Here is a 109,604-nt window from a genome sequence, read left to right as displayed (position 1 = left end):
TGCGTCATCCTTTCGAGGTCGCGAGATAGGGCTTGTAGCTCTTCTCCTCGACGATCTCCGAGCCGGCGGCTTCGTTGATGGCGCGCTTGATGGCGGCGCGCTTGTCGTTGTCGATATAGACGCGGCGGGCCAGCGCCACGAAGTCCGGACCGAAGTCCTGGCGGCGTTCGCAGTCGCGCTTGCCGTCCTCGACGTCCCAGAGGGCCGCGTTGACCTCAGTCAGTTCGGCGGTCAGGCGGGCGATGTCGGGGTTGTCGGGCAGGTGCTCGGCCGCTGTGGCTTCCAGCAGGGCCAGCTCCTTGCGGACATTGGCTTCCTTGGCCGGATCGCCGATGCGCCGGGCCTTGACCCGCAGGATGGTGATCTTGTCGACCAGTTCGCCCGCCGAGATCGGCGCGAGGATGGACATTCAGGCGGCTCCCGTAACCAGACGTTCGAGCGCCGCCCAGGCCGCGTCGACCGGCAGAGCGCTCATGCCGCTTCCGTAGTCCTCGGCGACCAGCATCTCAAGACGTCGGGCGGCGGGGCGGAACTTCACGGACTTGCGACGATCCTGCTGCAGAGACAGCAGCGGCGCGCCGCCGGCGGCCAGCATGTGGCCGGGGCCGGCGTCGTTGGCGACCCCGGCCGCCAGGCGTCCGGCCAGGGCGATGACCAGCAGCGGCCCCTTCACGGCGGTGAAGCCGTCGGAGCGGTTGCGCTCGGGCTGCAGCGCTTGCGGGATCTCACGAGTCGCGATGGCGGCGTCTTCGGCCTCGTCGGGGCCGAAGAAGAACACCGGCGTCCAGCCCTTGGCGACGATCCGACGGGCGAGCTCCAGATAGTGCTCCAGCGGCCAGCGCTTGTCCTGGCCGCCCGCGCCGGGCGCCAGGCCGACATAGGTCGGGCCGGTCGGCAGCAGGGCCTTAGCGGCGTTCAGGGCGTCGGGATGGTTCAGCGCCAGCGGCATCGGCGCGCCCTGCCCGTCCGTGGCAAGAGCCAGCAGTCGCGCCAGGCGGTCGGTGACGGCCGCCGGCCAGTCCCTGTCGCGCGCATGACGGGCGGCCGAGACGAAGCGACCGCTCGCGGCGCGCCGGGCGACCCCGCTGCGGCGCAGATTCTCCTGGGTGTCGATGACGAGGTCGAACGCGCGGCCGCCGAAGGGCCTGTTCCACGGCAGGCTGTCCATCGGCCGCGCGCCGTTGCGGCCCTGCAGAATCACCTCGTCGACATAGCCGGCGACCACGGCCTTGAGCGGCCCGGCATAGACCGTCTCGCCCTTGGCCGCGCACCAGCTGATGCGGGCTTCCGGGAAGGCCGCGCGCAGGCCGGCGATGAAGGGCAGCTTGATCAGGCCGTCGCCGATCACCTCGCCCATCGAATAGATCAGAACCGTCTGGACCATGCGCCGGCTTAGACCGCGGCGCGCCGATCCGCTAGCCTCCGACTCTCACGGAGGGGATCGTCGGTGCGCAGCGCGCTGTTCAACGCCTACTACTGGGTCCTGTCGATCTTCTACGGCCTGTCGGCGGCCTTCGCCGCCCTGGCGCCGGGCCGCGACGCCGTGACCTTCACGCTGCGGCTCTACAGCTGCCGGATGCTGTGGGGGCTGGACGTCCTGGCCGGGGTGAAGGTTGAGCTGAAAGGCGGCGAAAACCTGCCTGACGGTCCCTGCATCCTCGCCGCCAAGCACCACAGCTGGGGCGATGGCTTCGTGATGTTCACCCATGTCGACAACCTCAGCTTCGTGACCGGCGATCACCTGGAGAAGTTCCCGCTGGTTGGAGCGATCCTCAAGAAGTTCGGGGCCATCGTCGTCGACCGCTGCGGCGGCCCGGAAGCCCGCGCGGCCCTGTCGGAAAGCGCCGCCCAGGTCGCGGCCGAGGGCCGGCGTATCCTGATCTATCCCGAAGGCCATCTGGCCGCCCCGGGCGAGCGGTTCCGCTACCGCACGGGTGTCTACTATATGAGCAAGGACTTCGGCCTGCCCGTCGTGCCGGTGGCCACGAACCTGGGCTGTTTCTGGAAGCAGCAGGAGAAGCCCAAGACGCCTGGGACCGCCACTGTCGAGTTCCTGCCGCCCCTCCCCCAGGGCCTGGAGAAGGATGACTTCATGGCGCGGATGGAAGCGGCGATCGAAGACCGCACCAATGAACTGATCGCCCAGGCGCGTGGCGAGCCGATGAAGCCATCGGTGCTGGTCGAATGGAACGGCCGGGAGAATGTTCTGGCGACGCCGAAGGCGGTCACCGCATGAACACCCTGCTCGCCTTCTGGGCGGCTCAGCTCGCCGCTCTCGGTCTGGTCTTCTTTGCGGTTCGACACCCTAATGGCGGTCGCAAGGGTCTTCTCCTGCTCCTGACGGCTCTACCTTTTGTCCTGTGCATGCTCTGGGGGGCGCACTTCAAGGTCACGCCGGGCGCGATAGGAGCAGACCCCAACTCTCTAGTGGCTAAGGCGCCGCTGGGATTTGCGCTCGCCAGCGTCCCGATCTCGCTCTGGCTGGTCCTTGCACTCAAGGGCGCGCACTGGATCGCGGCGACTGTCGGGCTGATTGAAATCATCAGCGCCTTCCTGACAGCCATGCTGGCGACGATGCAGGTCACCGGGTCCTGGCTGTAGCTAAACCTCGACCGGGCACTCCGCGGGGATCGCCACGAAAGTCCCCTCGGCGCGGCGTTTGGCGAAGTGGGTCTGGGCGCAGGTCGAGGAGCACAGCAGGCCGGTGTCCGACCAGTATAGCGGCGCTTCGTCCTCGTGCTTGAAGCGCGGCGCGCCCCAGGCCAGGCCGCATTCGACGCAGGACGGCGTGCGGGCCAGCATCAGTCGAGGCCCTCAGGCGCCGGCTGGATCGTCACGCTCTCGCCGCAGCCGCAGGCGTCGGTCTCGTTCGGATTGTGGAACACGAACTTCGAGGACAGCTTGGTGATCTCGTAGTCGATCTCGGTCCCGATCAGGAACAGCACTGCCTTGGGCTCGATAAGGATGGTGACATCCTTGTCCTCGACCACCTCGTCCATCGGGCCGCGTTCGGCGGCATATTCGAAGACGTATTCCGAACCCGCGCAGCCGCCGTTCTTCACGCCGACGCGGAGGCCCGCATAGGGCTTATCCGCCCGGGCCATGATCTCCTTCACGCGCGCGGCCGCGGCGTCGGTCAGGGTGACGACCTTGGGACGCGGGCGGCGGGGACGGATTGTAACGGTCGGTTCCATGGGCTCGAACACTCCCTTTTCCCGATCTCCCCGGCGGATGCCGGGGGCCAGATTCATCCGGAACGGCTCTAGGTTTCATCTGGGTCCTGGCTTTCGCCGGGAAGATCGGAAGAAAGAAAACTAGAACATATTCAACTGCAGCTTGGCCTCGTCGCTCATCCGCGAGGAATCCCACGGCGGCTCGAAGACCAGCTCGACATTGCACGACTTCAGGCCAGGGATTTCCATGACCGCGTCGCGCACCCAGCCCGGCATTTCCCCGGCCACCGGGCAGCCCGGGGCGGTCAGGGTCATGTCGATAGCCACGTCCTTGTCGTCGCTGACGTCGACCTTGTAGATCAAACCCAGCTCGTAGATGTCGACCGGGATCTCCGGATCGTAGACGGTCTTCAGCTTCTCGATCAGCTGATCCGTCAACCGGTTCAGTTCGTCCTTCGAGAGGGCGGTGACAGGCTCGGAAGAGGCGGCGGCGTCGGTCATCGAAAAGCTCAACTGAAGAAGCTGCGGGCCTTGGCCAGCGCGTCCACGAACGCGTCGGCTTCGGCTTCCGTATTATATAGGGCGAAGGAGGCGCGGGCGCTCGATGTGACGCCGAAACGGCGCATCAAGGGCTCGGCGCAATGGGTCCCGGCGCGCACGGCGACGCCGTAGCGGTCCAGCACCTGGGCGATGTCGTGGGCGTGAGCGCCCTCGACCGTGAACGACAGCACCGCGCCCTTGCCGGGCGCTTCGCCCAGGATCCGCACGCCGTTGACGCCACGCAGCCGCTCGGCGACCCGCTCGTAGAGGGCGTGCTCGTGGGCGAAGGCGGCGTCGCGATCCAGGCCGTTCAGCCAGTCGATTGCCGCGCCCAGGCCCACGGCCTCCAGGATCGCTGGCGTGCCGGCCTCGAAGCGGTGCGGCGGGTCGGCGTAGGTGATCCGATCCATCGAGACAGAACCGATCATCTCGCCGCCGCCCTGATAAGGCGGCAGCGCGGCGAGCCGCTCGGCCTTGCCGTAGAGCACGCCGATACCGGTCGGGCCGTACAGCTTGTGGCCGGAGAAGACGTAGAAATCGACGTCCAGCGCCTTCACGTCGACCTTGGCGTGGACGATGGCCTGGCAACCGTCCAGCAGCACCGGCGCGCCGGCCGCGTGGGCCAGGCGGACGATCTCGGCCACGTCATTGACCGTGCCCAGCACGTTCGACATGTGGGTGACGGCGACCATCTTGGTCTTCGCCGACAGCAGGCCCTTGAAGGCCTCCATGTCCAGGCGTCCGTCGTCCAGCACCGGGATGAACTTCAGGACCACGCCCTTGCGCTCGCGCAGGAAGTGCCACGGCACGATGTTGGCGTGGTGCTCCATCTCGGAGATCACGATCTCGTCGCCCGCGTTCAGCGACAGGCCAAACGAGCTGGCGACCAGGTTCACCGCTTCCGTGGCGCTCTTGGTCCAGATGACTTCGGCCGGCTCGGCGTTGATGAAACGCGCGACCGTTTCGCGCGCCTTTTCATAGGCTTCCGTCGTTTCGTTGGCCAGGGTGTGCAGGCCGCGATGGACGTTGGCGTATGAGGTGCGAGCGAGACCCGTCATGGCGTCCAGCACGGCGTCCGGCTTTTGGGCGCTGGCGGCGCTGTCCAGATAGATCAGCGGCTTGCCGTGAACCGTCCGTTGCAGGATCGGGAACTGCGCGCGGATCGCCTCGACATCGAAGGGGGCGTCGCCAAGAGAGGTATTGGGAGCCATTACGCGGGACTCCCCAGCTTGCGGGCGACCCAGGCGGCGGCGATGGCGCGGGCGCCGTCGTGTTCGATCCGCTCGACCACCTCGCCGACGAAGGCGACGGTCAGCATGGCCTTGGCTTCGGTTTCCGGGATGCCGCGCTGGCGAGCGTAGAAGATGGCTTCCTCGTCCAGGGCGCCGACCGTGTTGCCGTGGGCGCAGGAGACGTCGTCGGCGAAGATCAGCAGTTCCGGCTTGGCGTCGATCTCGGCCTTGTCCGACAGGATCAGGGCGTGGTGGCCCATCCGCGCGTCGGTCTGGTCGGCGCCCGGCGAGACCACGATGCGGCCCTGGAAGACGCCGCGCGCCTGGTCGGCGACCATGCCCTTGGTGAGCTGGCTGGTGATCCCGTCGACGCCGGCGTGGGTGACGACCGTGGTCTGGTCGGCGTGCCGCTGGCCGTCCAGCAGGTAGACGCCGTCCAGGCGAACCTGGGCGTGGGCGCCGGGATGATTGACCCGCGTCTCGATCCGCTGGCGACGCGCGCCCGAGGTGATCACGGTCTGGGCGTAGGTCGCGCCGGGGGCCAGGTCGATCTCGGCGGTGACGACACTGATCGCCTCGGCGTCGTCCTCGACCAGGATGATGCGTTCGACCGAAGCGCCCTCGCCCACGGCGATGTCGAGCACGACGTCGGACACATAGCCGGCGGCGCGGCCTTCGTGGCTTTCCAGCAGGACCAGGCTTTCGCCCGGCTTGACCACCAGGGCGTGGCTGGCGGCTTGCGAGGCCTTGTCGGCCAGGGCGACGAAGCGCAAAGCCGTGACACCCGAGGCGATGTCGGCGCCAGCGATCCGGCGGCCGTTGACGAACACGGTCTCGGTCGAAGCCAGGCCAGCAAACGGACCGGCCGGTACCTCGCCGGCATGCGCGGGCGCGGCGGGCGGCAGAGTCCGCAGCAGGCCGCGCAGATCCGTCCAACGCCAGTCCTCGTCGCGCCGCGAGGGCAGCGCGGTGACGTCGCCGGTCTTCAGGGCGGTGGCGAGGCTCATGCGGCGGCCACGTACTTGTCGTAGCCCTCGGCTTCCAGCTGCAGCGCCAGTTCCGGGCCGCCCGAGGCGACGATGCGGCCGGCGGCCAGCACATGAACCTTGTCGGGTTTGATATAGTCCAGCAGGCGCTGGTAGTGGGTGATGACCAGCATCCCACGCTCAGGGCTGCGCAGGGCGTTGACGCCTTCGGAGACGATTTTCAGGGCGTCGATATCCAGGCCGCTGTCGGTCTCGTCCAGGATCAGGAACTTGGGCGAAAGCATCGACATCTGGAAGATTTCCATCCGCTTCTTCTCGCCGCCCGAGAAGCCGACGTTCAGGCCGCGCTTGAGCATCTCGAAGTCGATCTTCAGCGCCGCGGCCTTCTCCTTGGCCAGCTTCAGGAAGGCCGGGGCGGCGACCTCGTCTTCGCCCCGCGCGCGGCGCTGGGCGTTGAGGGCGGTGCGGATGAAGGTCAAGGCCGGAACGCCTGGGATTTCAAGCGGATACTGGAAAGACAGGAACAGGCCCTTGGCGGCCCGCTCGTTCGGGTCCAGCGCCAGAAGGTCCTCGCCGTTGAGACTGGCCGAGCCTTCGGTGACCTCATAGCCGCCCCGGCCGCTCAGTACGTATGACAGGGTCGACTTGCCGGCCCCGTTCGGGCCCATGATCGCGTGGACTTCGCCGGCGGGCACGGTGAGCGTGACGCCCTTCAGGATCGGCTTGTCCTCGACGCGGGCGTGAAGGTTCTGGATCTTAAGCATGGGTCTCGTTGAGTTTTCTGTATTCCGCCTCGTGGCCCGCGAAGGTTCCGGCGACGGCGATCTGGCCTTGGATGGCGGCGTTTAACAGCGAAAGATCCTCGGGCGGGATCCAGTATTCCTCGTGCCCCGGCGTGCCGGAGACCTTGTTCTCGTAGGCGTCCAGGAAGGCCTTCGAGACCTCGAAGCGGACGATGTAGCCGCGCCGATAGGTCGTGTGGGCGGCGTTCCAGTTCCACGCCATCTGGGCCGCATAGGCTTCGTTGGTGACGGGGCGGAAGACCGGCTGCTCGATGTCGTGCGGCGGAAAGGCCTTCCAGTCCGAAGCCTTGATATCCCGCAGCTCTTCCAGGGCAACCGGCTGGTAGAGAGTGACGGTCTTCATCCCACCGAGCCCTCCAGGCTGATCGCCACCAGCTTCTGGGCCTCGACGGCGAATTCCATGGGCAGCTGCTGCAGCACGTCCTTGACGAAGCCGTTGACCAAAAGGGCCACGGCCTCCTCTTGCGACAGGCCGCGCTGCTGGCAGTAGAACAGCTGGTCGTCCGACAAGCGGGTGGTGGTGGCCTCGTGCTCGAACACGCACGTGCCGTTGCGAGCCTCGATGTACGGCACGGTGTGGGCCGCGCAGGTCTTGCCGATCAGCAAGGAGTCGCACTGGGTGAAGTTGCGCGCGCCCTTGGCCTTGGGGTGGGCCGAGACCAGGCCGCGATAGGTCGAGGTCGACTTGCCGGCGCTGATGCCCTTGGCGACGATCCGCGAGCGGGTGTTGGCGCCCAGGTGGATCATCTTGGTGCCGGTGTCGGCCTGCTGGTGGCCGTTGGTCACGGCGATCGAGTAGAACTCGCCCGAGCTCCCCTCGCCGCGCAGCACGCAGGACGGATATTTCCAGGTGATGGCCGAGCCGGTCTCGACCTGGGTCCACGACACCTTGGAGCGGTCGCCGCGGCAGTCGGCGCGCTTGGTGACGAAGTTGTAGATGCCGCCCTTGCCGGTCTCCGGATCGCCCGGGTACCAGTTCTGGACGGTCGAGTACTTGATCTCGGCGTCGTCCAGCAGGACAAGCTCGACCACGGCCGCGTGCAGCTGGTTCTCGTCGCGCATCGGGGCCGTGCAGCCCTCCAGATACGAGCAGTAGCCGCCCTTGTCGGCGATGATCAAAGTCCGTTCGAACTGCCCGGAATCCTTGGCGTTTATCCGGAAATAGGTCGACAGCTCCATCGGGCAGCGCACGCCGGGCGGGATGTAGACGAAAGAGCCGTCGCTGAAGACCGCGCTGTTCAGGCAGGCGAAATAGTTGTCCGAGGTCGGCACGACGCTGCCCAGGTACTGGCGCACCAGTTCCGGGTGTTCGCGGATCGCCTCGCTCATCGAGCAGAAGATGACGCCGACGGCGGCCAACTCCTTCTTGAAGGTCGTGACGACGCTGACGCTGTCGAACACCGCGTCCACCGCATAGCGCGGCGCGCCTTCGACTCCGGCCAGAACCTCTTGTTCTTTCAGGGGAATACCCAGCTTGGCGTAGACGGCCAGGATCTCGGGATCGACCTCGTCCAGGCTCTTGGGCCCTTCCTTGGTCGAGGGCGCGGCGTAATAGTAGCTGTCCTGGTAGTCGATCTTGGGGAAGTTGACCTTCGCCCAGGTCGGCTCTTCCAGCTCAAGCCAGCGGCGATAGGCTTCCAGCCGCCAGTCCAGCATCCATTGCGGCTCGTCCTTCTTGGCCGAGATGAAGCGGACGATGTCCTCGGAGAGGCCCTTGGGGGCGAACTCCTGCGCGATATCGCTCGTGAAGCCGTGCTCGTACTTTTCGAGCGCGGCGACGGTTTCGACAGTTTCCTTGACCGCGGCCACTACGCCACCTCCCGGCGCCGAGCGCCGATACGCTTCCAGGCGGCGAGCCAGGCGTCGCCGCACTTGATCCAATCGTCTTCCGTGCTGGCCCAGCCGCCGCTGACACGCAGGGCGAACGGGGCCAGATCGGCCCGGCCCATGGCTTCCACCACGCGGCTGGCCTTGACCTTGCCCGACGAGCAGGCGCTGCCCGCGCTGACCATGACTCCGGCCAGGTCCATGTTCATGACCTGGACCTCGGAGCCGAAGCCCTCGCCCGCGAAACACAGGGTTTGCGGCAACCGATCGGCGCCCTCGCCGAGCACGACCGCGCCTTGCGCCTTGAGCCGCTGGGCCAGGGCGTCGCGCCATTGAGCCTGTTCGGCCATGGAGGCAAGGCTTTCCCGGGCCGCGCGGGCGGCCGCGCCGAAGCTGGCGATGCCGGCGACATTCTCGGTGCCGGCCCGGCGGCCGCGCTCCTGACCGCCGCCGTGCTGGCGACGGCTGACGGTGGCGCGGGTTCCGGCGACAAGCGCGCCGACGCCTTGCGGGCCGCCCAGCTTGTGGGCCGACAGCGCCATGGTGTCGGCGCCGAGGGCCGAGAAGTCGACGGCGATCTTGCCGGCCGCCTGGACGGCGTCGACGTGCAGGAGGCCTTCAGCGGCGCGGACAAGGGCCGAGGCCTTATCCACAGGCTGGATCACGCCGGTCTCGTTGTTGGCCAGCATCAGGCAAACCAGAGTCTTGCCTGGCTTTTCAAGCGCTTGCGCCAGCCAGTCGAGATCGACGATCCCCAGGCTATCCACAGGCATGACCTCTAGCGGGAGGCCGGACGCCTTGGCGGTCTCGGTCACCGCGTCGTGCTCGATGGCGCTTATGATGATGCGTTGGACGCCGGCGACCTTGGCGCTCTCGATGGCCAGGGCGTTGGCCTCGGTGCCGCCGCTGACGAAGGTCACCGAGCCGGCTGGCACGCCGACCAGGGCCCCGACCTCGGCGCGGGCGCGTTCCACCAGGTCGCGCGCGGCGCGGCCGGCGGCGTGGACCGACGAGGGATTGGCTGGGCTCTCCAGGGCGCGCAGCAGCGCTTCCCGCGCCTCCGGCCGCATCGGGGCCGTGGCGTTATAGTCGAGATAGACCGATGTGCGGGACATGCTCACTCGGCCGCGATCTCCATCGGACGGCCCATCGGGCCGCCTTGGGGGCGAAGCTCGCCCTTCAGCACGTCGGCCACCGAGACCGAGGCCAGGTAGCCATGGATCTGACGGCCCATCTCTTCCCACAGGCCATGGGTCATGCAGCGCTCGCCGCCGGCCATGCAGCCCTTGGCCTGACCCTTGTTGAAATTGCAGCGGGTGGCGCGGAGCGGCTCGTCGACCGCCAGTACGATGTCGGAGATGAAGGTCTCGCCCGAGCCCTTGGCCAGGCGATAGCCGCCGCCGGGGCCGCGAGCGCTGATCACCAGGCCCTTGCGGCGCAGGCGCGCGAACAACTGCTCCAGGTACGACAGCGAAATCTGCTGGCGCGCGGCGATCTCGGCCAGGGCCACGGCGCGGCCCTCGCTTTCGTCCTGGCGCTTGGCCAGGTCGGTCATCGCCATGACCGCGTATCGACCCTTGGTGCTCAGGCGCATCGCCTTACCCCTTGCAGATTCCGCGCGCATCGGCTTTTGCGTGTGCTACAAGCCGCGACTTCGCGCGCGGGCCCTATAAGCCCGCGACTGGTTGCGATCTAGGAAGACCAAGCGCAGTAGTCAAGTATTCTGGCGATCCAATCGTCGGATGACAGGCCGCTCGCGAGCTCAAGGGAACGACATGCCTGATGTGATTTTGACCGGCGCGTCCGGGCGGATCGAAGGTCGCTATTCTCCGGGCAAGACCGAGACGGCGCCGATCGCGCTGATCCTGCACCCCCACCCGAAGGCCGGCGGTCACATGAACCACCCGGTGTCGGTCCAGCTGTACCACCTGTTCATGAAGCGCGGTTTCGCGACCTTGCGCTTCAATTTCCGCGGCGTCGGCCGCAGCCAGGGCGAGTTCGACGCCGGCATCGGCGAGCTGGCCGACGCGGCCACCGCGCTCGACTGGTTGCAGACCAGCAACCCGGCCGCCAGCCAGACCTGGGTCGCCGGCTTCGACTTCGGCGCCTATATCGGCATGCAGCTCCTGATGCGCCGCCCCGAGACGGACGGCTTCATCTCGGTGTCGCCGCCGACCAACATGTACGACTTCAGCTTCCTGGCCCCCTGCCCGGCCTCGGGCCTGTTCCTGACGGGCTCGGCCGACACCATCACCCCGCCGGTCGAGGTCGAGCGCGTGGTCACCAAGCTGCGGACCCAGAAGGGCATCACGATCGACTACGAGGTCATCGACAAGGCCAGCCACTTCTGGACCGAGCACCTGCCCAGCGTCGAGAAGAGCGTCAGCGAGTATCTCGACAAGCGCCTGGCTGAAAACCCGATCTAGACGAACTTACCGGTTCGAATTCCAGGCCTCCCTCCGGGGAGGCCTTTTTCGTTTGTGCGGCGTGGCGGGGCGGCGATGGCGTAACATCGGTCACGATCCTATGTTTTCACTGATTGATGAATATCAGGGACGCGGTGATGCACTATGACATCGTCATTGTCGGCGGCGGCGCCGGCGGACTGGAACTGGCCTCGCGGCTGGGCCGCAGGCTGGGCGGCCGGCACGGAAAGCGCCGCGTCCTGCTGATCGACCGCTCCAGCTTCCACATCTGGAAGCCGACCCTGCACGAGGTGGCGGCCGGCACCCTGGACGTCCACCAGGAGGGCGTCTCCTATTCGATCCTGGGCCGCTCGAACGGCTTCAATTTCCTGCTCGGCGAGTTGGCCGCCTTCGACCCGGCCGCCAAGCGCCTGACCCTGAAGCCCATCACCGACGCGGACGGCCAGTTGCTGGCCCCGGAGCGGACGATCACCTTCACCTTCGGCGTGCTGGCGATCGGCTCGGGCTCGAACCTCTTCGGCACGCCCGGCGCCGAACGGGCGCACCTGCTGGAGCGCACCGAGGACGCGGAGGCCTTCCACGCCCGGCTGTTGGCGGCCTTCACCAAGGCCTCGTTCTCGCCCGAGAAGATCATGCGCGTGGCCATCGTCGGCGGCGGGGCCACCGGCGTGGAGCTGTCGGCCGAACTGATCGAGGCGCATCGCGAACTGCTGGACAGCCTGGGCGACGAACAGCGCTTCCGCCTGGACATCACAGTGGTCGAGGCCGCGCCGCGCATCCTCAATGGCCTGCCGCAAAAGATCGCCGACAAGGCGACCTTGGCCCTCGAGCGCAAGGGCGTGGCGGTGAAGACCGACGCCAAGGTGCTGGCTGTCCACGCCGACCGGCTGGAGACCAGCCGGGGCGACATCCCCGCCGACCTCATCGTCTGGGCCGCGGGCGTCAAGGCGGCCGAGGCTAATACCGGCTTCGGGCTGGAGACCAATCGCGGCAACCAGTTCGTGGTCAACGACCACCTGGAGACCTCGGCCCCCGATGTCTGGGCCCTGGGCGACTGCGCCGCCGCGCCGTGGAAGGACGGCAAGACCATCCCCGCCCGCGCCCAGGCCGCGCACCAGCAGGCCAGCTATCTGGAGCGGGCCCTGATCGCGCGGCTGCACCAGGGCCGGATGAGCGCGCCGTTCGTCTATCGCGACTTCGGCTCGCTGGTGTCGCTGGGCGACAACAAGGGCGTCGGCGCGCTGATGGGCGGGCTGGGCGGGCCGAACTTCTTCGTCGAGGGCCTGATCGCCAAGTGGGCCTACATGTCACTGCACCTCGATCACCACCGGGCGATCCTGGGCGTGGGCCGCACGGCGACCCTGGCGCTGGCGCGACTGCTGCAGCAGCGGGTGTCGGGACGGCTCAAATTGCACTGACTTTCACTGGGTCCCGGCTCTCCGCTCCGCTACGGCCGGGATGACAAGAAAGTTTAGGGCGTAACGATCCTTCCGCCCGTCATCGCCGCCTTCACGCCCGTGGTGCCGGGGAAGCTGATCGGCAGCCCCTTGGCCGTTCGCGCCGCCAGGTAGGCGAACGCCTCGGCCTCGATGCTGTCGCCGCGCCAGCCACAGGCCTCGGCGGCCTGCACGGGAACCGGCGCGCGCTCGGCCAGGGTCCTCATGATCGCCGGATTGTGCCGGCCGCCGCCGCAGACGATCAGGGCGCTGGGCGTCTCGCCGCCTTGGCTAAAGGCGCGGAACACGCCCTCGGCGGTGAAGGCCACCAGGGTCGCGGCGGCGTCTTCGGGCGACAGATGCGCCACGGGCTCCAGCGAGAAATCGTAGCGGTCCAGCGACTTGGGAACCGGGGCGTCGAAATAGGGGCTCGACAGCAGGGCGTTCAGCGCCCGTTCGTCGACGCGCCCGACCGAGGCCAGCCTGCCGTCCTCGTCGAAGCGGGCGATGCCGCGCGCCTGCAGCATCAGGTCGATCATGCCGTTGCCGGGGCCGGTGTCGAAAGCCAGCAAGGCTCCGTCCGGGCCGATCAGGGTGATGTTGGCCACCCCGCCGACGTTCAGCGCCGCCACCGGCGCGGCCAGCCCCGAGGCCCGGGCGCGGGCGGCATGGTAGATCGGCGCCAGCGGCGCGCCCTCCCCGCCGGCCGCCACGTCGGCGGTGCGGAAGTCGAAGGCCACCGGACGCCCCGTGGCCTTGGCCAGGCGCTCGGCGTCCAGCAACTGGACCGTGCGCCCGCTCCGCTCCGCGGTCGGCCGCTCGTGCAGCACCGTCTGGCCGTGGACGCCCAGCAGGTCGAACGCGCTCCATGACAGGCCGTGCTCTTCCAGGAAGCTCTCTGCGGCGTGGAAATGCTCGTCGGCGACGGCCTTGCGCGCCTCGTCGAAGATCGCCGGCTCGGGCTCGCCGCGCGGCCAGGCGCGGGCGATGTCGGTGGTCCTCAGCAGCAGGTCGCGGGTCGCCTCGCGCAGCTTGCGCTCGCCGGCCGGGCCGAAGCCCTGGATGTCTTCGCCGTCGGTTTCCAGCACCGCCATGTCGACCGCGTCGAGCGAGGTGCCGGTCATAAATCCCAGGATCTTCATGGAGACGTTGACTGCCACGGGCGGCTAACGGTAGCTAGACCCATGATCGACGCTTTCGTCCTGGCCCGCCCCTATTACCGCCCGCTGCCATAGCGGGAGGCCGACCAGACATGTCGCCGCCCCGCCTCGCCGGGGTCGCTCTCATCCAGTCGATCAAGCGCTCCGGCTCCCCTGCCCGGAGTTTGAAATGAAACCCTCACATTCCCTCGATTTGGCGAACCTCGCCGTGCTAGACGGCCCGCCAGGTCAATCAGAGAGTCGAACCATGTCCGCCGCGCCGTCCTTCAAGTCGGAGTTCCTGCGAACCCTGGAGGCGCGCGGCTACATCCATCAGATCACCCACCCGGACGAGCTGGACGCCGCGGCCGCCGGCGGAATCATCACCGCTTACATCGGCTTCGACGCCACGGCCCCCAGCCTGCACGTCGGCAGCCTGATCCAGATCATGATGCTGCGCCGCCTGCAGCAGGCCGGCCACAAGCCGATCGTCCTGATGGGCGGCGGCACGACCAAGGTCGGCGACCCGACCGGCAAGGACGAGAGCCGCAAGCTGCTGTCGGACGCCGACATCGCCGCCAACATCGCCGGCATCAAGCAGGTCTTCGCCAGGTTCCTGACTTTCGGCGACGGCCCGACCGACGCCATCATGGTCGACAACGACGCGTGGCTCAGCAAGTTCGGCTACGTGCAGTTCCTGCGCGACTACGGCGTGCACTTCACGGTCAACCGGATGCTGGCCTTCGACTCGGTCAAGCTGCGCCTCGAGCGCGAACAGCCAATGACCTTCCTCGAATTCAACTACATGCTGATGCAGGCGGTGGACTTCCTGGAGCTGAACCGCGCGCACGGCTGCGTGCTGCAGATGGGCGGCTCGGACCAGTGGGGTAACATCCTCAACGGCGTCGAGCTGACCCGCCGCGTCGACCACAAGGCCGCCTTCGGCCTGACAACGCCGCTGCTGGCCACCGCCTCGGGCGCCAAGATGGGCAAGACCATGGCCGGCGCGGTGTGGCTGAACGCCGAGCAACTGAGCCCCTACGACTACTGGCAGTTCTGGCGTAACACGGAGGACGCCGACGTCGGCCGCTTCCTGAAGCTGTTCACCGACCTGCCGCTGGACAAGATCGCCGAGCTGGAAGCCCTCGAAGGCGCCCAGATCAACGACGCCAAGAAGGTGCTGGCCGACGAAGCCACCCGCATGGCCCACGGCGAAGAGGAGGCCCGCAAAGCCCGCGACGCCGCCGAGAAGGCCTTCGAGCAGGGCGCGCTGTCGGCCGACCTGCCGACCTTCGAGGTCCCGGCGGCCGAACTGGAAGCCGGTATCGTGCTGGCGGCCCTGTTCGCCGACGCGGGCCTGGCCGGTTCACGCGGCGAGGCCCGTCGCCTGGCCCAGGGCGGCGGCCTGAAGGTCAACGACAAGGCCGAGGCCAGCGCGGACCGGGTGATTACCTCGGCCGACCTCGTCGAAGGCGTCGTCAAGCTGGCCGCCGGCAAGAAGAAGATCGTGCTGGTGAAGCCCGTTTAGTTATCGGTTGATTGTGCTCCCGGCCCTGGCGTAGCCAAGGGCCGGGGTGACCCTTTCCCCCAGGAGACGCGTTCGATGCTGCAGCCCGGCGACAAGGCCCCTGATTTCGACCTGCCGACCGACACCGGCCGCGTCAGCCTGGCCAGCCTGAAGGGCAAGAATGTCGTCCTGTACTTCTATCCGAAGGACGACACCGCTGGCTGCACGTCGGAAGCCCTGCAGTTCTCGTCGGAAGTCGAGGAGTTCCAGAAGCTGGGCGCGGTGATCGTCGGCGTGTCCAAGGACAGCGTCGCCTCGCACGCCAAGTTCCGCGCCAAGCACGACCTGACCATCGACCTGGCCGCCGATCCGCTGGGCGACGTTGTCGAGGCCTATGGCGCCTGGGTCGAAAAGAGCATGTATGGCCGCAAGTACATGGGCATCGACCGCTCGACCTTCCTGATCGACCGCGAAGGCGTCGTCCGCGAAGTCTGGCGCAAGGTGAAGGTGCCCGGCCACATCAAGGCCGTGATGACCGCCGCCAAGGCCATCAAGTAGATTTTCGCCTCGCTCTGTTCGCCTCGCTGCTTTCGTCTCTCGGGGGAACCCGTTGGTCGCTGAGGTGTTGTATCGGCGCATCCCCCTGTGGCTTTTGCGTTTGAATACAGCCTTAACGTTTGGTCCTGACGGTGAGGAAACGTTAAGGATCGAGGCGCAATGTGACTTTTCGCGAGTCGCGCTCACTTAGGGCGCGAAGAGTCTTGCGCGTTTCCGCTTTCTCGTAGCATATCGCCCAGACCTGAAACGGGGGGTTTCTTGGGCGATGGCGATCAAGCGCTTTAAGCGACTGCGGCACTCTCTCGAAGCCCTGTTTCCCGAACGGCACATCTATATCCGCTCCGGCGGCGAGATGCGCGGCTACGTCTTTTCCACCAACAAGCAGCTGCTGGGCGCGTCCGTCGTCGCCGTCACCGCGCTATGGATGGGCGTCTGCACCGCGTCGATGGCGGTCAACGCCCTGGCGGTCAGCTCGACCGACCAGCAGGTCATCCGCCAGAAGGCCTATTACGAGCGCCTGAACGCCGACCGCCAGGCTCGCCTGAACAGCGCCGTGGCCCAGCTGTCGGCCACCAATGGCTCGCTGGAAGACCTGGCCGCTTCGGTCGAGAAGCGCCACGCCGCCCTCGCCCTGCTGGTTTCCGACTTCAAGGGCGTGCCCGGCGCCGCCCAGGCCCTGACCGTCGCCAAGCCGCGCCTGCTGGCCGCCAGCCCGGTGCAGCGCATCCAGGCCACCCGGATGGATCAGGAGCGCCTGATCGACGCCGCCGAAAGCTTCGCCAAGAGCCGCGCCGAGCGCCTGCGCCTGGCCATGCGGATGGCGGGCCTGGACGCCGGCAACTTCACCGGTCGCGGCGTGTCGCTGGGCGGCCCGCTGATCGAGGCCAAGGATCCGCGCGCCCTGGCCGCGGTCCTCGACGTCGACGAGGATTTCGCCAGCCGCATCCAGCACGCGGCCAACGACATGTCGGACATGCGCAGCCTGGGCGCGGCGGCCAAGAAGCTGCCCTTCTACCGTCCGACCAGCAATCCGGCCCTGTCGTCCAGCTACGGCGTCCGCTTCGACCCGTTCACGCACCGGCCGGCCTTCCATTCTGGCCTGGACTTCCCCGGCGCCATGCGCACCCCGATCATGGCCACGGCCCCCGGCGTCATCTCGTTCACGGGCGTCCGCTCAGGCTACGGCAACACGGTCGAGATCGACCACGGCGGCGGCTTCAAGACCCGCTACGCCCACCTGGCCTCCATCAGTGTCCGCGTCGGCGAGCGCGTGACCATCGGCAGCCGCGTCGGCGCCATGGGCTCGACCGGCCGTTCGACCGGGCCGCACCTCCACTACGAAGTCTGGGTCAACGGTAAGGCTCAGAATCCCAATCGCTACTTGAAGGCTGGTGAGTATGTTCAGCAAACAAGCTAAGTCGGGCTCAAAAAACCCGGCTCGCATCGAGCCCCTGCCGACCCCGATGACGGCCGCCCCCGCCGACCAGGCCCGCCGCGCGCCGCCGAAAGTGGCGTCCCTGCTGTCGGCCGACCTGACCATCGAGGGCAGCGTCACCGGCGAAGGCGAGCTGCAGATCGACGGCGTGGTCAAGGGCGATGTCCGCGTCGGCCGCCTGACCGTCGGCGAGACCGGCCACGTCGAGGGCGGCGTCTATGCCGAGGCGGTGGAAGTGCGCGGCCGCGTGGTGGGCGCGATCACCTCCAAGCAGGTCCGCCTCTACGGCACCTCATATGTCGATGGCGACATCACCCACGAGCAGCTGGCCATGGAAACCGGGGCCTTCTTCCAGGGCCGCAGCCTGAAGTTCCAGCGCCCCGCCCCGGTCGCCCAGCCGGCGCCGCCCCCGGAGCAACTGGCGATCGCCCAGGCCAAGCCTGTCGCGGGCTGAGGCTTCGGACTTTCCGAACGCAGGCTTCAGATACAAGAACGCCCCGGATCACTCCGGGGCGTTTTCGTATTCCAGGGCGTGGATCTTAGCCTTCCGTCGCGTCGCGCGTGGCGCCAACGCGCTGGGCCAGCGAGGCGCCCATGAAGGCGTCGAGGTCGCCGTCCAGCACGCCCGCGGTGTCGGACGTCTCGACGTTGGTCCGCAGGTCCTTGACCATCTGGTAGGGCTGCAGGACGTAGCTGCGGATCTGGTGCCCCCAGCCGATGTCGGTCTTCTGGTCTTCCAGCGCCTGCTGGGCGGCTTCACGGCGCTGCAGCTCGGCCTCGTAGAGACGGGCGCGCAGCATCTTCCACGCTTCTTCGCGGTTCTGGTGCTGCGAGCGCCCGGCCTGGCAGGCCACGGCGATGCCTGTCGGGATGTGCGTCAGACGCACGGCCGAGTCGGTCTTGTTGATGTGCTGACCGCCGGCCCCGGAGGCGCGGTAGGTGTCGGTCCGCACGTCGGCCGGGTTGATCTCGATCTCGATCGTGTCGTCGACCACGGGATAGACCCAGGCCGAGGCGAACGAGGTATGGCGGCGGGCGCTGCTGTCATAGGGGCTGATGCGCACCAGACGGTGCACGCCGGCCTCGGTCTTCAGCCAGCCATAGGCGTTCGGGCCCTTGACCAGCAGGGTCGCGGACTTGATGCCGGCCTGGTCGCCGTCGGTCTCTTCGATCAGCTCGGTCGTCATGCCGTGGGCGTTGGCCCAGCGCGTGTACATGCGCAGCAGGATGCCCGCCCAGTCGCACGACTCGGTGCCGCCGGCCCCGGAGTTGATTTCGATATAGGCGTCGTTGCCGTCGGCCTCGCCGGAAAGCAGGGCCTCGAGTTCGGCGCGGCCGGCGCGTTCCTTGATGGCCTTCAGCTGGGCGCGGGCGTCGTTCAGGGAATCCTCGTCGGACTCCATGTCAGCCAGTTCGGCATATTCCAGCGCGTCCTTGACGTCGCGCTCGATGCCTTGCACGGCCTCGACCTTGGCGGCCAGGGCGGCGCGCTCGCGCGAGACCGCCTGGGCCTCGGTCGGACGATCCCACAGGGTCGGGTCTTCGACCCGGGCGTTCAGCTCATCGAGCTTTCGGAGGGCGACATCCCAGTCAAAGACGCCTCCTGAGCAGTCCAATGGACTGCTCGATGTCAGCCGCGGCGGCCTCGACATCCGGTCGCATCACGTTACTCCGTGACAGTGTTGAAGGGCGCGGGAGATAGCGCGCGTCGCTCTCCCGCGCAATGAGAGTTAGTAAGGCCCGCCCTAATAGAGCCCACTGAGGGGATCGACCTTCTGCGGCGGCGGCTTGCCCGGTTGAGGCGCCTGCTGGACCGGTTGCGGCAGGCCCGGCGAGATCTGCTCGTACGGGATCGGCCCCGTCGGGGCGACCTCCACCTTGGGCTCGGTGCCCGGGCGGAAGGCCTCGCGGACGCCGCGCACCATGGCGAACTTGGCGTTCTTCGGCGGCTTGAAGTCGACGGCCGGCTGGCCGTCCAGCGCCACCTTCATGAAGTCCATGAACACCGGCACGGCGTCGGTCGCGCCCGTCTCGCCCTCGCCCAGCGAGCGGTTGTCGTCGAAACCGACGAAGACGCCGACCACGAGATTGGGCGAATAGCCGACGAACCAGGCGCTGCGGTACTCGTTGGTCGTGCCGGTCTTGCCGGCCAGCGGGCGACCGAGGGAGCTGACCGCGGCGGCGGTGCCGCGCTGGACCACGCCCTGCAGCATGGAGGTGATCTGGTAGGCGGTGACCGGATCCATGATCTGTTCGCCTGGCGCGGCGAACCTGGGGCTTTCATCGCCGTTGAAGCCAGCATCGCAGCGCTCGCAATCACGCTTGTCGGCCCGGAAGATGACCTTGCCCTCGCGGTCCTGCACCAGTTCGATCAGGTGCGGGTCGACACGGCGGCCGCCATTGACGAACGCGGCGTAGGCGGCCGTCAGCTTGAACGGCGTCGTTTCGCCCGCGCCCAGGGCCATGGCCAGGACGGGGTCCATGGTCTTGGTCACGCCGGCGCGCTGGGCGAAGTCGACGACCTTCTTCATGCCGACGCCCTGGGCCAGGCGCACGGTCATGGCGTTGATCGACTGTTCCAGGCCCTTGCGCAGCGGCTGAGCGCCGTAGAACTCCTTGTGGTAGTTCTCCGGGCTCCAGTCCTGGCCGTTCGCACCCTTGAAGGTGATGGCGCTGTCGACGACGACACTGGCCGGCGTGTAGCCGTTCTCCAGCGCGGTGGCGTAGACGAACGGCTTGAACGATGAGCCGGGCTGGCGCATCGCCTGGGTGGCGCGGTTGAAGTTTGACAGCGAGTAGCTGTAGCCGCCGACCAGGGCGACGATCCGGCCGGTATAGGGCTCCATGGCCACCAGGGCGCCGTTGACCGCCGGAACCTGGCGCAGGCGATAGCCGGCGTCGGTCTTCTCGACGAACACCAGGTCACCGGCCTTCAGGCCCTTGCCGTTCTTGGCCCAGGTGAGGTCCTCGCCGACGATCTGGCCCTCGCCCTCGTCCTTGACCAGGCGGATCCGGCCGTCGTTGGAGACGACCAGGGCCTGGCGCCACTTGCCGCGCTCGGCCGGCGGGGCCTTGGCCAGGGCGGTCTTTTCCCAGGCCAGATCCGTCGATTCGACATGGCCCCAGGCCCCGCGCCAGCCGTGGCGGCGGTCGTACTTCTCCAGGCCGTCCATCAACGCCGAGCGCGCTGCCGTCTGCAGGCGCGGATCCAGCGTGGTGCGCATGTAGTAACCGCCCTCGCTGAGGCGCGGCCCCAGCGTGGCCATGCCGCGCTGGCGCACTTCCTCGACGAAATAGTCGGCGTCGCGATAGGCGGCGCGCTTGGGCGAGGACTGGACCACCAGATCCTCGGCCATGGCCTTCTGGGCCTCGGCCTTCGACACCCAACCCTGATCGGCCATCTGGCCCAGCACCCAGTTGCGCCGGGTCATGGCTTTGGCCTTGTTGCGGATCGGATGGTAGTTGTCCGGTCCCTTGGGCAGCGAGGCCAGGAAGGCGCATTCGGCCAGGGTCAGGTCCGGCAGCGACTTGCCGAAATAGTTGTAGGCGGCCGCGCCGACGCCGAACGAGCGATAGCCCAGCCAGATTTCGTTGAGATACAGCTCGAGAATCTGCTGCTTGGTCAGCGATTGCTCCAGCCGGTGGGCCAGGATCGCTTCCTTGAACTTGCGCCCGACCGTGGCGTCGCTGGTCAGCAGGACGTTCTTGGCGACCTGCTGGGTGATGGTCGAGCCGCCCTCGAGGCGTTTGCCGCGAACGACATTGCCGACGTTCTTGAGCATGGCCCGCGACAGGCCCGAGACGTCGACGCCGCCGTGCTGGAAGAAGTTGCGATCCTCGGCCGCCAGGAAGGCCTGGGCCAGCTGCGGCGGGATCTGGTCGTAGGGGATGAAGATCCGGCGCTCTTTGCTGTACTCGCCGATCAGGGTGCCGTCCCAGGCGTAGACGCGCGTCGCCGTCGGCGGACGATAGTCCTGCAGCTCACCGGCGTCGGGCATGTCATGGAACAGCCAGGCGGCGTAGATCGCGATCGCGAAACCCGCGACCGCGATGGCCGAAAGCACCGCCACGCCCGCGATGGCCATCCATCGTTCGGTGGGTTTCAGATCCACGCGACCTCCGTCGAGGCAGGCCCCCTCGCCTGCCGCACACACTTCACTAGATCGCTTGGCGCCGAACCGTAAGCGGTTTTGCGGTCGCACCTCGCGGGGCGAAGCACGAACGATCGTCCCTGTGATTAGAGGGCGACAGGCAAAAGGGGAAGCGGCTGCCCTCCCCGTTCCCTGTCGGTCGCGCGATGGCCTCCGAAACCAGCTTTCAGTTTCAGCGATCGCGCTCCCGTCAGGACTTGCGCAGACCCGCCGAGAAATAGGCCTCGATCGAGTCGCCGACCGCGTCGACCAGGCGATTGCGGCTGGCCTTGGTGGTCAGGAAGGCTTCGTCTTCCGGATTGGTGATGAAGCCCATCTCCAGCAGCACGGCGGGCACGTCCGGCGCCAGCAAGACTATGAAGCCGGCGTCGCGGTGGCTGCGGCGCAGCAGCGTGGTTTCCTCGCCGACGCTGGCCAGCAGCAGCTGGGCGAAGGCGGCCGAACGGTTCTTGGTGGCGCGCTGCGACAGGTCCAGCAGGATCTGGCTGACGGCGCGATCGCGGCCCGGCAGATTGGCCTTCATCAGCCAATCGTCCTTGTCGAGGACGAGGCCAACGCGCTCGGAGCCCTTGTCGGACACGGTGTAGACCGAAGCGCCGCGCGTGCTGACGTCGGGGCCCGAGTCGGCATGCAAGGAAATAAACAGATCGGCGTCGGCGCGACGGGCGATCTGCACGCGGCCCTCCAGCGGGATGAAGGTGTCGGTCTCGCGAGTCAGCACGACCTGGAAGCGGCCGGTGCGCTCCAGGCGCGCCTTCAGCGCCTTGGCCGCGGCCAGGGTGACGTCCTTCTCGAAGACAGTGGCGCCCAGCGAGCCGGGATCCTTGCCGCCGTGGCCGGCGTCGATGACGATGACCTTCTTCAGGCGCAGCGGCGCGGCCTTGACCGGTCCGCTGGCGAAGGTCAGGCGTGGAGCCTGCGGGGCGCCGACCTGCGGCGCGGCGTCGACGGCCTTCAGGTCGATCACGTAGCGATAGGCGGTCGCGCCGTCGCCCGGCGGCAGCAGGAATCGGCGGCGGACCTCGGCCTTGCCCGTCAGGTCCAGGCGCAGACGGGCGCCGCCGGCGGCCTCGTCGATCACCCAGCGCTTGACCAGGCCCTGGCCGGAACCTTGCAGATCGCCCGACACCAGCACGTTCGGCAGGGCCATGACCAGGCGCTGGTCGCTCATGCCGTCGGAGATCAGCTTGCCGACCGCGGCGCGATCCAGGTCGATGACGACGCGGGTTTCGTTGCGGTCGCCGCCGAAGCGGACCTTCTGCACGCCGGCCGGCGCGGCCGGTCCCTGGGCGGTGGCCACGGCGACGCCGGCGACCGTGAGGCCCCCGACAATCAGGGCCGCCCGGACCCAGCCCATGCGGGCCAAACTGATAAGAAGCTTACGCATACCCGCCCGCGTAATCCGAAACTGGTGAACTGACTGTCAATATCTCCCGGGGCGGTAGCCAAAGGGTTAAGTCCAGATCATCCGTCGAAAGCTTTTCTTTTGTGCGTCGATGTGGCTACAGTCCCGCCGTGCGCGAATGTCGTGACCGTCACGACTCCGTGCGGGCCGTCCGAGCCCCGAAAGTGGTCTCGAACCTCTTCCGGCGCGAAGGCGGCAGACTAGATAGTGTTCGAGAGACGGCCGATCTGGCGGGCAAGACGCCGACCGAGACGCCGGATCTAGGGCTCGCGTCGGGCTCAAACGCCCTTCTGGCGACGACGCGCCATCCGATCCGCGCCATCCGGCGCGACAACACCACCTCCTCGCGCCACTCGTGACGCGACAGGCAAACCATCCAGTCCGCGCTTCATGCGCGGTAGGGAAAAACGAAACCCCCAATGGGCTGCGCCGCACCCGACCGCCTTTGGCACCCGACCCTTCGCAACCGCGCTGACGGTGCGACGGTCGGCGACGCGCGCGCCCTTCATTCAGAACGGCGACCGGGCCTCGCGCCCGCCGCGCGCCGTGGAGACTTCCTTAATGTCGAAGAAGATGCTGATCGACGCAGCACACGCCGAAGAGACGCGTGTGGTCGTCGTGGACGGAACCCGGGTTGAAGAGTTCGATTTCGAAAGCCAGACCCGCAAACAGCTTCGCGGAAATATCTACCTCGCCAAGGTGACCCGCGTTGAACCCAGCCTCCAGGCTGCGTTCATCGAGTACGGCGGTAACCGTCACGGGTTCCTGGCGTTCAACGAAATCCACCCGGACTATTACCAGATCCCGGTCGCCGACCGTGAAGCGCTGATGCGCGACGATTCGGGTGACGACGATGACGACACCCCGGTCTCGCGTCGCGCTTCGGGCGGCGACGACGAGGACGACATCAACGGCGGCCACGCGGTCGACGACGACGATGATGACGTCGAAGAAGAGCTGGCCCGCCGCAAGCGCCGGCTGATGCGCAAGTACAAGATCCAGGAAGTGATCCGCCGCCGGCAGATCATGCTGGTCCAGGTCGTCAAGGAAGAGCGTGGCAACAAGGGAGCGGCCCTGACCACCTACCTGTCGCTGGCCGGCCGCTACGGCGTCCTGATGCCCAACACCGCCCGGGGCGGCGGCATCAGCCGCAAGATCACCGCGGTGTCCGACCGCCGTCGCCTGAAGAGCGTGGTCAACAGCCTGGACGTGCCGCAGGGCATGGGCCTGATCGTCCGCACGGCCGGCGCCAAGCGCACCAAGGCCGAGGTCAAGCGCGACTACGAATATCTGCTGCGTCTGTGGGAAAACATCCGCGACAACACGCTGCACTCGGTCGCCCCGGCGCTGATCTACGAGGAAGAAGACCTCGTCAAGCGCGCCATCCGCGACATGTACGACAAGGACCTGGAAGGGATCTGGGTCGAGGGCGACGCCGGCTACAAGGAAGCGCGCGACTTCATGCGCATGCTGATGCCGAGCCAGTCCAAGAAGGTCTTCAACTACCGCGACCCGACCCCGCTGTTCGTCAAGCACAAGATCGAGGACCATCTGGCCCAGATCTATTCGCCGGTCGTGCCGCTGCGTTCCGGCGGTTATCTGGTGATCAACCAGACCGAGGCGCTGGTCGCCATCGACGTCAACTCGGGCAAGGCCACGCGCGAGCGCAACATCGAGGCCACGGCCCTCAAGACGAACATGGAAGCGGCCGAGGAAGCCGCTCGCCAGCTGCGCCTACGCGACCTGGCCGGCCTGATCGTCATCGACTTCATCGACATGGATGAAGGCAAGAACAACCGCGCGGTCGAGAAGGTTCTGAAGGACGCGCTCAAGGACGACCGCGCTCGCATCCAGATGGGCAAGATCTCGGGCTTCGGCCTGATGGAGATCAGCCGCCAGCGTCGCCGCACCGGCGTCCTGGAAGGCACGACCCACGTCTGCGAACATTGCGAAGGCACCGGCCGCGTCCGCTCGGTCGAGTCCAGCGCCCTGGCCGCCCTGCGCGCGGTCGAGGCCGAGGCCCTCAAGGGCTCCGGCGCGGTGATCCTGAAGGTCGCCCGCTCGGTCGGCCTCTACATCCTCAACGAAAAGCGTGACTACCTGCAGCGCCTGCAGCAGACGCACGGCCTGCACGTGACCGTCGTGGTCGACGACAGCCTGCACGCCGGCGACCAGGAGATCGAGCGCACCGAGCTGGGCGAGCGCATCGCCGTCGCCCCGGCTCCGTATGTCGAGGAAGACGACGATTTCGATCCGTCGGCCTTCGAGGACGAGGAAGACGACGAAGAGATCCTCGACGACGAGGACGAAGAGGGTCTTGAGCGCGAGGACACCGACGACGACGAAGCCTCGGCCCGCAAGCAGGCCCGCGACGACGATCGCGGCGACCGCAAGGGCCGTCGGGGCCGTCGCGATCGCGGCCGTGGCCGGGGTCGTCGTGACGAACGCGAGACCGAAGGCGAGGCTCCGGCCGAAGCGGAAGCCGAAGGCGACGAAGACGAGCTTGAGGGCGACGCCGACGACCGCGCCGAATTCGGCGATGATGATGACGGCGCCCGTCGCCGTCGCCGCCGTGGTCGCCGTGGCGGCCGTCGTGGCGGTCGCGAGGACGGCGATCGTCCGACCGACGCTTTCGTCTGGATCCGTCCGCGCGTCCCGTTCGGCGAGAACGTCTTCACCTGGCACGACCCGGCCGCCCTGGTCGGCGGCAATAGCGAGCCGCGCCGCCCGGCGCCGGAAGCCCGCGCCGAGCGTGAAGAGACCGCCGAGCGTCCGGAACGCGTCGAGCGCGAGGAACGTCCGGCCCGCGAACGCGGCCGTCGTGGCCGTGACCGTGGTCGCCGCAACCGCGACGACGCTCCCGTGGTCGAGACTTCGGCCGAAACGACCGCCGCCGTCGACGCGATCAGCCCCGCTGAACCTGCAGAGCCCTACGAAACGCCGATCCTGGCTCCGCCGGTGATCTCCGGGCCGCCTTCCGACGTCTGGGTCGAGCTGCCCGAGGCCGAGGAAGCGCCGAAGAAGCCCAAGCGCGCCCGTTCGCGGAGCAAGAAGGCCGTCGCCGAAGAGGCCGCGCCGGAAGCCGCTCCCGAAACGACGGTCGAGGCTGTCGCCGAAACCGTGACCGAAAACGTCGCCGTGGTTTCGCCCGAACCGATTCCCGAACCGGTTCAAGCGCCGGCCCCCGAGCCGGTCGTGGAAGCCCAGCCGGAACCCGTCGTCGAAACGGCCCCGGCCGCTCCGGCCGAGCCGGATCCGAACGAGATCACCACCCCGCCCGAAAAGCCCCGCAAGGGCTGGTGGCGCCGGTAGGCTGACCTGATGACGGCCCGCGCATCGCTGGATGCGCGGGCCGAAATCGTCTTGAGGCGGAAGCGAGACCCTTGTTCCCTCGCCTCCAGCTTCCAAGTTAGACTGGTCGGGGTTCGCGGGGGCGCGATCTGGAGATCACTCAATGACCTCGCGTAGCGGGCAAGCTGGGAAGCGACTCGGCGTGGCTTTGTCCGCGTTGGCCGTGCTCGCGTCCAGTATTCCCCAGATCGCTCTGGCCCAGGACGACGGCCCCTCCCTGATCCGGGACACCGAGATCGAGGAAATCCTGCACCACGACGCCGATCCTATCTATGCGGCGGCGGGTCTGGATCCCAGGACCGTTCGCATCCTGATCGTCGGCGACAAGTCTCTGAACGCCTTCGCCACCCAGGGCCTGCAGATGGGCCTCAATACCGGCCTGATCCTGCAGACCGAGAACCCCAACCAGCTACGCGGCGTCATCGCCCACGAAACCGGACACCTGGCCGGCGGCCACCCGATCCGGTCGGGCGAGATGACGCGCGCGGGCCTCAAGCCGATGATCCTGACCATGGGCCTGGGCGTCCTGGCGGCCCTGGCCGGGTCCGCCGACGGCGCCGCCGTCCTGCTGGGCAACGCCCAATACGCCGGGGCGCTGGGCGCGCTAGGCTACAGTCGCGAGCAGGAATCGCGCGCCGACCAGGCCGGCGCCGGTTTCCTGGAGGCCACCGGCCAGTCAGGGCGCGGCCTCGTCGAGTTCTTCGACAACTTCCGCTACCAGGAGGTCTTCGATCAGGCCCGCCGCTACGAATATTTCCGCAGCCACCCCCTGTCGTCCGAACGGATCGAGGTGCTGCGCAGCCGCGTCGAACGCCAGCCGCACTACAGCGCCGTCGACACGCCCGAGGACCTGGCCCAGCACGAGATCATGAAGGCCAAGCTGGAAGGGTTCCTGAACCCGCAAGTCGCCTTGATGAAATACAAGGAAACCGACACCGGCTTTCCGGCCCGCTACGCGCGCGCGATCGCCTACTACCAGATGAAGGAGCCCGACCGGGCCCTTCAGCTGCTGGAGCCGCTGATCGCCGACCACCCCGACAATCCCTACCTGTGGGAGCTGAAGGGCCAGATCCTGTTCGAATTCAACCGCGTGGCCCAGGCCGAGGAGCCGCAGCGCAAGTCAGTGCAGCTGAAGCCCGACGCGGCCCTGCTGCGCGTCAATCTCGGCCAGACCCTGATCAATCTCAACGATCCGAAGAAGGTCGAGGAAGGCGTTCAGGAGCTCAAGCGCAGCCTGCTGAACGATCCGGACAATTCGGTGACCTGGCGACTGCTGGCCCAGGCCTACGACACCCAGAAGAAGGACGGCGAGGCGCGTCTGGCCACGGCCGAGCAGTACTACTCGCTCGGCGCCGTGCGCGAGGCCCGCGTCTTCGCCATGCGCGCCCGCGAGCTGCTGACCAAGAACACCCCCGACTGGCGCCGCGCCACCGACATCGTTCTGGCCTCGCGCCCCTCCAACCAGGACCTGAAGGATCTGGCCAAGGACGGCGCGGCGCAATCCAACCTTAGCCACTAGCCGCCTTATTCTTCCACGTTCGAGATCTTCATGACCCTGCTCCGTCGCGCCGCGACCCTCGCTGTTCCGCTAGCCATCGCCGGCTTGGCCCTCGCCGGCTGCGAACGCCCCGCGCCCAAGCCTAGCAAGGCCTTCGGCGAAAAGGTCCGCGCCTATCTGCTGGAGCACCCCGAGGTGCTGATGGAGGCTAGCCAGAAGCTGCAGGAGAAGCAGGCCGCCCAACAGACCGCCTCGGCGCAGAAGGCCATCGGCCAGTACCGACAGGCCATCGAGCGCGACCCGCGCGACATCGTGATCAATCCGGCAGGCTCGATCACCGTCACCGAATTCTTCGACTATCGCTGCGGCTACTGCCGTCACGCCGCGCCCGAGATCGTCGACCTCGTCCAGAAGAACCCGGACATCCGCCTGGTGCTGAAAGACTTCGTGATCTTCGGCCACGACAGCGAGGCCGCCGCCCGCCTGGCGCTGGGCGCCAAGGACCAGGGCAAGAGCCTGGAGCTCTACAAGGCGCTGATGGCCGAGAACGCCCTGGACGCCGCCGCCGCCCTACGGATCGCGGCCGGCCTGGGCATCGACATGACCAGGGCCAAGGCCGCCGGCGAGAGCGAGGCCGTCACCCAGCACCTGGCCGACACCGACACCCTGGCCAAGACCCTGCAACTGTCGGGCACCCCGGCCTTCATCGTCGGCGACACCCTGGTTCCGGGCGCGGACATCACCGCCCTGAAGCTGGCGATCGACCAGACGCGCGCGGCCAAGGCGAAGGCGGGTTGAGGCGCCTTGAAGCGCGACCGCCGAGGGCCCACTATCCTCGCGTGAGCGCTTCAAGGAGCAGCACCGTGCGCGTCGCCCTCGCCGAGGCCGAAGGCCAACTGACCGAGCTGGTTCGCCGCGCCGAGGCGGGCGAGGAGGTTATCCTTACCCGCGAGGGCCAAGCCGCTGTGCGTCTGACTCCCGTCTCGACCCGGTCTCGTATGGAGCCTGCGGAACGACGTCGCATCCTCGATGCGGTCCGCAAGAGCGGCGCGACAAACGCTCTTCCGGGTGAACCGGCGGCTAGAAGCCAAGACTTTCTCTATGACGACAATGGTCTCCCGGGGTGATCGTCGTCGACACCTCGGCGCTGATGGCGCTCGCCTTGGACGAACCGACCGCCGAGCGCTGCTCCATCACGCTCGAGACCAGCGATAGCGTGCTGATCTCGGCCGCTAACGCCGCCGAAGCCATGATCGCGGCCGGTCGCCGAGGCGTCTCGCGCGAAATGTCGATCCTGCTGAACGACCTGGAAATCGAGATCGTCCCTCTCAGCCCCGCCGATACGCACCGAGTCGCTGACGCCTATCGACGCTGGGGCAAGGGTTTTCATCCCGCCGGCCTGAACTTCGGCGACTGTTTCGCCTACGCCCTCGCGAAAGAGCGCGGATGTCCGCTACTCTTCGTCGGTGACGATTTCGCCCAGACCGACCTGACGCCAGCGCTCTAGATCAGCCCCGCCAGCGGCGAGCTCGGATCCGCGTACAGCCGCTTCTGCATCCGCCCGGCCAGATAGGCCTCCCGCCCGGCGATGACGGCGTGCTTCATGGCCTTGGCCATGCGGATCGGGTCCTTGGCCTCGGCGATGGCGGTGTTCATCAGGATGGCGTCGCAGCCCAGTTCCATGCCGATGGCCGCGTCCGAGGCCGTGCCGACGCCAGCGTCGACCAGCACCGGGACCTTGGCGTTCTCGACGATGATCCGCAGGTTGACGCGATTCTGGATGCCCAGACCCGAGCCGATCGGCGCGCCCAGCGGCATGATCGCCACCGCGCCGGCCTCCTCCAGCTTGCGGGCATAGACCGGATCGTCCGAGCAGTAGACCATCACCTGGAAACCCTCGGCGACCAGCAGCTTCAGCGAGCGCAGGGTCTCTTCCATGTCCGGGAACAGGGTCTTGGGGTCGCTGAGGACCTCCAGCTTGACCAGGTCCCAGCCGCCGGCCTCGCGGGCCAGGCGCAGGGTGCGCACGGCGTCCTCGCCGGTGAAGCAGCCCGCCGTATTGGGCAGATAGGTGAATTCGCTGGGTTTGACGTAGTCGACCAGCAGCGGCTGGGTCGGGTCGGTCAGGTTCACGCGGCGCACGGCCACGGTGACGATCTCGGCCCCGGCCGCGCGGGCGGCGGCGGCGTTGGTCGCATAGTCCTTGTACTTGCCCGTGCCGACGATCAGGCGCGAACGGAAGGTGCGACCGGCGACGGTCCAGGTTTCATCGGCGTCCGGAGACGTGACGGAGTCGGGGGAAACGTGCGCGTTCATGGGGGTGGTTTACGCCTGGGAAGCCGGCGTTTCAAATGCGGAGGATCAACCGCCGCCGATAAACGTCACGATCTCGATGCGGTCGCCGTCGGCCAATTTCGTGTCGGCATAGGTCGAGCGCGGCGCGATCTCGAGGTTGCGCTCGACCGCTACCTTGCGGGCGTCCAGGCCCAGGGCGCCCACCAGATCGGCGATCGTGACGACGTCGGCCACGTCCCGCTCTTCCCCGTTCAGCAAAAGCCTCATCTCACCTCCGAAGCGAGCCGTGCTTGTGACCCGGCGGAACCGGCTATACAAGACCCTCGGAATCGACGGCGGAGCCGCATGGTAAAACCGATCCACGTGCTGAGCGGGCCCAACCTCAACCTGTTGGGGACCCGGGAGCCCGAGATTTACGGCAAGGACACCCTCGAGGATGTTCGTACGCGCTGTGAGGCGCGGGCGGCTTCGCGTGGCGTTTCGGTGGTCTTCCGCCAGTCCAACCATGAGGGTGTGCTGATCGACTGGGTGCAGGAGGCGCGTGAGTCGGCCTCGGCGCTGATCATCAATCCGGCCGGCTACGGCCACACCTCGATCGCGCTTCTGGATGCGCTCAAGACCTTGAGCATCCCGGTGATCGAGTGCCACCTGTCCAACCCGGCGGCGAGGGAGGAATTCCGCCGCCACACTTTCGTTTCGCTGGCCGCCACCGGGATCGTCTCGGGCTTCGGCGCGGCGAGTTATGAACTGGCGATCGAGGCCGCCTTCGGCCTGATCCGCGCTTAACAACGATAACGCCCGGCGTTTTCCGCCGCCGAGGCGCTCAAGAGAACAAGGTAAGCTTCCATGTCGAACCCCAAGGCCCCCGCCGATCCGGTCGAAGCTCCGGCCATCGACGCCCGTCTGGTCCGCAAGCTGGCGGACATCCTGAAGGACACGGGCCTGTCCGAGATCGAAGTCGAGCACGCCGGCCTGAAGATCCGCGTGGCGCGCGAACTGACCGCGGCTCCGGTCAACTACGTCCAGGCCGCCGCGCCGGCCTATGCCCCGGCTCCGGTCGCCGCCCCGGCCGCTGCGCCCGCGCCCGCCGCTGAAGCCGCTCCGGCCGCCGCCCGTGGCGACGCCGTGAAGTCGCCGATGGTCGGCACCGCCTATCTCTCGCCGCAGCCGGGCGCCGACGCCTTCATCAAGGTGGGCGACACCGTCTCGGCCGGTCAGACCCTGCTGATCGTCGAAGCCATGAAGACCATGAACCCGATCGCGGCCCCGAAGGCCGGCAAGGTCGTCGAGATCCTGGTCGCCGACGCCCAGCCCGTCGAGTTCGGCGAGCCTCTCGTCGTCATCGAGTAACGCTCATGTTCGACAAGATTCTCATCGCGAACCGGGGCGAGATCGCGCTCCGGGTTCACCGCGCCTGCAAGGAAATGGGCATCGCCACCGTGGCGGTGCACTCCGAAGCGGACCGCAATTCCATGTGGGTGCGCCTGGCCGACGAAAGCGTCTGCATCGGCCCCGCGCCGGCCGCCAAGAGCTACCTGAACATCCCGTCGATCATCGCGGCGGCCGAGATCACCGGCGCCCAGGGCATCCACCCGGGCTACGGTTTCCTGTCGGAGAACGCCCGCTTCGCCGAGATCGTCAACGCGCACGGCTTCACCTTCATCGGTCCGAAGCCCGAGCACATCCGGATGATGGGCGACAAGATCACCGCCAAGCAGGCCGTGAAGGACGCCGGCATCCCGGTCGTCCCCGGCTCGGACGGGGGCGTCTCGACCGAGGAAGAGGCCTTCGAGGCCGCCGAGAAGATCGGCTTTCCGGTGCTGATCAAGGCCGCCGCCGGCGGCGGCGGGCGGGGGATGAAGGTCGCCCAGACGCGTGAGGATCTCGCCGAAGCCGTCTCGACGGCTCGCGCGGAGGCCCGCGCCGCGTTCGGCGACGACACGGTCTATATGGAGCGCTATCTCCAGAAACCGCGCCACATCGAACTGCAGATCATCGCCGACAGCCACGGCAACGTGGTCCACTTGGGCGAACGCGACTGCTCGCTGCAGCGCCGCCACCAGAAGGTCCTGGAAGAAGCGCCCTCGCCGGCCCTGTCCGCCGAAGGTCGCGCCAAGATCGGCAAGGTCGTCGTCGACGCCGTCAAGGCCATCGGCTACCTGGGCGTCGGGACCATCGAGTTCCTGTGGGAAAACGACGAGTTCTTCTTCATCGAGATGAACACCCGCCTGCAGGTCGAGCACCCGGTCACCGAAGCCATCACCGGCATCGACCTGGTGCGCGAGCAGATCCGCATCGCCGCCGGCCTGCCGCTGTCGTTCACCCAGGAAGATGTCGTCTTCGAGGGCCACGCCATCGAGTGCCGGATCAACGCCGAGAACGCGCGGACCTTCACGCCCTCGCCCGGTACGATCACCGACTTCCACGCCCCCGGCGGCCTGGGTGTTCGCCTGGATTCGGCGATCTACACCGGCTATGCGATCCCGCCCTACTACGACAGCCTGATCGGCAAGCTGATCGTGCATGGCCGCGACCGCGCCGAGTGCATCGCCCGCCTGAAGCGTTGCCTGGGTGAGATGGTCGTCGGCGGCATCGAGACCACGATCCCGCTGTTCCAGGACCTTCTGGTGCAGCCCGACATCCTGGCCGGCGACTACGACATCCACTGGCTGGAGCGCTGGATCAAAGCTCAAGAGAGCTGATCTGGAGCCGGCGATGGACGACGCCTTCACGGTCGACGATCTGATCGCCTGCTACGCGCGCGGCGTCTTCCCCATGGCGGACGCCCGCGAGGACGAAAGCGTCTTCCTGATCGATCCCGAGCGGCGGGGCGTCCTGCCGCTCGGGGACTTTCACATCCCCAAGCGCCTGGCGCGCACCGTCCGCAACGGGCCCTACGAGGTTCGCATCGACACCGCCTTCGACGCGGTCATCGAGGCTTGCGCGGCCTCCAGGCCTGGCCGGGTCGAGACCTGGATCAACCACCCCATCCAACGCCTCTATGGCCAGCTCTATGCGCGCGGCCTGGCTCACAGCGTCGAGACCTGGCTGGGCGATGAGTTGGTTGGCGGCCTCTACGGCGTGTCGCTGGGCGGGGCGTTCTTCGGCGAGAGCATGTTCTCGACCGCGCGCGACGCCAGCAAGGTGGCGCTGGTCCACCTGGTGGCGCGGTTGCTGGCCGGCGGCTACCAGCTATTGGACACCCAGTTCCTGACCGAGCACCTGACGCAGTTCGGGACGATCGAGATCAGCCGCGCGGACTATCGCCGACGACTGGCCAAGGCCCTGACGGTCCAGGGAGACTTCTACGGCTTGGCGGGCGGCGCGACCGGGGCGGCCTGCTTGCAGGCGATCAGCCAGGCGTCATAGACCGGGTGCTGCAGCGGGTTCAGACCCGGCGAGCTGGCGTACATCCACCCCTTGTAGACCTGGCGTCCGGGCGGCGCGGCGCGGCCGGCCTGGGCCTTGGGCTGGGTGTCGACCACGAGATAGGCGGCCGTCTCCGGCGCGACCTCGTCGGCCGCCGCCGTTTCGCAGGCGCGGACGGTGAAGACCAGGGTCTTGTAGCGGATCGGCTGGCCGACCGGGACCTCGAACCGCATGGTCTCGGTTGTGACCTTGTCCAGGGCCTGCAGGATGGCGATCGTGTAGCGCTGGCGCTTGGCCGGCTCGGGCGGCTTGGCCGGGGTCGTCGCGGCCGGCTTGGGCGTCGTCGCGGCGGCGGGCGGCGGAGAGGCCGGCGGATTGGGATTGGCGACCGCGGGCGAAACCGTGGTCGGCTGGGCCGGCCGCAATTCGCCCGGCGTCGGCGCGGGAGTCACGGGACGCGGCGTCGGCGCCGCGGGGGCCTGAACGGCCGCCGGAGGGGTCTGGGCCTGCGGGGCGCCGTTCTGCCGCGCCATGGCGGCGCCCGTTGCGGTCAGACCCGACAGGACCACGCCAAGGGCCGTGACTTTGGCGACCAGGGACGCCCGGCGGGCCATCGAGACTATTCCGGCTTCCAGGCTTCGTAGTCGCTGGTGGCCGCCGCGCGTTCGCCGCCACGGGCCAGCGAGCCCTTCGGACGCCAGGCGTGCACGGTGCCGGTCAGGTTCGGGATGTGATCCTTCTCCCAGTCACGACGGTTCAGCGGCGTCTGGGTCGGGACCTCGTCGAACGTGTAGTGCAGCCAGCCGCTCCAGTCCGGCGGGACCTTGGAGGCTTCGGCATAGCCGCTGTAGATCACCCAGCGGCGCTTGCGGGCGTCATAGCTGTCGCTGTTGTCGCGGGCTTCGAAGTAGCGGTTGCCGTAGTCGTCCTTGCCCACGAACACGCCGCGGCGGCCGATGTGGAAGCGCTGACCAATGGTCGCGCCGTTCCACCACGTGAAGATCGCTTTCAGCACTACGTTCGCACCCGAATTTATAAGGCTTTGCAGGCCGCGACACGCACGGCGAAGCGGCCGGACTATAGGGTTTCGCGGCCTCAGCGTCCAGCGTCGCTCCACGGGAGAAGACTTCAACATCTTGTGGATTAGAGCCCTCACACCCGCAACATCTATTGAGGCTCGGCGATCGAGGTTCTAGCTTGGGGTGCGACCTTACGCGCGTCCCGCCGGCGCGGAATCACGCGTTAAGGATTTGACAAGATATCGCGATCGCCAGACGAACCCGGAACTCGCCCATGCGCACGCCCGCCAAAGCCGCCGGAGTTGCTCCCGTCATGGAGTGGCGCGACCTCGAACGCAGCGACAGTATCGTGGTCGTCTCGGCCCCGACCGCCTGGAGCGACGCCCGCGTCGAGGCCTGGCTGGACTGGGCCGGCGAGATCGAACCCAAGGCCGCGCTGGGCGGCGGTCCAGCCCGCTACGCCGAGCGCGTGGCCCAGGCGGGCCTGGCCCAGGGCCTGTTCGGCGACAAGGCCGACGCCAGCGCCTTCCGCGACGCCCTGCTGGCCACCATGCTGTCGGGGATCGCCACCCCGGCCGGCGGCCAGGCGGGCCTGGACCTGCTGCCCGAGATCGCCGAGTTCGAGTTCCAGACCATCGTCAAGGACAGCCTGGGCCGCCGCCGCGGCCGCGCCCTCGCCGCCCGGGCCGCCGCGCGGCTGGACGCCGCCCTGGCCCAGGTGGCCGACGCTGTCCGCCGCTGCTCGGGCGACCCGCGCGCCTGCGCCGACGTCCGCAAGAACCCGGCCCTGGCCCGCGCCGCCCGCAAGGCCCGAGAGCTGGGCGCCGACGACCGCACCCTTCTCGACGCCATCGCCACGGCCGATGCGCCGCGCGCGGCGCTGCCTGAGCTGTCGGTCGAGCGCGAGCCGGCCATGGTCGCCTCGGCCTCGCGCCAGGGCGTGGCGGCCGGCGATGAAGCCGCCGCCTTCGCCGCCCAGGTCGGCTGGGAGACGAACGCCCTTACCCTGGCCCTGTCGCCAACGGACGCCGAGATCCTGGCGCGCGGCGTGGGCGTCGGCGCGGCCATCGACGCCAGCGCCTTTCTCGACGCCGACGGCTTCGACGTCGAGCGATTCACCTATGTCTGCCACCTGTGGGGCACGGCCCTGGAGCTGGAGCGCGGCGAGCGCCCCGCCCGTCTGAGCCTGGCCGGCGTCGGCGACTGCCTGCTCAGCCAAGGTTGGGCCCAGACCGGCGTCGAGGGCCGTGACGGCGCGGCCGCCCTGTGGGCGCTGGCCGTCGGCGCGGCCCTGTCGGCCAGCGCCGAGGCCGCCGCCGCGATGGGTCCGGACGCCGCCTTCGCCCAGGACAAGCAGAGCGTGCTCAAGACCCTGGCCGAGCGCCGGGTCCGCGCCGCCGCCCTGCGCTCGGCCCTGGCCACCGAGGCCGCCGCCGCCCTGGCGACCGCCCATGCCCTGGCCCGCAAGCACGGCCTGCGTTCGGCCGCCCTGGTCGGTCCTTTCGAGGATCCGGAAGCGACCCTGCGCCTCGGCGGCGCGCCGGTCGGCCCGGCGGGCGCCATGTCGCCGGTTTCGGTCGCCCAGACCGCCGACGGCTTCCTGCTGCCGACCTTCAGCGCCGCCGCCTTCGAGGCCCTGTCGTGCGAAGGCGTCGACCTGGACGCCGCGCGCCGTCACGCCCTGGGCCACGGCTCGCTGGCCGAGAGCCCGGCGATCGACCACGCCATGCTGCAGGCGCGCGGGTTCACCGCCCACGAGATCGAGAAGGCCGAGCACGCCCTGCGCGAGAACCACGGCCTGCGCGCCGCCTTCGCCCCGGCCGTGATCGGCGCGGGCTTTCTGCGCGACGTGCTGGGGGCTTCGGCCGAGGATGTGGCCCGCCGCGACTTCGACACCCTGGCTTTCGCCGACTTTTCGGTCTCCGAGATCGCCGCCGCCGAGCGCCATGCCCTGGGCGCGGGCGCCTTGGGCGACTGCGAGGCGCTGAACCCGGAACTGCGCGAGGCTTTCAAATCGGTCGAGGCTCCGGCCTTCGCTGATCGCCTCGCCATGCTGGCCGCCGTCGAGGCCTTCGCCTGCCTGCCGACGCCGGTGGCGATCCCCGTGGCCTTCGACAGCCGTCCCGCCGACGCCGTCCGCGCCCAGGCCGCCGCGGCTCGCTCGGGGATTCGGGCGTTCCGCCTGCAACGCGCCGCCGCGCCGGCCGACTTCAAGCTGGACCTGCCTGACGAGCCCGCCGCCGAGGCGCCGCGCGCCGCGGCGTCCCTTCGAGAACAGATGGCCCGCGAACCCACGGTCACCGAACGCGTGGTCGAGAAGATCGTCGAGCGCGACCGCTCGCGCCGCCGCCTGCCCGATCGCCGCAAGGGCTACATCCAGAAGGCGGCCGTCGGGGGTCACAAGGTCTATCTGCATACCGGCGAGTACGAGGACGGCGAGCTGGGCGAGCTGTTCATCGACATGCACAAGGAAGGCGCGGCGTTCCGCAGCCTGATGAACAACTTCGCCATCGCCGTGTCGCTGGGCCTGCAGCACGGCGTGCCTCTGCACGAGTTCGTCGACGCCTTCGTCTACACGAAGTTCGAGCCGGCGGGCCCGGTCACCGGCAACGACTCGATCAAGTCGGCGACCTCGATCCTGGATTATGTCTTTCGCGAGCTGGGCGTGTCGTATCTCGGCCGCGACGATCTGGCCAATGGCGACCCGGGTGAGTTCAACGCCGACGGCCTGGGCGCGGGCAAGGGCCGCCCGGGCGACGATATCGACGATGCCGAACCCACTCCAGTGCCTGCCAGCCTGTTCATTTCCAAGGGTTTTTCGCGCGGCGCCGCGCATGACAACCTGGTCTTCGCCTCGTTCGGCCGCCGCCGCTTGGAGGGCCAGAATCGTCCGGGCGCCGAGGGCGAGATGTGCCCAGCCTGTGGCGACCTCTCGCTGACCAGGCGCGGCGGCATGACGGTCTGCGACACCTGCGGAGCGCAATCTGACCACCCAGGGCCCGTCGCCTCGTCCTGAGCGCGTTCGGCTGGCGTTAAGCTTGCTGCGGCAGGGTGAAAACGCCCTTTTCGCGTAGGACCTGCGCCAGAATGAAACCGATCGCTCTTCTTTCGGCCCTCGCCGTGCTGGTCTTCGCCAGTTCGGCCGGGGCGCAGAACGCCGCCCAGATCTCGGCTGTCCGCAATGGCGCCAACTGCCCGCGCTGCAACCTGTTCCAGGCCGATCTGTCGAACCTGACGCTGAAGAACAAGAACCTGGCGGGCGCGCGCCTGCGTCAGGCCGACTTCTCGACGGCGATCATGAACCGCACCCGCTTCACCGGCGGCGACCTGCGCGACGTCAACGCCTATGGCGCGGTCATGACCGGCGCCAACTTTGTCCGCGCGGACCTGACCAACGCCAGCTTCGTCGGCGCCTATCTGCAGGGCGCGAATTTCTCCGGGGCCAGACTATCGGGCGCCAACTTCTCAGGCGCCGAAATGGACCGCGCGATCGGTCTCACCCAGGCGCAGCTGGACCAGGCCTGCGGCGACGGTTCGACCTATCTGCCGGGCAATCTGCGCATCCCGCTCTGCCGTTAAATCCCCGTCATTACCGCAATTTAAGTGGCTTCCACGCGGCCGCCGGTTCAAACCGTAACTCACACAGTCGCGTATGGACTGAACGGAGAACTTGATGTCCCGCCTGGGCGCCTCCATCGCCGCTTTGACCCTGAGCCTGCTGGCCATGTCCGGCCAGGCTCAGGCCTCGATCGAAGACAAGGACGTCGCCAAGCTGACCTCCTTCGGCGGGATGTGCGCCAACTGCGATCTCGCCGGTCGCAAGCTGATGAACGCCAAGTTCGCCGGCGCCAAGTTCGTCAAGGCCATCCTGATCGGCTCGGACCTGCGTGGCGCGATGTTCTACGGCTCGGACTTCGGCTGGGCGGATCTGAGCCGCGCCGACCTGCGCGGCGCCGAGATGCGCGGCGCCAACTTCACCGGCGCCAACTTCACCGACGCCCGCATGTCCGGCATCGAGAGCAGCGGCGCAAACTTCACCCGCGCCACTCTGGTCCGCGTCGACCTGTCGTCGGCCGAACTGCACGCCGCCAACATGGTCGGCGCCAACCTTCAGAAGGCGCGCTTTTCCAACGCCGAGCTGATCGCCGCCAACCTGTCGGGCGCCAACGCCCGCGACGCGGACTTCTCGAACGCCGACATCAACCACGCCAATTTCCAGGGCGCGCGCTTCGACGGCGCCCGGTTCCGCAATGCCGACATGACCGGCTCGAACCTGCGCGGCGCCATCTTCAACGGCGCGGACTTCCGCAACGCCGACCTGACCATGGTCAATCTCAGCGGCGCCGATCTGTCGAGCGCCCGGGGCCTGGAACAGGACCAGCTGGACGAGGCCTGCGGCGACAATTCCACCCGCCTGCCCTCGGGCCTGAGCGTCCGGCCGTGCAACGGGATCAAGGGCGGACGCTTCATGCTTCTGCGCGAGGTGCCCAAGGCCCCGCCAGCCCCGCCCGCGCCCCCTGCCCCGCCGTCGCCCAAGAAGTGGTGATCTGGCTTTAAGGCAACCGATCAAGAAAAAAGCCCTCCGATCGCGAGATCGGAGGGCTTCTTTGTTCCGGACTCTCGTCCCGAGCCTACACCTTGATGGGTGGCGCGGTGCGGATGTGCAGCTCCTTGAGCTGCTTGTCGAGCACGTTGGCCGGGGCGTTCATCAGCAGGTCCTGGCCCTGCTGGTTCAGCGGGAAGGCGATGACCTCGCGGATGGCCACCTGATCGGCCAGCAGCATGACGATGCGGTCGATGCCGGGGGCCAGTCCGCCGTGCGGCGGGGCGCCATAGCGGAAGGCGTTCAGCATGCCGCCGAACTGGTCCTCGACCACTTCGGGTCCGTAGCCGGCGGTGGCGAAGGCCTTGAGCATGATCTCGGGCTTGTGGTTCCGGATCGCGCCCGAGCACAGCTCGTAGCCGTTGCAGACGATGTCGTACTGGTAAGCGCGGATGGTCAGCGGGTCCTGGGTTTCCAGGGCCTCCAGACCACCTTGCGGCATCGAGAACGGGTTGTGCGAGAAGTCGACCTTCTTCTCTTCCTCATTCCACTCGAACATCGGGAAGTCGACGATCCAGCAGAACTTGAACTGGTTCTCGTCGACCAGCTTCAGCTCCGTGCCGACCCGCGTGCGAGCCAGGCCCGCGAACTTGGTGAACACCGAGGGATCGCCGGCCACGAAGAAGGCGGCGTCGCCCGCGCCAAGACCCAGCGATTCCATCAGGGCTTGCGTCGGCTCGCCCAGGTTCTTGGCGATCGGGCCGCCCCAGCCGCCCTGGTCTTCCGACCAGAAGACGTAGCCCAGGCCCGGCTGACCTTCGCCCTGAGCCCAGCTGTTCATGCGGTCACAGAAGGCGCGGCTGCCGCCGGTCGGGGCCGGGATCGCCCAGATCTGGTTCTTGGCGTCCGCGCCCAGGATCTTGGCGAACAGGCCAAAGCCGCCGTCACGGAAGTGCTCCGAAACGTTCCGCATCTTGATCGGGTTGCGCAGGTCCGGCTTGTCGCTGCCGTACCAGGCCATCGACTGGGCGTAGGTCAGGCGCTCGAAACCCTGGTGCTCGAACGATTGACCGAAGTCGTTGGTGAAGGTGTGGGTTCCGCTGATCGGCGAGACCGGCTTGCCGTTCGAGAACTCCTCGAAGACGCCGTGCATGACGGGCTCGATGGCCGCGAACACGTCTTCCTGCGTCACGAAGCTCATTTCGACGTCGAGCTGGTAGAACTCCAGCGAACGGTCGGCGCGCAGGTCTTCGTCGCGGAAGCACGGGGCGATCTGGAAGTAGCGGTCGAAGCCGGAGACCATCAGCAGTTGCTTGAACTGCTGGGGCGCCTGCGGCAGGGCGTAGAACTTCTCCGGGTGCAGACGCGAGGGCACCAGGAAGTCGCGCGCGCCTTCCGGCGAGCTGGCCGTCAGGATCGGCGTCTGGAACTCGTTGAACCCTTGGGCGAACATGCGGTTGCGGATCGACTGGATCACGCGCGAGCGCAGGACGATGTTCTTGTGCAGGGTCTCGCGACGCAGGTCGAGATAGCGGTGCTTGAGGCGGATCTCTTCCGGATAGTCCGGCTCGCCGAAGACCGGCAGCGGCAGCTCGGCGGCCTCGGACAGCACCTCGACGGCCGAAACGCGGATCTCGATCTCGCCGGTCGGCAGGTTCGGGTTCACGACGCTGGCGTCACGGGCGACGACCTCGCCGTCGATCTTGATCACGCTTTCGGCGCGCAGGCGCTCGACGATCGCGAAGCCCGGAGTCTCGGGGTGCAGCACCAGCTGCGTCAGGCCGTGATGGTCGCGCAGATCGATGAAGACCAGGCCGCCATGGTCGCGCTTGCGGTGGATCCACCCCGACAGGCGCACCGAGGAACCGGTGTCGGAGGCGCGCAGGGCGCCGCAGTTGTGGGTGCGATAGGCGTGCATGGAGGTCATGAAAGTCTTGAATACGCGGTGATTTGCAAGGCGCGGTAAGGCGCACGTGGGCGCCATGATGTCAAGGATTCTGGGGCGGACCATGCGCTCGCACGGCCCGTCCGCGGAAGCTTTTCAGCCCTAGGCGGCCTCGACGATGGCCAGGAAGTCCTTGGCCTTCAGCGAGGCGCCGCCGACCAGGGCCCCGCCCACGTCCGGCGCGGCCAGGATCTCCCGGGCGTTCTCGGGCTTCACCGAGCCGCCGTAGAGGATCTGGACGGCGCCCCCCTGCTCGCCGAACAGAGCGATCAGCTCGGCGCGGATCGCCGCGTGCATCTCGATGATGTTGTCGACCGAGGCCACGTGGCCCGTGCCGATGGCCCACAACGGCTCGTAGGCGACGTTGAAGGCCTTGCCGGCCAGGCCGGGCGCCAGGGAGTTGCGCAGTTGGCCGACGACGAAGGCCACCGCCTCCCCCGCTTCCCGCTGCGCCAGACTCTCGCCGACGCAGACGATGGGCTCCAGCCCCGCCGCGATAGCCGCTTCGGCCTTGGCGGCGACCTGCTGGCAGGTCTCGCCGTGGTCGGTGCGCCGCTCGGAATGGCCGACAATCACCAGGGTTCCGCCGGCGTCGGCGATCATCTCGGCCGAGATGTCGCCGGTGTGCGCCCCACTGGCCTTGCCGTGGCAATCCTGACCGCCGGTCAGGAGATGAGAACCTTCGACGGCCTCGGCGAGGCGGTGCAGCAGGGTGGCGGGCGGGAAGATGGCGACGCGGGCGCCGGCAGGCTGGCGCTCCAGGCCGGCCGCGATGGCGCGCGCCTCGTCGAGCGCGGCCGAAAGGCCATTCATCTTCCAGTTTCCGGCGATCAGCGGCCGGGGAGTCGTGTTCGATAAGGTCATAAAGGCCTTCTTGAGGTCACGCTCCCTTGGGAAGTCAAGCCCACGCCGCTTGCCCACGCGCACGCGGCTCTACTATACCCGCTGCTCTCGACCGCCGTGCTCATTCGCGCGGCGATCCGCCTGGAAGGTTTTCGAACGCATGCTCGCCGGTTTCCGCTCCTTCGCCAAATCGCCGTTCGCGGTGTTGCTGTTTGGCTTGCTGATCGTCAGCTTCGCCATTTTCGGCATCAGCGACGTCTTCAAGGGCCCCAAGGGCTCGGGCGTGATCAGCGCGGGGTCGCGCACCCTGTCCGCCCAGGACTTCAAGCTGCGCTTCGACAACTACCGCAAGGGCATGGAGCAGCGCAGCGGCCAGGCGCTGACGCCTGACCAGGCCGTGGAGCAAGGCATCGACCGGCAGATCGTCCAGGAACTGGCCCTGCAGGAATCGATCGCCGCGGCCATCCAGGGCATGGGCGTGAAGCCGTCCGACAAGCTGGTCGGCGACATCGTGCACCAGCAGATGAGCCAGCTGCCGCCCAGCCAGCGTCCGTTCAACCCGATCACCGGCAAGTTCGACCCGCAGATGTATGCTGGCCTCCTGGCCCAGAACAACCTGACGCCGGCGAACTACGAAGCTTCGCTGCGCGACGAGATCGCCAACGCCCACTTCTTCTCGGCCGTCGCCGGCGGCCTGAAGGCCCCGCGCATCTACGCCGCCCTGCAAGGCGCCTACGTTCTGGAAGAGCGCGACGTCGCCGCCTTCGCCGTGAACCCGGCCTCGGTCACGCGTCCTGCTCCGCCGACCGACGCCCAGCTGACCGCCTTCATGAAGGAAAACGCCGAGCGCCTGACGCGTCCGGAAACCCGCGTGCTGTCGATCATGCGCGTCAGCGCCAAGGCCCTGGAGCCGACCGTCGCCATCGACCCGGCCGCCGTGCAGAAGGCCTACGACTTCCGCAAGGACAGCCTGGCCAAGCCCGAGACCCGCACCATCATCCAGATCGTCGCCCCGGACGCCAAGGCCGCCGCCACGATTTCGCAGCGCCTGACCAAGGGCGAGGATCCGGTCGCCGTCGCCAAGACGTTCGGCAAGACCCCGCTCGTCCTGACCGACAAGCCCAAGACCGCCGTTCCGGACCGCAAGGTCGCCGACGCCGCGTTCAGCCTGGCCGCCGGTCAGGTCAGCGGCCCCATCACGGGCGAACTCGGTGTCTCGGTCATCAAGATCGTCAAGGTCACGCCGGGCTCGACCGCCTCGCTGGAGAGCGTGCGTCCGCAGATCGAGGCCGAGGTCCGCGCCCAGACCGCGCAGACTAAGGCCTACGAGCAGACCCAGACCTATCAGGACGCGCATGACGGCGGCGCCGATCTGGTCGCCGCGGCCAGCAAGGCCGGCGCCCTGGTGCTGACGACCGCGCCGGTCACCGCGCAAGGCGCGGACGAGACCGGCCAGCCGGTCGCCGGCCTGACGCCAGACATCGTCAAGACCGCCTTCGGCCTGTCGCAAGGCGGGGAAAGCGATCTGATCGAGGCCGGCAAGGGCGAATACTACGCCGTGAAGGTGGAGAAGGTGATCCCGGCCGCCATGCCGCCGCTGGCCGAGATCAAGCCGCAGCTGACCGCCGTGTGGATGGGTCAGGAAATGAGCAAGCGCCTGAAGGCCAAGGCCGACGAACTGGTCGCTCGCGTCAAGAAGGGCGAGTCGATCGAGGCTGTCGCCGCTTCGGTGCAGTCCAAGGTCCAGCAGGTCCCGGGCCTGTCGCGCCAGAACGCCCAGCAGCACATGGGCCTGGGCCGCGAGTTCCTGGGCGCCGCCTTCCAGGCCAAGAAGAACGAGGCCTTCGCCACCCGCGCCGGTCCGCAGGGCGAGGCCTATGTCGTCGCCAAGCTGGAAGCCATCCGCTCGGCCCCGACCGCCGCCATCGCCCAGATCACCGCCATGGCCGGCGCCCAGGCGGGCGAGGGCCTGATGCGTGACCTCGGCGAAGCCGCGCGCAACGCCGCCAAGGTCCAGCTGAAGACCAAGAGCAACCTGACCCTGGCGCGCCAGGCCATCGGCGTCGACACCGAAGCCCTGGCCAAGGCCGAAGCCGCCAAGTCTGGAAAGAAAGCCGAGTAATGAGTCTGGAGCCCGCGTTCGACGCCTTTTCGGAAATCTACGATTCCGGACGGCAGCAGGTCGTCTGGACCCGCCTGATCGATGATCTCGAGACGCCGGTCTCGGCCTATCTGAAGATCGCCCAGGCGCGTCCCTACAGCTTTCTGTTCGAAAGCGTCGAAGGCGGGGCCTGGCGCGGTCGCTACTCGATCGTGACCATGAACCCGGATCTGGTGTGGCGCTGCCGCGGCGATCAGGCCGAGATCGCCGAAGGCGACGACATCGCCGCCGGCCGCTACACGCCCCAGCCGGGCGGCGCGCTGGACAGCCTGCGCGACCTGGTGGCCCAGGCACGGATGGAGCTGCCCAAGGGCCTGCCGCCCATGGCCGCCGGCGTGTTCGGGGCCCTGGGCTACGATCTGGTGCGCCTGGTCGAACGTCTGCCCGATATCAACGAAGACACGCTGGGCCTGCCGGACGGGATCATGACCCGGCCGTCGATCGTCGCCGTCTTCGACGCCATCGCCCAGGAGATCATCCTGACCACGGCCGTCCGCCCGCGAGCCGGTGTCTCGGCCCAGGACGCCTATGCCGCCGCCCGCTCGCGGATCGAGACGGTGATGGCCGACCTGCGTCGTCCGCTGGCCCACGACGCGCCCCGCGCGCCGCGCGGTCCGATGGACTTCACGACGCCGGTCAGCCGCGCCGACTACGCCGACGTGGTCGCCAAGGCCAAGGACTACATCGCCGCCGGCGACATCTTCCAAGTCGTGGCCAGCCACCGCTTCCGCGCGCCCTTCGACCTGCCGCCGTTCGCCCTGTACCGTTCGCTGCGCCGGACCAATCCGTCGCCGTTTCTGTTCTTCCTGAACCTGGACGGCTTCAACCTGGTCGGCTCCAGCCCCGAGATCCTGGTTCGCCTGCGCGACAACAAGATCACCATCCGGCCGATCGCCGGCACCCGTCCGCGCGGCGCCACGCCCGAGGAAGACGCGGCGCTCGAAGCCGAACTGCTGGCCGATCCCAAGGAACGCGCCGAGCACCTGATGTTGCTGGACCTGGGCCGCAACGACGTGGGCCGCGTGGCCATGCTCAACCACCAGGGCCGCAATACCCCGGCTGAGCGTCCCAAGGGCCCGAACGTCCGCGTGACCGAGAGCTTCAAGATCGAGCGCTACAGCCACGTCATGCATATCGTCTCGAACGTCGAGGGCACCGCGCCCGACGGCGTCGATCCGGTCGACGTACTGATGGCCGCCCTGCCCGCCGGCACGCTCTCGGGCGCTCCGAAGGTTCGGGCGATGGAGATCATCGACGAGCTGGAAGTCGAAAAGCGCGGCATCGGCTATGCCGGCGCCGTGGGCTATTTCGGCGCCGATGGCTCGGTCGACACCTGCATCGTGCTGCGCACGGCGCTGGTCAAGGACGGCATGATGTATGTCCAGGCCGGCGGCGGCATCGTCGCCGACAGCGACCCGGACGCCGAGTATGACGAGACCCTGCACAAGTCCCGCGCCCTCAAGCGCGCGGCCGAGGAAGCCTGGCGATTCAGCTGAGCCTTAGGGCTGACTTCTTCCCTTTGGACTAGGGACCGCCGAGCCGGTCGTCCGGGAGATGCTGAGTGACCGCCGGCGGCGCCAGCACCATCACCGTGGCGAAGGCCAGCGCGCAGATCGCGGCGAAAGCCGCGGCGGCCAGAACCGGCCCCATCTTCTGGATACGGGTCTTCCGCCGCAGCAACGCGCGGACATAGGCGACGGCGACAGGGTCCAGAGCGGAATCACGCGGGTCCATCGCCATATGATGCTTGAAGACCGCAACCGCTGTAACCGTAACTGAAAGCCGCGCGCGAAATTGCCGCTACACATCGGCTCCGCCCGCGCTAGAACCGACCTCCGAAAGGCGGCGTCATGATCCTCGTCATCGATAACTACGACAGCTTCACCTACAATCTCGTCCACTATCTGAACGAGCTGGGCGCCGAGACGGTCGTCTACCGCAACGATGCGCTGACGGTGCAGGAGGCCCTGGGCCTGAAGCCCGACGCGGTGCTGCTGTCGCCCGGCCCCAAGGCCCCGGACCAGGCCGGCATCTGCCTGCCGCTGCTGCGCGCCGCGCCGGCCGACCTGCCGATCCTGGGCGTTTGCCTCGGCCACCAGGCCATCGGCCAGGCCTATGGCGGCGAGGTGATCCGCGCCAAACAGGTGATGCACGGCAAGGTCAGCAAGGTCCGCCACGACGACAAGGGCATCTTCAAGGGCCTGCCCAACCCCTTCACCGCCACCCGGTATCACAGCCTGGCCGTCCGCAAAGAGGACTTGCCGCCCGAGCTGGAGGTCACGGCGTGGACCGACGATGGCGAGATCATGGGCGTACAGCACAAGACCCGTCCGGTGTTCGGCGTCCAATTCCACCCGGAATCGATCGCCACCGAGGGCGGTCACCAAATGCTGGCCAATTTCATGGACCTGGCGGGCGTCAAGCGCGACGCGGCGGTCTGGGTCTAGGACGGTCAGCATGTCCGACGCATTCAAGCCGCTGTTGGCCAAGCTGGCCGACGGCCAGACCCTAGGCGAGGAGGACGCCGAGGTGTTCTTCGCCGCTTGCCTGCGCGGCGAGCCGACGCCGGCCCAGGTCGCCGCCGCCGTCACCGCCATGCGCCTGCGCGGCGAGACCGTGGGCGAGATCGCCGCCAGCGCCCGCGCCATGCGCCGCGCGGCCGTCCAGCTGGAGCATCCCTACGACGTCATCGATGTCTGCGGCACCGGCGGCGACGGCCTGCACACCCTGAACATCTCCACCGCCGTCGGCTTCGTGGCCGCTGGCGGAGGCCTCAAGGTCGCCAAGCACGGCAACCGCGCCATCACCTCCAAGTCCGGCACGGCCGACGTCCTGACCGCCCTGGGCGTCAATATCGACGCCACGCGCGAGCAGCAGCGGCGCGCCCTGGACGAGGCCGGCATCTGCTTTCTGTTCGCCCAGGCCCATCACGGGGCGATGAAGCATGTCTCGCCGATCCGCCAGCAGCTGGGCTTTCGCACCATCTTCAACCTGCTGGGCCCGCTGACCAATCCGGCCGGCGCCAAGCGGCAGGTGGTCGGCGTCTCGGCGCCGCGCTTCGTCGAGCCGATCGCCAAGGCCCTGGGCGCGCTGGGCGCCGAGCGCGCCTGGTCGGTGCATGGCGCGGGCATGGACGAGTTGACCACCACGGGCGAGACCGAGGTCGCCGAATGGCGCGACGGCCGTATCCATCTCTTCAAGATCACGCCCGAGGCCGTCGGCCTTCCGCGCGCCTCGCTGTCGGACATCACCGGCGGTGATCCCGCGTTCAACGCCGCCGCGCTCACCCGCCTGCTCGACGGCGAGAAGGGGCCCTATCGCGATATCGTGCTGCTGAACGCCGCCGCCGCCTTCCTGGTCGCCGACAAGGTCGAGACCCTGGTCGAGGGCATCGCACTGGCCGCCAACGTCATCGACGAAGGCCGCGCCAAGGCGGCCCTCGCCGGCCTGGTGGCCGCAACGAACACGGAAGCCGCCGCATGACCGACATCCTCGCCAAGATCGCCGCCTACAAGCGCGACGAGGTCACCGACCGCAAACGCCGTCGCACCCAGGCCGCCCTGGACTCCGCGGCCCGCAACGCCTCGTCGCCGCGCGGCTTCAAGCGGGCGCTCGCTCAGGGCCACGCGCCCGGCAAGCTGTCGCTGATCGCCGAGATCAAGAAGGCCTCGCCGTCCAAGGGCCTGATCCGCGCCGACTTCGATCCGCCCGCCCTGGCCCGCAACTACGAGGCCGGCGGCGCGGCCTGTCTCTCCGTGCTGACCGACGGTCCCAGCTTCCAGGGCGCCGACGCCTATCTGATCGACGCCCGGGCGGCGACCGCCCTGCCCTGCATCCGCAAGGATTTCCTGGTGGATCCCTGGCAGGTGTCCGAGAGCCGCGCCCTCGGCGCCGACGCCATCCTGGTCATCCTGGCGATGATCGACGACGTCCTGGCCGCCGAGCTGATGGCCGAGGCCAGGCGTCTGGGCATGGACGCCTTGGTTGAGGTCCACGACGAGGCCGAGATGGCCCGCGCCGGCGCCCTGGGCTCGGACCTGGTGGGGATCAACAACCGCGACCTGAAAAGCTTCATCGTCGACCTGGCTGTCACCGAGCGGCTGTCGGCGCAGGCGCCGAGGGACGCCCTGCTGGTCACCGAAAGCGGCATCTTCACCCACGACGACGTGGTGCGGATGGAGGCGACCGGGGCCAAGGCCATGCTGGTCGGCGAAAGCCTGATGCGTCAGGCCGACGTCACGGCCGCCACGCGCGTTCTGCTCGGCTAAAGGATCGGGTACGCGCCATCTAGCGTATTCGGCCTCGTCCGCTCACAGTCGCCTCAACAAGAAAGCCGCCGCGCCGCGACGCCGGCGACGCCACGCGAGGAAGCGCGAATGCATTGGGTCGCCCGCGTGGTGAATTGGTCCCTCGTCGCCTTTTTCAAGCGCGAGGGCTGGACGATCGAAGGCTCGGCGCCGACGACGACCCGCAAGTTCGTGATCATCGCCGCCCCGCACACCAGCAACTGGGACTTCGTCTATTTCCTGGGCGCGGCTGACGCCCTGAACTTGAAGCTAAGCTTCATGGGCAAGGCCTCGCTGTTCCGCTGGCCGTTCAAGACGCTGATGAAGGACCTGGGCGGCGTGCCGATCGACCGCTCCCAGTCACGCGATACGGTCCAGGCCATGGCCGACGAGTTCGCCCGCCGCGACGAATTCATGCTGACGATCGCGCCCGAGGGCACACGCGGCAAGGCGGGCGGCTGGAAAACAGGCTTCTACAACATCGCCCTGAAGGCTGGCGTGCCGATGGTGCCCGGCTTCATGGACTACAAGCGCAAGGTGGTGGGCCTGGGTCCGGCGATGATCCCCAGCGGCGACTACGAGAAGGACCTGGCGACGCTGGCGGCATTCTATGCGCCCATCACGCCCAAGCACCCGGAACTGAAGACCATCCCCTAGGGTGGATCAACGGCCGGGTTGGCTGAAGCCTGGTCGCTCGCTAGGGTCCGCGCCGCTCTTTCGTTGAAAGGAATCGGATGCGGGCCCTTCTCTCCAAGCTGCGGCGCGCCCTCTCGCCAACGCCAACACCGCCGCCGTCCGACTCCGTCGCCGCCCCGCGGGAGCTCTGGAGTCTGGTCGGCGCCGCCGACGCCGATTTCGTCCGCGTGGGCCAGCAGTTCAAGGAACTGTTCGTCGCCGCCGGCCTGCAGCCGCGCCACGCCATCCTCGATGTCGGATGCGGCATCGGCCGCGCCGCCGCGCCGCTGGTCGACTATCTGGATGAGTCGGGCCGCTATGCCGGCTTCGACGTGATGGCCCAGGCCATCGACTGGTGCAAAGCCAACATCGCCGTCGGCGACCCGCGCTTCGAATTCACCCATGCCGACATGCACAGCGACCGGTACAATCCGGGCGGCTCGCAACCGGCCAGCGCCTTCGTCTTCCCCTATCCGGACGCCAGCTTCGACTATGTCTGGCTAGGCTCGGTGTTCACCCACCTGCTGGCCGCCGATCAGGCCCAGTTCGCCCGCGAGATCGCCCGGGTTCTGAAGCCTGGCGGGACCAGCATCGTCTCCTGGTACCTGATCGACGACGAGGCCCGCGCCAATACCGGCGCCGGCGAGATCGCCTTCGACTTCGTCCATGCCCTGGACGGCTGCTGGACCGCGACGCCGGACTTGCCGGAGGCGGTGATCGGCTACGACCTGGAGCCGATCCTGGCGCAGTACGAGGCGCTCAACCTCGACGTCCTGAACCAGGCCCTCGGCGTCTGGCGCCGTCAGCCGATGCAGGACCAGGACATCATCATCGCCCGCAAGCGCGCCTGAAAGCTTTCGTTAAGCTTTTGATTCTGGTCGCCTTTTCCGAAGCCTCAGGCTCTAACCCTTGAATTTCCTGGACTTTTGGCCAGCAGCAACGCTCGACTTGACTTTGAGGCGGAACGCCTAGAGAACATTCGCGAGGTTTGCGGTTTGTTCCGCGTTCCAGCCGAGGTCGACATGCTCACCCGCAAGCAGCACGAACTGCTGATGTTCATCCACGAGCGGATCAAGGAGACCGGCGTCTCCCCGTCCTTCGACGAGATGAAGGAGGCCCTGGACCTGGCGTCCAAGTCGGGCATCCACCGGCTCATCACGGCCCTGGAAGAACGCGGCTTCATTCGCCGTCTCGCTCACCGGGCCCGCGCGCTGGAAGTGGTGAAGCTGCCGCAGCAGGCCACGACGGCCGCCCCGCCCAAGGGGCGAGGCGCCTTCCGGCCGCAGGTGTTCGAAGGCGGCGGCGCGCCGTCATCGGCCTCCGTATCCGCCGCGCCGGCCAATGACAGCCGCGAACTGCCGATCCTGGGCAAGATCGCCGCTGGCACGCCGATCGACGCCATCCAGCACGAGCGCGAACGTCTGCCGGTGCCCGAATCCATGTTGGGCAATGGCGAGCACTATGTTCTCGAGGTGCAAGGCGACTCGATGATCGAGGCCGGCATCCTCGACGGCGACTACGTGATCATCAAGAAAGGCGACACCGCCACCTCGGGCGAGATCGTCGTCGCCCTGGTCGGCGAGGAAGCCACCCTCAAGCGTCTGCGCAAGAAGGGCGGCTCGATCGCCCTGGAGGCCGCCAACCCCAAGTACGAGACCCGCATCTTCGGTCCCGACCAGGTCGAGGTGCAGGGCAAGCTGGTGGGGCTGATCCGCCGGTATCACTAGGCGCTTCGGAGCGCTTGAAATTCGGCCCCGATCGTCATCCGAGGATCGGGGTCCTTTCGTATCGGGTGACGCTTAGAGCCGCCCCTCCTCCGCCAGCCGCCTGGCGACGGCGTCGAACCCGGCCCAGGCCGCCGCGGCCAGCGCGCCGCCCGTGCTGACCCGGCGCACGCCCAGCGCGCCGAGGCTCTCGACAGACATCTCAGGCCCCCAGAACAGCACATTGACCGGCCTGGGCGCCACGGCCTGGACGATCGCCCGGATCTCTTCCGGATCGGTCACCGCAGGCGCGTAGAGACAGTCGGCCCCCGCCTCCGCGTAAGCCTTGAGCCGCTCCAGGGTCGGAGCGAGGTCGCGGTTTCCGCGCAGATAACCCTCGGTCCGACCGACCAGGATCACGTCCTGGCCCGAGGCGTCGATCGCCGCGCGGGCGGCCTTCAGACGTTCGACGGCGACCGGCAGGTCGTAGAGCGTCGAGCCCGACCAGTCCTCGATCGACAGACCCGCCACGCCGGCCTCGATGGCCAGGGTCACGCTCTCGCCGACGCCCTCGGGCGTGTCGGCGAAGCCGTTCTCGAAGTCGGCGTTCACCGGCAGGTCGGTGGCGGCGCACAACATGCGCAGGTGATCGATGACCTCATCGCGGGTGATCTGGCCATCGTCCTTGCCCATCGCCCAGGCCATGCCGGCGCTGGTCGAGGCCAGCGCCTTGAAACCTAGCTTTTCCAGACGCCTGGCGCCGCCGACATCCCACGGATTGGGCAGGGCGAAGCAGCCGTCGGCGTGCAGGGCGCGGAAGGCGGCGCGGCGGGCGACGAAAGGGTTCGACATGACAGGTCCTCCGGCGGATTGCGTCCCGCGCTCCGACAAGGTTAGCGGGCGCTGGTGACATCGGCTGTCAGCAGGCGGCTCCCCGCTGGACGACTCCACGGCCGGTCGCCACGCAGGGGCTGAGCCCAGACGATGCGCCAGCCATCGGGCCGACGATAGAGCTCCGCGGCCCCGCCCCTCGCGAAATCCTCGGCTGTCAGCAGCACGGTGTCGGCGCACAGTGGCGGCATGCGCGCCGGGGCCGGGGCGCGGATCACCACGACCTCGCTGCGCACGCAGAGACCCGCCAGCGTCTCGGCGTCGGGTGTCTTGCGGCTCCACGCCAGAGACAGCCGCACCGGGGCGCCCGGTTGCGGCGCGCAGATCCGCTTGTCGCAGGCATAGAGGCTCCAGGTCGCCGGGGTCAGGCCGCGCCGTCGCGCCCACAGTTCCGCTCCGAACCGCTTGGCGTCGGTGCGCAACAGCACGGCCGCGTCGCCCGAGCGGACGGCGGCGGTCGCCCCGTCGGCGGCGATCCAGGCGTCCGGCGCGGCGGGCCTGGGCCACAGGGCCACCGCCAGGGCCAGCGGCGCGCCGATCCAACGCAACCGCCCCCGCCAGAGGCACAGGATCATCAGGCCCAGGAAGGCGATCACCAGCACCTGCGGCGGCGCGCTGGCCACGATCCGCTGGGCGCCATGAGCGTCGGCGAAGCCGTTGGCGATTCCGACCATGCCGTCGATCCCCCAACCAGCCAGGACCAGGAACGGCGCGCCCAGGCCGAACGGCTCCAACAGCGTCCCGACCGCCAGGAACGGCATGATCACGAAAGACGACAGCGGCGCGACCGCCAGATTGGCCGGCAGGCCCCAGACCGCGACGCGGTTGAAGTGCTGCATGGCGAAGGGCGCGGTAGCCAGGCCGGCCACCAGGCTCGCGGCGACCGAGGCCGCCAGCCAGGTCAGTCCCGCCTGCGGCCAGCGGATCCACCACGGCGTCGAGATCTCCTTCACCGGCCGAGGCCAGCTTTCGGCGAGGGCCACCAGGGCGGCGGTGGCGGCGAACGACATCTGGAAGCCCGGCTCGCCGGCGGTCTCGGGCTTCATCGCCAAGATCAGCAGCGCCGCGACCGCCAGGCCGTGCAGGGTGATGGCGCGGCGGTCGAACAGAATGGCCAGGAAGGCGACGCTCGCCGTGATCGCCGAGCGCTCGGCCGGCGGCGGCGCGCCGGAGATGACCAGGTAACCCAGCACGGCGGCGAGGCCGGCGATGGCGGCGATCTTCTTGCCCGGCGCCCGCAAGGCCAGCCACGGCCAGGCGGCGACGCCCAGCCGCACGGCGCCGAACACGAAGCCGCCGACGATGGCCATGTGCAGGCCCGAGATCGAGAGGATATGCGCCAGGCCCGAGGCGCGCATGGCCTCGGTCTGATCCTCGGTGATCCAGGCCTCGTGGCCGGTGACCATGGCCGCGCCGATGCCGCCGCTGCTGGGGCCCATCCGCGCCAGGATCCGCTGGGCCAGGCTCCAGCGGAAGGCGTTGACCGCCATGGTCAGGCGCAACCTCAAGGGCGGCGGATCCAGCCGCGTCGTCCCCAGTTCGCCGATCACGAAGCCGACGCCGCCGATCGAGTCGAACCAGGCGTCGCGACCAAAGTCGTAGGATCCCGGCGCGGCCGGCGGCGGCGGCGGTCCCAGCATGGCGCGCAGGTGCACGGCCTGGCCCGGCGCTGGCGTCTGGTTCTCACCGATCGTCACCCGGATCCGGCGCGGTGTCCGTTCGGGCGGCAGGCCTGACACCGCCACCGGCGCGATCAGCAGGCGCGGCCCGCCCGCGCCAGGACTGACCACGTCGACCACGAAGCCGTCCACCCGTCGCACGACCCGCTCGCCCGCCATCAGCGGCGCGGCTACGCGATCGTTGCGGATCTTAGCGGCGAGACCGCCCGCCGCCCCGAACGCGGCCAGGCTGGCCAGCACGACAAGGCCACGCGGGGCGTTCCAGCGCTGGCAGACCCACCAGATCGCCGCCAGTGATCCGGTCGCCAAGGCCAGCATCCAGAGCGAGGGTTCAACGCCAACCTCCAGGTAGGCCGCCGCGCCGAGACCGAACGCCACCGGCGTCCAAAGAAACGCCCGATCCAGATTGACTCGCCCTTCCGTCAGCAGCGCGGCTTTCACGGCGGACCATGACAGGCGGGGCGCGGACGCCGACGGCGCCGTCTCGGCCGCTTCAACGCCTAACATCCGGAAACCCTTGTGCTTTTGACGGATGAGCCAAGTTCGCCGCGACGCGGAAAACCGCTAGGTCCGGCACGAAGCGGCGTGCTAAGACGCGCCGCCCAAGCCGCCTTGCGGTTCGTGCTCGTCAACGCCATTTCGGCGTCCAGCCCCACAGTTTTGAAGCCCATGTCGAACCCCACCTCCACCGGCCCCGTTTCGACGGGCGTCGTCACGCGCTTCGCCCCCTCGCCCACCGGCTTCCTGCATATCGGCGGCGCTCGCACGGCGCTGTTCAACTGGTTATATGCACGCCATACGGGAGGGAAGTTCCTTGTTCGCGTCGAGGACACTGATCGCGAACGCTCGACCGAGGCCGCCGTCGCGGCGATCTTCGAGGGCCTGAACTGGCTGGGCCTGGAATCGGACGAGGAGGTCGTGTTCCAGCACACCCGCGCCCCGCGTCACGTCGAGGTGGTCCATGAACTCCTCGCCAAGGGCCGCGCCTATCGCTGCTGGATGACCGTCGAGGAACTGGAAATCGCCCGCGAGAAGGCCCGCGCCGAAGGCAAGGCCATCCGCTCGCCGTGGCGCGATGCGCCCGAAGGCGACCTGTCGGTCCCCCACGTGATCCGCTTCAAGGGCCCGCTGGACGGCGAGACCGTGGTCAATGACCTCGTCAAGGGTCCGGTGACCTTCAAGAACATCGAGCTGGACGATCTGGTCCTGCTCCGCGCTGACGGCGCGCCGACCTACAACCTCGCCGTGGTGGTCGACGACCACGACATGGGGGTCACCCACGTGATCCGCGGCGACGACCACCTGAACAACGCCGCCCGCCAGAGCCTGATCTATCAGGCGATGGACTGGGACCTGCCGGCCTTCGCCCACATCCCGCTGATCCACGGCCCGGACGGCGCCAAGCTCAGCAAGCGCCACGGCGCCCAGGCGGTCGGCGAGTTCGCCGACCTCGGCTACATCCCCGAAGGCATGCGCAACTACCTGGCGCGCCTGGGCTGGGGCCATGGCGACGACGAGGTGTTCAACGACGAGCAGGCGATCGCCTGGTTCGACGTCGCCGACGTGGTCAAGGCGCCGGCGCGCCTGGACTGGGCCAAGCTGAACCACATCAACGCCCAGCACCTGCGCAAGGCCGACGACGCGCGCCTGACGGACCTGGCGCTGGACGCCGCCCAGAAGCGCGGCGAGCCCCTGCCCGCCGACGCCCGCGAGCGCATCGCCCGCACGGTTCCGGAAGTGAAGGAAGGGGCCAAGACCATCCTGGAGCTGGTCGACCACTGTGCGTTCGCACTGAAGACTCGGCCGTTCGCGCTGGAAGAGAAAACCCAAAAGCAGCTGACCGAAGAAACCGTCGAGCGCCTCAAGCGTCTGCGCGATCAGCTGGCCGCCGCCCCGGCCTTCGACGCGGCGACGCTGGAAACCGTATTGAAAACGTTCGCGGAATCCGAAGGCGTCGGCTTTGGCAAGTTCGGTCCGGCCCTGCGCGGGATTCTGACCGGCGGCGCCCAGGCGCCCGATCTGAACAAGACCATGGCCGCGCTCTCGCGCGAAGAGAGTTTGGGGCGCCTTGACGACGCCCTGGCGCCGCGCGCATGAGGCGCTATAACGCACCTGCGAAAACGAAAGTTGGACTGCTCGTTCCAATTTATGAAGGGGTCTAAGTATGACCGATAAAGCCACGCTGACGATCGGCGACAAGAGCTACGACCTGCCGATCCTCAAGGGCAGCACGGGTCCGGACGTCCTCGACATCCGGAAAGTCTACGCTGAAAGCGACCACTTCACGTTCGATCCGGGCTTCACCTCGACCGCGTCGTGCGAGAGCAAGATCACCTATATCGACGGCGACGCCGGGATTCTGCTGCACCGCGGCTATCCGATCGACCAGCTGGCCGAGAAGTCCTCGTTCCTCGAGGTCTGCCATCTGCTGCTGAACGGCGAACTGCCGAGCGCGGACGAGTTTGCCCAGTTCGAAAAGAACATCACCTACCACACGATGCTGCACGCGCAGTTCGACGCCTTCTTCCAGGGCTTCCGCCGCGACGCCCACCCGATGGCCGTCATGACCGGCGCCGTCGGCGCCTTGTCGGCCTTCTACGCCGACAGCATCAATGTCGACGACGCGCGTGAGCGCGAGATCAGCGCCCATCGCCTGATCGCCAAGATGCCGACGATCGCCGCCCGCGCCTACAAGTACACGGTCGGCCAGCCGTTCGTGTCGCCGCGCAACGACCTGTCCTACTCGGAAAACTTCCTGCGCATGTGCTTCGCCGTGCCGGCCGAGGACTGGAAGCCGAATCCGGTGCTGACCCGCGCCATGGACCGGATCTTCATCCTGCACGCCGACCACGAGCAGAACGCCTCCACCTCGACCGTCCGTCTGGCCGGTTCGTCGGGCGCGCACCCGTTCGCCTGCATCGCCGCCGGCATCGCCTGCCTTTGGGGCCCGTCGCACGGCGGCGCCAACCAGGAAGCGCTGGAGATGCTGGAAACCATCGGTTCGGTCGAGAACATCCCGGACTACGTCCAGGGCGTGAAGGACCGCAAGTACAAGCTGATGGGCTTCGGCCACCGCGTGTACAAGAACTTCGACCCGCGCGCGAAGGTCATGCAGAAGACCGCCCACGAAGTGCTGGCGGAACTGGGCCACAACAACGACCCGCTGCTGCAGGTCGCCCAGGAACTGGAAAAGGTCGCCCTGAGCGATCCGTACTTCATCGACCGCAAGCTGTACCCGAACATCGACTTCTATTCGGGCATCACCCTGCGCGCGATGGGCTTCCCGACCAACATGTTCACCGTGCTGTTCGCCCTGGCCCGCACCGTCGGCTGGATCAGCCAGTGGAAGGAAATGTTCGAGGACCCCACCCGCAAGATCGGTCGTCCGCGCCAGCTCTATACGGGCGCCACGCAACGCGACTACGTGCCCGTCGAAAAGCGCTAGGCGCTTCGCCTTCGGAACAACGGATCAGGCCCCGCTTCGGCGGGGCCTTTTTCGTTTCTAGCGCTTGAGAAGGAAGCTCAGGACCTCGGCCACGGCGCGGTACAGCGCTTCGGGAATCTCCTCGTCGATTTCCAGGGTCGAGAGGGCCTGGGCCAGGACGGGGTCTTCCTCGATCGGCACGCCGTGCTCGCGGGCCGTCTCGATGATCTTCTCGCCCAGCCAGCCCTGGCCCGAGGCCACGACCTTGGGCGCGTTGGGGTCTTCGTAGAGCAAGGCGACGGCGATGCGCGGTCGCGCCGAGGGCCCGGTGATCCCGCTCATGAGGCCTGGTCCACGAAATGGCCCAGCGGACTGGCGGCGCCCGGACTGGGCGGCGCGCCGGAATGGACGGCGACTTCGGGCGACAACTCGGCCCGGCGCAAGGCCGCGCCCAGGCTCTCCTCGCCAGCGCGAAGGCGCGCGATGGTCTCGGCCCTCTCGGCCCACAGCGATACGCGCGTGTGCGAACCGGTCAGGGTGATCAGGGCGTGGACCGGTCCCAGCGGCTCGAGATCGAGCGAGAAGCGGGCCTTGTAGGTGCGCTCCGCCGGACCGAAGACGCCACCGCCAGAGCCGCCGCCGTCATGGCTGATCTCGAACTGGGCGACGGCCAGGCCCTGTGGCGTCATGAACGGCAGGTCGAGGTTCAGGCGGCCAGCCTGCTGCGGACGAGCCTCGGCGGCCTCGGGTTCGTGCGGCTCGGGCAGTGAGGCGATCTGCATCAGGTCCTGCCGGGCCAGGGCGCCGTTGGTCCCCTTCAGCAGACGGCGCACGAGGTCGGCGGGCGCCTGGTCTATGGGCATTTCAGGCGCGGCCGGCTTCTGCCCGGCCATCGGGCCGCCGGCATAGGGCGGCGGCGGGACCTTGGAGCGCCCAGAGTCGGCCGGCGCCGCGCCGTAGCCCCGCGGCGTCAAGGCGCGTGGCTCAGCCGGCGGTCCGGCGATCGGGGCTTCGGCGAGGGCCTCCTCGGCGATCAGGCCTAGCTGAACCAGCGCCGACATCGCGGCGCGAACCGGTGTCTGGACGGCCGCCGAGGACTTGGGCGGGGCCACGAAAGCGCCGAAGCGCGCCGCCAGACCGTCGTCCTCCGGCGGAGGCAAAGGCGCCTTGGCGGTCGCCGGGAGAGTCTCGGGTGCGGCCTCGTGGACCTCGACAGCCTGGGGCGACGTCGGCGCGACTTCCGGATCGGGCTGGACGATCACGCTCGACGCCGGAGTGTTCGCGGCGGCCGGCCGTTGCGCCGTCGCGGGGATAGATGGAGCCCAGCGAGGCGATTCGGTCGCAGGCGCCTTCGGCTCTTCGCCGGCGGCGGACGTCGAGACCGGCTCCATACTTGGCGCGTCCGACACCCGCTGCGGAGCCTTGGCCAGCCAGGCCGACAGCGCGCCGCGGAACACCAGCAACGCGGCCTTCATGTCGTTGACCTCGGGAACGCGGGGCGCGCTATCCTGAACTGGCGTCACGGCCGCGCGGGCCATCCGGGCCTCCAGGAAGACGCCGGACCGCTCGATGGCCTGGCGCAGGCCCTGAGGCGTGGCGATCTCGGCGGCCGACGGGGCCTTGGCCATCAACGCCCTGCCCGCCTCGCGCACCTCGGTCGGCATGTCGGGACGACCGACCACGGCGCGGACATTGGCCATCAGCGGCGCTATCCCCGTCTGACGCGGCACCGCCTCGGCGGCGGCGGCGCGCACGGCGCGGACCAGGCGTGTCTCGGGCTTGGCCGGGGCAGCCTGTTGCAGCGCCGGTGGAACGGCCTTGGCGCCCGGCGCGTCGCCGGCATGGCTGGCGTCCTGGGTCGAGGCCTGCCCAGCCTGCTCGACGGGACCACCGGCATGGGCCTGAGTAGCGGGAGGACGGCCGACGATCTCGCCCAGCTGAGCGGTGGAATTGGCAAGCGCCTGGCGCGCCATCGCCTGCAACGTCGCGACAGAATCGGCCGCCGTCCCAGCCGCGGGAGCTGGAAGGATCGGGGTCACGGGCGTGGTCGGGTCGATGGCCACGACAACGGCTCCACGGCGACAGTTATGGCGATCTTAGCCTCCGGGTGTAAATCGCTGGTTAACCTTCAAAGTATGAACTCAAGGCGTCTCGCCTTCAGGGCGAGTCTAGTTTCGGCGTGTGAGGTGCGTTCTGGATACGCGGTGGCTGAGCATCGTCGAGCATCGCCGCCGCGATCTGCTGTCCATCGTGCCGATGACCCTGCTGGCCGCCGCCGGGAGCTGCGCCTGGCTCGATCCCCGGATCTGCGGCGTCTGGCTGGGGGCCGCCCTGGCGCTGGTCGCCGCCAGCCAGTTGCTCTGCCGGTTCATCGCCAAGCATGGCCAGGCCGCGCCGATCCTTGAGATCGTGCTGGCGGCCTTCACCCTGGTCTACACCTTCATCTATGCCAGCCTGCCGTCGGCCCTGGTGCTGCTGGGCGAGCGCGCGTCGGTGCTGGCCGGCGGCGCGATGATGGCCGCCATCGCGCTGAGCTGCACGGCCGAGTTCGTGATCTCCCGCCGGATCGGCCTGGCCGCCCTGGCCGCCGTGGTGCTGCAAGTGCTGCTGATCACGGTTCTGACCCTCCCGTCGACCGGCCCCGTCCAGCTGGCGCTATCCCTGGTCGCGGTGCTCTGCTTCTTCGCCTACGTGCTGCGCTATGCCCTGCATCGCGAAGCGACGGTCCGGCAGATGGCCGAAGCCACCGCGCTGGCCCAGGCCCGCGAGGCAGAGGCGGCCAGCGCCAACCGCGCCAAGACCGCCTTCCTGGCGACCATGAGCCACGAGATCCGCACGCCGCTGAACGGCATCCTGGGCATGGCGCAGGTGATGCAGGCTGACGAGCTTTCGCCGGCCCAGCGCGAGCGCCTGGGCGTAGTCCGCCAATCGGGCAAGGCCCTGACCGCGATCCTCAACGATCTGCTGGACCTGGCCCGCATCGAGTCGGGCCAACTGGAGCTGCGGCTCGAGCCGTTCGACCTGCGCGACCTGCTGGTCGGCTGCGGCCAGACCTTCGCCGCCCTGGCGCAGGGCAAGGGGTTGAGCCACGATCTGTCCATCTCCCCGACCGCCGAGGGCGCCTATCTGGGCGACGCCGCCCGGCTGCGACAGATCCTGCACAACCTGCTGTCCAACGCCGTGAAGTTCACTGAGGCTGGCGGCGTGTCCATCGTGGCTGACTACGTGGCCGGCCGGCTGGAACTGACTGTCGCCGACACCGGTCCCGGCGTCGCCGCCGACGCGCAGGAGCGCCTGTTCGACCGCTTCGTGCTGCTGGACGACATCGCCACCCGTCGCCACGGCGGCGCGGGCCTGGGGCTGGCTATCAGCCGCGAGCTGGCCCGGCGCATGGACGGCGACGTCACCCTGTTCAGCCGCCTGGGCGACGGCAGCGCCTTCACGGTCGTCCTGCCGCTGACCAAGGTCGCCGCGCCCGCTCAGGCCGAGGACGAGACCGCGCCCGACGCCGCGCCGGGACTGCGCATCCTGGCCGCCGAGGACAATCCGACCAACCAGCTGGTTCTGCGCTCAGTGCTGAGCCAGGTCGGCGTCGAGCCCCTCATCGTCGACGACGGCGCCAAGGCCCTGGCCGCGTGGCGCGACGAACCCTGGGACGCGGTGCTGATGGACATCCACATGCCGGTCATGGACGGCCTGACGGCGCTGAAGGAGATCCGACGCCTTGAGGCCGAGGAAGGTCGTCCGCGCACGCCGGTGATCGCCCTGACGGCCAACGCCATGCGCCACCAGATCGAGCTGCTGATCGAGGCGGGCATGGACGACCACGTCAGCAAGCCGATCGACGTCGCCAAGCTGCTGGGCGCGCTCGACCGGGCGGTTTCAGGCCGCAGCCAGGCCCCTCGCCTTCAGGAAGTCGATTAGGGCGTCGGCCGCGGCCTCCGACGGGTCGGGCATGCCGCGGCCCATCTTGTCCAGCGCGACGCTCTGCTCGGCGGACTGCTCGGCGCGCAACGCCGGATCATCCAGCAACCGCGCGACTTCGCGGGCCAGGCCCTCACCTTCGCATGCGTCCTGCAGCAGTTCGGGCGCGATCTCACGGTCGGCGGCGATATTGAACAGCGTGACCCAGCGCGGCTTCATCAGGCGCTTGAGGATGGCGTAGGTCAGGGGCGCGGTCTTGTAGCCCACCACCATCGGCCGCCCCGCCAGGGCCAGCTCGGTCGTCACGGTGCCGCTGCACGCCAGGGCGACGTCGGCGGCGAGGAAGGCGTCGTCCTTCAGCTGGTCGTCTTCGATCACGTGAGCCCGGAACGGCCAGCCGGCGATACGGGCTTTCACGGCCTCGGCCACCGTGTAGGCGGCGGGGACGACGATCTCGAGCTCAGGCCGCTCGGCCTTCAGAAGGCGCACGGCGTCCTCGAAAGCTGGCAGCACGCGCTCGATCTCGGACGGACGACTGCCGGGCAGCACGAGCAGGATCTGATCGGAGGCCGAGACGCCGATCGCCGCGCGCAGTCTCGCACCGTCGGCATGGTCGAAGCGCTTGGCCAGGGCCGAGTTGCCGACGAAGACGCTGGGCAGGTCCACGGCGTCGAAATACGGCTTGTCCATCGGCTGGATCGACAACAGCAGGTCGACGGCCTTGGCCAGGCTTCGGGCGCGGCCGGCGCGATAGGCCCAGACCTGCGGCGCGACGTACTTCACCAGCGGCAACCTGGGGTCCAGCTTCCGCAGAGCATGGGCCAGGCGAATGTTGAAGCCCCAGCTGTCGATCAGGATGGCGACGTCGGGCTTTTCGCGGGCCGCCAGGGCCACGGTGTCCTTCAGGCGGGCCTTGACCGTCGGATAGGCCCTCAGCCCCTCCACGATACCCAGGATCGACAGCTGGGCGATATCGAAGGGGCTGTCGACGCCCTGCTCGGCCATCTTGGCCCCGCCGACCCCGACGAACGCGACCTTGTCGCCCAGCCGAGACCGCAGCGCCTTGGCCAAGCTGGCGCCCAGGGCGTCGCCCGAGGCCTCGGCGGCGACCAGCATGACCTTCAGCATCAAGTCCGCTCCTGCGGATCAACCCCCAGCACGAAGAGGCCCAGATCGTCGGCGCAGGCCGTCACGGCCTCGCGGTCGACCACCAGCAGACCGCCGGCCTCGCCGACCACGCCCGCCAGGCCCGCGCGGGCGGCGCGCTGGATAGTGGCGACGCCAATGGTCGGCAGATCGACCTTGGTCTCCTGGATCGGCTTGGGCGCCTTGGCCAGCACGCCGCGCGGACGCTCGGCCGAGCCACGGATCGCCTGAGGCAGCTCGGCCACCCGGCGCAGCATGGCGTCGGTGCCCTCTTGGGCCTCGACGGCCAGGACCAGGCCGTTGCAGACCACGGCGCCCTGGCCCACGTCCAGTCGGCCGATCTCGCGCGCCACCAGCAGGGCCTTGTCGATATCGGCCATGTGCTCGTCGCGCGGATAGAACTTGCCCAGGCGGCCGCGCGGCAAGGTCATCTCGCCGACCACCTCGTGCGCCCCCTCGATCTCGAAGCCTTCCTTCTCGAACTCGTCCAGCACCCGGCGCAGCAAGGCGTCATCGCCCTGGCGCGCCGCCTTGATCAGGCTGGGCACGATCAGCAGGCCGCGCGCATCCGGCATCAGGGCGGCGAAGTCCGGGCGCTTCACGTCGCCGGCGAAGCAGACGACCTCGCAGCCCTCGGCCCGCAGCGCCTTGAACGCCTTGCCGAACTCGCCGATGCCGACCTCGGCGCCAGGATAGCGCGCCAAGGCCGGGTCGGCGAAGCCGCGCAGGCGCATCACCGCGAAGGCGCGGCCGGCGGCCTCGCAATGGGCCGCCAGTTCGACGGGCAACGCCCCGCCGCCGGCGATCAGACCGAGCTTGCGCATCACCCGACCCTAGACCTCGCGCTCGGGCAGGCAGAGCGGGCGGTTGGCGTCGGCGCGGATGAAGTCGACAATCTCCATCACCTCCGGGATCGCCGCATGGGTCTCGGCCACGTCCTCGAGACGCTCCTGGAAGGTGCCTTCGTCGGCGAACATCAGGCGATAGGCCGCGCGCAGAGCATTGATCGTCTCGCGCGAGAAGCCTCGGCGTTTGAGGCCGACCAGGTTCAGGCCCTCGAGATGGGCATGGTTGCCCCAGACCGAGCCGTACGGAATGACGTCCTTTGTCACGGCGGCCAGGCCGCCGATGAAGCTGTAGCGGCCAATGCGCGAAAACTGGTGCGCGGCGGCCAGGCCGCCCATGAACACGTAGTCGCCGATGGCGACGTGCCCCCCCAAGGTCGCTCCCTTGGCCAGCACCACGAAATCGCCGACCGAACAGTCGTGAGCGACATGCGAGCCGACCATGTAGAGGCCGTCCGAACCGATCGTCGTCACGCCCTTACCCGACGCGGTGCCCGTATGCATGGTCACGTGCTCGCGGATGATGTTGCGCGGGCCGATCAGCAGTTCAGTGCGCTCGCCCTTATGGCCCAGATGCTGCGGCGGGCCGCCCAGATTGGCGAACGGATGCACGACACAAGCCTCGCCGATCGTCGTCGCGCCCTCCACCACGACGTGCGACAACAGGCGGACGCCCGCTTCCAGCGTCACGTCGGGACCGACGATGCTGTAGGGCCCGATGTTGACGTCCGCGGCGACCTTGGCTTCGGGCGCGATAATGGCGGTCGGGTGAATCGTCATGCCTTGGGTCCCGTCTCGACCACCATGGCGGCGAACTCGGCCTCGGCGGCCACCTTGTCGCCGACCTTGGCCACGCCCTTGAACTTGAAGATCGACGAGCGCGCGCGCACCACCTCGACCTCCATCCGGATCACGTCGCCGGGACGCACAGGATTGCGGAAGCGCACGCCGTCGATCGACATGAAGAAGATGGTCTTGCCCTCGGTGTCGACCTCGAGCGTCTTGCTCATCAACACCGCGCCCGTCTGGGCCAGGGCTTCGATGATCAGCACGCCGGGCATCACCGGGTTGCCCGGGAAGTGGCCCTGGAAGAACGGCTCGTTGATCGTCACGCACTTGATGCCGACGATCGACTGGCCGGGCCTGTAGTCCTCGGCGCGGTCGACCAGCAGGAACGGATAGCGGTGCGGGATGCGCGCCAGGATCTCCGCGATGTCGATGTCGGTCCGCACCGTTTGTTCGGTGTTCTCGCTCATGGTCTGCCCCTCGTCCCTCGACCGCCCGCCATGCGCGACAGCCATGCGGTCTCCCGAAGCCACCGCTTGAGCGGCCGCGCCGGAAATCCCGTCCAAGTTTCGCCTTCCGGCACGTCCTTGAACACCGAGGCGGCCGCCCCGATACTCGCGCCCGAGCCGATGTTCAAATGGTCGGCGACGCCGGCCTTGCCACCGAAGGCGACACCGTCGCCGACGATCGTGCTGCCTGACAGCCCGGTATAGGCCGCCAGCACGCAATTGCGTCCTACACGGACGTTGTGCGCGACATGCACCAGGTTGTCGATCTTGGTGTTCTCGCCGATCGTGGTGTCGGCGAAGGCGCCCCGGTCGACGCAGCTGTTGGCGCCGATCGTGACGTCGTCCTGGATCACCACCCGGCCCAGCTGGGGCATGTCAACCATGCCGCGCGGCCCCACGGCGGCCCCGAAGCCCGCCTCGCCCAGCACCGCGCCGGCCGAGATCGACACCCGGTCGCCCAGCAGCGCGAAACCGATCACGGCATTGGGGCCGATCACGCAGTCACGCCCGATCAGCACGCCCGGACCGATGACGGCCCCAGGGCCGATCCGGGTGCCGCGCCCGATCCTAGCCCCCTGCCCGATCGTCACGTTGGGCGCCAGCAGGACGCCATCCTCCAGCTCCGCTTCCGGATGAAGGGCGGCGGCGGAGGGATCGTGACGACGCGGCGCGTGAAGACGGCCCACGGCCGCGGCCCAGGCCGCCTGCGGATGCCTGGTGACCAGCGCGGCGCAGGTCTCCGGCAGGATGTCACGGTGCTCGGGACGCACGAAACACGCCCCGGCCAGGGTGGCCCCGGCGGCGTCCTTGCGCTTGGCGTCGGAGAAGAAGGCGACGCTCTGCGCGTCGGCGCTATCCAGCGGCGCGGCGCGGGCGATGGCCCGGTCGCCCAGGGCGGCGTCCGCCAGTTCGGCGACGCCGGCCCGAGCCAACTCGGAAAGCGATGCCGGACCCAGGTTGTCGAAGAAACGGGGGTCCGGCATGGCTCCTCACGAATAAGTTCCCCTAGGTAATCCTAAAGGAGACGATTCGCTTACTTATTGGTCGGTTGCAGGGCCGCGGCGCCCGGAACGCCTTGGTCCAGACGTTCGCGATCGAAGGTCAGGGTCTTGATGCGCGCGTCGAGCGCGGCGACCACGGCGCCGGTGATGTCCATCGCCGGGTTGGCCAGCATCACCGATTCACGATCGAACAGGATGCTGCACTTCTGGGCCTGATAGACCTGACGGATCGGCGTATCCATTTCCTGATAGACGCGCTGCAGGGCCTTCTGCTCGGTGGTTTCGACTTCCTTCTGGCGCAGTTGGCCCTTGCGCTGCCAGGCGTTGGCCTTGACCTGCAGAGCGGCGGCCTGCTGCTCCAGGGCGTCCTGGGCCAGGGTGGCCTTCTTGGCGTCGAGGGCCTTGGCTTCGTTGTCGAGGCCAGTGCGCTCGGCGGTCAGCTCGGCGTTCACCTGCTGGATGATGGTCTTCAGGCGGGCGTCGACCGCCTTACCCACCATCGAGTTGCCGACGGCGCCCTGGCTCGAGAAGATGCAGACGCCCGGCAGAGCCGGGCCGTGCGTGACAGCCGGAGCCGCGGGAGCGGCGGCCGGAGCCGTCTGGGCCGAGGCGCTGGTCGCGAGGGCGAGAGCGACGACGCTGGACGCGGCCGCGGACAGGAACTTGGACATGTTTATTGGAACCTTGTGGAGGTGGAGAACCGGAAGGTTTCGGTTCGATCGTAGTCTTCCTTGGCCAAAATGCGGCTGATATCGAATCGGATGGGACCCATGGGGGACTTCCAGTCGATCGAGATACCCGCCGTCGCACGCAGGCCGAGGTTATCCTTGATGAACGGATCGAAGACGCCAGGCGACTTCTGACGATCCACATCATCCAGCAGACCCGCCGTACCCACGTCGCTGAACAGGGCGGCCTTGATGCCGTACTGCTCGGGCAGGAAGGTCGGGATGGTCAGCTCGAAGGTGCTGATGGCGTAAAGCTTGGCGCCCATCGAGTTGTTGGTGCTCGAGATGTCGCGCGGACCGATACCGGCGATCTCGAAGCCGCGGAACGAGGTGCCGCCGCGATAGAAGCGGTCGTTGATGCGGACATTGTCGCCGCCCCAGCCCTCGATATAGCCGAACGAGCCCGTGGCGCTGAACACCAGGTCCTTGGTGAAGCCCCAGTACCAGCCGGCGTCGGCTTCGGTCTTCAGGTACTTCACGTCGCCGCCGATGCCGGCCAGGTCCTGGTTCAGGTCGGCGAACCAGCCGCGGGTCGGGTTGATCGGGTCGTTGCGCTTGTCGATGCGCAGGCCATAGCCGATCAGCGAGGTGATGTAGGCGCCGCGCTGCAGACAGAGGATCTGCGAGACCGAGCCGCTGGTGCAGAGGCTGTCGGCCACGCTGACGTCGTCCTGACGGATCGTGTAGCGCAGGCTCATCGATGAGTCGTTGGTCAGCGGGAAGCCGAAGCGGATGTCGCCGCCGACCGACTTGGTGTCGTAGGCCGCGTAGTCCGACAGGTCGTAGCGGAAGGTGTACAGGTTGACGCCCGCCACCAGGTTGCGGCCGGCGAAGCGCGGCTCGCTGAAGCCGAAGTCGATCTGCTGGCGCAGCGAACCGACCGAGGCGCGAGCCCGCAGGTTCTGGCCGCGGCCGCGGAAGTTGCGTTCCGTGATGCCGACGTCAAGCACCAGCTTGTCGACCGAGCTGTAGCCGGCGCTGAACGACAGTTCGCCCGTCGGCTGCTCCTCGACCTTCACCTTCAGGCTCGTGCGGTCCGGGGCCGAGCCGGGGGTGTCCTCGATGTCGACTTCCTTGAAGAAGCCCAGGCGACGGATGTTGTTCTTCGAGCGGTCGACCAGCACGCGGTTGTAGGCGTCGCCCTCGGCCACTTCCAGTTCGCGGCGCAGGACGTAGTCCAGCGTGCGGGTGTTGCCGACGATGTCGATGCGGTCGACATAGACGCGCGGGCCTTCACGGACCGAGAACACCACGTCGACGGTCTTGGTCTCGCGGTTGGGCACGTAGCGCGGACGCACGTCCACGAAGGCGAAGCCGGCCGCGCCCGCCGCGAAGGTCAGGGCGTCGGTGGCCTGCTCGATGCGTTCGTCCTCGTACAGCTGGCCGGCGCGGATCGGCAGGATCTGCGCCAGCAGGTTGCCGTCCAGCTTCTTCAGTTCGGTTTCGACGGTGACCTTGCCGAACTTGTACTTCGGGCCTTCGTCGAGGGTGTAGGTGACGGCGAAGCCGTTCTTGTCGGGCGCCAGCTCGGCCACCGACGAGACGACGCGGAAGTCGAAGAAGCCGCGGTTGCGGTAGTGCTTGCGCAGTTGCTCGCGGTCGTACTCGATCCGGTCGGGGTCGTAGTTGTCGTTGCTGGTCAGGATCTTGTACCAGCGGCTTTCCTTGGTCACGACCACGTCGCGCAGGTCGTTGTCCGAATACTCGCTGTTGCCCAGGAAGTTGATCCCCAGCACGCCGCTCTTGGGGCCTTCGCTGATTTCAAAGACCAGGTCGACGCGCTTCTGCGGCAGTTCCACCACCTTGGGCGTCACGGTCGCCGAGATGCGGCCCGAACGGCGATACAGTTCGATGATACGCTGGACGTCGGCCTGCACCTTGGCGCGGGTGAAGATGCCGCGCGGGCGGATCTGCACTTCGTCCTTCAGCTTGTCTTCCTTCAGGGACGAGTTCCCCTCGAAGACTACCTGGTTGATGATCGGGTTCTCGACGACCTTCACCACGAGGTCGCCGCCCTGCATCTCGATCTTCACGTCGGCGAACAGGTCGGTGCGGGCCAGGGTCTTCAGCGCCAGGTCGAGGCGCTGGGAATCGACCGTGTCGCCCGGCTGGATCGGCAGATAGGACAGAACCGTGCCCTGCTCGATGCGTTCGTTGCCCTGAACGACGATGCGCTGGACCACGCCGGTCTGAGCGGCCTGGGCGAAAGCCTGTTGCGGAGCCACCAGGGCCGTCGAGCCGAGGAGCAGCGCCATACCCGTGGCGAACGCGGCGCTTTGGGCGCGAAGTTTGTTCATGGGACCAATCATGGACGAAGAGCGGGCGTTCACGTGAACAGGCCGCCGATGAATTTGAACACGTCGTAGCGGTTGAGGTCGTTCCACGCCGCGAACAGCATGAAACCCAGGATCAAGGCAAGCCCCGCGCGGAAGCCGGCCGCCTGGAAATCCGCCCGTAGAGGCCGCTTGGCCACGGCTTCGTAGGCGTACATCAGCAGATGCCCGCCATCGAGGACCGGGATCGGCAGCAGATTCATGAAGCCGATGCTGACCGACAGGCTGGCGATCAGCAGCATGGACGACATGAAGACGCGCAGGGCCATGGTGCCCACGTCGGGCGCGCCGGCGGCGCTGGCCTTGGTCACCGCGCCGGCGGTGTGGCCGATGCCGATCAGGCCGCTGATCTGGTCGGCGGGCATCTGACCGGTGACGAGGCGGCCCAGATAGAAGCCGATCGTCCTGATCATGCCCCACACCTCGACCGTGGCGTCGGGAATGGCGGTCAGGACGCTGGAGCGCTTGAACTGGGTGATCCCGGCGTTCTCGATGCCCAGCTGGCCGGTCTTCATGCGCCCGCTGATCTTGTCGTTGATCTCGACCAGGCGCGGCGTGGCGGTCAGGTGAACCTGCTGCTCGCCCCGCTTGACCGTGAAGTCGATCGGCAGGTTGGCGCGCAGCGAGACATAGCCTTGCAGGTCCTGGAACGTGCCGATCTTGCGCCCGTCGGCGGCGACGATGATATCGCCCTTCTTGAAGCCGGCCGCCGCCGCCGCGCCGCCCGGCACGACACCGTTGACGCTGGCCACACGCTGCGGCGAGCCGACCAGCACCAGGAAAACCGCCATGATCAGGATGGCCAGGACGAAATTCGACACCGGGCCGGCCACGGCGATGATCGCCCGCTGCCAGACCGGCTTGAAATGGAAGTACTTGGAGACCCCCGCCTCGCCCTCGCGCCGCACGATCGAGTCGCGCATGGCGGCCAGGTTGTCCTGGTCGGGCACGCTGGCGGCGTTCTCGTCGCCGGAGAAGCGGACATAGCCACCCAGGGGGATCGAGGCGACGCGCCATTCGACGCCGTGCTTGTCGGTCCACGACAGCAGCGGCGGGCCAAAGCCGATCGAGAAGCAGTCGATGGCCACCCCGCAAGCCCGCGCGGCCCAATAGTGCCCGAGCTCGTGGATGGTCACCACGACGGACAGCACGAAGGCCGTGGACAGGATGAAGATCAAGACGTCAGTCATAGGTTGGCCGGTCCCCCGGATCAGAGCCGGCGATGCTTTTGCGCGACAACCTCGGCCGCAATGCGGCGAGCGCTGGCGTCGATCATCATCGCATTATCGACAGCGTCACTTTCCGCCACGGCGAGGTTGCCCAGACTGTTCATACGCTCAAGGGTTCCCGCCACCGCGGCGGCAATATCGAGAAAGCCAATCCGCCGGTCAAGGAAAGCAGCAACGGCGACCTCATTGGCCGCGTTCATCGCCGTCGGCGCGCCGCCGCCCAGGCGCAGAGCCTCGCGGGCGATGCCGATCGACGGGAACCGGTCCAGGTCGGGCGATTCGAAGGTCAGCTGGCCATAGGCGGCCAGATCCAGGCGCGGCGCCGGCCAGGGCAGCCGGTCCGGCCAGGCGAAGGCGCAGGCGATCGGAGCGCGCATGTCGGGCGGGCCCATCTGGGCCAGGGTCGAGCCATCGGCGTACTCGACCAGGCTGTGGATCACGGACTGGGGATGGATCACGACGTCGATACGGTCTTCGGGCGTTCCGAACAGGTAGGAAGCCTCGATCATTTCGAGGCCCTTGTTCATCATCGTCGCGGAATCGACCGAAATCTTGGCGCCCATGCTCCAATTCGGGTGGGCGATGGCCTGTTCCGGGGTCGCGGCGGCCATGGCGGCCCTGTCCCAGGTGCGGAAGGGCCCGCCCGAGGCGGTCAGGATCAGTCGCGCCACCCGGTGGGCGCAGTCGGGCTGCAGCACCTGGAAGATGGCCGAGTGCTCCGAATCGACCGGGATCACCGAACCGCCGGCCGCCTTGGCGATGGCCAGCAGGGCCGGCCCCGCGCAGACGAGGCTTTCCTTGTTGGCCAGGGCCACGATCGCGCCGGTGCGGGCGGCCGCGACGGTGGGGGGGAGGCCCGCCGCGCCGACGATCGCCGACATCACCCAGTCCGCGCCCATGGCGGCGGCTTCGGTCACGGCGGCCGCGCCGGCGGCGGCGCGCACGCCGGTTCCGGCCAGACCGTCCTTCAGCGCCTGCAGCTTGCTCTCGTCCTCGATGACCGCGACCGTCGGCGTCCAGCGCCGGGCCTGCTGGATCAGGCGCTCGACATTGCGCCCAGCCGTCAGGGCCAGAATCTCGATCTCGACGCCGGATTCCTCGAAAAGGCTCAAGGTCGAAAGGCCGATCGACCCGGTCGAGCCCAGCACCACCACCTTGCGGGGTAAGGTCAATGCGCCCATCCCACGTGGTCGACCAGCCGGACGGCGGCGATGACGATCGCCGCGAACATCAGGCCATCGACGCGATCCAGCAGGCCGCCGTGGCCCGGGATGATGTCGCCGCTGTCCTTCACGCCGAAGCGGCGCTTGAGGATCGATTCCCAGAGATCGCCGGCCATGGTCGCCAGACCGCCGAGGAGGCCGATCAGGGCCGCCGCGGGCCAGACCAGTTTCAGATGGGCGAAGTGGGCCACCAGGACCGCGCCGATCGTCGCCGCCACCAGGCCGCCGATGAAACCCGACCAGGTTTTGTTGGGCGAGATCTGGGGCCACAGCTTGGGCCCCTTCAGCAGACTGCCCACCACATAGGCGAAGATGTCGGCAAACCAGGTCACCACGAACAGCAGCAGCGTCCACCACAGACCGTCGGGCAGGGAGCGAACCCAGACCAGAGCGATGACCGCCGGGGCGATATAGACCACGCCATAGGCCGCGTCGGCCCGCCGCTCGACCGCGCCCCGCGCGATCAGCCCCGCCAGGAAGGCGCCGACCAGCACGACCGACCAGGCGATGTAGAAGTTGTGCAAGAAGCCGGCGAGCACGGCGATCGCGCAGAAGACGCCAACCACGGCGCCGACCGCGCGCGGGGCCTTGGGCGCGCTGATCTTGCCCCATTCCCGTGCCAACAGGGCCACGCAGACCAGGGCCAGGGCCAGAATCCAGAAGCCGCCGAACCAGACGGCGGCCACGACCATGGGCACGAGCACGGTGGCCGAAACCACGCGCGTCCGAAGATTGCCCCAGTTGAAACGCTTAGCCGGCGACGGCGACGTCATCGGCAGCGACCCCTCCGTAGCGTCGGTCCCGACGGCGATATTCGGCGATGGCGGCCGCCAGGGCCTCGGGCCCGTAGTCGGGCCACAGCACGTCCTGGAAGATCAGCTCGGCGTAGGCGCATTCCCAGAGCAGAAAGTTGGAAATACGGCGCTCGCCGCTGGTGCGCACGATCAGGTCCGGCGCCGGGGCCGAAGCCGTCGACAGGAAGCGCTCGAAGGTCTCTTCGGTCAGGTCCGAGGCCTTGGCTTCGCCGCGCTCGACCTTCTCGGCGAAGGCGCGGGCCGCATCGGTAATGTCAGCCTGACCGCCGTAGTTGAAGGCCACCTGCAGCGTGAACTGGGTGTTACCCTCGGTGCGCTTCTCGGCCCGGTCGATCACCTCGGCGATATCGGCCGACAGCCCCGTGCGGCGGCCGATGATGCGGACGCGCACGCCCGCCTTGGCCAGGCGCTCCAGGTCCGATTCAACATAGGCCTTGAGCAGGCTCATCAGTTCGGAGACCTCGTGCGCCGGCCGGCGCCAGTTCTCGGTCGAGAAGCCGAAGACGGTCAGCACGCCGACGTTCTGAGTCTGAGCGCCCTCGACGGTGCGCTTGAGGGCGTTGACCCCGGCGCGATGGCCGAGGACGCGCGGCATCCCCCGCTGCTTCGCCCAGCGGCCGTTGCCATCCATGATAATGGCCACGTGCAGACGTTGGTCGGTCGCCTCGCCCCCGGCGCGCCCCGACACGTTCTGCGGACCGGTGGTCGCCGGCATTCGCTTCAACCTTCCCTCGTCGCTCCCCCATCAACTCGCAGGAAGGGCGATCAGACTTGCATGATCTCTTGTTCTTTGATTTTCAAGGCCTCGTCCACGCGCTTGATGGCCTCGTCGGTCATCTTCTGGACCTCGGTTTCCATCTTCTTGCGCTCGTCCTCGGCGATCGCGCCGTCCTTCTCGGCCTTCTTCAGGTCGTCGTTGGCGTCGCGGCGGACGTTGCGGACGGCGATCTTCTGCTGCTCGGCGTACTTGCCGGCGATCTTGGAGAGATCCTTGCGGCGCTCCTCGGTCAGCGGCGGAATCGGAATGCGCAGATTCTGACCTTCGACGACCGGGTTCAGGCCCAGGCCCGAGGCGCGGATCGCCTTCTCGACCGAGACCACGACGCCGCGGTCCCAGACGCTGACATTGATCTGGCGCGGCTCGGGCACGCTGACCGAAGCCACCGCGTTCAGCGGCGTGGTCGAGCCATAGGCCTCGACCATCACCTGATCCAGCAGGCTGGCCGAAGCGCGACCGGTGCGCAGACTGGCGAATTCGTCCTTCAGGGCGGCGATGGTCTTGTCCATTCGCTCGCGGTAGCGCGACAGGACGGGTTTCTCGGCGGCGGCCATGGCGGGCTCTCCTCGCGGTTCTCTATCTTCAGGCGGCGCGGTCGGCGGCGACCACGGTGTGGGTCCCCTCGCCTCGCAGGACGGTCAGCAGATTGCCGCGCCCCTTGATCGAGAAGACCACGATCGGAATGTTGCTGTCGCGCATCAGGGCCACGGCCGAGGCGTCCATGACCCGCAGATCCTTGGCCAGCACGTCCATGTAGCTCAGACGCTCGTAGCGCTCGGCCTTCGGATCCTTCTTGGGATCGGCCGTATAGACGCCATCGACGCTGGTGCCCTTGAACAGGGCGTCGCACTGCATCTCGGCGGCGCGCAGGGCCGCGGCGGTGTCGGTGGTGAAGAACGGATTTCCGGTCCCGGCGGCGAAGATCACGACGCGGCCCTTCTCCAGGTGACGCTGGGCGCGGCGGCGGATGTAGGGCTCGCAGACCGTGGCCATCGGGATGGCCGACTGCACGCGGGTCTCGACGCCGATACGCTCGAGCGCGTCCTGCATGGCCAGAGCGTTCATGACGGTGGCCAGCATGCCCATGTAGTCGGCGCTGGAGCGCTCCATGCCCTTGGCCGCGCCGGCCATGCCGCGGAAGATATTGCCGCCGCCGATCACCAGGCACAGCTCGACGCCGGACTTGACGATCTCGGCCACGTCTTCGGCCACGGATTGCACGGTGTTGGTGTCGATACCGTAGGGCGTGTCGCCCATCAGGACCTCGCCGGACACCTTCAGCAGGATGCGGCGGTATTTCTGGGGCGCGCTGGTATCGGACATTGGACCGCTATTCCTGAGTCGTCGGCACGCACATTACGTGCGTTCTACAGAAGTGAGGTGGGTTTTGCCAACCGTCCTGACCCTCTGACGGGGTTGTCGAACGGCAGGCGCAAAAAGGGCGCGGCGCGCGTCTAGACGCGCCGCGCCCTGATTGTTTGCCGGGCCCCGAAGGACCCAGCGTTCAAGCCTTAGGCCTGGCCAGTCATCGAGGCGACTTCGGCGGCGAAGTCGTCCTGCTTCTTTTCAACGCCTTCGCCCAGGGCGAGACGGGTGAAGCCCTTCACGGTGATCGGCGCGCCCAGCGTCTTGGCGGTCTCGACGACCAGCTGCTCGACGGTCTGGTCCGGGTTCATGACGAAAGCCTGCTTCAGCAGCACGACTTCTTCCAGGAACTTGCGGATACGGCCTTCGATCATCTTTTCGACGACCGCCGGCGGCTTGCCCGACTCCAGAGCCTGTTCGGTGAACACGGCCTTTTCACGCTCGATGGCGGCCGGGTCGAGATCGTCCGGCGACAGCGACAGCGGGGCGGTCGCGGCGACGTGCATGGCGATCTTGCGGCCCAGCTCGCGCAGGGCGGTCTTGTCGCCGGTCGACTCGACGGCCACCAGCACGCCGATGCGGCCGAGGTCCGGCGCGGTGGCGTTGTGGATGTACGAGGCGACGACGCCGTTCTCGACGGTGTGTTTGGCCGCGCGACGAACCATCATGTTCTCGCCGATCGTGGCGATCAGGTTGGTCAGGTGATCCTGCACGCTCTCGCCGCCGGCCAGCTTGGCCGCGGTGATGGCGTCGACCGAACCGTCGGTGGTCAGAGCCGCGCCGGCGATCTGGCGAGCAGCGCCCTGGAACAGGTCGTTGCGCGACACGAAGTCGGTTTCGGCGTTCACTTCGACGGCGGTGGCGGTTTCACCCGCGCCCTGCTCGGTCGTGGCGACGGCCACCAGGCCCTCGGCGGCGGCGCGATCGGCCTTCTTGGCGGCCTTCGAGAGGCCCTTGGCGCGCAGCCAGTCGATGGACGCTTCGATGTCGCCGTTGTTTTCCGACAGCGCCTTCTTGCAGTCCATCATGCCGACGCCGGACTTTTCGCGCAGTTCTTTGACGAGCGCAGCCGTGATCTCAGCCATGGAAAATCTCCAGATTCAAACGGTTAGCGATCGGGCTTTTGGCCCGCCTAATCCATAAAGAGTAGCGACCGGGCTTGTAGCCCGGTCGCATGTCAGGGTCGCGACGGCCTCTCCACCCCGGCCAGGCCAGGCGAGAGGCGCGCGGGAATCAGCCCTCGGCCGATTCCGGAGCCGCTTCGGCGGCGACTTCAACCGGCGCTTCCGGAGCGGCTTCGACAGCGGCTTCCGGGGCGGCTTCAGCGATCGCTTCCGGAGCCAGGGCGCGAGCCAGGGCCGGCTCGGTCGGGTTCACGGCGGCGCCCAGGTCGACGCCCGAGCCGGCTTGACCAGCGGCCAGACCGTCCAGGACGGCGTCGGCGATCAGGTCGCAGTACAGTTGCAGGGCGCGGGCGGCGTCGTCGTTACCCGGGATCGGGTAGGTGATGCCGTCCGGATCGCAGTTGGTGTCGAGGATGGCGACGACCGGGATGTTCAGCTTGCGGGCTTCCAGGATCGCGATCGCTTCCTTGTTGGTGTCGATCACGAACATGATGTCGGGGATGCCGCCCATGTCCTTGATGCCGCCCAGCGACAGTTCCAGCTTGTCGCGCTCGCGCGTCAGCTGCAGCAGTTCCTTCTTGGAACGGCCTTGGCCTTCGCCGGCCAGGACGCCTTCCAGCTCGCGCAGACGCGCGATCGAGCCCGAAACGGTGCGCCAGTTGGTCAGGGTGCCGCCGAGCCAGCGGTGGTTCACGTAGTATTGGGCGCAGCGCTTGGCGGCGGTGGCGACCGGGTCGCTGGCCTGGCGCTTGGTGCCGACGAACAGCACGCGACCGCCGGCGGCGGCGACTTCACGGACCTTCACCAGGGCTTGGTGCAGCAGCGGGATCGACTGCGACAGGTCGATGATGTGGATGTTCGAGCGCGAGCCGAAGATGTAGCGGTCCATCTTCGGGTTCCAGCGGTGCGTCTGGTGGCCGAAGTGGGCGCCGGCTTCCAGGAGCTGACGCATGGAGAATTCGGGAAGAGCCATCGGGCCTGTATCCTTTTTCCGGTTGAACCTCCGCGGACACCCCCGTTCCAGACCATTCTGGAGCGGGACCGGAACGGCGACGCCGGGATGTCTCCCCGGTGCAACCGAACGTCCACGTGTGGAATGGCCGCGCAGATAGTCTCTCGGCGAAGAAAAAGCAAGCCCTCGGCGCGATCGGGGGCGCCGGCCGCACGGTTGATCCGTCGCGACCACGCCGACCGCAAGATCCATCCCCTCGGACTGGCGGGCATCCACCGACGCCCCCCCCAGGGCGACCGGAAAGTCGTCGCCGTTCCGACATACTGATGTGGACCGATCGACCCGGCGTCGTCGTTACACAAGGCATAGCTGGAGAACGTCATGCTCGCGGTCTTCGATCTGGACGGAACCTTGCTGGACGGCGACTCCACTGGCCTTTGGCTATGGGGACGGGTCAAGCGTTCGCCCTTGCGCGCCCTGGCGGTCCTGGCCGTGGCTCCGTTCGCCGCGCCCATGGTGATGATCCCGCGCACGCGCCGGCTCGGCGCCTCGATCCTGCTGTGGATCGCCACGGCGGGCCTGGGCGAGCCGGCCTTGCGCGACTCTTGCGCGGGGTTCGGCGAAGCGTTCCGGGCCGGCGGCAGCGCCCTGGCCTGGCGCCCGGGCGGTCTCGCCGCCCTGAAGGCGCATCTGGACGCCGGCGACCGCGTCGTGGTGGTCACCGCCGCCCCGGCCATCCTGGCCCAGGCGTTGATCGGGCCTCTGGGCCACCCGATCGAGGTGCTTGGCACCTCTCTGAAGCGCCGCGGCGGCGGCTGGGTCGCCGATGTCCACTGCCGCCACCAGCGCAAGTGTCAGGCTCTGGCCGAGGCCGGCCATGGCGCGCGCTGGGCCTATGCCTATACCGACAGCCTCGACGACCTGCCCCTGCTGCGCGGCGCGGAGACGCCGGTGATCGTCAAGGGCGGCAAGAAGGCCGAGCGGCGACTGTTCCGAGCCGGACTGGCCAACGGTCGGGCGGCCGCCTGGTAGGCCGGCCCGCCCGCCTGGCGCCGCCCAACCCGTTCACGGCAAGGCGCGCTGGCGTCCGGGCCATGGCACGGTCGAAAGCCCCCGAAAGGATACCCCCGGAACCTGACGACGATCATCCTCGCGAAAACATGGACCTAAGCGGCGTCGGCAATCCGCTGCTCGATTGAAGCGGCGCGCCTGAAATCCAGCCTCGCCCCTTCCCATCAGTCACCGCGAATTTCGCCTGGGCATCAGGTCGAACCCAGATCCGACCCGGGCTCGCGGATGAGCGGCTAGCGCCGCCGCCGCGCCCTCAGAACGATTTGCCGTCCACCGGCTGCGGCTTCAGGGCGAAGACGTCGACACCGTCCAGGCAGCGGACATTGATCGCCGCCATCTTCCGGCCGTCAGGCGCGGTCCCCATCCCGAACGACTGGATGCCGCAGGTCTCGCAGAACAGGTGCGAGATCTTGTGGGTGTTGAACTGGTATTCGGTCAGGGCGTCCTGGCCGCTCTTCAGCTCAAAGGCGCTCTCCGGCGCGAAGGCCAGGATCGCGCCAAGCTTGCCGCAACGGGAACAGTTGCAACTGATCACGCTCTCCAGCTCTACATCGACCGCGTAGCGCACGCGTCCGCACTGGCAACCGCCTTCGTGACTGGCCATTGGCCCTCTCCCCTGTGTCCGCCTGTTCCGGTTCTTCTATCGCAACGATGCCGGCGACCGCCGCCGGCGGTGGAAATCCCGTCGAGACCTCCAACCCGAAACCGGACATCAAGTTGAAATAGGAATTTATTCCTACACATCCTCCAGCAGCGCCACGCCGGGCGCGGTCTTCAGCGCCCCGCGCAGCGCAGCATCCAGCGTATAGCGCCCCGGCAGACGCAGTTCGATCTCGCGCCCCCCGCCGATAGCGGCGACGAAGGTCACTTCTCCGCCTTTCTGCCCCTGCGCCGGCTCGAGGCGACGCTTCAGCGCTTCGATCTCGGTCGCCGATGGCGACAGGTGGACCCGCAGGCCGGCCACCACGTTTTCGATGGCCTTCTCGATTGGCTCGGCGTCATCGCCGAAGAAGCGAACCTCGCCGTCGCGGGCCTTGGCGCGAACCTTGATGACCACGGCCTTGCCCGGTTCCAGAACGTCACGACATTTGCGCAGGGATTCCGGCGGGAACAGCACCTCGTACTCGCCGGTCGGGTCCGAGAGCGAGACGAAGGCGAACTTCTCGCCGCTTTGCGAAGCCCGCTCCTGGCGGCGACGGACGACGCCGCACATGCGCAGGGCCTCCATGCCGGCTTCGGCCTGGGCCATGGCCTCGGTCAGCATCGACGTGCGGCGACGACGCAGCATGCCGACCACATCTTCCAGCGGGTGGCCGGTCAGGTAGAAGCCGACAGCCGACAACTCCTCGTCCAGCAGGTCGACCTGGTTCCAGTTCTCGGTCTTGGAGAGGCGCGGGCGCCCGGCGCCCGGGTCCGAGCCGAACAAGCCGCCCTGCCCGCCCTGGCGGTCAGCGTGACAGCTTTGGGCATGGGCAATCAGCACATCGGCCGAGGCGACGATCTGGGCGCGGTTCTTGTGGATCTGGTCGAAGGCCCCGGCCCGGGCCAGGTTTTCGATGGCGCGCTTGTTGACCTGCTTGGGATCGATCCGCTCGACGAAATCGAAGATGTCGCGGAATGGCCCGCCCCCCTCGCGGATGGCCACCAGATGCTTCATGGCCTCCAGACCGACGTTGCGAATGGCGCCCAGGGCGTAGAGCACCTCGCCGTTCTCGACCTCGAAGTCGGCGCCCGAGACATTGACGTCCGGCGCCCGCACCGTGATGTCGAACTTGCGGGCGTCCTGGTGGAAGACGGCCAGCTTGTCGGTGTTCGACAGATCAAGGCTCATCGAGGCGGCGAAGAACTCGACCGGCGTATTCGCCTTAAGCCAGGCCGTCTGATACGAGATGAAGGCGTAGGCGGCGGCGTGCGACTTGTTGAAGCCGTAGCCGGCGAACTTGGCCACCAGTTCGAAGATCGAGCCCGACTGCTCCTCGGGGACGTTCTTTTCCTTGGCGCCGGAGACGAAACGGATCTTCTGGAGATCCATCTCCTCTTTCTTCTTCTTGCCCATGGCGCGACGCAGAAGATCGGCTTCGCCCAGGCTGTAGCCGGCCAGGATCTGGGCGATCTGCATCACCTGTTCCTGGTAGACGATGACGCCGTAGGTCTCCTTCAGCACCGCCTCCAGCGACGGGTGCAGGGTGTCGACGGGTTTGCGGCCGAACTTGCAGTCGACGAAGGTGTCGATGTTGTCCATCGGGCCCGGGCGATAGAGCGAGATCAGCGCGGTGATCTCCTCGATCGAGCCGCAGCGCATCTTGCGCAGCGTGTCGCGCATGCCCTGGCTTTCAAGCTGGAACACGCCGACCGTCTGGCCGGAAGCGAGCAGTTCGTAGGTCTTGCTGTCGTCGAAGGCCAACTTTCCGAGATCGATCTCGAAGCCGCGCTTCTTCAGGTGCTTCACCGCGCGATCCAGCACGGTCAGGGTCTTCAAGCCCAGGAAGTCGAACTTCACCAGGCCGGCGCTCTCGACCCATTTCATGTTGAACTGGGTGGCCGGAAGGTCCGAGCGCGGATCCTTGTACAGCGGGGTCAGCTGGGTCAGCGGCCGGTCGCCGATCACCACGCCGGCGGCGTGGGTCGAGGCGTTGCGGAACAGCCCCTCCAACTGCAGCGCCACGTCCAGACAGGCCGAGACGTTGGCGTCTTCCTTCTTGGCCTGCTTGAGGCGCGGCTCCAGGTCGATCGCCTGGGCCAGGGTCACCGGCGCGGCCGGGTTGTTGGGCACCATCTTGCAGAGACGGTCGACCAGACCCAGCGGCAGCTGCATCACCCGGCCGACGTCGCGCAGCACGGCCCGGGCCTGCAGCGAACCGAAGGTAATGATCTGGGCCACACGGTCGCGACCGTACTTCTCCTGCACGTAGGAGATCACCTCTTCGCGCCGCTCCTGGCAGAAGTCGACGTCGAAGTCGGGCATGGAGACCCGTTCGGGATTGAGGAAGCGTTCAAACAGCAGGCCGAAGCGCAACGGATCGAGGTCGGTGATGGTCAGCACCCAGGCGACCAGCGAACCGGCGCCCGAGCCCCGCCCGGGCCCCACCGGGATGCCGTGCGCCTTACCCCACTTGATGAAGTCCGACACGATCAGGAAGTAGCCCGGGAAACCCATCTTCTTGATGATGTCGAGCTCGAAATCGAGGCGCTTCCAGTAATCCTCCTCGGGCGCCGACAAGGTCAGGCCCACGAAGCGCGCCTTCAGGCCTTCCCGCGCCTGGTGCTCCAACTCCTCGGCCTCGTTGCGACCGTCGCCGGTCGGGAAGCTGGGCAGGATCGGGTCGCGTTTGTGCACCATGAAGGCGCAGCGGCGGGCGATATCGAGCGTGTTGTCGCAGGCCTCCGGCAGGTCGGAGAACAGCTTGCGCATATCGGCCGCCGGCTTGAACCAGTGCTCGGGCGTCACACGCCTGCGCTCATCCTGGCCGACGAACGAGCCGTCCGAGATGCACAACAAGGCATCATGGGCGGCGTAGAAGCTTTCCTTGGCGAAATAGACGTCGTTGGTGGCGACCAGCGGCGCGTCGTGCTCATAGGCCCAGTTGACCAGCCCGGGCTCGGCCGCCGCCTGCTTGGGCAGACCGTGGCGCTGAAGCTCGACATAGAAGCGGTCGCCGAAAACACGCTGCATCTCGGCGAGGGCCGCCGAGGCCTCGGCCGACTTTCCGGCCGCGAACAGCGCGTCCACCGGACCGTCCGTACCGCCCGACAGCAGGATCAGGCCTTCATTGTGTTCGATGACCTTGGCCCAGGGCACGATCGGCTCGGGCAACTCGGCGCTGTCGAGATAGGCGATCGACGACAGTTCCGAGAGGTTGAGATAACCCCGCTCGTTCTGGGCCAGCAGCACGATCGTCGGGGCCCGGGCCCAGCGTTCGGTCGGACCGCCGCCGATGCCGGTGATCGGGATGGCGCAGCCGATGATCGGCTGGACCCCCGCATCCTTGGCGTAGGACGAATATTCAAGCGCCCCGAACAGATTGGCGCGATCCGCGATGGCCGCGGCCGGCATGCCGATCCCGGCGGCCAGCTTGCCGATCTGGTCGGCCTTGATCGCCCCTTCCAGCAGCGAATAGGCCGAGCGAACCCGCAGATGGACGAAACCCTGTCCCTCCCCGTCCGCCATGACCAACCTCCGCTAGACGACCGTCGTCATACGACTCAGGCCACCAGATTGGCGACCGTACACATCATCCAGACGAAGCTGACGACCGACACAAGGGCCAAAGACTCACGGGCGATACGGATCATAGGAGCCTCCACAGATTTCTTGTTTTGTTCCATATTCCGCTTTTGTTCTGTTCACAAGATGTTCCGCGACGTTCCACCGCATTTTTCCGGCCCGCGTCTTGTGACACACGGCCGACCGCATCGATGTTCGATATGGTCAAGGCGAGCGGATCGGTCCAGATCGAGGCCATGCGCCTGATCATCGACACCGACACCGCCGGCGACGACGTCTTCTCGCTGATGCTGGCCCTCACCCGCCCCGGCGTGACCGTCGAGGCGATCACGATCGCCCATGGCAATGTCGGCTTCGAGCAGCATGCCGAGAACGCGCTGGTGACGCTGGAGCGGTGCGGCAAGGCCGGCGAGGTCCCCATCTATCTGGGCGCCCAGACGCCGTTCACGCGAGCGCCGCTCGACGCCGCCTATGTGTTCGGCCACGACGGCATGAGCGACAGCGGCTTCGCCAGGGCCGCCCAGCGCCCCGCCGAAGGGCACGCGGTCGACGAACTGGTCCGGCGGATCATGGACGCGCCCGGCGAGATCACCCTGATCGCCCAGGCGCCGCTGACCAACATCGCGCTGGCCTATCTGCGCGAGCCGCGCATCGCCAAGGCGGTGAAGCATCTCTGGGTGATGGGCGGCACGGACAATGGCGTCGGCAATGTCACGCCGGCGGCCGAGTACAATTTCTATGTCGATCCAGAGGCCGCCAAGATCGTCGTCAACGCCGGCTTCAACCTGTCGATCGCCACCTGGACCCTCACCCTGCGGGACGGCCTGTGGACCACGGCGCAGCTAGCGGAGCTGGAGGCCTTGGGTACTGGCAAGGCCAGGTTTTTCACCGACGTGAACCGCGCCTCCCTCGCCTTCGCCCGGGAAACGGAGGGGCTGGACGGCAGCCTGCACCCAGACGCCATGACCTGCGCCGTCGCGCTTGATGAAAACCTGATCCTGGAGGCCGAGGACTGCGTGGTCGATGTCGAGATCCAGGGCGAACTGACACGCGGCTACCTGAGCGTCTCACACTCGATCCTGCCCGATATCGAGATCGCCGATCCAGCTCTGAAACGGCGACAACCCAATGCCAGGGTCATCAAGAAGATCGACCGGGACGGCTTCTTCGCGGCCATGAAGAGCGCGCTGCTTTAACCGCGTCGCGGGCGGTTCGGCCCTGTTTCGGCGACCGGATGGCGGCGCGCGTGCTGGCTAGAACCGCTGCGCTTCCAGGTGGCCGTCCTTGAGGGCGAGAACGCGGTCCATGTAGCGGGCCAGCTCCATGTTATGCGTGGCGATCAGGGCCGCCACGCCTTGCTGGCGGCAGGTCTGGTACAGGGCCTGGAACACCGTCGCCGAGGTCGCCGGATCGAGGTTGCCGGTCGGCTCGTCGGCCAGCAGCAGCTTGGGACGGTTGGCCAGGGCGCGGGCGATGGCCACGCGCTGCTGTTCGCCGCCGGACATCTGGGCCGGCTGGTGGTTCATGCGTGGACCCAGGCCCAGGCCCTCCAACAGATCCTTGGCGCGCGCCTCGGCTTCGCGACGGCTCTTGCCGGCGATGTTCAGCGGCATGGCCACGTTCTCGAGGGCCGAGAACTCGGGCAGCAGATGGTGGAACTGATAGACGAAGCCGACCGTGCCGAGGCGGATGCGGGTGCGCGCGCGCTCGGACAGCTTGGAGCAGTCACGGCCTTCCAGGGCCACGAGCCCCGCGTCGGGGTGCTCCAGCAGGCCCGCCGAGTGCAACAGCGACGACTTGCCCGAACCCGAGGGACCGATCAGCCCGACCACCTCGCCCGGATAGACGTCGATGTCGACGCCGCGCAGCACTGGCAGATCACCGGCCTCGGTCTTGTAGACGCGCTCGACCCCGCGCAGGGCCAGGATTGGATCACTCATAGCGAAGCGCCTCCACCGGATCGAGGCGCGAGGCGCGCATGGCCGGCGGCAGGGTCGCCAGAATGCTCATCAGGGCCGAGAGCGCGACGATGCCGCCGACCTCGGTCCAGTCGATCTTGGCCGGGATGTGCGAGAGCATGTAGACGTCGGCGCTGAACACGGCCGTGCCGGTGACCCATTCCACGAAGGTCTGGATCGGGGTGATGTAGGCGCAGAACACCACGCCCAGGGCCAGGCCGCACAGGGTGCCGGCCACGCCGATCGAGGCGCCGGCCATGACGAAGATGCGCAGCACCGCGCCCTGGCTGGCGCCCATGGTGCGCAGGATGGCGATGTCCTTGCCCTTGTTCTTCACCAGCATGACGAGGCTGGAGATGATGTTCAGGGTGGCGATGGCGACGATACAGAACAGGATCAGCCGCATCACCTTCCGCTCGACCTGGAGGGCGGTGAAGTAGCTGTGGTTCTTGTCCTGCCAGTCGGTCACCAGAGCGCCGGGGCCGGAGGCGATCTCGACATCATGCTTGTATTCCTTGGCCTTGTCGGGGTCGTCGACCTTGATCTCGACATAGTCGACCGAGGTGTCGCGACCGAAGAACAGTTGGGCCTGCTCCAGCGGCATATAGATGAAGGCCTCGTCGAACTGGCTCATGCCGACGCTGAACAGGCCGCCGACGATGTAGTTCTTCTCGCGGGTCGAGGTGCCGAACGCCGTGGCCGGTCCCGTCGGCGAGATCAGGGTGATCGGATCGCCCGGCTGCACGCCCAGGGTCTGGGCCATGCGGTCGCCGATCAGGACGATGTCGCCGCCGTACTCTCCCTGGCCGAAGCCCTGCAGCGAGCCCTTCTTGATGTTGCTCGAGATCAGCGACATGTGTCGCAGGTCGCTGGGCGTCACCCCACGCACGATGGCGCCGGTCACCTGGGTCGGGCCGATGACCATGGCCTGGGCCTCGACCATCGGCGCGGCCTGGATCACGCCCGGCGCGGCCTTGATGCGACGGATGATGGTGTCGCGGTCCGGGCCGTTGATCAGCGGCGACTGGGCGTAGAGGTGGCCGTTGAAGCCGACGATCCGGCCCAGGAGTTCGGCCCGGAAGCCGTTCATGACGCTCATCACGGTGATGAGGGCGAAGACCGCCAGCATCACCGCGCAGAACGATATGACCGCGATGAGCGCCACGCCGCCGTTCTTGCGCTTGGCGAACAGATACCGGCGAGCGACGGAGCGCTCCCAGCGACTGAAGGGGCCGGCGGCGCGGACGTCTGGCATCAGGCGGTCTTGCTCTTGGTCAGGCCCTCGATGACCGAGTCCAGCGAGGCGGTGTGGCGCTCGCCGGTCTTGCGGTTCTTGATCTCGACCACGCCTTCGGCGATGCCCTTGGGGCCGATGACCAGCTGCCAGGGCAGGCCGATCAGGTCCATGGTGGCGAACTTGGCGCCGCCGCGGGCGTCTGTGTCGTCATAGAGCACGTCCTTGCCTGCGGCCTTGAGCGCGGCATAGGCCGTCTCGCAGGCCGCATCGCAGGCCGCGTCGCCCTGGCGCATGTTGACGATACCGACATGGAACGGCGCGACGCTTTCCGGCCAGATGATGCCGGCCTCGTCGTGGCTGGCCTCGATGATCGCGCCCAGCAGGCGCGAGACCCCCACGCCGTAGCTGCCCATCTGCACCGGCACGTCCTTGCCGTCGGGGCCCGTGACCACGGCCTTCATCGGCTCGGAATACTTGGTCCCGAACGAGAAGATGTGGCCGACCTCGATGCCGCGCGCCGACAGGCGGTCGCCTTCCGGCAGCGCGCCGAAGGCGGCCTCGTCGTGCATTTCCTCGGTCGCGGCGTAAAGCGCCGTGCGCTGGTTCACCAGAGGCTGCAGGTCGCCGTACCAGTCGACATCCGGACCAGGCGCCGGCATCTCGACCAGGTCCTTGTGACAGAAGACGGCGCTTTCACCCGTCTCGGCCAGGACGATGAACTCGTGGCTAAGGTCGCCGCCGATCGGACCGGTGTCGGCGCGCATCGGAACCGCCTTCAGGCCCATGCGCTCGAACAGGTTCAGATAGGCCACGAACATGCGGTTGTAGGCCTTGCGCGCGCCCTCGGCGTCGAGGTCGAAGCTGTAGGCGTCCTTCATCAGGAACTCGCGGCCACGCATCACACCGAAGCGCGGACGGGTCTCGTCGCGGAACTTCCACTGCACATGGTAGAGATTCTTGGGCAGGTCACGATAGCTGCGCACCGAACCGCGGAAGATCTCGGTGATCATTTCCTCATTGGTGGGCCCGTACAGCAGTTCGCGCTCGTGGCGGTCGGTGATGCGCAGCATCTCCGGACCGTAGGCGTCGTAACGGCCCGACTCGCGCCACAGGTCGGCCAGCTGCAGCGTCGGCATCAGCAGCTCGATGGCGCCGGCGCGATCCATTTCCTCGCGGACGATCTGTTCGATCTTCTTCAGCACGCGGAAACCCAGCGGCAGCCAGGCATAAATGCCCGCCGCTTCCTGGCGGATCATGCCGGCGCGAAGCATCAGCTGGTGCGAGACGATCTGGGCGTCGGACGGTGCTTCCTTCAGCACCGGCAGGAAATAGCGCGACAAGCGCATGCGCGTGGAAACTCCGGGAATTCAAGGAGGCCTGAGATAGCCTCTCGTCCGACAGCTTGGCAACGCGCGTGACTAAAGTATGGCTCCCGACGCGAATAAAAGAGAGGCCGCGCGGATCGCCGCGCGGCCTTTCAAGTCATCGTCGGGGAAGACGCCACAGAGCGAGACCGGCAAGGCCGATCTCCTGAAGTCACCTTACCAACCAAACATCTGTTGGGGCACGGCCATGCGAGGGAAGCGCTCACAATGAGACCGTTCGCCCAAGACTTGGGCGTTCGAGGGCAGATTGCTCACCTCGCGCCCAAGGCTTGTGCATTCGCACACCGGCCTTATCGCGGAAGATCCGGCAGGGTGATCAGGTTGAAGCGCACGATCAGGAAGAACAGCACGAAGACGACGGCCGAGACCCAGGTCGTGGTGATGAACTTGCGCTTCAGGTTCGGATTGATCGGCGCGCCCGGGTCCCCCCCGCCCGGCGTCTTGAGGCCGGCCTCGTGGTAGCTGCGCGAGCCCAGCGGCAGGACGGCGAACAGCACCGTCCACCAGATGGTCAAGTAGATGGCGAACCAGGTGATCGGGCTCATCAGTGAGCATCCTTACCAGCAGTGTTTTGGGGCGTTTCCATAAGCTCGACCAGCAGGCCGCCCATGTCTTTGGGGTGGACGAAGATGACCGGCGTGCCGTGGGCGCCGATGCGGGGCTCGCCCAGCACGGTCGCGCCCTTGGCCACCAGATCGTCGCGTGCTTCGTAGATGTTCTCGACCTCGAAGCAAATGTGATGCTGGCCGCCTTTGGGGTTCTTGGCCAGGAAGCCATGGATCGGCGAGTTCTCGCCATAGGGCTCGATCAGTTCGATCTGACTGTTGGGCAGGTTGACGAAGCAGACCCAGACCCCCTGCTCCGGCATCGCCCACTTCTCGGTCACCGAGGTGGCGCCCAGGAGGTCGCGGTACATCTTCACCGAGTCGTCGATCGAGGGCGTCGCGACGCCCACGTGGTTGAGCTTGCCGATCATGTTATTCTCCTAGCCGCCGAAGGTACCAATCGGATCGCTGAAAGCCGAGTGCAGATCGTTCGGTCTGCTGATCGGCATGTAGAAGCGGGGGCCTGCCAGTTCCATAGCGTCACCACGCGCTAGAGGAAGTCCGGGTGGCGGACGATCTGGACCGCGTAGCCGTTCTCGCCGGCGCCCGAGGTCGGCGAGGCCGACATCCTGGGCTCGGCGGAACGGCTACGACGGAAAATCACAGGCGCAGGACCGTCGTTTCCACGACCGGCTTGCGTTCCCAGATCCGGAACGCGGCCTTCTTCACGGCGCGGGAGATGGCGCTTTCGATCGCTTCGTCCAACTCGCGGGTGTCACCGGCCAGCTTCTTGTAGGCGGTCTCGGCCTCCTCGGCGAGATCGTCCAGGGCGTCGTCCAGCGAATACTCTTCGTCGCCGGCCAAGCCGATGCCGCGCACTTGCGGACCCGAGACGATCTTGTTGCGACCGTCCAGGACGATCGACACCACCAGCATCCCGTTGAACGCAGCATGACGGCGCTCGCGCAGGGCGTCGCCGTTCTCGGGCGTGACCACGCCGCCGTCGACATACAGGCGCCCGGCCGGCACCTCGTCGATAATCTCCGGATGCCCCGGCGCCAGGCGCACCATGTCGCCGTTGCGCGGCGAGATGGCGTGCGGGACCTGCAGGTCCTTGGCGAAGGCGGCGTGCTCGATCAGGTGACGGCGCTCGCCATGGGTCGGCACCGCGATCGTCGGACGAACCCAGGCGTACATCTGGCGCAGTTCTTCACGGCACGGGTGACCCGAGACGTGGATGCCGGGCGTGTCGCGCTCGGTGTGCAGGCGCACGCCTCGGTCGGCCAGCTTGTTCTGCAAGTTGCGGATCGGGATCTCGTTGCCCGGGATGACCCGCGACGAGAAGATCACGTGGTCGCCCTGCCCCAGCTTCACGTGCGGGTGGCTGCCGTCGGCGATGCGCGACAGCGCCGCGCGAGCCTCGCCCTGGCTGCCGGTGCAGAGGAACAGGACCTGGTTCTCGGGCAGGTGCTTGGCCTGGTCGTCGTTGATGAAAGGCTCGAGCCCCTGCAGCAGCCCCACCGACCGCGCGGCGGCGGCCATGCGGTGCATCGAGCGGCCAGCGAGGCTGACCTTGCGGCCGCAGGCCTGGGCGGCGCGGATCACGGTGTCCATGCGCGCCACGTTCGAGGCGAAGCAGGCCACGGCGATCTTGCCCGACAAGCTCTGGATCAGGTTCCCCAGCGCCTCGCGGACATCGGCTTCCGATCCCGCCGAGCCTTCGACAAAGACGTTGGTGCTGTCGCAGACCATGGCCAGCACGCCTTCGTCGCCAAGGCGGCGTAGGGCGGCGTCATCGGTCGGCGCGCCAAGCTGCGGCTCGGGATCGATCTTCCAATCGCCGGTGTGCAGGATCGTGCCCAGCGGCGTCTTGATCGCCAGGCCGTTCGGCTCGGGGATCGAGTGCGTCAGGGTGATCAGTTCCAGGTCGAACGGGCCGAGCGAGAACTTGCCGCCCAGCGGCACCTCGGTGATCGGCACGTCGTCCAGGATGCCCGCGTCCCGCAGCTTTTCGCGCAGCAGGAAGGCGGTGAACGGCGTGGCGTAGACCGGCGCCTTCAGGCGCGGCCACAGCCAGTGCACCGCGCCCAGGTGGTCTTCGTGGGCGTGGGTCAGGACAATGCCGATGATGTCCTTGGCGTAGGGCTCGATATAGGACGGATCGGGCAGGATGATCTCGACGCCCGGCGTCGTCTGGTCGCCAAAGGTCACGCCCAGGTCGACGACGATCCACTTGCGATCGTGCGCCGGCCCGAAGCCGTACAGGTTGAAGTTCATGCCGATCTCGTTCGACCCGCCCAGCGGCAGGAAGACGAGCTCGTCGCTCTTGGATTTTTTCATCAGGTCTCGGAAATGGTGTTTCGACGATAGATTTCGAGAAGACCCCGTATCGTCAGGTCGGAGTCGAAGTGGTCGATGCTGTCGGTGGCGCCCTCGAACAACGAGGCGACGCCGCCGGTGGCGATAACGGTCATGGGCTCGCCGCGCTCAGCCTTGATACGCGAGACGAGCCCTTCGATCAGAGAGATATACCCCCAGAAGACGCCCGATTGCATGGCCGACACCGTATCGGTGCCCACGATCCTGTTACCAGCCGGCCGCTGAATGGCGATCCGAGGCAGCTTGGCCGCCGCCTCGTGCAGGGCTTGCATCGAAAGATTGATGCCCGGCGAGATGATCCCGCCCTCGAACGCGCCGTCGGCGGCCACGATGTCGAAGGTGGTGGCCGTGCCGCTGTCGATCACGATCAGCGGGCCCGGATAGACCATGTGCGCGCCGATGGCGTTGACCAGGCGGTCGGCGCCGGCTTCGGAGGGCTTCTCGATGCGGACATCGATGCCCAGCCTGGCGTTCTCGCCGATCACCAGCGGCTCGACGTTGAGGTAGCGCCGGCTGAGGTTGCGCAGGTTGAAGATCGACTGCGGCACGACGCTGGAGATGATCACCGCGTCGATGGCGCGGAAGCCGATGCCCTGCATCGACAGCAGCTGCGAGAGCCACACCACGTACTCGTCGGCGGTGCGGGTGCTCTCGGTGGCCGCGCGCCACTGAGCCAACCACGACGCGCCGTCGTGAATGGCGAACATGGTGTTGGTGTTGCCCTGTTCAATGGCGAGAAGCATCACGCGCCTCCGAAGAATACATCGCCGGCGGTGATCCGGCGGATCCTGCCGTCATCCAGACGAAGCCGTAGAGCCCCGTCGCCGTCCAGCCCCTCGGCGATCCCTTCGACCGTCTCGCTTCCCAGGCGCGCGACGCAAGGCTCACCCAGGCCATGAGCGCGCGCCGTCCAGGCGTCGGCGATCGCGGGAAAGCCCAGCGAGGTCCAGACCCGCGACCAGCGCTCGAACGCCTCGGCCAGGGCCTGGGCGGCCTCGGGGGCGCCCGGCGGCGGAATGTCGCGATGGCTGGCGATCGAGGTGGCGGGTCGTTCGCTGTTGGTCGGCTTGCGCGCCAGGTTGACCCCGACGCCGACGGCCAGCCACAGGCCGCCCAAGGGCGAGGCGCCCGACTCGATCAGTATGCCGCTGACCTTCAGTCCACCCAGCAGCGGGTCGTTGGGCCACTTCAGGCTGACCAGGGAGGCCGGCACGTACTGGCCCAGCATGTCGGCCACGGCCAAGGCGACGACGAACGAGACCTGGGCGGCTTCGGCCGGCGGCTTGTCGGTACGCAGAAGCAGGGTGGCGGCGAGGTTGCCCTCGCCAGTTTCCCAGGCCCGACCGCGACGCCCGTGGCCGGCGGTCTGGCGAAGGCCGACCAGCCACACGGGGCCGGCCTCGCCAGCCTCGGCCCGGCGACGGGCTTCGGCGTTGGTGGAGTCGATCTCATCGAGAACGACGATGGGTGGGACGACGACGGGCGGAACGCCCGTCACGTCACGCGTGACCAAAGGCGGCCGCAGCGGCCTTGGCGGCGGGATCCAGCCAGACCAGGGCCACGAGCACGATCGGGAACGAGAAGAACGCTGCCGCGATGCCGACGGCGCGCGCCGAGGGCGACGGTGCGTCGGTCGCCCCCGCCGAGGTGTCGAACCAGATCGATTTGATCAGACGCAGATAATAGAACGCCGCGACAACCGAGCCGACCAGACCCAGGACGGCGGCCCATTGCAGGACCACGTCGCCCGCGCCCAGGGCGGCCTTGAAGACGTAGTACTTCGACCAGAAACCCGAGAACGGCGGCAGGCCCAGGGCGGACAGCGAGAACGCCGTCATGGCCAGGGCGACGCCCGGACGTTCCTTGATCAGGCCGGCCATGTCCTCGATCGTCTCCATCGGCTTGCCGTCGCGGTTCAGCGCCTGCAGGCAGGCGAAGAAGCCGGTGACGTCGACCATGTAGAGCACCATGAAGACCAGCATGGCGTGCAGACCAACCTCGCCGCCGGCCGCGACGCCCAGCAGGGCGTAGCCGACATTGGCGATCGAGGAATAGGCCCACAGGCGCTTGAGGTTGGTCTGAGCCAGGCCCGCGAAGGCGCCGATGAAGATCGACAGCAGGGCCGCGATCGCCAGGATCTGGCGCCACTGGTCGGTAGCGGCCGGGAAGGCGTCGCCCAGCACGCGGGCGAACATCATCATGGCGGCCAGCTTCGGCGCGGCGGCGAAGAAACCGACGACCGGGGTCGGGGCGCCTTCATAGACGTCCGGGGTCCACATGTGGAACGGCGCGGCCGAGACCTTGAACGCCAGGCCGCAGATCAGGAACACCAGGCCGAACAGCAGGCCGGTGCCGTGCGCGCCGCCGTGGGCGGCGGCCAGGGCGATCTGGCTGAAGTGGGTCGAGCCGGTGAAGCCGTAGATCAGCGAGCTGCCGTACAGCAGCAGGCCCGACGACAGAGCGCCCAGCACGAAATACTTCAGGCCCGCTTCCGACGACTTGGCGTCGTCGCGGCGCATGGCGGCCAGCACGTACAGGGCCAGGGACTGCAGCTCGACGCCGACATAGAGGCTGATCAGGTCGCCAGCCGAGGCGGTGACGCCCATGCCCAGCGCGGCCAGGATCACCAGGACGGCGTATTCGAACTTCTGGTCGTTACGCTGGGCCAGCCAGCGGTCGCCCAGCACCACGGCGACGGCGCTGGAGAGATAGATGGCTACCTTGGCGTAGGTCGCCGCGGCGTCGGCCGCGTAGACGCCGCCGAAGGCGCGGCCATGCGGCCCGAGGACGGCCGTGGCGGCGGCCGCGATCAGCGCCGCGACGGCGGCCAGGGTGAAGATGGCCCCGACCTTGCCCCGGAAGGCGCCGGCGACCAGCAGGACGAGCGCCGCGATCGCGAGAACGATCTCAGGCAGGACGAGCGTGAAGTGGGCGGAAAAGGTCATAGGCTCCTCACCCGCCCACGGCGGCGCGCCAGGCGCCGACGAGCGCGTCGACGGACGTCGCGGTCAGGTTGAACACGAGATTGGGATAGACGCCCAGCAGCAGGGTCATCGCGATCAGCGGCACGAACAGCACGATCTCGCGCGCGTCCAGATCGGTGATGGTCTTCAGCTCGGGATTGGTGATCTCGCCGTACATGACCCGGCGATAAAGGGTCAGGGCGTACATGGCCGACAGGATCACGCCGGTGGCCGCCACGATCGCCGTCCAGGTCGACGCCTTGTAGACGCCGGTCATGGTCAGGATTTCACCGACGAAGCCCGAGGTGCCCGGCAGGCCGACATTGCCCATGGTGAACAGCAGGAACACGAAGGCGTAGTGCGGCATCCGGTTGGTCAGGCCGCCGTAGAAGGCGATCTCGCGGGTGTGCATGCGGTCGTAGACGACGCCGACGCAGAGGAAGAGCGCGCCGGAGATCACCCCGTGGCTCAGCATCTGGAACAGAGCGCCCTGCTCGCCCGCCGCGTTGCCCGAGAAGATGCCCATGGTCACGAAGCCCATGTGGGCGATCGACGAATAGGCGATCAGCTTCTTGATGTCGGTCTGACGGAAGGCGACCAGCGAGGTGTAGACGATGGCGATGGCCGACATCGCGAACACCAGCGGCTGGAACATCTCCGAGGCGTTGGGGAACATCGGCAGGCTGAAGCGCATGAAGCCGTAGCCGCCGAGCTTCAGCAGGATGCCGGCCAGGATGACCGAACCGGCCGTCGGGGCTTCCACGTGGGCGTCGGGCAGCCAGGTGTGCACCGGCCACATCGGCATCTTCACCGCGAACGAGGCGAAGAAGGCCAGCCACAGCCAGGTCTGCAACCACGGAGCGAACTTGAACGTCATCAGCGCCGGGATCGACGAGGTGCCGGCGATATTGATCATGGCCAGGATGGCGGCCAGCATCAGGATCGAACCCAGCAGCGTGTAGAGGAAGAACTTGTAGGCCGCGTAGATCCGACGCTTGCCGCCCCAGATGCCGATGATCAGGAACATCGGGACCAGGCTGAATTCGAAGTAGAGATAGAACAGGATCAGGTCGAGCGCGCAGAACACGCCGATCACCAGGGTCTCCAGGACCAGGAAGGCGATCAGATATTCGACGACGCGCTTCTCGACCGACTTCCAGCTGGCGATGATGCAGATCGGCAGCAGGAACGCGGTCAGCAGGACGAACAGCACCGAGATGCCGTCGACGCCCATCCGGTAATGCAGGCCCGCGAACCAGGCGAAGTCTTCCACGAACTGGAAGCCCGGGTTCTTCGGATCGAACTGCAGGGTCAGGACGATCGACAGGCCGAACGTGACCAGCGTGGTCGCGAGCGCGATCCACTTGGCCAGGGTGTCGGTCTTTTCGCTCGCGCCGCTGAAGGCGCGTGCGGCGAGGATCACCGCGACGCCGACGATCGGCGCGAAGGTCGTAAGGCTGAGAAGGCCGCTCATGAGCTCCGTCCCCCTCAACGGAAGGCGTACAGGGCGAAGGTCAGCAGGCCGGCGACGCCGAGCAGCATGACAAACGCGTAGTGATAGAGATAGCCGGTCTGCAGCTTGCCGGTGCGCCTGCCCACCTCATAGGAGAGTTTGCTGACGCCGTCCGGGCCGAGGCCGTCGATGATCTTCTGGTCGCCGCCCTTCCAGAACAGGTCGCCGAGGAACTTGGCGAAGCGCACGAAGGTGGCGTCGTAAAGCTCGTCGAAGAACCACTTGTTGTAGAAGAAGACGTACAGCGGGCCCTTGCGCTCGGCCAGCTTCAGGCCCAGCCGCTCGTTGCCCTTGATGAGGTAGACGTAGACCGCGACCAGCAGACCCAGGATCGAGGCGATCAGCGGGCTCCACTTCACCCACTCGGCCACTTCGTGCGCCTGGTGGAGGACGTGGTTGGTCGGGGCGTTGTAGATCGCGCCGCGCCAGAACTCTTCCTGGTGGTGGCCGACGAAGTAGTCGGTGAACACGAAGCCGGCGAAGATCGCGCCCAGCGACAGCACCACCAGCGGGATCAGCATCACCAACGGGCTTTCGTGCGGCTTGTGGTCGTGACCATGGCCGTGATCGTCATGCGCGTGGTCATCGTGCGCCCCGTGCGCATGGGCGTCGTGACCCTGGGCGACGTGGGCGTCACCGTGGGCGTGGTGGTCGTCATGACCCCAGCGCGCCTTGCCGTTGAAGGTGAAGAAGGCCAGGCGCCACGAGTAGAACGAGGTCAGGCCCGCGACGAGCACGCCGATCACCCAGGCGAACATGGCGATGCCGTTCTGGCCGCCCGCGGCGAACGCCGCTTCGATGATGGTGTCCTTCGAGTAGAAGCCGGCGAAGCCCAGGTGCAGCGGCGGGAAGCCGAGGCCCGTGATGGCGATCGTGCCGATCGTCATGGCGATGAAGGTCACCGGCAGAAGCTTGGCCAGGGCGCCGTACTTCCGCATGTCCTGCTCGTGGTGCATGCCGTGGATCACCGAACCGGCGCCCAGGAACAGCAGCGCCTTGAAGAAGGCGTGGGTGAACAGGTGGAACATGGCCGCCTGGTAGGCGCCGACGCCGGCGGCGAAGAACATGTAGCCGAGCTGCGAACAGGTCGAGTAGGCGATCACGCGCTTGATGTCGTTCTGGGTCAGACCGACCGTGGCGGCGAACAGGGCCGTCACCGCGCCAATCACCGTGACGATGTTCTTGGCCACCGGGGCGTATTCGAACATCGGCGACAGCAGGCACAGCATGTAGACGCCAGCGGTGACCATGGTGGCCGCGTGGATCAGGGCCGACACCGGGGTCGGGCCTTCCATGGCGTCCGGCAGCCAGGTGTGCAGGAAGAACTGCGCCGACTTGCCCATCGCGCCGATGAACAGCAGGAAGCAGGCGATATCCATCAGCGGCCAGGTGTGGCCGGCGAATTCCCAGGTCTTGCCGGCGTGGCTGGCGATCATCGGGAACAGCTCGGCGAACTGGATCGTGCCGAACGCCCAGAAGGTGGTCATGATGCCGAGGGCGAAACCGAAGTCGCCGACCCGGTTGACCACGAAGGCCTTGATGGCCGCGGCGCTGGCCGACGGCTTCTTGTACCAGAAGCCGATCAGCAGGTACGAGGCCAGGCCCACGCCTTCCCAGCCGAAGAACAGCTGCATGAAGTCGGCGGCGGTGACCAGCGACAGCATGGCGAAGGTGAACAGCGACAGGTACGCGAAGAAGCGCGGCTTGCTGTCGTCCTCGGCCATGTAGCCCCAGGAATAGATGTGCACGAGCATCGAAACGGTCGTGACCACGATCAGCATGGTCGCCGACAGGGCGTCGATGCGGATCGACCAGTCAGCCTGGAAGTCGCCGATGTGGATGAACGGCAGCAGGTGGACGGTGAAGGCCTCCATGTGCCCCCAAGTCCACTGGCTGAACGTGTACCAGCTAAGGCCGCAGGCCAGGATCAGGGCGCCGGTGGTGACCGACTGCGAAGCCACGTCGCCGATGCGGCGACCGAACAGGCCGGCGATGGCCGCGGCGATGATCGGCGCGAAAACGAGAATGGTGACAAGCGTCTGCATGACGTCGCTTAGCCCTTCATCATGCTGGCGTCGTCAACCGCGATGTCGCCGCGGTTTCGGAAGAAGGTGACGAGGATGGCCAGACCCACGGCCGCCTCGGCGGCGGCGACGGTCAGCACGAACATGGCGAAGATCTGCCCCGCCACATCGTGCAGGAAGGACGAGAACGCCACGAGATTGATGTTCACCGCGAGCAGGATCAGTTCGATCGACATCAGGATGACGATGACGTTCTTGCGGTTCACGAAGATGCCGAAGACGCCGATCGTGAACAGGATCGCGGCGACGACGAGATAGTGCGACAGGCCGATCATTCGGAGATCCCCTCACCCGGCTTGATCTGGACCAGTTCCATGCCGGTCTTCGGCGTACGGGCGACTTGCTTGCCGATGTCCTGGCGCTTGACGCCCGGCTTGTGGCGCAGGGTCAGGACGATGGCGCCGATCATGGCGACCAGCAGCACCAGGCCCGCCAGCTGGAAGAAGAAGACATAGTCGGTGTAGAGCACGCGACCGATGGCCTCGGTGTTCGGAACACCGCCCGGCGAAGCGTTCGGCAGCGCGTTCCGCGAGGCCGCGCCGTTGGTGGCGACCGCGGCCACGACCATCACCATCTCGGTGGCGATGACCAGGGCGATCGCCCCGCCGAACGGCAGGTACTGCACGAAGCCTTGCCGGAGTTCGGCGAAGTCCACGTCCAGCATCATGACGACGAACAGGAACAGCACCGCGACCGCGCCCACATAGACGACGATCAGCAGCATCGCCAGGAACTCCGCGCCCAGCAGGACGAAGAGGCCGGCGGCCGAGAAGAAGGCGGTGATCAGGAAGAGCACCGAGTGCACGGGATTCCGCGCCGACACGACGAGCAAGCCCGCCGCGATGGTCGTGAAAGCCAGCAGATAGAAAGCGATCGCCTGCAAGGCCATTGGCCCAGGTGCTCCCCTGAAAACTTAAGTCCAATGACGACGCGGCCGAACGGCGCGCCGCCTCCTAGGATTCGCCCGTCCCTTTAACGGTAGGGCGCGTCCAACTCCAGATTCTTCGCGATCAGGCGCTCCCAGCGGTCGCCGTTATCGAGAAGACGTTCCTTGTCGTAGTAGAGCTCCTCGCGGGTCTCGGTCGCGAACTCGATGTTCGGGCCTTCCACGATGGCGTCCACCGGGCAGGCCTCCTGGCACAGGCCGCAGTAGATGCACTTGACCATGTCGATGTCGTAGCGGGTCGTGCGGCGGCTGCCGTCCTCGCGCGGTTCGGCCTCGATGGTGATGGCCTGGGCCGGGCAGATGGCCTCACACAGCTTGCACGCGATGCAGCGCTCTTCGCCCGACGGATACCGGCGCAGGGCGTGCTCGCCCCGAAAGCGCGGCGACTGCGGGCCGCGCTCGTTCGGATAGATCACCGTCTTCTTCGGCGCGATCATGTACTTCATGGCCAGGCCAAAGGCGCCCGCGAAGTCCAGAAGGGCCGCGCCCTTGACCGCTTGAGTGATGCGCTGGAACACCAGAGCTCTCCTAAACCTATACTTCGTGAAGGGGCGTTGGCCCCTCCCCGTCTCGATCTGGGCTGAAAGCCCCTATTTCGGCCCGCGCGGGATCACGCAGGTGTAGTTCGACAGCTGAGCGGGGTCGCCCCCGTCCTGCTTGGCCTGGATGATCCCACCCGAAGCCTTGCACTTCTCGCCTTCGCGCCTGAGGTCGTCGTAGCTGACGACCCCGTCGCCCAGAGAATACGATCGGTCCTGAGCCGAGACGGCGCAGGCCGTCAGGGTCAGGGCGGTCAAGCCCAGGGTCGCGAGGACGAGCCGACGCATCAGGCCGCCGGACCGAACACGCGCCAGGCGGCGACCGCGGCCACCAGCACCAGCGAGGTCGGCAGGAACACCTTCCAGCCCAGTCGCATCAACTGGTCGTAGCGGTAGCGTGGCACGATGGCCTTCGCCATGGCGATCATGAAGAACCAGAAGCAGATCTTGGCGTAGAACACCAAGGCCAGGAATAGATTGCCCCACCAGCCCCAGCTCTTCAGGAAGTCGGTCGGGAAACCGGGATTCCAGCCGCCGAAGAACAGCACGCTGATCATGGCGCACATCAGGACGATGTTCGAATACTCGGCGACCATGAACAGCAGGTACGGCGTCGAGCTGTACTCGACCTGGTAACCGGCCACGAGTTCGGATTCGGCTTCCGGCAGATCGAAGGGCGGGCGATTGGTCTCGGCCAGGGCCGAGATGTAGAACATGCCCATCGAGACGACCATGATCGGCACGAGGACGATGTTCTTCAGGCCGCCGCCGAAGACGTTCCAGTTCCAGAACCAGCCCGACTGCTTCTCGACGATGGTCGACAGGTTCATCGAACCGGCCAGCAGGATCACCGTGATGATGATCAGACCGATCGAGACTTCATACGACACCATCTGCGCCGCCGAACGCAGCGCGCCCAGGAACGGATACTTCGAGTTCGAAGCCCAGCCGCCCATGATGATGCCGTAGACGCCCAGCGAGCTCATCGCCAGCAGATAGAGAATGCCGACGTTGAGGTTCGAGACGACCCAGCCCGGCGCGAACGGCACCACGGCCCAGCCGACAAAGCCCAGGACCAGGCTGATCAGCGGCGCCAGGATGAAGATGATCTTGTCGGCGCCAGCCGGGATCACGATCTCCTTCAGCACGAACTTGAAGAAGTCGGCGAAGGACTGCAGCAGGCCGAACGGACCCACGACATTGGGGCCCTTGCGCATCTGGACGCCGGCCCAGATCTTGCGGTCGGCCAGCAGCAGGAAGGCCAGGCTCAGCAGGACCCAGATCACGACGAGCAGGATGCCGCCGGTCGTCAGCCCAAACCAGAGAAGCGGAGAAGTCGAGCCCACGATTTACTCCGCGGCGATCTTGGCGGCGCCGGACGCCACGGCCGCGCATTCGGCCATGGTCACGCTGGCGCGCGCGACGGGGTTGGTCAGGTGGAAAGCCTTGATCGGGCTTTCGAACGGCGCGTCCGAGACCTCGCCGTCAGCGCCGAGCGCGCCGACATCGAACGACGCGGCGACCGAGCCCGGCGCGTAATCGATCTGGCCGAAGGTCGGATGGTCGGCGAACAGCTTGGCGCGCAGTTGGTCCAGGCTGTCATAGGGCAGCTTCTGACCCAGCACTTCCGAAAGGGCGCGCAGGATCGACCAGTCTTCCTTGGCCTCGCCCTTCGGGAACACCGCGCGACGGCCCATCTGGACCCGGCCTTCGAGGTTCACGTAGAGGCCGTTCTTCTCGGTGTAGGCGGCGCCCGGCAGGATCACGTCGGCCTTGTGGGCACCGTTGTCGCCGTGCGTGCCGAGATAGATCTTGAAAGCGCCCGAGGCGGCCGTCTCGCACTCGTCGGCGCCCAGCAGGAACAGGACATCCAGGGCGCCCGGCTTCAGCATGTCAGCCGTGGCCAGACCGCCCTCGGCCGGAACGAAGCCCATGTCGAGGCCGGCGACGCGCGCGGCGGCGGTGTGAAGGACGTTCCAGCCGTTCCAACCTTCGCGGACGACCTTGACGGTTTTGGCCAGGCCGGCGGCGGCCTTGAGGATGGCCGCGCCGTCGGCGCGGGCCAGAGCGCCCTGGCCGATGATGATGGCGGGACGCTCGGCGGCCTTCAGGGCGTCGATGAAGTCGCCCTTGCTCTTGGCCAGACCCGACAGGGTCTTGGCGCCGGCGCCGAGGTAGTCGTAGTCGAACGTCAGATCGGCCTGCTCGCCGATGACGCCGAAGCGGGTCTTGCCGGCGATCCACTGCTTGCGGAAGCGGGCGTTCAGGACCGGGGCCTCGATGCGCGGATTGGCGCCGACGAACAGAACGACGTCGGCGTTCTCGATGCCGGCGATGGTCGAGTTGAACAGCCAGCTCTCGCGCGGGCCAGCGCCCAGCGCGGCGCCGTCCTGGCGGCTGTCCAGGTTCTTCACGCCCAGGGCGGTGAAGAGGTCCTTGGTCGCCTTCAGGCTCTCGGCGTCCTGCAGGTCGCCGGCGATGACGCCGATGCGCTCGGGCGTGGTCGCCTTGATCTTGGCGGCGACGGCGGCGAAGGCCTCGGCCCAGGTGGCCGGCTTCAGGCTGCCGCCGACGCGGACGTACGGACGGTCGAGACGCTGACGGCCAAGGCCGTCGACGGCGTAGCGCGTCTTGTCCGAAATCCACTCCTCGTTGACGTCGTCATTGTTGCGCGGCAGCACGCGCAGCACGGCGGCGGCGCGGCTGTCGACGCGGATCCACGAGCCCAGCGCGTCCATGACGTCGATGCTCTCGGTCTTCTTCAGTTCCCACGGACGGGCTTCGAACGCGTAGGGCTTGGAGGTCAGGGCGCCGACCGGGCACAGGTCGATGACGTTGGCGCTGAGCTCCGACGTCACCGCAGCGCCCAGATAGGTCGTGATTTCAACGTCTTCGCCGCGCGAGATCAGGCCGATCTCCGGCGAACCGGCGACTTCGGTGATGAAGCGGACGCAGCGCGTGCACTGAATGCAGCGCGTCATCACGGTCTTGATGAGCGGGCCCATGGCCTTTTCTTCGACCGCGCGCTTGTTCTCGTCATAGCGGCTGTCGTCGCGGCCGTAGCCGACGGCCTGGTCCTGCAAGTCGCACTCGCCGCCCTGGTCGCAGATCGGGCAGTCCAGCGGGTGGTTGATGAGCAGGAACTCCATCACCCCTTCGCGGGCCTTCTTGACCATCGGGGTCTTGGTGAAGATCTCCTGGCCCTCGGCGGCCGGCAGGGCGCACGACGCCTGCGGCTTCGGCGGGCCGGGCTTCACCTCGACCAGGCACATGCGGCAGTTGCCGGCGATGGACAGGCGCTCGTGGTAGCAGAAGCGTGGGATCTCTTCCCCGGCCAGTTCCGCGACCTGCAGAACCGTCATGCCGGGCTCGAACTCGACTTCGACGCCGTTGACCTTGGCGATAGCCATAATCGTTACTCCGCCGCGATCAGCTTGGCGCCCTGCACGTGCAGGCGACCGCTACGATAGGAAGCGATCCGCTCCTCCACCTCGTGGCGGAAGTGACGGAACAGGCCCTGGATCGGCCAGGCGGCCGCGTCGCCCAGGGCGCAGATGGTGTGACCCTCGACCTGGGTCGTGACGTCCAGCAGGGTGTCGATCTCTTTCGGATCGGCCTCGCCGGTCGCCATGCGCTCCATGACGCGCCACATCCAGCCGGTGCCTTCGCGGCATGGCGTGCACTGGCCGCAGCTCTCGTGCTTGTAGAAGTACGACAGGCGGGCGATGGCGCGGACCAGGTCGGTGTCCTTGTCCATGACGATGACGGCCGCCGTGCCGAGACCCGAGCGCAGGTTGCGCAGGGCGTCGAAGTCCATCGGCAGGTCTTCGCACTGCTCGGCCGGGATCATCGGCACGGAAGAACCACCCGGGATGACGGCCTTGAGGTTGCCCCAGCCGCCGCGGATGCCGCCGCAGTGGTCTTCCATCAGCTGACGGAAGGGGATGCTCATGGCTTCTTCGACGTTGCAGGGCAGGTTCACGTGGCCCGAGACGCAGAACAGCTTGGTGCCGGCGTTGTTCGGACGGCCAAAGCCGGCGAACCAGGCGGCGCCGCGACGCAGGATCGTACCGGCGACGGCGATGCTCTCGACGTTGTTGACCGTGGTCGGCATGCCGTAGAGGCCCGCGCCGGCCGGGAACGGCGGCTTCAGGCGCGGCTGGCCCTTCTTGCCTTCCAGGCTTTCCAGCAGGGCTGTCTCTTCGCCGCAGATATAGGCGCCCGCGCCGTGGTGGACGTAGAGCTCGAAGTCCCAGCCGTGGACGTTGTTCTTGCCGATCAGCTTGGCCTCGTAGGCCTGCTTGATGGCTTCTTCCAGCACTTCGCGCTCACGGACGTACTCACCGCGAATATAGATGTAGCAGGCGTGGGCCAGCATGGCGCGCGAGGCGATCAGGCAGCCTTCGATCAGGAGGTGCGGATCATGCCGCATGATCTCCCGGTCCTTGCAGGTGCCCGGCTCGGATTCGTCGGCGTTGACGACCAGGTAGTGCGGACGACCGTCCTTCACTTCCTTGGGCATGAACGACCACTTCAGGCCGGTGCCGAAGCCCGCCCCGCCCCGACCGCGCAGGCCGGAGTTCTTCATGTTGTCGATGATCCAGTCGCGCCCGGCGTCCAGGATGTCCTTGGTGCCATTCCAGCAGCCGCGCTTCTTCGCGCCCTCGAGGCCCCAATCGTGGAGACCGTAGAGGTTCGTGAAGATGCGGTCCTTGTCTTCGAGGATACCGACCATGACTCAGCTTTGCGGATCGAATGGATGGGCGCGCACATAGCGCGTCCGACGAATGATGACATAGGCGAAAAGCAGCCAGCCCGCGCCAATCGTGACGAGACCGGCGATGACCGCCCAGAATGGCGCCCCCTGCACGCTACGACCCCAGATCAACAGGATCGCGCCCAGCAGGCACGCCACGAAGCCCACGCCGCGCTCACGGCGATGGAGGCCCCGGATGGTGTCGGCATAGGCCGCGCGGCGGAGGTTGAGCTCGCTGTCGTCGATCATGACGAAGCCCCCTCTCCCTTGGATCCGCGCATCCAGCCCAGGATGAACCAGACGTGCGAGCCCAGACCCGCGATGATGGCGCCCAGAAAGACCAGCCGGAGCCAGTCGATCCGCAGCGACACCGCGCCATAGATCGCGACGCCAGCCAGCACGAAGCACACCGCGTTGATGACGAGCATCGCGGTCAGGCGCTTCTTTTGCAGGGCGGCGGCGGCGGTCATGTTAGGCGGTCGCCTCAGGCTTGGCCTTCGTGGCCTTGGGCTTCTCCGGCAGGTTCGGGATCTTGATCTTCTTGGCGTAGCTGCCGTCGTACAGCTTCGGGTCCGTCAGGGTGTGGATCGCGCCCTTCGGTTCCGAGGCGCCCCGACCGTCGTAGCTGCCCGGCTTCGGGTTCTTGCCGGCCGCGAAGTCGTCGAGGATCTGAGCCAGGCTCTCCGGCGTCAGGTCCTCGTAATAGTAGTCGTTGATCGCGGCCATCGGCGCGTTGCAGCACGCGCCCAGGCACTCGACCTCTTCCCAGCTGAACTTGCCGTCGGCCGAGACGTGGTTGGCGTCGCCGATCTTGGCCTTCAGCACGGCCTTCAGGTCCAGCGCGCCGCGCAGCTGGCACGGCGTGGTGCCGCACAGCTGCACGAAGGCGACCTTGCCGACCGGCTGCAGCTGGAACATCACGTAGAAAGTGGCCACTTCCAGCACGCGGATGACCGGCATCTCGAGTTGCTTGGCGATCTCCTGGATCGCCGGTTCCGAGATCCAGCCCTCCTGCTTCTGGGCCAGCCACAGCATCGGGATCACCGCCGACTGCTTGCGGGCGGCGGGATACTTGGCTTTCCACCAGTCGGCCTTGGCCTGGCTGTCCTTGGAGAAGGCGAAGCTGGCCGGCTGTTCCTTGGCGAGACGACGAACACTCATCGGGCGAAATCCACGCGGACGATCTTGTCGCCCTTGAAGGTGTAGATGGCGGCGACCTGGAACGGCGCATCGCCGTTGCCGCGGTCGACATGCTCGTGGTCGATCACGTTCGCACCGACCACGATGCGGTTCAGCAGCTTGGCCTGGTTCTTGGGGAACTCGGCGAAGGTCTTGGCGTAGAAGGCGCGATAGGCGCCGAGCCCCGTGCGCGCCACGTCGCCGTTCAGGCCCGCCACGACGACGTCGTCGGCGAAGTGGGCGCAGTGCGCGTCCAGGTCCTGGGCGTTGTAGGCGTCCAGCTGAGCTTGGGCTATCGCTTCCAGGCTCACCGGTCGACCTCGCCGAACACGATGTCGAGCGAGCCCAGAATGGCCGAAACGTCGGCCAGCTGGTGGCCGCGGTTCATCCAATCCATCGCCGCCAGGTGCGAGAAGCCCGGCGCCTTGATCTTCACGCGATACGGCTTGTTGGCGCCGTTGCTGACCACGTAGACGCCGAACTCGCCCTTGGGGGCTTCGACGGCCGCGTAGACCTCGCCTTCCGGCGTCTTGAAGCCCTCGGTGTAGAGCTTGAAGTGGTGGATCAGGGCTTCCATCGAGCGCTTCATCTCGGCGCGACGCGGCGGGCTGACCTTGTTGTCTTCGGTCAGCACCGGACCCGGCGTGCCGCGCAGCATGGCGACGGCCTGCAGGATGATCTTCGTGGACTCGCGCATCTCCTGCATGCGGCAGAGATAGCGATCGTAGCAGTCGCCATTCTTGCCCAGCGGGATGTCGAACTCGAACTCGTTGTAGTTCTCGTAGGGTTGGTTGCGGCGCAGGTCCCAGGCGATACCCGAGCCCCGGACCATCACGCCCGAGAAGCCCCAGGCCCAGGCGTCTTCCTTGGTCACGACGCCGATGTCGACGTTGCGTTGCTTGAAGATGCGGTTGTCGGTGATCAGGCCTTCGATGTCGTCGCAGATCTTGGGGAAAGCCTTCGCCCAGGTCTCGATGTCGTCGATCAGGCTGGGGGTCAGGTCCTGGTGGACGCCGCCCGGACGGAAATAGTTGGCGTGCAGGCGAGCGCCGCAGGCGCGCTCGTAGAACACCATCAGCTTCTCGCGCTCCTCGAAGCCCCAGAGCGGCGGCGTCAGGGCGCCGACGTCCATGGCCTGGGTCGTCACGTTCAGCAGGTGATTGAGGATGCGGCCGATCTCGCAGAACAGCACGCGCACGATCTGGCCGCGCCTGGGCACTTCCACGCCCAGCAGCTTCTCGATGGCCAGGCAGAACGCGTGCTCCTGGTTCATCGGCGCCACGTAGTCGAGGCGGTCGAAGTACGGGATGTTCTGCAGGTAGGTGCGCGCTTCCATCAGCTTCTCGGTGCCGCGATGCAGCAGGCCGATGTGCGGATCGACGCGTTCGACGATTTCGCCGTCCAGCTCCAGCACCAGGCGCAACACGCCGTGCGCGGCCGGGTGCTGCGGGCCGAAGTTGATGTTGAACTTGCGAACGGGCGTCTCCGGGATGGCCGGAGTCGTCGGTTGATCGCGGAAGAAGTCGGTCGCCGCGGCGGGCGAATTGGCGCCAGTCATGATTTAAGCGTCCCCTGCCCGCTTCTCGGCCTTCTCATCGCCCGGCAGGGCGTACTTGGCGCCCTCCCACGGAGACAGGAAATCGAACGCGCGGAACTCGGTGATCTTGACGGGTTCATAGACGACGCGCTTGAGCTCGTCGTCGTAGCGCACTTCCACATAACCCGTCATCGGGAAGTCCTTCCGCAACGGGTGGCCGTGGAAGCCATAGTCGGTCAGGATCCGGCGCAGATCCGGATGGCCTTCGAAGAAGATGCCGAACATGTCGAACGCCTCGCGCTCGAACCAGTCGGCGACCGGGAACACCGGCGTGGCGCTGGGCACCGGGGTGTCCTCGTCCGTCATCACCTTCAGGCGGATGCGGGTGTTCTTCACCATCGACAGCAGGTGATAGACGACGTCGAAGCGCGCGGCGCGCTCCGGATAGTCCACGCCCGTCAGGTCGACCAGTTGGTGGAAGCGGCAGGTCGCGTCGTCGCGCAGGAAGGTCAGCGTCTCGACCACGGTCGCGGCCTTGGCCACGATCGTCAGTTCACCGAACGCCACCGAGTGGCCCAGCACGCCGGGCGCGCGGGCGACGATGTCCTGGCCCAGGGTATCGAGGTCTTGGCTCATCGCTCGATCGTCCCCGTGCGACGGATCTTCTTCTGGAGCTGCAGCACGCCGTAGACCAGGGCTTCGGCCGTCGGCGGGCAGCCCGGCACATAGATGTCGACCGGCACGACGCGGTCGCAGCCACGCACGACGCTGTAGCTGTAGTAATAGTAGCCGCCGCCATTGGCGCAGCTGCCCATCGAGATGACGTAGCGCGGCTCCGGCATCTGGTCATAGACCTTGCGCAGGGCCGGAGCCATCTTGTTGGTCAGGGTGCCCGCGACGATCATCACGTCCGACTGGCGCGGGCTGGCGCGCGGCGCGAAGCCGAAGCGCTCCAGGTCATAACGCGGCATGGCCGAGTGCATCATCTCGACGGCGCAGCACGCCAGGCCGAACGTCATCCACATCAGCGAGCCGGTGCGGGCCCAGGTGATCAGGTCATCGGCGGCGGCCGTGATGAAGCCCTTGTCCGCCAGCTGCTGCGAGACGCCATCAAAGAACGGGTCGTGCAGTTTGGGGTCATAGCCCTCGACCGTCGAACGGCCGCCCGAAAGCGCCGGAACCGACGATGAATTGGCGGGAACGATCACTCCCATTCGAGGGCGCCCTTCTTCCATTCATAGATAAAGCCGACGGTCAGCACGCCCAGGAAGGTCATCATCGACCAGAAGGCGAACTGGGCCACGTCGTGCGGCAGCTTCATCAGCGTGACCGCCCAGGGGAACAGGAACGCCACTTCCAGGTCGAAGATGATGAAGAGGATCGACACCAGATAGAACCGGACGTCGAATTTCATGCGCGCATCGTCGAAGGCGTTGAAGCCGCATTCGTACGCGGACAGTTTTTCCGGGTCCGGCGCCTTCGGCGCAAGCACGGCTGCCGCGAGGATGAAGACGATGCCGATGGCCGCCGCGATCCCTAGGAAGATCACGATCGGCAGATACTGGAGAAGGAAGGCGGTCATGACAGCCCTTGGCTTGAATCGAGCGGGTTGTAGCCCACTGTCGCCAACGCTTCAAACGCCGGAACCACATTGAGAAACGATCGCAACTAGAGTTGTTTCCGCTAACGGCGATCGATTGCACGCGAACGCTTTCGTCTGTGTCTCAAAGGACCGACGCGACCGCCTCGCTCTGCTCCATCCACATGAAATCGCCCAGCCCCGCCGGGCTATTTGCCGCTTCTTCGATATGGCCGTTGACACGAGTCTTCGCCCGACATATCAGACGCCCCTCGCCGCAGGGCGGGTCGCACTTTCGCTTCGGCGAAGGGATATGCGGATGTAGCTCAGTTGGTTAGAGCGCCGGCCTGTCACGCCGGAGGTCGCGGGTTCGAGTCCCGTCATTCGCGCCACCCCTTTAAAATGGGGTCGGAAAGCACCCTCCTCTCGGTTTTACGGACGACCGTCGCGCCCAGGCGCACGACGCGGATGTAGCTCAGTTGGTTAGAGCGCCGGCCTGTCACGCCGGAGGTCGCGGGTTCGAGTCCCGTCATTCGCGCCACCGTTCCGTCCGGTGGTTTCCTTCCTTAAATCGAGAACCGCTCCGGCAAACGCCTTGAGTTGCCGGCGCCGCACGCCATGTAGCGGACATGACCCCCGCTTACCCGCCGTTCTCCGTCCTCGACCTCGCGCCCGTTCCGCAAGGCGCGCCCGTCGGCCAAGCCCTCAACAACAGCCTGGATCTGGCCCGACACGCCGAATCCCTCGGCTTCCACCGCTACTGGCTGGCCGAGCATCACAACATGCCCGGAATCGCCTCGGCCGCGACGGCGGTCGTGATCGGCTACGTGGCCGGCGGCACGACGACGATTCGGGTCGGTTCGGGCGGCGTCATGCTGCCCAACCACGCCCCGCTGATGGTCGCCGAGCAGTTCGGCACCCTGGCCGCCCTCTATCCCGGCCGAATCGATCTGGGCCTGGGCCGCGCGCCCGGCACCGACCAGCCCACGATGCGCGCCCTTCGCCGCTATGCGGGGGCGGTCGATTCGTTCGCCCAGGACGTCGTCGAGCTACAGCACTGGTTCAAGCCTGCCGATCCCGAGCAGAGCGTTCGAGCCGTGCCGGGCGAAGGTCAGGACGTGCCGATCTGGCTGCTGGGCTCCTCGACTTGGAGCGCTCAGCTGGCCGCGGCCCTTGGCCTGCCGTTCGCCTTCGCCGCCCATTTCGCGCCCGACTCTCTGCTGGACGCCCTCCTCCTGTATCGCCGGCACTTCAAGCCGTCGGAGGTTCTGGACAAGCCCTACGCCATGGTCTGCATCGGCGTCTGCGCGGCCGATACCGACGTCGAAGCGACTCGCCTCGCGACCTCGACCCAGCAGCAGTTCCTGGCCCTGCGGCGCGGCCGGCCGGGCCTGCTGCCGCCGCCAGTCGACGACATCCGCGAGCATGCTTCCCCCGCCGAGCTGGCGGGCCTGGATCACACCTTCCAGTATTCGGCGATCGGCTCGCCCGAGACCGTGAAGCGCAAGGTCGAGCAGGTGCTGAAGCTGACCGAAGCCGACGAGCTGATGTTCGCCTCGCAGATCTACGACCACGGCGCCCGCAAGCGCAGCTACGAGATCCTGGCCGGCTTGAAAGCCTAGAGCGGATTGGGATTTCTGTGAATCGACGGATTCTCAAATCGGTTGAGGTCTGATTCAAGCTTCCTGCTGGGACGGGAGGCCGGCAGGGATGACCAAACCATACTCGTTGGATCTTCGTGAGCGTGTGGTCGCGGCGGTTGAGGAAGAGGGCTTGTCGCGCAACCAGGCGGCGGCGCGTTTTGGGGTGGCGGTGAGCACGGCGATTCACTGGGTGAGACGCCATCGATCGACGGGCAGCGTCGCGCCGTCGAAGATCGGCGGCTACAAGCCCAAGACGCTTCGCGGTGAGCACGCCGAGTGGCTGATCGCCCGATGCCGGGAGAAAGACTTCACCCTGAGCCAGCTCGTCGAGGAATTGCAGACGGCTCGCGGGCTGAAAGTTGATCGTCACTCGGTCTGGGACTTCGTCCACGCCGAGGGGCTGAGCTTCAAAAAAAAGCCTGTTCGCCAAGGAGCAGGATCGTCCCGACGTCGCCCGGCGACGTGAGCAGTGGCGCAGGTATCAGGGGCGCATCGATCCGCGGCGTCTGGTGTTCATCGACGAGACCTGGACCAAAACCAACATGGCGCCGCTGCGCGGATGGGGACCGCGCGGTGATCGCGTGAAGGTCAAGGCCCCGTTCGGCCGCTGGAAGACCATGACCTTCATCGCCGCGCTTAGGCATGACCGCATTGATGCACCCTGTCTCTTCGACGGGCCGATCAACGGCCAAGCCTTCCTGGCCTATGTCGAGCAGGTTCTGGTCCCCACGCTCAGCCCGGGCGACGTGGTGGTTCTGGACAACCTCGGCAGCCATCGCGGCAAGGCCGTCCGCCGAGCCATCCGTCAGGCCGGGGCTAAGATGCTCTTCCTGCCGAAATACTCGCCCGACCTGAACCCCATCGAGCAGGTCTTCGCCAAGCTCAAGCACCTGCTGCGCAAGGCCCAGGCCCGCTCCTGCGACGCCGTCCTCAGCGCCATCGACCGGACGCTCAAAACCTATCCGCCCGACGAGTGCGGAAACTACTTCCGCAACTCCGGTTATGGAGTCGTCTAATCCCAACCCGCTCTAGTGGTCTCTTAGAGGGGGCAGGCCACCGAAAGCGCTCCGGCCGGTCAAGCCGCCATAGATGGCGCACAGCTGACGGAACACCGCGTCCCAGCCGTGTCGTTCGACGGCCCGGCGGCGAGCGGCGGCGGCGACGACGGCCAGATCGCGGGCGAACAAAGCCTCGATCGCCTCGGCGAAGGCGGCGGGCTCGGACCGGATCGCCAGTTGACCGACCTCGTGGTCCACCGACTCGGCCACCCCTCCGGCGGCGACGCCGACCACAGGCAGACCGCAGGCCATGGCCTCCAGGACGATCAGGCCGAACGGCTCGTTGTCGTTGGCGTGGACAAAGGCGTCGCAGCTGGCCAGCACGCCGGCCAGTTCGGCCGGGTCACGGACATAGTCCAGGCAGATGGCGCGATCGCTGATCGGCGCTCCGCCGCCGGCCCCGACGAACAGCAGCTTGTAGGGCGCGCCCAGCCGCTCGACCGCGCCGACCAGGACGTCCAGCCTCTTCTCGCGGGCCGGACGACCGGCGAAGACCAGCAGGCGCTCGTCGGGCGCGACGCCCAGGCGGCGGCGCAGGGCGTCGCGATCGGCCCGGGCCGGATGGAAGAGCTCGGTGTCCACGCCCAGCGGCAGACCGATGGCGTTGTGCACCCCGGCCTCGATCAGCCGCCCGGCGATGAAGCGGCTCGGCGCCACGGCCTGGTCGAACTGGCGATAGATCGCCGCCCAGCGTTTCTGAACCGGCTTTTCGGCCCACTCGCCGATGTGCAGCGCCGCCAGGGCGCCCAGATCGGTGTGGCAGAAGCCCACGACCGGCACGCCCAGGGCGTCACCGGCCCTCAGCGCCGCCAGACCCGGGGTGTACGGGTCGCCCGCCTCGATGATGTCCGGCCGCTGGCGGATCAGGCGGTCCATCCAGGCCGCCTTGACCACGGGCCAGCGATAGCCGGCTCCGAACGGCAGCGGCGCGGCGTAGATCGAGACCCGGCCTCGCCCGTCGTAGGAATCACGCGCGCCCGGCACAACCAGCGTATGGCGGACATCCGGACGATTGGCGGCCAGCCAGGCGCGCTTCGAGGCCAGATAGCGACGAACGCCCCCACTGCGCGGGGCATAGAGCATGGTGGTGTCGACGAGGCGTACGGCGCCGTCAGTCGACGGAGCGATATCGGAAGGAAAGCCACGCAGGCCGACCGGCCGGGTCGATCTCGTATCCGTCACACCGATTCCTCATCGCAACTCTAGGCCCCCCATTCGGCCCCGGAACGATAAAGCTTTTGCGACACTCGCGGTTCCTCGCCGTTCCCGGACGATTTCAGAGGCACACCGCTTCGCCCAAGAGCCTCTCGCGACAGTACTTCTACCTGAGCATTCACGCCGCGCAACTCGGCGTTTGCGAGGCGCTCGACGGCGGCCGGGCCTCTAGGCGCACGCGCATAAGGAAGGGCGTAGCCATGGGGAGGCTTCCGCGGCCCGGCCGCGGGGAGACGATGCGGATGACCAAAGGAGACGGAGTGGTGGGCAGTGAGGGGATCGAACCCCCGACCCTCTCGGTGTAAACGAGACGCTCTACCGCTGAGCTAACTGCCCTCCGGGCCGGCGCTTTTAGCCGGAGCCGAGGCCTACGCATAGCGCAAAACGAGGAGGCGGAGCGCCTGCCTCCGACGCCCCGCCCTCTCTTAAGCGGAGAAACCGGATTTAACTGTTCAGCGAGGACTTCAAACCTTCGCCGACCTGGAAGCGCGCGGTCTTCGACGCGGGACGGTTCACCGTCTCGCCGGTGCGCGGGTTGCGGGCGGTGCCGGCGGCGCGGGTCACGGCCTTGAAGGTGCCGAAGCCGACCAGGCGAACGTCGGAACCCGACTTCAGAGAGTCGGTGACGGCGTCGATGAAGGCTTCCAGGGCGTCCTTGGCCTGGTTCTTGTTGATGCCCGCCTTCTCGGCGATCGCCGTAACGAGTTCGGCTTTTGTGGTCATGTTTTTCTCCC

At 67.5% G+C, this 109,604-nt stretch carries 111 protein-coding genes, 3 tRNA genes and 1 pseudogene (1 of these 115 cut by a window edge); 39 read left to right on the top strand and 76 right to left on the bottom strand.

Annotated elements, in window-relative coordinates; all coding sequences use genetic code 11:
* The 3 genes in view from AC1RJ9_RS09635 to AC1RJ9_RS09625 are tightly spaced (each overlapping or abutting the next) and all read right to left on the bottom strand, a layout consistent with a single transcriptional unit that may run on beyond the window.
* Nucleotides 1–8, bottom strand: partial view of an ACT domain-containing protein gene (locus tag AC1RJ9_RS09635; protein ID WP_492838485.1) — the beginning only. The gene continues 391 nt to the left of window position 1, outside the view; 8 of the gene's 399 nt are visible here — the first part of the coding sequence; the start codon lies at nucleotides 6–8; its stop codon lies beyond the left edge, outside the window.
* A complete protein-coding gene (locus AC1RJ9_RS09630; protein WP_492838486.1) occupies nucleotides 5–409 on the bottom strand; it encodes a DUF6165 family protein in 405 nt (134 codons plus the stop codon). The genes AC1RJ9_RS09635 and AC1RJ9_RS09630 overlap by 4 nt, the downstream gene beginning before the upstream one ends.
* On the bottom strand, nucleotides 410–1,384 hold the full coding sequence (locus tag AC1RJ9_RS09625; RefSeq protein WP_492838487.1) for a glycosyltransferase family 9 protein: 975 nt from the start codon (nucleotides 1,382–1,384) through the stop codon (nucleotides 410–412).
* Nucleotides 1,385–1,447: 63 nt separating this feature from the next.
* Here AC1RJ9_RS09625 and AC1RJ9_RS09620 point away from each other — a divergent pair, with 63 nt between their 5' ends.
* Together AC1RJ9_RS09620 and AC1RJ9_RS09615 are read left to right on the top strand one after the other, a co-directional pair.
* Entirely contained in the window at nucleotides 1,448–2,236 is a 789-nt protein-coding gene (locus AC1RJ9_RS09620; RefSeq protein WP_492838488.1) for a lysophospholipid acyltransferase family protein, read from the top strand.
* A complete protein-coding gene (locus AC1RJ9_RS09615) occupies nucleotides 2,233–2,601 on the top strand; it encodes a hypothetical protein (RefSeq protein WP_492838489.1) in 369 nt (122 codons plus the stop codon). Before AC1RJ9_RS09620 ends, AC1RJ9_RS09615 begins: the two co-directional genes overlap by 4 nt.
* Here the strand turns inward: AC1RJ9_RS09615 and AC1RJ9_RS09610 are convergent, their stop codons facing one another.
* The 10 genes from AC1RJ9_RS09610 to AC1RJ9_RS09565 all read right to left on the bottom strand — a co-directional run bounded on the left by AC1RJ9_RS09610 (nucleotide 2,602) and on the right by AC1RJ9_RS09565 (nucleotide 10,155).
* The gene (locus AC1RJ9_RS09610; RefSeq protein ID WP_099577748.1) at nucleotides 2,602–2,802 is read right to left on the bottom strand and encodes a hypothetical protein; all 201 of its coding nucleotides are present in this window, start codon (nucleotides 2,800–2,802) and stop codon (nucleotides 2,602–2,604) included. It lies immediately after the preceding gene.
* On the bottom strand, nucleotides 2,802–3,251 hold the full coding sequence (locus AC1RJ9_RS09605) for a HesB/IscA family protein (protein ID WP_492838491.1): 450 nt from the start codon (nucleotides 3,249–3,251) through the stop codon (nucleotides 2,802–2,804). The genes AC1RJ9_RS09610 and AC1RJ9_RS09605 overlap by 1 nt, the downstream gene beginning before the upstream one ends.
* A 63-nt stretch (nucleotides 3,252–3,314) precedes the next feature.
* On the bottom strand, nucleotides 3,315–3,674 hold the full coding sequence (locus tag AC1RJ9_RS09600) for an SUF system Fe-S cluster assembly protein (protein WP_492104582.1): 360 nt from the start codon (nucleotides 3,672–3,674) through the stop codon (nucleotides 3,315–3,317).
* 8 nt (nucleotides 3,675–3,682) lie between these two features.
* On the bottom strand, nucleotides 3,683–4,924 hold the full coding sequence (locus AC1RJ9_RS09595) for an aminotransferase class V-fold PLP-dependent enzyme (RefSeq protein WP_492838492.1): 1,242 nt from the start codon (nucleotides 4,922–4,924) through the stop codon (nucleotides 3,683–3,685).
* Entirely contained in the window at nucleotides 4,924–5,952 is a 1,029-nt protein-coding gene (gene sufD, locus AC1RJ9_RS09590) for a Fe-S cluster assembly protein SufD (RefSeq protein WP_492838493.1), read from the bottom strand. Before sufD ends, AC1RJ9_RS09595 begins: the two co-directional genes overlap by 1 nt.
* Nucleotides 5,949–6,695 (bottom strand): Fe-S cluster assembly ATPase SufC, encoded by a 747-nt coding sequence (sufC, locus tag AC1RJ9_RS09585; protein ID WP_492838494.1) that lies wholly within the window; start codon nucleotides 6,693–6,695, stop codon nucleotides 5,949–5,951. The genes sufD and sufC overlap by 4 nt, the downstream gene beginning before the upstream one ends.
* Nucleotides 6,688–7,077, bottom strand: coding sequence for a hypothetical protein (locus AC1RJ9_RS09580; protein WP_492838495.1), 390 nt, complete (start codon nucleotides 7,075–7,077; stop codon nucleotides 6,688–6,690). The genes sufC and AC1RJ9_RS09580 overlap by 8 nt, the downstream gene beginning before the upstream one ends.
* Entirely contained in the window at nucleotides 7,074–8,543 is a 1,470-nt protein-coding gene (gene sufB, locus AC1RJ9_RS09575; protein ID WP_492838496.1) for a Fe-S cluster assembly protein SufB, read from the bottom strand. The genes AC1RJ9_RS09580 and sufB overlap by 4 nt, the downstream gene beginning before the upstream one ends.
* Nucleotides 8,543–9,682 (bottom strand): cysteine desulfurase family protein, encoded by a 1,140-nt coding sequence (locus AC1RJ9_RS09570; RefSeq protein WP_492838498.1) that lies wholly within the window; start codon nucleotides 9,680–9,682, stop codon nucleotides 8,543–8,545. The genes sufB and AC1RJ9_RS09570 overlap by 1 nt, the downstream gene beginning before the upstream one ends.
* A complete protein-coding gene (locus AC1RJ9_RS09565) occupies nucleotides 9,679–10,155 on the bottom strand; it encodes an Rrf2 family transcriptional regulator (protein ID WP_492838499.1) in 477 nt (158 codons plus the stop codon). The genes AC1RJ9_RS09570 and AC1RJ9_RS09565 overlap by 4 nt, the downstream gene beginning before the upstream one ends.
* Nucleotides 10,156–10,336: 181 nt before the next feature.
* Here AC1RJ9_RS09565 and AC1RJ9_RS09560 point away from each other — a divergent pair, with 181 nt between their 5' ends.
* Together AC1RJ9_RS09560 and AC1RJ9_RS09555 are read left to right on the top strand one after the other, a co-directional pair.
* Nucleotides 10,337–10,987 (top strand): alpha/beta hydrolase, encoded by a 651-nt coding sequence (locus tag AC1RJ9_RS09560; protein WP_125158488.1) that lies wholly within the window; start codon nucleotides 10,337–10,339, stop codon nucleotides 10,985–10,987.
* 137 nt (nucleotides 10,988–11,124) lie between these two features.
* Nucleotides 11,125–12,405, top strand: coding sequence for an NAD(P)/FAD-dependent oxidoreductase (locus AC1RJ9_RS09555; RefSeq protein WP_492838500.1), 1,281 nt, complete (start codon nucleotides 11,125–11,127; stop codon nucleotides 12,403–12,405).
* A 53-nt stretch (nucleotides 12,406–12,458) separates the two neighbouring features.
* Here the strand turns inward: AC1RJ9_RS09555 and AC1RJ9_RS09550 are convergent, their stop codons facing one another.
* A complete protein-coding gene (locus tag AC1RJ9_RS09550) occupies nucleotides 12,459–13,565 on the bottom strand; it encodes an anhydro-N-acetylmuramic acid kinase (protein WP_492838501.1) in 1,107 nt (368 codons plus the stop codon).
* Nucleotides 13,566–13,607: 42 nt separating this feature from the next.
* On the opposite strand from AC1RJ9_RS09550, the gene AC1RJ9_RS09545 reads away from it, so the two are divergent.
* From AC1RJ9_RS09545 to AC1RJ9_RS09525, 5 genes are all read left to right on the top strand, one after another.
* Nucleotides 13,608–13,658, top strand: coding sequence for a hypothetical protein (locus tag AC1RJ9_RS09545; RefSeq protein ID WP_024265744.1), 51 nt, complete (start codon nucleotides 13,608–13,610; stop codon nucleotides 13,656–13,658).
* Nucleotides 13,659–13,752: 94 nt separating this feature from the next.
* Nucleotides 13,753–15,090, top strand: coding sequence for a tyrosine--tRNA ligase (gene tyrS, locus AC1RJ9_RS09540; RefSeq protein WP_492838502.1), 1,338 nt, complete (start codon nucleotides 13,753–13,755; stop codon nucleotides 15,088–15,090).
* Between the two features lie 75 nt (nucleotides 15,091–15,165).
* Entirely contained in the window at nucleotides 15,166–15,627 is a 462-nt protein-coding gene (locus AC1RJ9_RS09535; protein WP_492838503.1) for a peroxiredoxin, read from the top strand.
* 265 nt (nucleotides 15,628–15,892) lie between these two features.
* Nucleotides 15,893–17,044 carry a M23 family metallopeptidase gene (locus AC1RJ9_RS09530; protein WP_492838504.1) on the top strand — a complete coding sequence of 384 codons (1,152 nt, stop codon included), beginning with the start codon at nucleotides 15,893–15,895 and terminating at the stop codon, nucleotides 17,042–17,044.
* Entirely contained in the window at nucleotides 17,025–17,516 is a 492-nt protein-coding gene (locus AC1RJ9_RS09525; RefSeq protein WP_492838505.1) for a bactofilin family protein, read from the top strand. Before AC1RJ9_RS09530 ends, AC1RJ9_RS09525 begins: the two co-directional genes overlap by 20 nt.
* A gap of 85 nt (nucleotides 17,517–17,601) precedes the next feature.
* Here the strand turns inward: AC1RJ9_RS09525 and prfB are convergent.
* The 3 genes from prfB to AC1RJ9_RS09510 form a co-directional block, all read right to left on the bottom strand.
* A protein-coding gene (prfB, locus tag AC1RJ9_RS09520) for a peptide chain release factor 2 (RefSeq protein ID WP_492838506.1) occupies nucleotides 17,602–18,724 on the bottom strand; the annotation gives its coding sequence in 2 pieces (ribosomal slippage) (nucleotides 17,602–18,654 and nucleotides 18,656–18,724; 1,122 coding nt in all).
* 83 nt (nucleotides 18,725–18,807) lie between these two features.
* Nucleotides 18,808–21,174, bottom strand: coding sequence for a penicillin-binding protein 1A (locus tag AC1RJ9_RS09515; RefSeq protein WP_492838507.1), 2,367 nt, complete (start codon nucleotides 21,172–21,174; stop codon nucleotides 18,808–18,810).
* 229 nt (nucleotides 21,175–21,403) lie between these two features.
* On the bottom strand, nucleotides 21,404–22,600 hold the full coding sequence (locus AC1RJ9_RS09510; RefSeq protein ID WP_492838508.1) for an N-acetylmuramoyl-L-alanine amidase family protein: 1,197 nt from the start codon (nucleotides 22,598–22,600) through the stop codon (nucleotides 21,404–21,406).
* A gap of 437 nt (nucleotides 22,601–23,037) precedes the next feature.
* Here AC1RJ9_RS09510 and AC1RJ9_RS09505 point away from each other — a divergent pair, with 437 nt between their 5' ends.
* The 6 genes from AC1RJ9_RS09505 to AC1RJ9_RS09480 all read left to right on the top strand — a co-directional run bounded on the left by AC1RJ9_RS09505 (nucleotide 23,038) and on the right by AC1RJ9_RS09480 (nucleotide 28,974).
* Nucleotides 23,038–23,256 (top strand): hypothetical protein, encoded by a 219-nt coding sequence (locus tag AC1RJ9_RS09505; RefSeq protein ID WP_099577706.1) that lies wholly within the window; start codon nucleotides 23,038–23,040, stop codon nucleotides 23,254–23,256.
* Entirely contained in the window at nucleotides 23,180–25,930 is a 2,751-nt protein-coding gene (locus AC1RJ9_RS09500; protein WP_492838509.1) for an Rne/Rng family ribonuclease, read from the top strand. The genes AC1RJ9_RS09505 and AC1RJ9_RS09500 overlap by 77 nt, the downstream gene beginning before the upstream one ends.
* 142 nt (nucleotides 25,931–26,072) lie before the next feature.
* Nucleotides 26,073–27,488: a M48 family metalloprotease gene (locus AC1RJ9_RS09495; protein ID WP_492838510.1), complete on the top strand. Its 1,416-nt coding sequence runs from the start codon at nucleotides 26,073–26,075 to the stop codon at nucleotides 27,486–27,488.
* A 30-nt stretch (nucleotides 27,489–27,518) separates the two neighbouring features.
* Nucleotides 27,519–28,265 carry a DsbA family protein gene (locus AC1RJ9_RS09490; RefSeq protein ID WP_492838511.1) on the top strand — a complete coding sequence of 249 codons (747 nt, stop codon included), beginning with the start codon at nucleotides 27,519–27,521 and terminating at the stop codon, nucleotides 28,263–28,265.
* Nucleotides 28,266–28,330: 65 nt separating this feature from the next.
* Nucleotides 28,331–28,594, top strand: coding sequence for a type II toxin-antitoxin system Phd/YefM family antitoxin (locus AC1RJ9_RS09485; protein ID WP_492838512.1), 264 nt, complete (start codon nucleotides 28,331–28,333; stop codon nucleotides 28,592–28,594).
* Nucleotides 28,591–28,974, top strand: a complete 384-nt coding sequence (locus AC1RJ9_RS09480) for a type II toxin-antitoxin system VapC family toxin (RefSeq protein ID WP_492838513.1) — start codon at nucleotides 28,591–28,593, stop codon at nucleotides 28,972–28,974. The genes AC1RJ9_RS09485 and AC1RJ9_RS09480 overlap by 4 nt, the downstream gene beginning before the upstream one ends.
* On the opposite strand, the gene AC1RJ9_RS09475 is transcribed toward AC1RJ9_RS09480, so the two are convergent.
* Together AC1RJ9_RS09475 and thiS are read right to left on the bottom strand one after the other, a co-directional pair.
* On the bottom strand, nucleotides 28,971–29,783 hold the full coding sequence (locus AC1RJ9_RS09475; protein WP_492838515.1) for a thiazole synthase: 813 nt from the start codon (nucleotides 29,781–29,783) through the stop codon (nucleotides 28,971–28,973). The two genes, AC1RJ9_RS09480 and AC1RJ9_RS09475, sit on opposite strands and share 4 nt — an antisense overlap.
* A 45-nt stretch (nucleotides 29,784–29,828) precedes the next feature.
* A complete protein-coding gene (thiS, locus tag AC1RJ9_RS09470) occupies nucleotides 29,829–30,029 on the bottom strand; it encodes a sulfur carrier protein ThiS (protein WP_492838517.1) in 201 nt (66 codons plus the stop codon).
* 78 nt (nucleotides 30,030–30,107) lie between these two features.
* Between thiS and aroQ the strand changes: the two genes are divergently transcribed.
* The 4 genes from aroQ to aat are packed head-to-tail and all read left to right on the top strand — an operon-like array spanning nucleotide 30,108 to nucleotide 33,131.
* On the top strand, nucleotides 30,108–30,548 hold the full coding sequence (gene aroQ / locus AC1RJ9_RS09465) for a type II 3-dehydroquinate dehydratase (protein WP_492838519.1): 441 nt from the start codon (nucleotides 30,108–30,110) through the stop codon (nucleotides 30,546–30,548).
* Nucleotides 30,549–30,608: 60 nt separating this feature from the next.
* A complete protein-coding gene (gene accB, locus AC1RJ9_RS09460) occupies nucleotides 30,609–31,112 on the top strand; it encodes an acetyl-CoA carboxylase biotin carboxyl carrier protein (RefSeq protein WP_492838521.1) in 504 nt (167 codons plus the stop codon).
* 5 nt (nucleotides 31,113–31,117) lie between these two features.
* Complete coding sequence (gene accC / locus AC1RJ9_RS09455; protein WP_492838522.1) at nucleotides 31,118–32,464, top strand: acetyl-CoA carboxylase biotin carboxylase subunit; 1,347 nt, start codon at nucleotides 31,118–31,120, stop codon at nucleotides 32,462–32,464.
* A gap of 13 nt (nucleotides 32,465–32,477) precedes the next feature.
* Nucleotides 32,478–33,131 (top strand): leucyl/phenylalanyl-tRNA--protein transferase, encoded by a 654-nt coding sequence (gene aat, locus AC1RJ9_RS09450; RefSeq protein ID WP_492838523.1) that lies wholly within the window; start codon nucleotides 32,478–32,480, stop codon nucleotides 33,129–33,131.
* Here aat and AC1RJ9_RS09445 read toward each other — a convergent pair.
* Both AC1RJ9_RS09445 and AC1RJ9_RS09440 read right to left on the bottom strand, forming a co-directional pair.
* The gene (locus AC1RJ9_RS09445) at nucleotides 33,068–33,745 is read right to left on the bottom strand and encodes a DUF2155 domain-containing protein (protein WP_492838524.1); all 678 of its coding nucleotides are present in this window, start codon (nucleotides 33,743–33,745) and stop codon (nucleotides 33,068–33,070) included. The genes aat and AC1RJ9_RS09445 overlap by 64 nt on opposite strands.
* Before the next feature lie 5 nt (nucleotides 33,746–33,750).
* Nucleotides 33,751–34,146 carry an NADH:ubiquinone oxidoreductase subunit NDUFA12 gene (locus AC1RJ9_RS09440; protein WP_492838525.1) on the bottom strand — a complete coding sequence of 132 codons (396 nt, stop codon included), beginning with the start codon at nucleotides 34,144–34,146 and terminating at the stop codon, nucleotides 33,751–33,753.
* A 278-nt stretch (nucleotides 34,147–34,424) separates the two neighbouring features.
* Between AC1RJ9_RS09440 and AC1RJ9_RS09435 the strand changes: the two genes are divergently transcribed.
* From AC1RJ9_RS09435 to AC1RJ9_RS09425, 3 genes are all read left to right on the top strand, one after another.
* Nucleotides 34,425–37,166 (top strand): TSCPD domain-containing protein, encoded by a 2,742-nt coding sequence (locus AC1RJ9_RS09435; protein WP_492838526.1) that lies wholly within the window; start codon nucleotides 34,425–34,427, stop codon nucleotides 37,164–37,166.
* A 71-nt stretch (nucleotides 37,167–37,237) separates the two neighbouring features.
* On the top strand, nucleotides 37,238–37,729 hold the full coding sequence (locus AC1RJ9_RS09430) for a pentapeptide repeat-containing protein (protein WP_492838527.1): 492 nt from the start codon (nucleotides 37,238–37,240) through the stop codon (nucleotides 37,727–37,729).
* A 94-nt stretch (nucleotides 37,730–37,823) separates the two neighbouring features.
* Nucleotides 37,824–38,696, top strand: a complete 873-nt coding sequence (locus AC1RJ9_RS09425; protein ID WP_492838528.1) for a pentapeptide repeat-containing protein — start codon at nucleotides 37,824–37,826, stop codon at nucleotides 38,694–38,696.
* An 85-nt stretch (nucleotides 38,697–38,781) separates the two neighbouring features.
* Here AC1RJ9_RS09425 and aspS read toward each other — a convergent pair whose 3' ends face one another.
* Entirely contained in the window at nucleotides 38,782–40,620 is a 1,839-nt protein-coding gene (gene aspS / locus AC1RJ9_RS09420) for an aspartate--tRNA ligase (RefSeq protein ID WP_492838529.1), read from the bottom strand.
* A 120-nt stretch (nucleotides 40,621–40,740) separates the two neighbouring features.
* The gene (tpiA, locus tag AC1RJ9_RS09415; RefSeq protein WP_492838530.1) at nucleotides 40,741–41,502 is read right to left on the bottom strand and encodes a triose-phosphate isomerase; all 762 of its coding nucleotides are present in this window, start codon (nucleotides 41,500–41,502) and stop codon (nucleotides 40,741–40,743) included.
* Between the two features lie 139 nt (nucleotides 41,503–41,641).
* Here tpiA and AC1RJ9_RS09410 point away from each other — a divergent pair, with 139 nt between their 5' ends.
* The gene (locus AC1RJ9_RS09410; RefSeq protein ID WP_492838531.1) at nucleotides 41,642–43,603 is read left to right on the top strand and encodes a peptidyl-prolyl cis-trans isomerase; all 1,962 of its coding nucleotides are present in this window, start codon (nucleotides 41,642–41,644) and stop codon (nucleotides 43,601–43,603) included.
* Nucleotides 43,603–45,138 carry an anthranilate synthase component I gene (trpE, locus tag AC1RJ9_RS09405; protein ID WP_492838532.1) on the top strand — a complete coding sequence of 512 codons (1,536 nt, stop codon included), beginning with the start codon at nucleotides 43,603–43,605 and terminating at the stop codon, nucleotides 45,136–45,138. The genes AC1RJ9_RS09410 and trpE overlap by 1 nt, the downstream gene beginning before the upstream one ends.
* Nucleotides 45,139–45,166: 28 nt before the next feature.
* On the opposite strand, the gene AC1RJ9_RS09400 is transcribed toward trpE, so the two are convergent.
* Nucleotides 45,167–45,376, bottom strand: a complete 210-nt coding sequence (locus AC1RJ9_RS09400) for a hypothetical protein (RefSeq protein WP_492838712.1) — start codon at nucleotides 45,374–45,376, stop codon at nucleotides 45,167–45,169.
* A gap of 116 nt (nucleotides 45,377–45,492) precedes the next feature.
* Between AC1RJ9_RS09400 and AC1RJ9_RS09395 the strand changes: the two genes are divergently transcribed.
* From AC1RJ9_RS09395 to lexA, 6 genes are all read left to right on the top strand, one after another.
* The gene (locus AC1RJ9_RS09395) at nucleotides 45,493–46,089 is read left to right on the top strand and encodes an anthranilate synthase component II (protein WP_492838533.1); all 597 of its coding nucleotides are present in this window, start codon (nucleotides 45,493–45,495) and stop codon (nucleotides 46,087–46,089) included.
* Nucleotides 46,090–46,099: 10 nt separating this feature from the next.
* Nucleotides 46,100–47,125, top strand: coding sequence for an anthranilate phosphoribosyltransferase (trpD, locus tag AC1RJ9_RS09390; protein ID WP_492838534.1), 1,026 nt, complete (start codon nucleotides 46,100–46,102; stop codon nucleotides 47,123–47,125).
* On the top strand, nucleotides 47,122–47,910 hold the full coding sequence (trpC, locus tag AC1RJ9_RS09385) for an indole-3-glycerol phosphate synthase TrpC (RefSeq protein ID WP_492838535.1): 789 nt from the start codon (nucleotides 47,122–47,124) through the stop codon (nucleotides 47,908–47,910). Before trpD ends, trpC begins: the two co-directional genes overlap by 4 nt.
* A gap of 108 nt (nucleotides 47,911–48,018) precedes the next feature.
* Nucleotides 48,019–48,585 (top strand): lysophospholipid acyltransferase family protein, encoded by a 567-nt coding sequence (locus AC1RJ9_RS09380; RefSeq protein ID WP_492838536.1) that lies wholly within the window; start codon nucleotides 48,019–48,021, stop codon nucleotides 48,583–48,585.
* Nucleotides 48,586–48,662: 77 nt separating this feature from the next.
* Nucleotides 48,663–49,454, top strand: coding sequence for a class I SAM-dependent methyltransferase (locus tag AC1RJ9_RS09375; protein ID WP_492838537.1), 792 nt, complete (start codon nucleotides 48,663–48,665; stop codon nucleotides 49,452–49,454).
* Nucleotides 49,455–49,625: 171 nt separating this feature from the next.
* Nucleotides 49,626–50,330, top strand: a complete 705-nt coding sequence (lexA, locus tag AC1RJ9_RS09370; protein ID WP_492838538.1) for a transcriptional repressor LexA — start codon at nucleotides 49,626–49,628, stop codon at nucleotides 50,328–50,330.
* Nucleotides 50,331–50,402: 72 nt separating this feature from the next.
* On the opposite strand, the gene AC1RJ9_RS09365 is transcribed toward lexA, so the two are convergent.
* A complete protein-coding gene (locus AC1RJ9_RS09365) occupies nucleotides 50,403–51,158 on the bottom strand; it encodes an isocitrate lyase/PEP mutase family protein (RefSeq protein WP_492838539.1) in 756 nt (251 codons plus the stop codon).
* A 41-nt stretch (nucleotides 51,159–51,199) separates the two neighbouring features.
* Nucleotides 51,200–53,383 (bottom strand): ComEC/Rec2 family competence protein, encoded by a 2,184-nt coding sequence (locus tag AC1RJ9_RS09360; RefSeq protein ID WP_492838540.1) that lies wholly within the window; start codon nucleotides 53,381–53,383, stop codon nucleotides 51,200–51,202.
* Nucleotides 53,384–53,545: 162 nt separating this feature from the next.
* On the opposite strand from AC1RJ9_RS09360, the gene gltX reads away from it, so the two are divergent.
* Together gltX and gltA are read left to right on the top strand one after the other, a co-directional pair.
* Complete coding sequence (gltX, locus tag AC1RJ9_RS09355) at nucleotides 53,546–54,973, top strand: glutamate--tRNA ligase (RefSeq protein ID WP_492838541.1); 1,428 nt, start codon at nucleotides 53,546–53,548, stop codon at nucleotides 54,971–54,973.
* A gap of 67 nt (nucleotides 54,974–55,040) precedes the next feature.
* The gene (gltA, locus tag AC1RJ9_RS09350) at nucleotides 55,041–56,321 is read left to right on the top strand and encodes a citrate synthase (protein WP_099577656.1); all 1,281 of its coding nucleotides are present in this window, start codon (nucleotides 55,041–55,043) and stop codon (nucleotides 56,319–56,321) included.
* Nucleotides 56,322–56,378: 57 nt separating this feature from the next.
* On the opposite strand, the gene AC1RJ9_RS09345 is transcribed toward gltA, so the two are convergent.
* Nucleotides 56,379–56,642, bottom strand: coding sequence for an EscU/YscU/HrcU family type III secretion system export apparatus switch protein (locus AC1RJ9_RS09345; protein WP_099577655.1), 264 nt, complete (start codon nucleotides 56,640–56,642; stop codon nucleotides 56,379–56,381).
* Complete coding sequence (fliK, locus tag AC1RJ9_RS09340) at nucleotides 56,639–58,363, bottom strand: flagellar hook-length control protein FliK (RefSeq protein ID WP_492838542.1); 1,725 nt, start codon at nucleotides 58,361–58,363, stop codon at nucleotides 56,639–56,641. The genes AC1RJ9_RS09345 and fliK overlap by 4 nt, the downstream gene beginning before the upstream one ends.
* Nucleotides 58,364–58,481: 118 nt before the next feature.
* On the opposite strand from fliK, the gene AC1RJ9_RS09335 reads away from it, so the two are divergent.
* Entirely contained in the window at nucleotides 58,482–60,224 is a 1,743-nt protein-coding gene (locus AC1RJ9_RS09335) for an ATP-binding protein (RefSeq protein WP_492838544.1), read from the top strand.
* Here AC1RJ9_RS09335 and lpxB read toward each other — a convergent pair.
* The 15 genes from lpxB to rpsB form a co-directional block, all read right to left on the bottom strand.
* Entirely contained in the window at nucleotides 60,183–61,352 is a 1,170-nt protein-coding gene (gene lpxB, locus AC1RJ9_RS09330; protein ID WP_492838545.1) for a lipid-A-disaccharide synthase, read from the bottom strand. The two genes, AC1RJ9_RS09335 and lpxB, sit on opposite strands and share 42 nt — an antisense overlap.
* Nucleotides 61,352–62,194: a UDP-2,3-diacylglucosamine diphosphatase gene (gene lpxI / locus AC1RJ9_RS09325; protein ID WP_492838546.1), complete on the bottom strand. Its 843-nt coding sequence runs from the start codon at nucleotides 62,192–62,194 to the stop codon at nucleotides 61,352–61,354. The genes lpxB and lpxI overlap by 1 nt, the downstream gene beginning before the upstream one ends.
* 9 nt (nucleotides 62,195–62,203) lie before the next feature.
* Nucleotides 62,204–62,995, bottom strand: coding sequence for an acyl-ACP--UDP-N-acetylglucosamine O-acyltransferase (lpxA, locus tag AC1RJ9_RS09320; RefSeq protein WP_492838547.1), 792 nt, complete (start codon nucleotides 62,993–62,995; stop codon nucleotides 62,204–62,206).
* A complete protein-coding gene (gene fabZ, locus AC1RJ9_RS09315) occupies nucleotides 62,992–63,471 on the bottom strand; it encodes a 3-hydroxyacyl-ACP dehydratase FabZ (protein ID WP_492838548.1) in 480 nt (159 codons plus the stop codon). The genes lpxA and fabZ overlap by 4 nt, the downstream gene beginning before the upstream one ends.
* Nucleotides 63,468–64,493 carry a UDP-3-O-(3-hydroxymyristoyl)glucosamine N-acyltransferase gene (gene lpxD, locus AC1RJ9_RS09310; RefSeq protein ID WP_492838549.1) on the bottom strand — a complete coding sequence of 342 codons (1,026 nt, stop codon included), beginning with the start codon at nucleotides 64,491–64,493 and terminating at the stop codon, nucleotides 63,468–63,470. Before lpxD ends, fabZ begins: the two co-directional genes overlap by 4 nt.
* A gap of 50 nt (nucleotides 64,494–64,543) precedes the next feature.
* A complete protein-coding gene (locus AC1RJ9_RS09305; RefSeq protein ID WP_372955721.1) occupies nucleotides 64,544–65,182 on the bottom strand; it encodes an OmpH family outer membrane protein in 639 nt (212 codons plus the stop codon).
* Nucleotides 65,183–65,184: 2 nt separating this feature from the next.
* On the bottom strand, nucleotides 65,185–67,548 hold the full coding sequence (gene bamA, locus AC1RJ9_RS09300) for an outer membrane protein assembly factor BamA (RefSeq protein ID WP_492838550.1): 2,364 nt from the start codon (nucleotides 67,546–67,548) through the stop codon (nucleotides 65,185–65,187).
* 17 nt (nucleotides 67,549–67,565) lie between these two features.
* Entirely contained in the window at nucleotides 67,566–68,762 is a 1,197-nt protein-coding gene (locus tag AC1RJ9_RS09295) for a M50 family metallopeptidase (protein WP_492838551.1), read from the bottom strand.
* 20 nt (nucleotides 68,763–68,782) lie between these two features.
* Nucleotides 68,783–69,982, bottom strand: a complete 1,200-nt coding sequence (gene dxr, locus AC1RJ9_RS09290) for a 1-deoxy-D-xylulose-5-phosphate reductoisomerase (RefSeq protein ID WP_492838552.1) — start codon at nucleotides 69,980–69,982, stop codon at nucleotides 68,783–68,785.
* Nucleotides 69,970–70,797: a phosphatidate cytidylyltransferase gene (locus tag AC1RJ9_RS09285; RefSeq protein WP_492838553.1), complete on the bottom strand. Its 828-nt coding sequence runs from the start codon at nucleotides 70,795–70,797 to the stop codon at nucleotides 69,970–69,972. Before AC1RJ9_RS09285 ends, dxr begins: the two co-directional genes overlap by 13 nt.
* Nucleotides 70,775–71,554: a polyprenyl diphosphate synthase gene (gene uppS / locus AC1RJ9_RS09280; RefSeq protein ID WP_492838554.1), complete on the bottom strand. Its 780-nt coding sequence runs from the start codon at nucleotides 71,552–71,554 to the stop codon at nucleotides 70,775–70,777. The genes AC1RJ9_RS09285 and uppS overlap by 23 nt, the downstream gene beginning before the upstream one ends.
* A gap of 50 nt (nucleotides 71,555–71,604) precedes the next feature.
* A complete protein-coding gene (gene frr, locus AC1RJ9_RS09275; RefSeq protein ID WP_492838555.1) occupies nucleotides 71,605–72,171 on the bottom strand; it encodes a ribosome recycling factor in 567 nt (188 codons plus the stop codon).
* Between the two features lie 28 nt (nucleotides 72,172–72,199).
* Nucleotides 72,200–72,940 carry a UMP kinase gene (gene pyrH, locus AC1RJ9_RS09270; protein ID WP_492838556.1) on the bottom strand — a complete coding sequence of 247 codons (741 nt, stop codon included), beginning with the start codon at nucleotides 72,938–72,940 and terminating at the stop codon, nucleotides 72,200–72,202.
* A gap of 188 nt (nucleotides 72,941–73,128) precedes the next feature.
* Entirely contained in the window at nucleotides 73,129–74,067 is a 939-nt protein-coding gene (gene tsf / locus AC1RJ9_RS09265) for a translation elongation factor Ts (protein ID WP_492838557.1), read from the bottom strand.
* A 148-nt stretch (nucleotides 74,068–74,215) separates the two neighbouring features.
* A complete protein-coding gene (rpsB, locus tag AC1RJ9_RS09260) occupies nucleotides 74,216–75,079 on the bottom strand; it encodes a 30S ribosomal protein S2 (RefSeq protein ID WP_492838558.1) in 864 nt (287 codons plus the stop codon).
* A gap of 360 nt (nucleotides 75,080–75,439) precedes the next feature.
* Here rpsB and AC1RJ9_RS09255 point away from each other — a divergent pair, with 360 nt between their 5' ends.
* Nucleotides 75,440–76,090 (top strand): haloacid dehalogenase-like hydrolase, encoded by a 651-nt coding sequence (locus AC1RJ9_RS09255; protein WP_492838560.1) that lies wholly within the window; start codon nucleotides 75,440–75,442, stop codon nucleotides 76,088–76,090.
* A 292-nt stretch (nucleotides 76,091–76,382) separates the two neighbouring features.
* Here AC1RJ9_RS09255 and AC1RJ9_RS09250 read toward each other — a convergent pair whose 3' ends face one another.
* From AC1RJ9_RS09250 to sidA, 3 genes are all read right to left on the bottom strand, one after another.
* Entirely contained in the window at nucleotides 76,383–76,733 is a 351-nt protein-coding gene (locus AC1RJ9_RS09250; protein ID WP_492838561.1) for a GFA family protein, read from the bottom strand.
* Between the two features lie 132 nt (nucleotides 76,734–76,865).
* Nucleotides 76,866–80,297, bottom strand: a complete 3,432-nt coding sequence (dnaE, locus tag AC1RJ9_RS09245) for a DNA polymerase III subunit alpha (RefSeq protein WP_492838563.1) — start codon at nucleotides 80,295–80,297, stop codon at nucleotides 76,866–76,868.
* Nucleotides 80,298–80,332: 35 nt separating this feature from the next.
* The gene (gene sidA, locus AC1RJ9_RS09240; protein WP_492838565.1) at nucleotides 80,333–80,422 is read right to left on the bottom strand and encodes a cell division inhibitor SidA; all 90 of its coding nucleotides are present in this window, start codon (nucleotides 80,420–80,422) and stop codon (nucleotides 80,333–80,335) included.
* A 168-nt stretch (nucleotides 80,423–80,590) separates the two neighbouring features.
* On the opposite strand from sidA, the gene AC1RJ9_RS09235 reads away from it, so the two are divergent.
* A complete protein-coding gene (locus AC1RJ9_RS09235) occupies nucleotides 80,591–81,550 on the top strand; it encodes a nucleoside hydrolase (protein ID WP_492838714.1) in 960 nt (319 codons plus the stop codon).
* A 57-nt stretch (nucleotides 81,551–81,607) separates the two neighbouring features.
* Here the strand turns inward: AC1RJ9_RS09235 and AC1RJ9_RS09230 are convergent, their stop codons facing one another.
* The 27 genes and pseudogenes from AC1RJ9_RS09230 to AC1RJ9_RS09100 all read right to left on the bottom strand — a co-directional run bounded on the left by AC1RJ9_RS09230 (nucleotide 81,608) and on the right by AC1RJ9_RS09100 (nucleotide 104,957).
* Nucleotides 81,608–82,294, bottom strand: coding sequence for an ABC transporter ATP-binding protein (locus AC1RJ9_RS09230; protein ID WP_492838567.1), 687 nt, complete (start codon nucleotides 82,292–82,294; stop codon nucleotides 81,608–81,610).
* Nucleotides 82,287–83,567 carry a lipoprotein-releasing ABC transporter permease subunit gene (locus AC1RJ9_RS09225; protein WP_492838569.1) on the bottom strand — a complete coding sequence of 427 codons (1,281 nt, stop codon included), beginning with the start codon at nucleotides 83,565–83,567 and terminating at the stop codon, nucleotides 82,287–82,289. Before AC1RJ9_RS09225 ends, AC1RJ9_RS09230 begins: the two co-directional genes overlap by 8 nt.
* Entirely contained in the window at nucleotides 83,567–84,895 is a 1,329-nt protein-coding gene (gene proS / locus AC1RJ9_RS09220) for a proline--tRNA ligase (protein WP_492838571.1), read from the bottom strand. Before proS ends, AC1RJ9_RS09225 begins: the two co-directional genes overlap by 1 nt.
* Before the next feature lie 97 nt (nucleotides 84,896–84,992).
* Nucleotides 84,993–85,182 (bottom strand): annotated as a pseudogene (locus AC1RJ9_RS09215) (hypothetical protein); the annotation flags it as partial.
* Nucleotides 85,183–85,224: 42 nt separating this feature from the next.
* The gene (locus AC1RJ9_RS09210; protein ID WP_492838572.1) at nucleotides 85,225–85,479 is read right to left on the bottom strand and encodes a DUF1467 family protein; all 255 of its coding nucleotides are present in this window, start codon (nucleotides 85,477–85,479) and stop codon (nucleotides 85,225–85,227) included.
* A complete protein-coding gene (gene mce / locus AC1RJ9_RS09205) occupies nucleotides 85,479–85,910 on the bottom strand; it encodes a methylmalonyl-CoA epimerase (RefSeq protein ID WP_492838573.1) in 432 nt (143 codons plus the stop codon). The genes AC1RJ9_RS09210 and mce overlap by 1 nt, the downstream gene beginning before the upstream one ends.
* 229 nt (nucleotides 85,911–86,139) lie before the next feature.
* Nucleotides 86,140–87,819 (bottom strand): ribonuclease J, encoded by a 1,680-nt coding sequence (locus tag AC1RJ9_RS09200; RefSeq protein ID WP_492838574.1) that lies wholly within the window; start codon nucleotides 87,817–87,819, stop codon nucleotides 86,140–86,142.
* Complete coding sequence (locus tag AC1RJ9_RS09195; RefSeq protein ID WP_492838575.1) at nucleotides 87,819–88,604, bottom strand: type III pantothenate kinase; 786 nt, start codon at nucleotides 88,602–88,604, stop codon at nucleotides 87,819–87,821. Before AC1RJ9_RS09195 ends, AC1RJ9_RS09200 begins: the two co-directional genes overlap by 1 nt.
* Nucleotides 88,601–89,356, bottom strand: a complete 756-nt coding sequence (locus tag AC1RJ9_RS09190) for a biotin--[acetyl-CoA-carboxylase] ligase (protein WP_492838576.1) — start codon at nucleotides 89,354–89,356, stop codon at nucleotides 88,601–88,603. Before AC1RJ9_RS09190 ends, AC1RJ9_RS09195 begins: the two co-directional genes overlap by 4 nt.
* Before the next feature lies 1 nt (nucleotide 89,357).
* Entirely contained in the window at nucleotides 89,358–90,803 is a 1,446-nt protein-coding gene (nuoN, locus tag AC1RJ9_RS09185; protein ID WP_492838578.1) for an NADH-quinone oxidoreductase subunit NuoN, read from the bottom strand.
* 7 nt (nucleotides 90,804–90,810) lie between these two features.
* Nucleotides 90,811–92,313: an NADH-quinone oxidoreductase subunit M gene (locus AC1RJ9_RS09180; RefSeq protein ID WP_492838580.1), complete on the bottom strand. Its 1,503-nt coding sequence runs from the start codon at nucleotides 92,311–92,313 to the stop codon at nucleotides 90,811–90,813.
* Nucleotides 92,310–94,379 (bottom strand): NADH-quinone oxidoreductase subunit L, encoded by a 2,070-nt coding sequence (gene nuoL / locus AC1RJ9_RS09175; protein WP_492838582.1) that lies wholly within the window; start codon nucleotides 94,377–94,379, stop codon nucleotides 92,310–92,312. Before nuoL ends, AC1RJ9_RS09180 begins: the two co-directional genes overlap by 4 nt.
* Before the next feature lie 8 nt (nucleotides 94,380–94,387).
* Nucleotides 94,388–94,693 (bottom strand): NADH-quinone oxidoreductase subunit NuoK, encoded by a 306-nt coding sequence (gene nuoK, locus AC1RJ9_RS09170; protein ID WP_099577602.1) that lies wholly within the window; start codon nucleotides 94,691–94,693, stop codon nucleotides 94,388–94,390.
* Nucleotides 94,690–95,307, bottom strand: coding sequence for an NADH-quinone oxidoreductase subunit J (locus AC1RJ9_RS09165; protein WP_492838584.1), 618 nt, complete (start codon nucleotides 95,305–95,307; stop codon nucleotides 94,690–94,692). Before AC1RJ9_RS09165 ends, nuoK begins: the two co-directional genes overlap by 4 nt.
* A gap of 83 nt (nucleotides 95,308–95,390) precedes the next feature.
* Nucleotides 95,391–95,882 (bottom strand): NADH-quinone oxidoreductase subunit NuoI, encoded by a 492-nt coding sequence (gene nuoI / locus AC1RJ9_RS09160; RefSeq protein WP_056051151.1) that lies wholly within the window; start codon nucleotides 95,880–95,882, stop codon nucleotides 95,391–95,393.
* A gap of 72 nt (nucleotides 95,883–95,954) precedes the next feature.
* The gene (locus tag AC1RJ9_RS09155; protein WP_492838586.1) at nucleotides 95,955–96,191 is read right to left on the bottom strand and encodes a hypothetical protein; all 237 of its coding nucleotides are present in this window, start codon (nucleotides 96,189–96,191) and stop codon (nucleotides 95,955–95,957) included.
* Nucleotides 96,191–97,252, bottom strand: coding sequence for an NADH-quinone oxidoreductase subunit NuoH (gene nuoH, locus AC1RJ9_RS09150; RefSeq protein WP_492853403.1), 1,062 nt, complete (start codon nucleotides 97,250–97,252; stop codon nucleotides 96,191–96,193). The genes AC1RJ9_RS09155 and nuoH overlap by 1 nt, the downstream gene beginning before the upstream one ends.
* Nucleotides 97,253–99,313, bottom strand: coding sequence for an NADH-quinone oxidoreductase subunit NuoG (gene nuoG / locus AC1RJ9_RS09145; protein ID WP_492838590.1), 2,061 nt, complete (start codon nucleotides 99,311–99,313; stop codon nucleotides 97,253–97,255).
* Between the two features lie 5 nt (nucleotides 99,314–99,318).
* Nucleotides 99,319–100,638 carry an NADH-quinone oxidoreductase subunit NuoF gene (gene nuoF / locus AC1RJ9_RS09140; RefSeq protein WP_492838592.1) on the bottom strand — a complete coding sequence of 440 codons (1,320 nt, stop codon included), beginning with the start codon at nucleotides 100,636–100,638 and terminating at the stop codon, nucleotides 99,319–99,321.
* 3 nt (nucleotides 100,639–100,641) lie between these two features.
* Entirely contained in the window at nucleotides 100,642–100,908 is a 267-nt protein-coding gene (locus AC1RJ9_RS09135; RefSeq protein WP_492838594.1) for a hypothetical protein, read from the bottom strand.
* Nucleotides 100,905–101,129: a hypothetical protein gene (locus AC1RJ9_RS09130; RefSeq protein ID WP_492838596.1), complete on the bottom strand. Its 225-nt coding sequence runs from the start codon at nucleotides 101,127–101,129 to the stop codon at nucleotides 100,905–100,907. The genes AC1RJ9_RS09135 and AC1RJ9_RS09130 overlap by 4 nt, the downstream gene beginning before the upstream one ends.
* 1 nt (nucleotide 101,130) lies before the next feature.
* Nucleotides 101,131–101,820 (bottom strand): NADH-quinone oxidoreductase subunit NuoE, encoded by a 690-nt coding sequence (nuoE, locus tag AC1RJ9_RS09125; protein ID WP_492838598.1) that lies wholly within the window; start codon nucleotides 101,818–101,820, stop codon nucleotides 101,131–101,133.
* Entirely contained in the window at nucleotides 101,817–102,149 is a 333-nt protein-coding gene (locus AC1RJ9_RS09120) for a nuclear transport factor 2 family protein (protein WP_492838600.1), read from the bottom strand. The genes nuoE and AC1RJ9_RS09120 overlap by 4 nt, the downstream gene beginning before the upstream one ends.
* Entirely contained in the window at nucleotides 102,146–103,396 is a 1,251-nt protein-coding gene (locus AC1RJ9_RS09115) for an NADH-quinone oxidoreductase subunit D (protein WP_492838602.1), read from the bottom strand. The genes AC1RJ9_RS09120 and AC1RJ9_RS09115 overlap by 4 nt, the downstream gene beginning before the upstream one ends.
* 3 nt (nucleotides 103,397–103,399) lie before the next feature.
* On the bottom strand, nucleotides 103,400–104,011 hold the full coding sequence (locus AC1RJ9_RS09110) for an NADH-quinone oxidoreductase subunit C (protein WP_492838604.1): 612 nt from the start codon (nucleotides 104,009–104,011) through the stop codon (nucleotides 103,400–103,402).
* Entirely contained in the window at nucleotides 104,008–104,610 is a 603-nt protein-coding gene (locus AC1RJ9_RS09105; protein WP_492838606.1) for a NuoB/complex I 20 kDa subunit family protein, read from the bottom strand. The genes AC1RJ9_RS09110 and AC1RJ9_RS09105 overlap by 4 nt, the downstream gene beginning before the upstream one ends.
* The gene (locus AC1RJ9_RS09100) at nucleotides 104,580–104,957 is read right to left on the bottom strand and encodes an NADH-quinone oxidoreductase subunit A (RefSeq protein WP_125158569.1); all 378 of its coding nucleotides are present in this window, start codon (nucleotides 104,955–104,957) and stop codon (nucleotides 104,580–104,582) included. Before AC1RJ9_RS09100 ends, AC1RJ9_RS09105 begins: the two co-directional genes overlap by 31 nt.
* A 312-nt stretch (nucleotides 104,958–105,269) precedes the next feature.
* Between AC1RJ9_RS09100 and AC1RJ9_RS09095 the strand changes: the two genes are divergently transcribed.
* The 4 genes from AC1RJ9_RS09095 to AC1RJ9_RS09080 all read left to right on the top strand — a co-directional run bounded on the left by AC1RJ9_RS09095 (nucleotide 105,270) and on the right by AC1RJ9_RS09080 (nucleotide 107,613).
* Nucleotides 105,270–105,346: transfer RNA gene (locus AC1RJ9_RS09095), tRNA-Asp, on the top strand.
* A gap of 72 nt (nucleotides 105,347–105,418) precedes the next feature.
* Nucleotides 105,419–105,495, top strand: a tRNA-Asp gene (locus AC1RJ9_RS09090).
* A gap of 88 nt (nucleotides 105,496–105,583) precedes the next feature.
* The gene (locus AC1RJ9_RS09085; protein WP_492838609.1) at nucleotides 105,584–106,576 is read left to right on the top strand and encodes an LLM class flavin-dependent oxidoreductase; all 993 of its coding nucleotides are present in this window, start codon (nucleotides 105,584–105,586) and stop codon (nucleotides 106,574–106,576) included.
* A gap of 88 nt (nucleotides 106,577–106,664) precedes the next feature.
* Nucleotides 106,665–107,613, top strand: a protein-coding gene (locus AC1RJ9_RS09080; protein WP_492838611.1) for an IS630 family transposase whose coding sequence is annotated in 2 segments (ribosomal slippage) — nucleotides 106,665–107,006 and nucleotides 107,008–107,613 — 948 coding nt in all. Because the reading frame shifts where the segments join, the coding sequence is not laid out codon by codon here.
* A gap of 12 nt (nucleotides 107,614–107,625) precedes the next feature.
* On the opposite strand, the gene AC1RJ9_RS09075 is transcribed toward AC1RJ9_RS09080, so the two are convergent.
* The 3 genes from AC1RJ9_RS09075 to AC1RJ9_RS09065 form a co-directional block, all read right to left on the bottom strand.
* Entirely contained in the window at nucleotides 107,626–108,837 is a 1,212-nt protein-coding gene (locus AC1RJ9_RS09075) for a glycosyltransferase (protein WP_492838613.1), read from the bottom strand.
* A gap of 294 nt (nucleotides 108,838–109,131) precedes the next feature.
* Nucleotides 109,132–109,206 (bottom strand) — tRNA-Val (locus AC1RJ9_RS09070).
* 108 nt (nucleotides 109,207–109,314) lie between these two features.
* Nucleotides 109,315–109,593, bottom strand: a complete 279-nt coding sequence (locus AC1RJ9_RS09065) for an HU family DNA-binding protein (RefSeq protein ID WP_492838615.1) — start codon at nucleotides 109,591–109,593, stop codon at nucleotides 109,315–109,317.
* Between the last annotated feature and the right edge of the window lie 11 nt (nucleotides 109,594–109,604).

The organism is Caulobacter sp. GW822-FHT07D08 (assembly GCF_058798735.1).
This window is presented reverse-complemented; position numbering and strand designations above follow the sequence as displayed.

Excerpts from the sequence above, each read along its gene's own strand:
- thiS (WP_492838517.1), bottom strand. The coding sequence starts at position 30,029 with ATGAGGCTTTTGCTGAACGGGGAAGAGCGGGACGTGGCCGACGTCGTC.
- nuoK (WP_099577602.1), bottom strand. The coding sequence starts at position 94,693 with ATGATCGGCCTGTCGCACTATCTCGTCGTCGCCGCGATCCTGTTCACG.
- AC1RJ9_RS09410 (WP_492838531.1), top strand. The coding sequence starts at position 41,642 with ATGCTCGCCGGTTTCCGCTCCTTCGCCAAATCGCCGTTCGCGGTGTTG.
- AC1RJ9_RS09555 (WP_492838500.1), top strand. The coding sequence starts at position 11,125 with ATGCACTATGACATCGTCATTGTCGGCGGCGGCGCCGGCGGACTGGAA.
- AC1RJ9_RS09085 (WP_492838609.1), top strand. The coding sequence starts at position 105,584 with ATGACCCCCGCTTACCCGCCGTTCTCCGTCCTCGACCTCGCGCCCGTT.
- AC1RJ9_RS09525 (WP_492838505.1), top strand. The coding sequence starts at position 17,025 with ATGTTCAGCAAACAAGCTAAGTCGGGCTCAAAAAACCCGGCTCGCATC.
- AC1RJ9_RS09400 (WP_492838712.1), bottom strand. The coding sequence starts at position 45,376 with ATGGACCCGCGTGATTCCGCTCTGGACCCTGTCGCCGTCGCCTATGTC.
- AC1RJ9_RS09610 (WP_099577748.1), bottom strand. The coding sequence starts at position 2,802 with ATGCTGGCCCGCACGCCGTCCTGCGTCGAATGCGGCCTGGCCTGGGGC.
- AC1RJ9_RS09630 (WP_492838486.1), bottom strand. The coding sequence starts at position 409 with ATGTCCATCCTCGCGCCGATCTCGGCGGGCGAACTGGTCGACAAGATC.
- trpC (WP_492838535.1), top strand. The coding sequence starts at position 47,122 with ATGACCGACATCCTCGCCAAGATCGCCGCCTACAAGCGCGACGAGGTC.
- uppS (WP_492838554.1), bottom strand. The coding sequence starts at position 71,554 with ATGCCGGCGACCACCGGTCCGCAGAACGTGTCGGGGCGCGCCGGGGGC.
- AC1RJ9_RS09425 (WP_492838528.1), top strand. The coding sequence starts at position 37,824 with ATGTCCCGCCTGGGCGCCTCCATCGCCGCTTTGACCCTGAGCCTGCTG.
- trpE (WP_492838532.1), top strand. The coding sequence starts at position 43,603 with ATGAGTCTGGAGCCCGCGTTCGACGCCTTTTCGGAAATCTACGATTCC.
- AC1RJ9_RS09130 (WP_492838596.1), bottom strand. The coding sequence starts at position 101,129 with ATGACCGCCGCCGCCGCCCTGCAAAAGAAGCGCCTGACCGCGATGCTC.
- AC1RJ9_RS09560 (WP_125158488.1), top strand. The coding sequence starts at position 10,337 with ATGCCTGATGTGATTTTGACCGGCGCGTCCGGGCGGATCGAAGGTCGC.
- AC1RJ9_RS09200 (WP_492838574.1), bottom strand. The coding sequence starts at position 87,819 with ATGAAAAAATCCAAGAGCGACGAGCTCGTCTTCCTGCCGCTGGGCGGG.
- nuoG (WP_492838590.1), bottom strand. The coding sequence starts at position 99,313 with ATGGCTATCGCCAAGGTCAACGGCGTCGAAGTCGAGTTCGAGCCCGGC.
- AC1RJ9_RS09105 (WP_492838606.1), bottom strand. The coding sequence starts at position 104,610 with ATGGAAGAAGGGCGCCCTCGAATGGGAGTGATCGTTCCCGCCAATTCA.
- pyrH (WP_492838556.1), bottom strand. The coding sequence starts at position 72,940 with ATGTCCGATACCAGCGCGCCCCAGAAATACCGCCGCATCCTGCTGAAG.
- nuoN (WP_492838578.1), bottom strand. The coding sequence starts at position 90,803 with ATGACCTTTTCCGCCCACTTCACGCTCGTCCTGCCTGAGATCGTTCTC.
- trpD (WP_492838534.1), top strand. The coding sequence starts at position 46,100 with ATGTCCGACGCATTCAAGCCGCTGTTGGCCAAGCTGGCCGACGGCCAG.
- lpxD (WP_492838549.1), bottom strand. The coding sequence starts at position 64,493 with ATGCCGGACCCCCGTTTCTTCGACAACCTGGGTCCGGCATCGCTTTCC.
- AC1RJ9_RS09505 (WP_099577706.1), top strand. The coding sequence starts at position 23,038 with ATGGGCTGCGCCGCACCCGACCGCCTTTGGCACCCGACCCTTCGCAAC.
- gltA (WP_099577656.1), top strand. The coding sequence starts at position 55,041 with ATGACCGATAAAGCCACGCTGACGATCGGCGACAAGAGCTACGACCTG.
- AC1RJ9_RS09100 (WP_125158569.1), bottom strand. The coding sequence starts at position 104,957 with ATGACCGCCTTCCTTCTCCAGTATCTGCCGATCGTGATCTTCCTAGGG.
- lpxI (WP_492838546.1), bottom strand. The coding sequence starts at position 62,194 with ATGCGCAAGCTCGGTCTGATCGCCGGCGGCGGGGCGTTGCCCGTCGAA.
- proS (WP_492838571.1), bottom strand. The coding sequence starts at position 84,895 with ATGCGCTTGTCGCGCTATTTCCTGCCGGTGCTGAAGGAAGCACCGTCC.
- dxr (WP_492838552.1), bottom strand. The coding sequence starts at position 69,982 with ATGGGCGCATTGACCTTACCCCGCAAGGTGGTGGTGCTGGGCTCGACC.
- AC1RJ9_RS09110 (WP_492838604.1), bottom strand. The coding sequence starts at position 104,011 with ATGAGCCAAGACCTCGATACCCTGGGCCAGGACATCGTCGCCCGCGCG.
- AC1RJ9_RS09500 (WP_492838509.1), top strand. The coding sequence starts at position 23,180 with ATGTCGAAGAAGATGCTGATCGACGCAGCACACGCCGAAGAGACGCGT.
- AC1RJ9_RS09595 (WP_492838492.1), bottom strand. The coding sequence starts at position 4,924 with ATGGCTCCCAATACCTCTCTTGGCGACGCCCCCTTCGATGTCGAGGCG.
- rpsB (WP_492838558.1), bottom strand. The coding sequence starts at position 75,079 with ATGGCTCTTCCCGAATTCTCCATGCGTCAGCTCCTGGAAGCCGGCGCC.
- AC1RJ9_RS09380 (WP_492838536.1), top strand. The coding sequence starts at position 48,019 with ATGCATTGGGTCGCCCGCGTGGTGAATTGGTCCCTCGTCGCCTTTTTC.
- AC1RJ9_RS09550 (WP_492838501.1), bottom strand. The coding sequence starts at position 13,565 with ATGAAGATCCTGGGATTTATGACCGGCACCTCGCTCGACGCGGTCGAC.
- AC1RJ9_RS09615 (WP_492838489.1), top strand. The coding sequence starts at position 2,233 with ATGAACACCCTGCTCGCCTTCTGGGCGGCTCAGCTCGCCGCTCTCGGT.
- AC1RJ9_RS09165 (WP_492838584.1), bottom strand. The coding sequence starts at position 95,307 with ATGGCCTTGCAGGCGATCGCTTTCTATCTGCTGGCTTTCACGACCATC.
- AC1RJ9_RS09250 (WP_492838561.1), bottom strand. The coding sequence starts at position 76,733 with ATGGCCAGTCACGAAGGCGGTTGCCAGTGCGGACGCGTGCGCTACGCG.
- AC1RJ9_RS09625 (WP_492838487.1), bottom strand. The coding sequence starts at position 1,384 with ATGGTCCAGACGGTTCTGATCTATTCGATGGGCGAGGTGATCGGCGAC.
- AC1RJ9_RS09210 (WP_492838572.1), bottom strand. The coding sequence starts at position 85,479 with ATGAGCCCGATCACCTGGTTCGCCATCTACTTGACCATCTGGTGGACG.
- AC1RJ9_RS09255 (WP_492838560.1), top strand. The coding sequence starts at position 75,440 with ATGCTCGCGGTCTTCGATCTGGACGGAACCTTGCTGGACGGCGACTCC.
- gltX (WP_492838541.1), top strand. The coding sequence starts at position 53,546 with ATGTCGAACCCCACCTCCACCGGCCCCGTTTCGACGGGCGTCGTCACG.
- sidA (WP_492838565.1), bottom strand. The coding sequence starts at position 80,422 with ATGATCCGTATCGCCCGTGAGTCTTTGGCCCTTGTGTCGGTCGTCAGC.
- aroQ (WP_492838519.1), top strand. The coding sequence starts at position 30,108 with ATGGTAAAACCGATCCACGTGCTGAGCGGGCCCAACCTCAACCTGTTG.
- AC1RJ9_RS09065 (WP_492838615.1), bottom strand. The coding sequence starts at position 109,593 with ATGACCACAAAAGCCGAACTCGTTACGGCGATCGCCGAGAAGGCGGGC.
- AC1RJ9_RS09395 (WP_492838533.1), top strand. The coding sequence starts at position 45,493 with ATGATCCTCGTCATCGATAACTACGACAGCTTCACCTACAATCTCGTC.
- AC1RJ9_RS09345 (WP_099577655.1), bottom strand. The coding sequence starts at position 56,642 with ATGAGCGGGATCACCGGGCCCTCGGCGCGACCGCGCATCGCCGTCGCC.
- AC1RJ9_RS09365 (WP_492838539.1), bottom strand. The coding sequence starts at position 51,158 with ATGTCGAACCCTTTCGTCGCCCGCCGCGCCGCCTTCCGCGCCCTGCAC.
- fabZ (WP_492838548.1), bottom strand. The coding sequence starts at position 63,471 with ATGAGCGAGAACACCGAACAAACGGTGCGGACCGACATCGACATCGCG.
- aspS (WP_492838529.1), bottom strand. The coding sequence starts at position 40,620 with ATGACCTCCATGCACGCCTATCGCACCCACAACTGCGGCGCCCTGCGC.
- AC1RJ9_RS09375 (WP_492838537.1), top strand. The coding sequence starts at position 48,663 with ATGCGGGCCCTTCTCTCCAAGCTGCGGCGCGCCCTCTCGCCAACGCCA.
- AC1RJ9_RS09135 (WP_492838594.1), bottom strand. The coding sequence starts at position 100,908 with ATGATCGACGACAGCGAGCTCAACCTCCGCCGCGCGGCCTATGCCGAC.
- AC1RJ9_RS09475 (WP_492838515.1), bottom strand. The coding sequence starts at position 29,783 with ATGAACGCGCACGTTTCCCCCGACTCCGTCACGTCTCCGGACGCCGAT.
- AC1RJ9_RS09495 (WP_492838510.1), top strand. The coding sequence starts at position 26,073 with ATGACCTCGCGTAGCGGGCAAGCTGGGAAGCGACTCGGCGTGGCTTTG.
- AC1RJ9_RS09605 (WP_492838491.1), bottom strand. The coding sequence starts at position 3,251 with ATGAATCTGGCCCCCGGCATCCGCCGGGGAGATCGGGAAAAGGGAGTG.
- AC1RJ9_RS09530 (WP_492838504.1), top strand. The coding sequence starts at position 15,893 with ATGGCGATCAAGCGCTTTAAGCGACTGCGGCACTCTCTCGAAGCCCTG.
- aat (WP_492838523.1), top strand. The coding sequence starts at position 32,478 with ATGGACGACGCCTTCACGGTCGACGATCTGATCGCCTGCTACGCGCGC.
- AC1RJ9_RS09235 (WP_492838714.1), top strand. The coding sequence starts at position 80,591 with ATGCGCCTGATCATCGACACCGACACCGCCGGCGACGACGTCTTCTCG.
- AC1RJ9_RS09115 (WP_492838602.1), bottom strand. The coding sequence starts at position 103,396 with ATGACTGGCGCCAATTCGCCCGCCGCGGCGACCGACTTCTTCCGCGAT.
- sufD (WP_492838493.1), bottom strand. The coding sequence starts at position 5,952 with ATGAGCCTCGCCACCGCCCTGAAGACCGGCGACGTCACCGCGCTGCCC.
- AC1RJ9_RS09600 (WP_492104582.1), bottom strand. The coding sequence starts at position 3,674 with ATGACCGACGCCGCCGCCTCTTCCGAGCCTGTCACCGCCCTCTCGAAG.
- AC1RJ9_RS09565 (WP_492838499.1), bottom strand. The coding sequence starts at position 10,155 with ATGCGCCTGAGCACCAAGGGTCGATACGCGGTCATGGCGATGACCGAC.
- AC1RJ9_RS09580 (WP_492838495.1), bottom strand. The coding sequence starts at position 7,077 with ATGAAGACCGTCACTCTCTACCAGCCGGTTGCCCTGGAAGAGCTGCGG.
- AC1RJ9_RS09285 (WP_492838553.1), bottom strand. The coding sequence starts at position 70,797 with ATGACGTCGCCGTCGCCGGCTAAGCGTTTCAACTGGGGCAATCTTCGG.
- AC1RJ9_RS09230 (WP_492838567.1), bottom strand. The coding sequence starts at position 82,294 with ATGAGTGATCCAATCCTGGCCCTGCGCGGGGTCGAGCGCGTCTACAAG.
- AC1RJ9_RS09295 (WP_492838551.1), bottom strand. The coding sequence starts at position 68,762 with ATGACTGACGTCTTGATCTTCATCCTGTCCACGGCCTTCGTGCTGTCC.
- AC1RJ9_RS09435 (WP_492838526.1), top strand. The coding sequence starts at position 34,425 with ATGCGCACGCCCGCCAAAGCCGCCGGAGTTGCTCCCGTCATGGAGTGG.
- sufC (WP_492838494.1), bottom strand. The coding sequence starts at position 6,695 with ATGCTTAAGATCCAGAACCTTCACGCCCGCGTCGAGGACAAGCCGATC.
- tsf (WP_492838557.1), bottom strand. The coding sequence starts at position 74,067 with ATGGCTGAGATCACGGCTGCGCTCGTCAAAGAACTGCGCGAAAAGTCC.
- AC1RJ9_RS09305 (WP_372955721.1), bottom strand. The coding sequence starts at position 65,182 with ATGTCCAAGTTCCTGTCCGCGGCCGCGTCCAGCGTCGTCGCTCTCGCC.
- nuoF (WP_492838592.1), bottom strand. The coding sequence starts at position 100,638 with ATGGTCGGTATCCTCGAAGACAAGGACCGCATCTTCACGAACCTCTAC.
- lexA (WP_492838538.1), top strand. The coding sequence starts at position 49,626 with ATGCTCACCCGCAAGCAGCACGAACTGCTGATGTTCATCCACGAGCGG.
- lpxB (WP_492838545.1), bottom strand. The coding sequence starts at position 61,352 with ATGCTGAAGGTCATGCTGGTCGCCGCCGAGGCCTCGGGCGACGCCCTG.
- tyrS (WP_492838502.1), top strand. The coding sequence starts at position 13,753 with ATGAAACCCTCACATTCCCTCGATTTGGCGAACCTCGCCGTGCTAGAC.
- frr (WP_492838555.1), bottom strand. The coding sequence starts at position 72,171 with ATGGCCGCCGCCGAGAAACCCGTCCTGTCGCGCTACCGCGAGCGAATG.
- AC1RJ9_RS09360 (WP_492838540.1), bottom strand. The coding sequence starts at position 53,383 with ATGTTAGGCGTTGAAGCGGCCGAGACGGCGCCGTCGGCGTCCGCGCCC.
- AC1RJ9_RS09445 (WP_492838524.1), bottom strand. The coding sequence starts at position 33,745 with ATGGCCCGCCGGGCGTCCCTGGTCGCCAAAGTCACGGCCCTTGGCGTG.
- AC1RJ9_RS09155 (WP_492838586.1), bottom strand. The coding sequence starts at position 96,191 with ATGCGTCGGCTCGTCCTCGCGACCCTGGGCTTGACCGCCCTGACCCTG.
- AC1RJ9_RS09225 (WP_492838569.1), bottom strand. The coding sequence starts at position 83,567 with ATGCCAGACGTCCGCGCCGCCGGCCCCTTCAGTCGCTGGGAGCGCTCC.
- dnaE (WP_492838563.1), bottom strand. The coding sequence starts at position 80,297 with ATGGCGGACGGGGAGGGACAGGGTTTCGTCCATCTGCGGGTTCGCTCG.
- AC1RJ9_RS09510 (WP_492838508.1), bottom strand. The coding sequence starts at position 22,600 with ATGCGTAAGCTTCTTATCAGTTTGGCCCGCATGGGCTGGGTCCGGGCG.
- tpiA (WP_492838530.1), bottom strand. The coding sequence starts at position 41,502 with ATGACCTTATCGAACACGACTCCCCGGCCGCTGATCGCCGGAAACTGG.
- mce (WP_492838573.1), bottom strand. The coding sequence starts at position 85,910 with ATGATCGGCAAGCTCAACCACGTGGGCGTCGCGACGCCCTCGATCGAC.
- nuoE (WP_492838598.1), bottom strand. The coding sequence starts at position 101,820 with ATGAGTGTTCGTCGTCTCGCCAAGGAACAGCCGGCCAGCTTCGCCTTC.
- AC1RJ9_RS09535 (WP_492838503.1), top strand. The coding sequence starts at position 15,166 with ATGCTGCAGCCCGGCGACAAGGCCCCTGATTTCGACCTGCCGACCGAC.
- AC1RJ9_RS09490 (WP_492838511.1), top strand. The coding sequence starts at position 27,519 with ATGACCCTGCTCCGTCGCGCCGCGACCCTCGCTGTTCCGCTAGCCATC.
- lpxA (WP_492838547.1), bottom strand. The coding sequence starts at position 62,995 with ATGACGATTCACCCGACCGCCATTATCGCGCCCGAAGCCAAGGTCGCC.
- bamA (WP_492838550.1), bottom strand. The coding sequence starts at position 67,548 with ATGATTGGTCCCATGAACAAACTTCGCGCCCAAAGCGCCGCGTTCGCC.
- accB (WP_492838521.1), top strand. The coding sequence starts at position 30,609 with ATGTCGAACCCCAAGGCCCCCGCCGATCCGGTCGAAGCTCCGGCCATC.
- accC (WP_492838522.1), top strand. The coding sequence starts at position 31,118 with ATGTTCGACAAGATTCTCATCGCGAACCGGGGCGAGATCGCGCTCCGG.
- AC1RJ9_RS09430 (WP_492838527.1), top strand. The coding sequence starts at position 37,238 with ATGAAACCGATCGCTCTTCTTTCGGCCCTCGCCGTGCTGGTCTTCGCC.
- nuoL (WP_492838582.1), bottom strand. The coding sequence starts at position 94,379 with ATGCAGACGCTTGTCACCATTCTCGTTTTCGCGCCGATCATCGCCGCG.